Origin of the sequence: Ruminococcus sp. Marseille-P6503 (assembly GCF_900604945.1) — a bacterium.
Classification (GTDB): domain Bacteria; phylum Bacillota; class Clostridia; order Oscillospirales; family Ruminococcaceae; genus FB2012.
Genome location: NZ_UWPB01000001.1, coordinates 1 through 115343 on the forward strand (window position 1 = coordinate 1; position 115343 = coordinate 115343).

Consider the following 115343-nt stretch of genomic DNA (forward strand, 5'->3'; position numbering starts at 1 on the left):
ACCGCAAAACACATCAGATTTTTGCACATTCAAACCGCCGTATTTGCGCGGTTTTGTTGGGTCCTTTATATTAAATTCGTGTTTTTTCGTATTTTTGCGGTTTTCGGATTTTGCGTGGCGAGCAACAATGACAGACTTCACAGTGAAAAAGCTTGATGACAGTTTTGGGTATGTAATTGAATATCAGAGAATTGATAAAAACGGGAATCTGTATGACAACCATTACTATTATGCCAATGACGAAATTTATTATGATAATAGCAGCGATAACTGGATAGCGGAAGGAATTCCATACTTATATTCCTCACAGATACAGCTTACATTTAACGAAAAAGAACAGATCAATTCCTTTATAAAATGTAACACGCCGTATACAGGAGAAATTATTGATAACGGCGAACAGTTAATATCTCTTACGTCTGCTATAAACATAATATCTTCAAGTATGGCGGATAAATCTGCTTATTCATTTGAAACAGCTGAGTTGGAGTATTACTATATCGGCAACGACTGCCCTGACTATACTTCTCCTGCCGAAGGCGAAGAACCGAATGTCGATACAGAAAATATGCTTAATAATGCAGATATACAATTAAGACCGTTCTGGGCTTTTACAATGTCCGGCTGCTATCCGGATATAACGGGATATGACAGCACGACAGTAAATCAGAATTGTCTTTATCTTGTGGACGCTTTAACAGGAGAACTCTATATATACTGATTTCTTATACGCTATTAGGAGGTACTATGATCAATGCAATAAGGTCAGATTTAAGAAAAAGCTTTTTCAGTATAAACTTTTTGCTGTCAATTATAGTATTTATCATATTGATTTTTTCTACGGGCTGCGTTCTTTTGGATACGTCTACTCCGAGCTATTCAATAGCCGAGTTTATTTTTAAGACGGATAAAAGCTTATGGCTGGAGTATTCTTCTTATAGCTGTATAAGTATTTTTTCACAGGGGTTTGCAAACCAATGGATCGGAATCTTTATACCGTTTTTAGCTGCATTTTCATGTGTTCCTGTATTCTGTGACGAATATAATTCAAACTATTGGCGTCATATTGCGGAGAGAACCGGTTTCAGAAAATATATATGTTCAAAATTTATATGTAGCATAATAATTTCGGTTTCTTTAATATCTATATGCTATCTTATCTTTGCAGTCGTATGTTTCAGTATTTTTCCGTTTCCGAATGAATATGCCGATAGCGTTTATACTGCGGATTGGCTCAATTATTACGGTTTTAACAGAATATTCGGCTCGGACAGCGTGCTGTTGTTTATTTTCGGCAGAATTTTAACCTCGGGGCTTATTGCACAAATAGGCGGATTATTTTGTCTAGCTGTTTCATCTGTCACAATGAGCAAATATGTTTCTCTTGGAATTCCCGTGCTTACCTATTTCTTTTTTGCACAGGTTGCTAAACCCTATATGTACAGCGGTAAAATGGAAGACGCTAAATTCTATTTTCTTGATAACAGCGCAAGATTTTCTTCGGTTGAAAATTGGTTTTCAGATTATACAGGGCTTTCCTTAGCTTTTGCGTACATATACTTCCTGTTTGTTATTGCAGTCTTTTTTGTTTTGTATTATTATGTTATGAAAAGGAGGCTGAAGCAATGACGGCAGTTCTTAAAAAAAGCTATGTTGTTTTGAAAACTACATATGTAAGATGGCTCCTTAGTTCAAGATTATTGATTTTTGCTTTTGCATATATGTTCTTTTATACGTATTTTATTGATCCTCTTATACGGATTTCGGATTTTTTTTTAACTCCGCTAAATGCAATAGAACCGTTTATTTCACTTATGAATAACGGATATTTTGTACCGTTGGTCGCGCTGACTTATTTAATCCTTATTTCTGATCATCCCAAGTTAGATAATTCGGGAACCTTTATACTTTTCAGAACAGGAAGAACTGCCTGGATATTAGGACAGATATGGTTTCTGATATGTTCTTCAGTTACGTTCACAGCGTTTTTAGGCTTATCTTCAATGTTAACGGTATTTAACAGGAGTTTTTTGATCAACGCATGGAGTCTTGTTTCAAAGAATGCAATTAAACCTGAAAACGTAACGATTAGAAACGAATTCACTTTTGCTGTTATAGACGATTCCGTAATTAATCAGTCACGTCCGTACACTGCTTTTTTTCATGCGGTAGCGCTAATGCTTATGTTTATGCTTACAGTCGGACTGATTCTTATGGTTTTTACCTTGCTTAGGAAGAAAGTATTCGGAATATTTGTAAACCTGAGTTTTATCGTAACAGGTTTGGTATTGTGGGCGGTTGACGTAAGAGCCAAATGGCTGTTTCCGATTGCAAATTCAGCGTTCGGCTGGCATTATGACGGAATGTACGATAAAACTATAAAAAGCATTTTATACTCATATATATATTTTGCAATCGTATGTACAGTTTTAATTATTAATGTATTTGAAATAGGCAAGCGTTGCTCGTTTCATATAACAGATGAGAACGGTTAGGTGCGGCAAATGAATATTATTAATGTGAGAGATATAAATCTGATTTTAGGGAAAACTCAGATACTTAAAGATATAAACGTAACTTTTGAGGCAGGTAAAATTCACGGACTGATAGGAAGAAACGGTTCGGGGAAAACAATGCTTATGAAATGCATATGCGGATTTATCAGACCGACAAGCGGAGAAATTACGGTAAACGGCAAGCGGGTAGGCAGAGACGTTGATTTTCCGGAGAATATGGGTATAATTATAGAAACGCCCGGATTTATTCCGTATTACAGCGGCTATAAGAATCTGAAGCTGCTGGCGGGGCTAAATAACAGAATAGGAAAAGATGAAATAAGAAACAGTATGGAGCAGGTTGGTCTTGATCCGGATCTGAAACGTCATGTACGCAAATACAGCCTTGGTATGCGTCAGAGATTAGGTCTTGCTCAAGCGATTATGGAAAATCCGAAAATTCTGATACTGGACGAGCCGTTCAACGGACTTGATAAAGACGGAGTAATGGAAATGAGAGAATATCTGCTGTCATACAAGAAACAGGGGAAAACTATTCTTATCTGCTCACACTCAGCAGAAGATATTTCCGTACTCTGCGATACGGTACATGAAATGGATAAGGGAAGGATAAGCGAAATAAGAATTGAGGAAGAAAAGATTTAAGGTCAACGGAAATTACATTATCTGCGGACTGACCCTTTATTGAATCAGTATTTTTCCGAATAGTTTATATTTTATTCTTGCTGAAAAAATCAATCAAAATATTCTTAATATAATTATAGCGTCTAGCATATGAATTTTCCACACGTATTAGTTCAAATCCTTGCTGACGGCAAATTTCATTTTTTTGATTATCACGCTTCTTTACAATTTCGTCCTCAAAATGTTCTTTACCGTCTAGTTCTATTGCTAAGATAGGAAATTCCTTTCTGTCTTCAGCCTTTTCATAAATCACAAAATCAAATCCTCCCGAATAAAACAGATGACTGTGGGTGATATTGTTTCGAAAAACCTGAGAAATTGCAACTTCTTTCTTGATTGTGCATTTTCCTCCGCCCATAACGTTGCCGAGAGCATGATCTAAACTTGTGAGAAACGCTTCCTCTGTTTCTGTATTTACGATTATTAAAATCTATAATTTTCTTTCCGCAGCGATAATGATAGCTGAGCAAGATTTCATCACTGACAGAATCACAGGCTAGAAATGTTTTGTAAATAGAGTTTTTTATTTAGTCATATTTATTTGAAACTCCGTACTTTTTTCTAAGAACATCGTTATCAGCCTTGTCAAGTAGAATAACAGGATTAAGCTGTTGAGGGTCTCCTACAAGCATAAGATTCTCCGCTCGGATAATCGGTACAAGCGACATTGCAGTATTACACTGACTTGCTTCATCAATTATGCACATATCAAAATACGGCTTTGGTTCGCCTATTTTATATGCAGAAATGCAGGTTGCAGCCATAATCGGAAATATTCTCATAATTAAGCGCAGCCAGTTAAAATATCAAAAGTGTTTTATAAATATGTGTAATCCAACCCCATAAAACTTTAAAAAAACGTGTAAAATCTTATTGCATAACCTTGTTAAAAGTGGTATAATAATATCGACAAGGAGAGTGATAATGTGAAACGCAATGCGATAGAACAGCTTTTGATGTGGAAAAACAGCGCTGAACGTAAGCCGCTTGTGCTTAAAGGCGCAAGACAGGTGGGTAAGACTTGGCTGATGGAGGAGTTCGGCAGACTTTATTATGATGACACTTTTTATTTCAACTTTGACGAAGAGGACGAACTGAAATCTATTTTTGAAACGAATAAAAATCCCTACAGGATCATTGAATTGCTGGGACTTATCAAGGGCAGAAAAATCATGCCCGAAAAGCACCTGATTATTTTTGACGAGGTGCAGGAGTGCTCGGCGGCATTAAACTGCCTGAAATACTTTTGTGAAAAGGCAAATGAGTATCACATTATTTCTGCCGGAAGTCTGCTTGGGACGCTGCTTGCTCAGCCGAAGTCATACCCCGTAGGCAAAGTGAATCTGCTTAATATCAGCCCTATGACCTTTGACGAATTTCTCGCCGCCAATGACGAGGGACTTTACAATTACTACTGCGGTATAAAAAAAAGGCAGCATATTGAAGAGATATTCCACAACAAACTGCTTGACGAATATAACTATTATTTAATAATAGGCGGTATGCCTGAATGTGTGCAGTCGTGGATAAAGCATAAGGACCCTGCCGAGGTCAGCAGAATCCAACGGGAGCTTATCGAGCTATATGAAAACGACTTTTCCAAGCATAACGGCAAGGTGAACAGCGGGCGTATTCTTATGGTTTTCCGAAGTATTGTTACTCAGCTTGCCAAAGATAATGAAAAATTTATTTACGGCTGTATAAAAGAGGGCGCAAGGGCGAGGGAATTCGAGGAGGCTATCGAATGGCTTGTTTCGGCAGGAATGGTTCTGCGTATTTACAATGTCAGCAAGCCCGAGCATCCGCTTAATGCTTATAAACAGCTCAATCATTTCAAGCTGTTTATGTTTGATGTGGGACTGCTTAAGCACATGGCAGGTATCAGCAACGAAGCGATTTTGCTGAAGTCCGACTATCAGTTTAAGGGCGCGCTAACGGAAAATTTTGTGTTACAGCAGATAAAATCGCTTTACGACACCGAGCCGAAATACTTTGCGCCCACCCCTGCAAGCGAGATTGATTTTATTGTCCAGGACGGAACGAGCATTGTTCCGATTGAAGTAAAGGCAGGGGAAAGCGTAACTTCCGCAAGCTTTAAGAATTATCTGAAAGAATACAAGCCTGAAAAAGCTGTGCGGTTTTCAAAGCTGGGTTATGAGATCAACGACAGCTTTGTTAATATTCCGTTGTATCTTGCCGGGAAAATACGGGATATGACGGAGTGATTCAGCGTACTGAGGATATGTATTTTTAGAAATATAATATAATTACAGCCAACAGCAAACCCGCCGCAGACCGTTAATTTTCAGTCTGCGGCGGGATTTTTATTTTATGTACAGCCTATTCGCAATCTCAAGCATCATCATACAGTAATCAAGTTCTGTTTTCAACGTTGTCTGTAACGGGTCGCCCTCGCGAATACGCATAGTTCTTCTTATTTCCTTTGGAATTACAACGCGTCCGAGATCGTCAATCCGGCGCACTATTCCTGTTGCTTTCATTATTTTAACCTCCATTTGTACCATTGTGATTTGTGCAGTTTTTTTGGATTTGTGTTTATATTATCTGCGATATTTGTCATTTTATTCTTAGATTTTTGGTTTGGATATGCTGCAGGTGCTATTTGCCAGTTTTATTTCAGTCGGAAGGCAATACGTCAGAAAGCTCTGTTTGCTCCTTCCGTAAAGCGCATAAATAACGCCCTTTATAAAAAACAAAAGACAGCCGTTAAAACGACTGTCTTTAAAATCCCCGAACATTACCATCAGAAAGCTTTTTAAGCCTTTCCAAATATCGCTTTCGCAATATGCCACTATATTAAAAGATAAACATCTTTTAACTTCGTTTAAAATTCAAGCTTCTTTGCAATATATGCCTCAAGCTCGTCAATTTTGATCCTCTCCTGAGCCATAGTATCGCGGTCGCGAACCGTTACGCAGCCGTCTTCCAGGGAATCAAAATCATAGGTTATACAAATCGGAGTGCCTATTTCGTCCTGTCTGCGGTATCTTTTGCCTATAGCGCCTGATTCATCGTATTCGACAGCAAATTTTTTAGCAAGTCTGCCGTAAAGCTCAATTGCAGGATCCTTAAGCTTTTTAACCAGCGGAAGCACGCAGACCTTTACAGGCGCAAGAGCAGGATGCAGATGCATTACCGTTCTTGTATCGTTCTTTTCCGCGTCTATAACTTCTTCGTCATAAGCCTCTGTAACTATTGAAAGGAACAGCCTTTCAACGCCCAGTGAGGGCTCAATAACATAAGGAATATATTTTGAATTATCCTCAGGATCAAAATACTCCAAACTTTTTCCGCTGTGATTCTGGTGCTGTGTAAGATCATAATCTGTTCTGTCGGCAATTCCCCACAGCTCGCCCCAGCCAAACGGGAAGAGGTATTCAAAATCAGTGGTTGCCTTGGAATAAAAGCTGAGCTCCTCAGGATCATGATCCCTGAGCCTAAGATTTTCTTCCTTGATTCCCAGATCAAGCAGAAAATCCTTGCAGTAGCTTCTCCAGTAGCCGAACCATTCAAGGTCGGTGCCGGGCTTGCAGAAAAACTCAAGCTCCATCTGCTCAAATTCTCTTACGCGGAAAATAAAGTTTCCCGGCGTTATTTCGTTTCTGAAGGATTTACCTATCTGACCTACGCCGAAAGGCACCTTTTTTCTTGAAGTCCTCTGTATATTAGCAAAGTTTACGAATATGCCCTGAGCAGTTTCGGGACGGAGATAAAGCTCGGATTTTGAATCCTCGGTTACTCCCTGAAACGTCTTGAACATAAGATTGAACTGTCTTATATCGGTGAAATCGCTTTTTCCGCATTCGGGACAAACAATACCCTTTTCGCGGATATAGTCCATCATCTGCTGATTTGTCCAGCCGGCAACGTTGGTACCGTCGAAATCTTCTATAAGGTTATCGGCTCTGTGACGTGTTTTACAGGCCTTGCAGTCCATTAGCGGGTCAGAAAACCCTCCCAGATGACCGGAAGCGATCCACGTTTCGGGGTTCATAAGAATAGCCGAATCAAGACCTACGTTATACGGAGTTTCCTGAACAAATCTTTTCCACCAAGCCTTTTTGATGTTATTTTTCAGCTCTACGCCGAGAGGACCGTAATCCCATGTATTTGCAAGACCTCCGTAAATTTCGCTGCCCGAATAAACAAATCCTCTGTTTTTGCACAGCGCAACGATTTTTTCCATGGTCTTTTCAGTATTCAGCATTAATAATTCTCCTTAATTCCCTAATTATTTAATATTATAATGCAAAATTGACAGCTTGTCAAGTGCTTTTTTGGAAAAATTTTTTCTTTTTTTGGCGAAAGGTTACAGCGCAAAGGAAGCGTACAATAAGTTCTATAGGATTATGCGGGGACAAAATCAATTTTTCCGCTGTTTACATCGGCGTTTTCCACCTTGACCCTTATCTTGTCACCGACTCTCCACGATTCTCCGGTATTGAGATTTTTAAGGCTCATCGTTCCGTCGTAGTAATACTCGCCCTCCGGCAAGGCATGAACGGAAACAAGACCCTCGCAGGTATCGGGCAGGGCGGCGAACAATCCGAAATCCGCAGCCGAAACTATTATCGCGTCAAATTCCTCTCCTATATGAGCTTTCATATATTCCGCCTTGTAGCAGTCCTCACAGCTGCGTTCAACGTTCATTGCGGTAAGTTCCGTCTGAGTGGACTGGTCGGCGGAAGCATATGAAAACTTGCTGTATTTCTTAGCGCACTGCTGTTTGGAAGTTCCGCTGAGGAAATCGCTCATTATACGGTGTATAGCGAGATCGGGATAACGACGTATGGGTGAGGTGAAATGGGCGTAGTCGTCCAGCACCAGTCCGAAATGACCTACAGGCTCGGTAGAGTATTTAGCCTTTGACATCGATCTAAGGATAAGATTGTTTATGATCATGGAAATATCAGATCCCTTTACTTTTTCAAGAATAGAGGACATATCCGCGGGAGTCGGCCGACCGTTGAAATTGAAGGTTATTCCGAGCTTGGTAAGTCCTTCCTTCAGTCCCTCCAGTTTTTCCTCGGAAGGCGGCTCGTGAACGCGGTATACAAAGGGAAGCTGGTTTTCAAGCCCGAATCTTGCGGCGCATTCGTTGGCGGTAAGCATGAAATCCTCGATCATTTCTTCGCTTATTCCGCGTTTTCTCGCCTCAACTCCGACGCAGATGTCGTTTTCGTCTATTATAAGCTTTCCTTCCGGAGTTTCCAGCTGCGGCGCGCCCCTGTTCAGCTTTTTGCGGTTAAGCTTATCGGCAAGCTCCCGCATTATCGGCAGAGTATCAAGAACCTCGGCGTATTTTTCACACAGAGATCTGGAGTTATAGCCCTCCAGCAGCTCGTTTATTTCAGAATATACGCCTTTGACTCTGGAGCGGATAACGCTTTTGGCAAATTTATAATCTTTTATATTCCCCGAATCGTCAAGATGAGCAATGCAGGAAAACGCCAGCCTGTCCTCCTGCGGATTAAGGGAGCATATGCCGTTGGAAAGCTCCTGCGGCAGCATTGGTATTACCCTGTTGGCATAATAAACGCTGGTGCCTCTTTTAAAAGCCTCGTTATCCAGAGCCGATTTGGGAAGCACATAATGGGAAACGTCGGCAATATGAACTCCAAGCTCATAGCTTCCGTCTGAAAGCTTTTTGACGGAAACCGCGTCGTCAATATCCTTTGTATCCGCGCCGTCGATTGTGAATATGGGAATATCCCTTAAATCAAGTCGGTTTGCCGATTCCTCAGATATTCTGCGGAAGTCTGCAACGGTTTTTGCTTCGTATATGACCTCCGGAGGAAAAACGGGGGTTATGCCGTTCAGTTCAAGTACGGAAAGCGCGCAAACCGAGGCTTTCAGCGAGCTTCCGAAGCTGGAAACTACAGCGCACTTATGCTCGGAATGCCTGTGCCCTCTTGCCGTTATTTCAGCCATGACCTTATCGTGCTCATGCAGCTCAAGACCGTTGGGATTTTCAAAATCCATAGCATATCTTGAGAGCGTGTCGGGTACTATTTTAAGTGTTCCGAATTCGTCTACCACTTCTCCCGTAAACCGCGAGAAGTTTTCTTCAAGTATTTTCTGTACCTCTCCCTCAGGGGATTCGCCCTTTCCCTCAAAGACGCGCACCAACACTATATCCCCGGGCATTGCGCCTTTGAGAAACTTGCCTGTAATAAATATCTCCTGATCCGTTTCCGTATTTCTCACAAAGCCGTAGGTTTTATTAAGCCGTGAAACCGCGCATTTAACCAAGGATTTTTTGTCGATCAGAGTAAAGCCCATACGCGATTCAATGATCTCTCCCTTGGCTTTGAGCTTATCCACCGCCTTTACAAAATCGTCAAAATCAAAGCCGCGCATACGGCAGTTTTTAAGGAGCGCCTTGAAGCTTACCGGCTTCTTTCCTGATTTCTTAAGCTTTGCAAGTATAAGTCTGCGGTAATCAATTTTAGTTTTCTTTTCTTTTTTCTTAGCCATTGATTTCGCCTTTCGTCTTTTTATTTTCTGCTGATGCTAATTTATGACTAGACGGACTGCCGGCGCAGAAAGCATGGTATCCGCCGTCATATTCGAATCCGATTTTTTCGGCAATTTTTACTGATATTTTATTAGCCGCGTCCCAGTGAGGACGAATGTCTCTGCGAACACATTCAATTATAAACTGCGCCGCACAAATCGCGGCAAGCCCCATTCGTCTGTATTTCGGATTTGTTGCGATCTGAAGCTCAACGCCTTTGCTGTAATAGCCAAATGTTGACGCGCCGGACGCGATCTCTCCGTCTATAAAAATAATATACCCAAAGCCGTGGCGGCTATAGTCGCCGTAATCCTTAAAATTACTTACAAACGAATTTTCCCACAAGCATTCTCTGAGTTCATTATATTCTTTTTCTCCGATCTTTACAAGGCTTGCTCCTTTGATTTTACGGATTTCAGACGTAAGCTTTTCAAGCTTTTCTAAATTGAAGCCTTTGGCGGGAAGCTTTGTATGGTAACGTTCGGCAGGTCTGATTTTGCAGCCGCATTGTACAAGAGGTTCAAGCCAGCCGGCGGTTTGCGGAATTATTATCAGCTCTTTTCCGCCGCCGTTTATCAGCCCGGCAAGCTCTTTGCTTTGCTGAGGTTTTCCTGCCAGAAAGCAAAAGTCCCCCGTAAAAACCGCGGCCCATGTGAGATCGCCTAGATCATCGCAGTATCCTTTGCCTATTATTCCCTCCGAATAGCTTATTATCATAGAATCCCTGCACCATGAAAACATATGGATTATGTCCTTGGAATCCTTGACTGAATACATGATTACATTCCTCCGCTATGAACGCCTGAGATTAAAAATAAAAGCCCCGCGTAAGCAGGGCGAATTTTCAGCTGTTATTATTTCTGAATAGACGAAATAATGTTTACTGCAAGAGTTACGACAAAAAATACGATTGCCGCTATTTTGGTAAACCTTGAAAGCTTTGCGTCACGGGTTCTGCCGGAATTTCTTCCGTAAAAAGATTCGTTAGAACCGCCGCCGATTGCAGAGGTAAGGCCCTGCTCCTTGCTTTCCTGAACCAGAACCACCAAAATAATCACCAGACTTGCCAGAATAAGAAGCACGCCTGCTGCAATTTCAAGTCCGCTCATTGTCATTGTATTTTCCTCCCTAATCCGATAATATGCGATTTATATCAGTATAACAAAAACAGAAGGGTTTGTCAATAGAAAAAGAAAAATTTCTTGATTTTTGTTCCTGCTTCATAAATAAATTTTTTTATTTCATCTAATGATTTCATCACGATCAATCTCCTATTTTATTTCTACAATAATCCATACTTTATCGTTCCTACTGTCCTGAAAGACAGTTTACTGGATATATACTAAAAAAGTGGACAAGTAAGATATAATAAAAACATCAAAATAAAAGACAAGTAGGAGGAATAAAAAATGTCAGGAAAAAGCAAACCGAAGTACACAGAGGAATTCAAGCAAACAATCGTAAATTTATATCAATCAGGGAAAACCTATTCTCAGATAAGTCAGGAATACGGAATATCGCACAGCGCCTTAGCCAACTGGATAAAGAAGTATTCAGAGGTCAAAATGGACGATAACACTATTCTTACCTCCAAGCAAATCAAGGAGCTGCAGAAACGAAACGCACAGCTTGAGGAGGAAAATCTGATATTAAAAAAAGCCATTGCGATATTCACGCCTCACTCAGACAAAGATTAAAAGCTGTTAAGCTGCTTTCCTGTGAACACAAAATCACAACACTTTGCCGTGTTCTCGGTGTAAATCGAAGTACTTACTACAAATACATAAATCACCGTGAAAGCAACCGCGAAAAGGAAAACCGCCATATACGCAAATGTATTCTTGAGCTTTATACAAGAACTAAAAAGCGTTTTGGCGCTGAAAAAATGAAAATTTGTCTTCAGCGTGATTATCGCATAAACATCAGCGCCGGCAGAGCGTACCGTCTGATGAAGAGTATGAACCTGCCTAAAATGAGCACTGTTAAGCCATTTAAGCACAAATCAAAATCGGTTTCCAATGGAGAATGCAAAAATATTTTGTCTCAAAATTTCAATCAATCTGCTCCGAACAAGGCGTGGGTATGCGACTTTACGTACATAAGAGCAGCAGGAAGATTTTATTATTTATGCGTAATTCTCGATCTGTTTTCAAGGAAGGTGATTGCATACAAATTATCAAATAAAATTGATACTAAACTTGCGATAGATACCGTTAATTCGGCTGTTGCCGCAAGAGGCAAATCCATAGGTATAATATTCCACACGGACAGAGGGAGCCAATTCACATCCTCTGAATTTCGCAGACATCTGGACAATCTGAACATGATTCAGTCCTTTTCGGCAAAGGGGCATCCTTATGATAATGCTGTTATGGAATGCTTTTTCAAATACTTGAAAAAGGAAGAGGTTAACCGTAAGACTTATTCTTCTCTTGAGGATTTAAACCTCGCTCTTTTTCAGTACATTAACGGTTTTTACAATTCGGTAAGACCTCATTCTCATAATAACGGCTTGACTCCTATTCAAGCTGAATTCAATTTTTTCTGATTTTTCTTGTCCACTTTATTGACATTGGTTCAATTGCAGCACCGCTTTTTGTGCTGTCTAATTCGTATTTTCTAACTGTTTCACAATACGACAATCGGTGTTCTCGCATATCCATTATAACACAGATTTTAAATTCTGCACTATACTTTTTCTGTTTTTGACCCTTTTTGCCATAAAAATATGCACTTCCAAAAGTGTCTAACTTTTGGGGTGCATATCAGATTTGAACTCTCGTTTTTATTTCTATTCTATTGTGGTTTTGCATAACAAAAAGCTACATTTTTGTGCAATTTACACTAAAAATGTAGCTTTCAACTTGGCTGGGGTAAAAGGATTCGAACCTTTGGAATGCCGGAATCAGAATCCGGTGCCTTACCACTTGGCGATACCCCAATGTCGGGACAAATACATTTTTGGTTGGGATAGATGGATTCGAACCATCGGAATGACGGAGTCAAAGTCCGTTGCCTTACCTCTTGGCTATATCCCACAATCTGTCCCAAACAATTAATTTTATATGCTGTTCTATACAGCTTTTATATTATATCAGATAAGGCTTTAAAATGCAAGAGTATAGTTCGCGTTTTTACAATTTGTTAATAAAAATATTGTATATATGTACCGCAGGATCAGCCTGCGGCGCTCAGCAGAAAAACGTTAGCCGTTGTTCTGATTATTCTGGTCCTGACAATTGCTGAACTGATTATTTTTCTGCTTATTCTGTCCCTTCTGATTCTGGAAAGGCTGGAAATTAGGATTCTGTTTGTTCTGTCTGCTCTTTTCGTTTGCGTTAGACGGATTGTGATTAGACATTATAAAACACTCCTTAAAAAATAATTTGCCGAAAAACATCGGTGAATTTATATTTCCCTTTGCTGAATAAAATATTCCGATATTGCGAAAGCAATATTTACTTAGAAATTTGTTGCATTTTAGCGTAATCGGTGATATAATATACATAAAAAAATAGCTGAAGGGAATGTTAATCATGGGTAATGAAAAAAAGTCTGGGGTTATTTCAAGATTTATCGGTGAATTTAAGGAATTTATTTCAAAGGGCAGCGTTCTTGATATGGCGGTCGGCGTTATTGTCGGCGGCGCTTTTACCTCGATAATCAATTCTCTGGTCGACGATATTCTGATGCCTGTTATAGGAACTATCCTTTTGGGAGTTAATTTTAAATCCCTTGGCTTTCACATTCCGTGGGGAAATGAGCCGTACATAAATTTAGGCGGTTTTTTAACGGCAGTTATAACGTTTCTGCTGACGGCGCTGTGCGTGTTTATCTTTGTTAAGGTTGTGAATACGATAAGGAATTTTCATAAAAAGCCGGAGCCGCCAAAGGAAGAAAAGCCTGCCGAGGTTCCTGACGATATAAAGCTTCTTACCGAAATAAGAGATCTGCTTATTCAACAGAAAAACAGCGGAGAAAAATAATGACATTTTTATTGTATCAGGCTGTTGACAAAACGGCTCAACTGTGCTATATTAGCTTTAATAAGAAAATGCGGCGATAGGAACAAGTAGCGTTTCAGAGCGGCTTCAGAGAGTATCCGGAGGGTGCGAGGATACGGCGGTTTGATTCGTGAATACATCTTGGAGCAGATTTCCTCAGAAAGCGGAGCAGGGCTTCGCAAAGGGAAGTACGGAAGCGTCCGTTAAAGCGCAGGGCTTTGCAGCTATGCTTAGCCGTTAAGGTCGGGAATATCCCGATAAACCGAGGTGGTACCGCGATAGATTCGCCCTCTGATAAGCTTAGGCTTGTCGGAGGGCTTTTGTATTATGGGAGCGATATGAAGCTGTTTTGTATTGTTTAGAGATTAGTCAAACGTAAGTCCGGTTTTGAAAAATGTCATTACTAACCTGCTTTTAAAATGCTTAAAATGATGTTCAGGCGGACGTATGATTTTGAAAAGAAGTGAATCCATGCTTACGATACCCGCAAAGACTATTCTGCAGAAGAACAGATCCTCCGGCTGGTTCGGAAACGATTATAATATGAACCTTTATAAGGGCTGCTGCCACGGGTGCATTTACTGCGACAGCCGCAGCGACTGCTACCGTATCGACGATTTTGATACGGTGAGGGCAAAGGAAAACTGCATTGAAATTCTCAGGGACGAGCTTAGGCAGAAGGTTAAAACAGGCGTGATAGCAACAGGCGCCATGAGCGATCCGTATAATCCCTTTGAAAAGAGCGAGAGGCTTACCGAGAAAGCTTTAATGCTTATTGACGCCTATAATTTCGGGGTTACGGTAATTACAAAGTCCGGCCTTATAGTCAGGGACATTGATCTGTACAGACAGATCGCGGAGCATTCGCCTGTGCTTTGCAAAATGACCGTCACAACCTGCGACGACAAGCTTTCAAGGCTGATCGAACCTAATGTCAGCGCTTCAAGCGAGAGATTCAATGCTCTTGAGAAAATGTCCGAAGCAGGCTTGAAAACGGGGATAACCCTTATGCCTGTGCTGCCGTTTATTGAGGATACTGAAGAAAATATAACCGAAATTGTCCGTAAGGCTCATGAATGCGGAGTAAGGTATATATATCCGGCGTTCGGGATGACGCTGCGTCAGAACCAAAGAGATTATTACTTTAAGAAGCTTGACGCGATTTTCCCCGGAATGTCCGATAAATACCGTCGGTACTACGGCGGCAGCTATGAATGCGTATCGCCGAGCGCAAAAAGACTTTGGACGGTATTTGCGGAAAAATGCGAGCAGTACGGAATTTTGTACAGAATGAACGAGATAATCGCGGATTATCAGCGCGGCTACGGGGATAGGCAGCTGAGCTTTTTATAGTCCTGTAAAGGATTATGGGGCGGTCGGGGCGTTTAAAAATAAATATATCGGTATACTTTATGATCTCGAAAAATCAAAATCAAATCGGAAGCAGCAATAAATAATAGGGAGAAATAATAAAAAACTTTTTTTGGAGAACTGAAAAGAAGATGACTTTAAAGTCAGGAGGATCAAACCTATGAGCAGTAAAAATTATTTCACAGTCGCTTTGCTCCAGCTGCTGCCGGAGGGAAGTATTGAGGGCAACATGAAAAAAGGCTTGAACGCCTGCCGAAAAGCCAAGGAAATGGGAGCGGATCTGGCTTTATTTCCTGAAATGTGGAGCATAGGCTATGATTTTAATAAGTTTTCAAACGAATTTGCAGTCGAGCCTGACAGCGGTTTTGTTCGCTCTTTTGCAGAGGCGGCGGAGAAGCTCGGTATGGCGATAGCGGTAACTTATCTGGAAAGGCATGAGCCTAAGCCAAGAAACACGGCGGAGGTTTTCGACCGTTTCGGAAATTCGATACTTAGGTATTCAAAAGTCCACACCTGTGATTTCGGAGATGAAAGCGCTCTTTGTCACGGAGATGATTTTTATACCGCGGACCTTGATACGATAAGCGGAAAGGTCAGGATCGGAGCGATGATCTGCTACGACAGGGAATTTCCAGAAAGCGCAAGGATTCTTATGCTCAAAGGCGCGGAGATAATCCTTGTACCCAATGCTTGTCCGATGGAGATAAACCGTCTTTCACAGCTTCGCGCAAGAGCATATGAAAACATGGTCGGGATAGCGACCTGCAATTATCCGTACGGTCAGCCCGACTGCAACGGACATTCCACCACCTTCGACGGAATAGCCTACCGCCCGGACGAAAGCGGCTCCAGAGATACTCTTATAGTTGAAGCGGGAGAGGAAGAAGGTATTTATCTTGCACGCTTTCCTCTGGACGATATAAGAGAATACAGAAAGCAGGAGGTTCACGGCAACGCTTACCGCCGTCCTGAAAAATACAAGCTGCTTTTATCTGAGGAAAAATGCGAACCTTTTATAAGGAACGATTTTAATAAATAATAAAAATTTGGAGGAATAAAAAATGACGCTTTTTGAAGAACTGAAAAGAAGAGGACTTCTCGCTCAGCTAACCGACGAGGAGGAAATCAAGGAGCTTATCAACGCAGGAAAGGCGACCTTCTATATCGGATTTGATCCCACCGCGGATTCGCTTCACGTCGGACACTTTATGGCGCTCTGCCTGATGAAGCGTTTGCAGATGGCGGGAAACAAGCCTATAGCCTTGCTTGGCGGCGGAACGGGAATGATAGGAGATCCCTCCGGAAAGACCGATATGAGAAAAATGCTTACGCCTGAAACCATACAGCACAACGTAGAGTGCTTTAAAAAGCAGATGAGCCGTTTTATCGACTTTTCCGACGGAAAGGCTCTGGTTGTCAACAATGCCGACTGGCTGCTTGATCTTAAATATGTCGACGTTTTAAGAGAGGTGGGAGCCTGCTTTTCGGTAAATAAAATGCTTACCTTTGAGTGCTATAAGCAAAGAATGGAAAGAGGACTTACTTTCCTGGAATTTAACTACATGATAATGCAGTCCTACGATTTCTACAAGCTGTTTCAGGATTACGGCTGCAATATGCAGTTCGGCGGCGACGATCAGTGGGCAAATATGCTGGGAGGCACCGAGCTTATCCGAAAGAAGCTGGGCAAGGACGCGTACGCTATGACTATAACGCTTCTGCTTAACTCAGAGGGCAAGAAGATGGGCAAGACCGAAAAGGGAGCGGTATGGCTCGACCCTGAAAAGACCTCGCCCTATGAGTTCTTCCAGTATTGGAGAAACGTTGCCGACGCCGACGTTATCAAGTGCCTGAAAATGCTTACCTTTGTGCCCGTAGAAGAAATCGAGGAAATGGAAAAAACCATGGAGGGAGCGCAATACAATAAGGCTAAGGAGCTGCTTGCCTATGAGCTTACCAAGCTTGTTCACGGCGAGAAAGAGGCAGACAAGGCTCTTGAAGCGGCAAAGGCTCTGTTCGGAGCCGGAGGGGACAGCGCTGATATGCCGTCTACCGGAATCGCCGCCGATGAGCTTGAGGACGGAAAAATAGGAATTCTGAATCTGCTGGTAAAGACCGGACTTGCTCCGTCAAACAGCGAGGCAAGGCGTCTTGTTACCCAGAACGGAATTTCCGTAAACGACGCTAAATTTACCGACCCTAAGGGAATGGTGGATATTTCCGAGCCTGTGATCATCAAAAAGGGCAAAAAGGTATTCCATAAGGTTTTCAGAGCGTAACGGCGAAAGGTGAATCAAACTGTACCTGCTTGTGAAGTCATTAGATAGCCTGAGAGAAAACTGTTCTCTCAGGCTATACTTTTATGTATGCCGCACCTTGCAGACTGATTTTTGTATACAAATATGCAGGCGGCTTTTTGGTTGTTTTTACGCTTGAAAGCCTGACGGGTCTGATATATAATAGTATTGACGGAAATTTCGGACAGAAAGGAGCTTGCTATGAAAAATCCGGAAAACAGAAAGTCGCCGGTTGATCTGCTGTATCCTTCCCAGGAAAAAAGGGAGCAGGTAAAGGCAAGGCGGCTGGCGCTTGAACGGCTTCCGCAGGATTATATTGAAAACCTTGAGATCCAGCAGGTAGCTTCGTTTATATGCCAGTCAAACCAGTTCAGGACGGTGCAGATACTTACTGAGCTTAATACCGACCCTGAGATAATAAATTACAGGCTTGACGCGATCGACGATTTTATTGCCGACCCCAGACTTATGCCTGTCCTTTACAAAATCATACGGGATATGCTGGACAACGACAGAAGCAATATGCGGAAATTTACCGAGCCAGATTCCTTTGATACATTTCAGACTCAGCTGGACGGCTTTTTGTGCTATATAAGCTGCGTTGAAAGTATGCATGAGTTTTATGAGAAAAAGCATGATAACATCAGGTCGCGGGCGCTTAGGGGGCTGTTTGAATATTTTGAGGCTATATATTCAAGCAGTGATTTTATACAGGTCAGAGATATTGTAAACGGACTCAAGGAAGCGCTGGGTTCAAGGATAAGAAGCGTGACGGTAGCCATTAATTTTAACGAGCGTATGGTTCCTGTCAGCGCGGGCATAGTAGGATATTCGGATACGGAATATATTCAAAAGCCGTCCGTTTTTGAAAAGCTGCTTTACATGAACGCCAAGAAGAATGAAAATCAGGTGCAGGGCAGTCTGTTCCGCAAATATATGTCCAATCGTTCCGGCGACGGTGACAGGGCGGTAAACGAGATCGATCGGAAGCTTTTCAAGGGGCTTGAAAAAATTACCGACGATTTTAAGGAGAGGCTTGCACAGGCGCTTAAAAGCTACAGGCTGGTAAGCTTCGACGATCTTGCCGGACTTGAGGAGCAGCTGGATTTTTACGACGGGGCAATAAAGCTTATACAGCTTGCGGAGCATAAGGGTCTGAAGATGTGCCGCCCCGAGCTTCTGCCTGCCGAGCGGCGGGAGGCTGAAATAAAAGGCGTTTTCGATTTATGCCTTTTTAAATCGGCGATCGTCAGAAACCGCGACGTCTGCGGAGACGAGCTTATTGTAAGAAACGATATTTCAATGAATGACAGCGAGCGCTTTTTTATTCTGACCGGAGCAAACAACGGAGGAAAAACTACCTTTATCAGGGCGGCGGGGCTTTGTCAGCTGCTTGCTCAGGCGGGGCTGTATGTTCCGGCGGAAAGCTGCCGCATATCTCCTGTGGATTTTATATATACTCATTTTCCCAGGGAGGAGCAGATCGGAATAAATGCCAGCCGCTTTACAACGGAAATAAAGGAGTTCAAGACTATAAGCGACACTATAACCGAAAACAGTATGCTGCTTATGAACGAGTCGGTGCAAAGCACAACGCCGAAGGAATGCGTCGATATTGCCGTGGAGCTTATAAAGATATTTACATTTATCGGCGCCCGAGGTTTCTTTGCTACTCATCTTACCGATCTAGCGTATATGTGCGGACAGTTTAACTGCGAACCGGGCGTAAGATCTAAAACCGCCAGCCTTGTTATGCATACCGACGAGGCGACCCAGAAGCGTATGTACAGGGCGGAGCACGGACTTCCGTCGGGAAACAGCTATGCAAAGGCGATATTTGAGCAATTCGGAATTGATATTAATAAAATAAGAAACAGATAGGTTATATCTCAGGCGGTCCGGCGCAGACCGCTTGTTTTGTTACGGCGCGGCGGCGTGTTGCCCTGCCGTAGTCAGTTCATATGTGCTTTTAAGGTTTGAAGCGCTTTTTTCTCTATCCTTGAAACATAGGAGCGGGAAATGTTAAGCTTCTGCGCCACCTCGCGCTGGGTAAGCGGACGTTTGTTGTAAAGGCCGTATCTCATGATTATGATTTCCGATTCTCTTTTGTCAAGATATTTGTCAACAAGTTTATAAAGCCTTTCGGAGGACAAAATAAGTTCTATACTGTCACAAACGCTGCTGCCGTCTGAGATGATGTCTATAAGAGTAAGCTGGTTTCCGTTTTTATCCGTTTCGATAGGCTCGTCAAAGTGAAGCTCGCCTACGGATTTCTTGAGAGAACGGAAATGCATGAGGATCTCGTTTTCAACACATCTGGAAGCGTAGGTGGCAAAACGGCAGCCCTTTGTGTAGTCAAACGTTGAAACCGCCTTTATAAGACCTATAGTGCCTATTGAGATAAGATCCTCCTGATCTTTTGAAGCGGAGTAGTATTTTTTTATAATGTGCGCCACCAGTCTGAGATTATGCTCTATTAGCTTATCCTTTGCCGCTTTGTCGCCTTGCGACATTCTCTCAAAGCATTCCCGTTCCTCTTTTGCCGACAGCGGTTTCGGGAAAGTATTCCTGCCGTCGAAATGCAGAGCAAAGAACAGAAAATGACTGCTGAGAAACTGTATTATAATTTGTAGCATGACCGTTTTTATGCCCCCGAAAGAAGGCATACTCCTTTCCCTGATATTCTGCAAGGCAAAATTTGCATACAAGCAATGCGGGGTATTGCCTTAAAAGCTTATATTTAAGCGTTTACCGTATTTACGGCGCGTGTATCGGTTTTTATATCCTATGAAAAATAACGGTTTGTCTATGCATAGGCGGCAAGCCTGATTTTGTTAAAATGCATAAAAGTATATAGGTTTTTTGTCAGACTGCACAAAAATTATTTTATTACTTCTTTGGCTTTGTGTTATTCTTGACACATAAATTAAGATGGTTTATAATTAAAAAAGGCTGCAGCTGTCTGAGAAACATACCGTTAGAATTGACGCGGCGCTTTACGAGATTGCTGCAATACAGACAATATAACCGAAGAGCGCTGTTCAGACTTTTTAAACAGGCGCAGAAAGAGAAACGCAAAACGTTCAATCGGAGGATAATTCACGCAATGAAAGGCAAAAAGGCAAAGTTAATTATTTACATGATAACTGCGGCGCTGATGATGCAGCTTTTTTCGCTGTCTGGCGCCGCTTATGATGTTTCAAAAATAAAAGGAGCCGTTAAGATCTCCGGAGCGAAGCTTCCGGAATATTCTGACGGCTGCGAACAGATAAACGTATCCGACGAGGGCGCGGACGGAAGCGGTGAGAAGGACTCCGCGAAGGCAATACAGAAAGCCCTTGATTACGCGAGGGACAACGCCTCTGACAAGCTTCAGGTTAAGGTATTTGTTCCGGCGGGGGAATACAGAATATCAAAAACTCTCAGAATCTACAGCAATACATGGCTGTATCTTGAGGACGGAGCAGTTATAAAAAAATGCTTCGGCGGCGGCTGTATGCTGAAAAACACCAAGCAGTTCGGCGGCGGGGGCTATGACGCAGACCGCAATATTATCATTGAGGGCGGAACATGGGACGGCAATACCGCTGAATATAACAGCATGGAATATTTTTCTAATGTAAGGATAGGTCATGCGAGAAACATTGTTTTTAAGAATACGAAGGTGTGCAACAACAAAAACGGACATCATCTTGAGCTTGGCGGCATTGAAGGTCTTACAATAGACGGCTGTTCCTTCAGCGGATATACCGGAAGCCTGCAAAAAGAGGCTATTCAGCTTGACGTAATGAATAATGCCGAACTGTTTGTTGAATATGAGCCCTTTGACGATACCGCGACCAATAATGTGGTTATAAAAAATTGTACATTTACAGATCTGTGCAGAGGAATCGGTTCCCATTCGGCGGTGCTGGGGAAATATTATACAAATACTGTTATAAAAAATAATACGTTCAAGAATATACAGGACGTCTGCATTATAATGTACAACCATAAAAACTGTACCATTAAGGACAACGTAATGTCAAAGGTTGGCATGGGAATAGATTTTATGTACATGAGCGAGGACGGATCGTCTGACTATTTCAAGCCGGTAAACGGCGGCTATGAAGCCGGAAAAAGCAATATTGACGACGACGCTCAGACTGTGATAAAAGGCAACACCATCAAGACCCGCGGCACTTCCGATGTCTCCCGGCCGTACGGTATCAGAATTTACGGCAAAAGCGTAAAGGGGACGAAGCTGCCGGAGCATAATTACAGGGTACGGGGAGTTAAGATAAGTGAAAATAAAATAAGCTCGGCTGCTCAGGCGATCATACTTGACGATACCGTTGACTGCGTTATTTCAGACAATAGTATCAGCGGCAGCAAGAGCGGCTGCGTTGAAGGCGCGGAGCTTATTGATATTAAAAGGAGCAAAAGTATCACTGTTTCCTCTAACCACATTTCAGCAAGCGCCGGGGACGGAATAAAAATAAGAGGCGGAAAGAATTTTACGGTTAAGGACAATACGGTCAGCAATGCTGGAGGTTCGGCGATTTGTCTTACCGACTCTGTTTCCGAATCCGAAATTTCGGGCAATACGGTGAAAAAACCGTCCGCCTGCGGAATTATCGTTAAGAACTCATGTAAGGATATATCGGTTGACGGAAATTCGGTGGAGTTTGCCGGAGCGTCGGGAATATGCTTTGCCGATAAAACGGTTGAAAACATAGGCTGCACCGGCAATTCCACGGCTCAGTGCGCAAGAGGCATTTGCCTGACGGGAGAAAGCAAGGCGTCTGTCAGCGGCAACACGTTCAGCAGCAACAAAAAGAATATTGCGATCGGAGAAGGCTCCTATTGCACTCTCAGCGCTCCCTCCGGTTTTGTTTCATCTGAAATAACGGAAAAAACGGCGGTTCTTTCCTGGGATTATCAGAGCGAAGCCGCCGGCTATGAAATATACCGCAAACGCGGCGCGGACGGAGAATATGAGCTTGTTTCCGATCAGACGGACATAAAGTTTTCGGAGGACGGTCTTAATTCCAAAACACTGTATTTCTATAAGGTCGTGCCCTATGTAATGGAGGGCGAAAACAAGCAGCCGGGAAAGGCTGTAGAGGATTTTGCCGTAAAAACAAAGACCGCTGTTGAAAACGCGTATATTGAGATTCAGCCTGAAATGGCTTATACCGGAAAAGCGAGAACGCAGGATATAACGGTCAAGGCTGCCGGAGTAACGCTTGTACCTGACGTTGATTATACGGTGGAATATTTCAACAATGTAAACATCGGAACCGCTCAGGTGAAGATCGTCGCGCAGGGAGATTACTGCGGAGAGGTGACCAGGGAATTTAATATCGTCCCTATGAATCAGGCTTCGCTGAAGGTACAGCCAAGAACAGAAAAGCCGTCGTCGCTTATAAGCAAAAGAAGTTCGGACGGCGGATACAGCGTGCTTTGCAAGCCCAACGACTTTATTTCCCTGGCAGACGGAGATGAGCTGAAATCTCCGATACAGATAAGCTTAGAAGCCTTTACCGTAAGAAAAACCTATCTTGTAAGCGTAAGGTCCTACAGTCTGGTAGACGGCACCAGGATTTACGGAGTATGGTCGGAGCCTAGGTAGGCATCTGTTTGTAAATAGCGTGGCTGACCCGCTCAAAAGAATAGAATATTATAAAAGAAAAAATCCGCGAAAAGAGCCGGACGATCAGGCAGGTTCGCGGATTTTTTATGTATGAGCGCCTTTTTGAAATACAGTAAGTGCAGCAGAGCGTTTTTTAAAATTGCGCCAAGTATGTCATAGCGTCGGCGTAAAAACAGAAAAGACTGCTTTTATGCAGTCCTTTCCGTGGTAAAGATAGTATGAAAATCAGAAATGATTATTTGTCAACTTCTTCAACCGCATCTTCGATGTTGTCAAGGTCGGCTTCCGTATCGTCCGTTACCTCGGGCGCGGCAGTATCGTCAGCAGCTTCGCTGTCGTCAGTAGCTTCCTCAGCCGCACATTCGTCGCAGTCGCAGCAGCAGTCGTCAAAATCGTCGTCAAGCTCTTCGTAATCGTAATCCTGAAGCTCCTTGCGCTTTTTTAATGCAAAAATTGCAGCAGCACCGGCAGCGACAGCTCCGAGAGCAGCAAATATTTTCAATCCATTACCCATGTTCAAACACTCCTTTAAATTCTTTCCGATACGAAACCGCAGATGTATAAAAGCAGCGCAAACTTATCGTATCAGGTTATATGTATTATACCACATACTTTGCCGATAATCAAGTATTTTTCAAAAAATAAAAAAATAAGTTGCGTTTTTTGTGCATATTTAACAATTATATTTCCTCAGCCTTTACATATTGTCTGTAAGCGACATTATAATACTGACGGCGGCAATTGGAGCCGTTTCACATCTTAATATCCGTCTGCCGAGGGATATGATTTTAACTCCGGAGTTCTCCGCTTTCAGAACCTCGCTGGGCCCGAAGCCGCCCTCGCTTCCCGTGACTACGCCCGCGCTTCCGCATGAGGAAAAGACTGCTTCTTTCAGCGGAACGCCGCCTTTTTCATAGCATAAAAGCGAAATATCCAGACCGCCGAGAGCACGGATACATTCGTCAAACGATATTATTTCCGAAACCTGAGGGATTATACCGCGTCCGCATTGCTTTGCCGCTTCAAGCGCGATCTTCTGCCAGCGCAGACGTTTTTTCTCCGCGCTTTTTGAATCCGGACGTGAAACGCACCTTTCGGTAAGAATCGGATGAATTTCACAGACTCCGAGCTCTACGGCCTTCTGGACGATAAGATCCATTTTGTCAGCTTTAGGGAGAGCCTGAAACAGATGGAGCTGTATGTCCGGCTCCGAGGCAGAGGGACGCGAATACATTATCTCGCAGTTTACTGAGCTTTCGGAAATTTTCGATATTTTTGAAACATATTCCGTCCCGCTGCTGCAAAGAATAAGCTCGTCTCCCGTTTTCATGCGCAGGCTCCTGCCTATATGAACGGCGTCCTGCCCGGTGATCACGGCATTGCTTCCGTTTGGCTCGTCTATAAAAAAACGCGGCATATGAGTGTCCTCCATGTGAATTAAGCAGTTTTTTGTGTGTAAAATAGTATAGCACAGCTTCAAAAAAAGTTCAATAAATTTCATACTAAATACAATAAGTTTTCACACGCATATCACATTGATTGGATATCATATATACATCAGAGGACAACGGTTCATCTGATGAGTTCTTTTGATTGTCTGCCGGAAAGTCGGCAGGTTATTATGGTATGTTGGCTTTTACCCCAAGCCTTCATATATACAGTTCAGTAGATTAATTTCTACTGGCTTCTCCCCTATAATTTTTTATTTTTTGGCTCCCGTCTTTATGGCGGGAGTTTTTTTGCCTTTTTCTATTTACCAGGCTTCTGCCGCCGGAATAAAAGGCTGTCAGTGTTTTCGTGCAAAACGAAAATTAAGTGAAAACAGGCAAAAAACATTGACAGCGAAAGCTAAATGTAATATAATTTATATGCGTATATACGGCTGCGGCTGAAATTGAAGCCAACGCTGCCGATCAGTAAGAATTTCAACGGCTTTGCGGCGGCTGTCTGATAACTATGCGGAAGCAGCCGGCGGTTAGGGCGGAATGTAAGATATGAATTTTTTTACTTTAGGTTATGCTTTTTTGGTCATACATCTTAATATGGGCTGGACTTCAAGCTATATTCTGAAGCTTGCCGGAATACTGTTCATGCTGGGAGGAATATCGGAGATATCCGATTTTTCAAAAGCGTTCTCGGGTCTGAAAAAGCGGGCGTACGCTTCGCTTGCGGTTTCGGCGGCGTCCTGCCTGATCATTTTGTGCTTCAAGCTTGCTCAGCGGGAAGGAGAGCTGTTCAGCGCTGTGAGCATTATAGCGGGAACAGCGTCGGTTGCGGCTGCGTTCGTGTTTCTGCGGGAGCTTATGAGGCTGCTTGCTGAGAACAGCTTGCTCGTAAACGACACGTCGAATATTTCACGCCTGTGCTCCGGCTGGCAGAAGCTTGCCTTTTTTACGATCGTAAATATGGTTTTCGATATTCTGAACAGACTCGTCCCGTCGGCGGCGGTTGCCGATTTTGCAGGAGTTATGGTGACCATATCAAAAATAATTCTGTTTGCGTTCGTTATATCTACCGCGTGGACGTTTAATAAGATCAGATGTGATTTCAATAATAAGCACCCGGACGGCGCCGATGTTTCGGAAAAATAGAAAACCGCAGGCTTGAAACGGTGTTTTCAGCGATTTGCAAAAAAGAATGATTACCGAAGGACGTCAGTTTTGGCGTCCCTTGTGCTGTATTTTATGTAAAGGCGATTCTGCGCCGTTATAGTGCGGCGCCGCCTTGATTTTATAGAGAAAAGAAAAGGAGCTGACAGAATTGTTGTCAATCGTAATTCCCAGCTATAATGAAGAGGGAAACGTGGAGCATACCGCTGACGTGGTTAGTGAAATTCTTGAAAGGAACGGAATAGATTACGAGCTTATATTTATTAATGACGGCTCAAAGGACAAAACGTGGGAAAAAATATCAGCGATGGCTGTAAGCAGAGAAAATATCACAGCCGTTAATTTCAGCAGGAATTTCGGCAAAGAAAGCGCTATTTTTGCAGGACTTGAGGTAGCGGGGGGCGACGCCTGCGTGCTTATGGACTGCGATTTGCAGCATCCTCCCGAGGTTATTGTGGAGATGTATAAAATCTGGGAAAATAACGACGTGGACGTTGTGGAGGGCAGAAAGAAAAGCCGCGGCAGGGAGAACCCGGTTTACAAGGGTATGAGCCTGTTTTTCTATAAAATTATAAATAAGGCTTCGGGCTTAGATATGGAGGCGGCTTCAGATTTCAAGCTGCTGGACAGAAAGGTCGTTGACGCCCTTAACAGAATGCCGGAAAGGCTTACGTTTTTCAGAGCAATGTCCAGCTGGGTAGGCTTCAAAACGGAAAAGGTCTATTTTGAGGTTGCCGAAAGAGCGGAGGGCGAATCGAAATGGTCTGTCAAGTCGCTGATAAAATATGCGGTCAACAGTATAACGTCATTTACCTCGGCGCCCTTGCAGATCGTTACCGTGTGCGGAGTAATAACCTTTATTATTTCAATAATTCTGGGGGTCAATACTCTTTACAACAAGATCTGGGGAAACTCGGCGGCAGGCTTTCCGACAGTCATAATACTTCAGCTGCTTACCTCCAGTATAATAATGTTCAGCCTTGGAGTTATCGGCTTCTATATTTCAAAGATTTACGAGGAAATAAAAAACAGACCCAGATATCTGATACGGGATATTGTGAGAAAAAACGACGGCAAATAAATTCTTAAAAGGAGCAAGTCTGTGAATAAGCTTAAATGGGAAAGAGTCAGAAGCCTGCTGTGGGACAAGAGAATCTATTTTCTTGTCTTTGCCGTGCCGGCGCTTATAATGTATATCGCGTATGCTTTGTTTGAGGTGCATCCGTTCGGGGATAATTCCGTTCTGGTGCTTGACCTTAACGGACAGTATGTGTATTATTACGAAGCCTTAAGGGACGCGTTCTGGGGCGACGGCAGTTTGGTATACAGCTGGTCGAGGAATCTTTCGGGCGAAATGTTCGGAATATTCGCCTATTATCTTGCAAGCCCCTTTATGCTTATCGTCTGCCTGCTGCCCAGAACGGCAATGTGCGGCGCGATCGAGCTGATGCAGATAGCAAAAATAGGCGCGGCGGCGGTGACGTTTGCGTACTTCCTGAGAAAAACCGGAAAGCCGAGAAATACCTCTCTGGCGGTTTTCTCGTCCTGCTACGCGCTTATGTCTTATATGGTGGTTCAGCTTATGGATCCCATGTGGCTTGACGGGCTTATTTATCTGCCCCTTATCTGCTGGGGCGTTCACAGGCTTGTGGATGAAGGAAAGCTGCTTCCGCTTATTATTCCGCTGGCGCTTATGTTTATTGCGCATTTTTATATCGGTTATATGGTAGGCTTTTTTACCTTCTGCTATTTTATCTATTACTGCCTGTCCCGTGAGGGAAGAATACTTCCCAAGCATATTTTCAGGAGGATAGTGCAGTTCGGGGCGGCGGCGGTTACGGCTGTTATGACCGCGGGGGTCGTGCTGATTCCTGTTTACAATTCGCTGAAGCTGGGCAAGCTTGAGTTTTCAACTCCGGATTTTTCGCTTGCGACGCAGTTTGATTTCCTTACCTTTATAACCAAGCTGTTTCCCATGAGCTACGATACGGTTTATCCCGAGGGGCTTCCGATGATCTTCTGCGGCTCCGCGGTTCTGCTGCTTGTTCCGCTGTTTTTCATGAACGCGAAAATTTCGGTCAAGGAAAAGGTTTCAAAGGGGCTGCTGCTGCTGGTCCTGTTTGTCAGTATGTATATCGCGCCGATAGATATTGCGTGGCACGGCTTTCAGGTTCCCAACTGGCTGCCGTACAGGTATTCCTTTGCGTTTTCTTTCTTATTGCTTTTAATGGCGTACAGAGCCTTTGAAAATCTTGACGGAATAACCGCCAAGGAGATAGGCGGGGTTTTCTTCGGACTTATGGTTTTTCTTTTCTGGTGCGAACGGGAAAACTATTCTCACTTTCAGATTTTTGAAGGAAGAACCGAGAACGGCGAAACCAAGGGAGTTATTCAGGGGATATGGTTTTCAATTATCGCCCTTTCGGTTTATTTTGCCTTGCTTTATCTTTACAGAAAGCGGAAAAGCTCAAAAGCGGTCTGCGTAATTCTTTGTATGCTGGTGGGTCTTGAGCTGCTGGCAAATACGATGGATACCCTTCATAAAATAGACGTTGACGTTGTATACAGCGAGTATACGTCGTATGAGCCGTATATGAGCGACACCCGCGACGCTGTTGAGCATATAAAGGAGTTTGATGATTCTCCGTTCTTCCGCATGGAAGCCACGTTCCACAGAACGGTCAACGATCCGATCGGAACGGGGTATTACGGTATTTCCCATTCAAGCTCGACAATGAATTCCCCCGCTCTCAAGGCTCTTCAGCAGCTTGGCTACGCGTACGGAGGACATTATACAAAATATGACGGTTCCACCTATCTGACAGACGCGCTGTTCGGCATACGCTATCTGATGGATAAGGAGGATTATGACGCAAGCGAAAGGTATTCAGATCAGAGGACGTCCGTTCCTGAGGAATATACGCTTGTTACCCATATCGACGAGCAGGCGGCTAAATATAAATTCTATGAAAATCCCTACGAACTGGGCCTAGGCGTGGTTTCCTCCTCCAAAATTCAGGACGTGCGGCTTATTGACGCGAATCCCTTTGAGAATCAGAACAACGTATTCAACGCTTTGATCTCGCAGACTGAGGATACCTCGTATTTTACAAGGATACTTCCGCATAGCATGGAAACGGAAAATATGCAGACCTCGTCGCTTGCCGACGGACATACCAAGTATTATCCGGCGGATCAGAGCATTGCGGAATGTCATATTGATTATGTCGTAAGAATGGATAAGGATTCAAATTTGTATATGTATCTCCCGACCAAGTATGAAAGAAGCTGCAATGTATGGATTCAGAAGGAGAACGAGTATCTTGAGGGAACTTCGGCAATGGAATATGCCGGTCAGTTCTTTGTAGGGGACAATTATTCTATTCTGAATCTGGGGAAATTCTATCAGGATGAGGATATCCGCATAAGGATCACCGTTGCCAACGACGATAACGAGGCTTTCTGGTCCGAGGCGCTGTTCTATTCCTTTGATATGAAGGCTTTTGAGGCGGCGGACGCTCAGCTTCAGGAAAGGGTATGGAACGTTACAAGGCATGAGGATACCTATGTTGAGGGAACCTGTACCGCTGAAAGCGGCGAGGAGGTGCTTTTTACCACTATTCCGTATGAAAACGGCTGGATCGTAAAGGTAAACGGGAAAGAGGCAGATATCGGAAAATCCCTTGATTCGCTGATTACCATACCTTTGGAAAAGGGTGAGAACGTAATAACAATGGAATTTGCCCCTAATTATTTTACCGCGGCAAAGATCATTTCAGTATGCGGACTTATAATAATTGTGCTGATATTCATGTTTGAATACAAAAACGGCAGGCTTGTAAAGAAGTTTTTTGAAAAGCCGCAGCCTAAGTCAGCCGCAGATGCCGCTGATGTAAAGCCTATCATAGCAGATGACAGCAAAATCGACAAAACAGACCCAAATGACTGATATTCCGCCGTTGACAATGTATCGTACAGCTGGTATCATGTAATCAGGGTTCGCGGCTTGTCTTTCAATTCGGAGCAAAGCCCGATGTGCGCTCGCTTAACATCGGCGGTGACGAAGCAACCCGCCGACTTGGAGAGGCGAACGCCTTCTGAAGAGGGCGGGGACATAGGCGCAAGGTTATAAAGCCGGCGGATTTATTACTGACCAACGTATGAAGGCGGGTTCTTAGCTGCAAAAAAGGAAGTGTTTTTTATGACGGCTGTTAAAAGCAGCAGAAAAAAGCTCTGCGACGCCGGTTCGGCGTCATGTGTGTTTGCGTTTATCGCTTTGCTTGCTTCGGGAGCGGGAACGGCTCTGGAGTTTATAGGAAGGGAGATATACCGCAGGGAGTTTTATAAAAATGAAACGCTGTTTTCACAAAAGTGGGACGAATACTTTGTAACGTATCAGCATTCGGTAGTGCTGTTGGTACTGTCGCTTACCGTGCTGCTTGTATGTCTTGTCAGCCGCAGGAAAAAGAAGATCGGAGCTGAATTCGGAGCGCTGATAACCGTTGCTTCGGCGGCTGTGTCCGTTGCTCCGGCGCTGTTTATTTACCGCCTTTTCAACGACAGCGCATGGAGGCTTGCGGCAGAAGGCTCAGACGAGGCTCGATTTATGTATATAATGCAGGCGCTTGTGTACGGGCTTCCGCTGTTAGCCGGAATATTTCTGTTTATATGCGGCATTACGCTTTGGGGAAGGAACGCTACCGACGAGTTTTCGGTGTCCTGCCCTTGTATGAAATATATGGCTTCTCCGGAAAGCCGGGATACGGAGGAGCAGGCGGTTGAAAAAAACGGCAGACCTGAAGAGATAAAGCCCAGCTTTGAATTTACAAACAGTAATTATATGAGTCCGGCGGACGGAGGAGTAAACGTTAAGTCTGCTCCGGTTATAAAGGAAACTTCAAGATGCAAAGGCTGCGGAGCCGAGCTGAAAGACGGAGCCAAGTTCTGCCAGCGGTGCGGAGAAAAGATCGGCGAATAAAAAGGCTGGCAGAATCGGAGATTTTCAGGATTCTGCCGGCCTTTTCAGGCTTTCTGCGGCAGGTCATGCGGTTTTTCTTTTTACAGTTAGAGAGTATAAATAAACGGCGCCGCTGAGACGCTTGTTATTGCAATTGCTGTGAAAAAGTGATACAATAAAGGCGGCGCGGTATGATTCGTTCAAGCTAATATTTTAACGGCTGTATACCGGCTGCCGAAAACCCGCCGCCGCAAAGCATATACATATACAGATTTGCGGCATAACATAATTAAAATTACGCAAAAGAAGGGAAGAGAAAGGAATGTCGGATAACAGGAAATATATTCATCCTGCCGAGGAAATGCAGGAAAGGCACGAGAAAAAGCGCATGATGAAGAAAAAGAAAAAAAGAATTATTTTCATGCTGATAATTCTGCTTGCGCTGATAGCTGTATGTATGCTTATGAGGTATTTGGAGATCGGTTTGGTAAAGAAAAATACGGACAGCTCAGAAGCAGGCAGAGAGAGCGCGCAGAGTTCAGCGCCGGAGGAAAGCCTGACGACGGACGAATCCTCGGAAACGGAAAAAATCGCAGTCCAGCTGAGAATTTCGGGAAGCACCTATATTTATGCGGACAAGGTTTATACTCTGGCGGAATTTGAGAAGATAGCAGAGATCATTGACAGGGACGCGGTGGTTATCGAGCTTTGCGACGATAATGCAGTTGCTGACGCGGTGAACGATATGCATTCCATGCTTGACGGGCTGGGGATAGCATATGAGGATACGGTATATTCCGGCTTGTCGTCTGAAAATTCCGAGATAAGCCGTCAGGATTCGGAGGTGTAGCTATGCTTGGGATCGTATGCGAGGGCGGAGGAAGCCGCACGGTTTATTCCTGCGGAGTTCTGGACTTTCTGCTGGAGGAAAATATAATCGCGGATTATTTTATAGGCGTTTCCGCGGGAATTGCCTTCGGCGTTTCCTATTGCTCGGGACAGAAGGGAAGAAATCTTACGCTTGCTACGGAATATATGAACCGTTCGGAATATTCGGGGCTAAGGCATATGTTCAAAAGAGGAAACCGAAGCTTTTACAATATGGATTACGTTTACGGAAAAGTGCCTAATGAGGAGCTTCCGTTTGATTTTGACGCGTTTAAAGCTTTTCCCGGCGAAATAATATCCGTTGTAACCAATGTAAGGACGGGAAAAGCGGAATATCTTCCCTGTGACAGGGACGACAGGAGCTTTATGCACCTGCGGGCAAGCTGCGCGCTTCCGCTGCTGTTTCCGGAGATAGAGATAAACGGCGAAAAATATCTTGACGGGGGAGTTGCGGATTCCATACCTTACAGGCAGGCTTTAAAGGCGGGCTGCGACAAGCTGATAATAATTCTGACCCGCCCCAGAGATTATATCAAAAGGGACGAGCCTGCGATCAGACTTGCTGAAAGATATTACAGGAAAAATCCTGAATTTGTTGAAGCAATGAGGACAAGGGCGGCAAGATACAACGAATGTGTGAACGAGATCAAGCAGCTTCAGAGCGAAGGCAAGGTCTGCGTTTTCACGCCTAAGACTACCTTTAACGTAAGCAGGACTGAGGGGGATCCGGCTAAGCTGAAAAGGCTGTACGATCATGGCTACAAACACGCGGAATGGGCGGCTCGGCAGCTTAAAGATTATCTCAGCAGATAGAGCGGCGCATAGCGGCGGACTGCCCGCGCAGGCGGCGCTCACGATTGCTGCGCGGAGAAATCATTTTCATTTTATTAACGGAAAAGAGGCGTTACGGAAAATGAGCAAAATAAAAGCCGCGGGGGCGACAGGTATTGCCGCCGCGCTTTCGGCATACTGTTTTGTGCAGAACAGGCTGCTTACTGTAGATAATTATAAGGTGGAATGCAAAAATCTTCCACAAAGCTTTGAGGGAGTAAAGATACTGCACATTTCGGATCTGCACAAAAAGAGATACGGCGACGGCTTTAATAACCTTATCAATGTCTGTCAGGTCTGCGATCCGGATTATATATTTTTTACCGGCGATCTGTTCAGCAGATCGGAGGAAAACCTTACTCCCAAGCTTGTGCTTATGCGGAGACTGATGAAGCTTGCTCCGGTTTATTATGTTATGGGCAATCACGAAACCGACGCTGCCGTTAAATCGGAGGCGCTCAACTATAAGCTTGAAGCCGAAGGCGTTCATATACTGAGAAATTCTTATGAAAGAATATACAGAGGCGGCGATTATATAAATATATACGGCGCCGAGCTTTCAATGGATTATTACCGAAGCGCGGACGGAATAGGCTATAGAGGACTGAAAAAGGCGGATCGTGAAGCTTTGCAGAGGCTTATGGGAGAGCCGGATCATGAGAAGTGCTGTATTCTGCTTGCCCACAATCCTTTCCCTTTCAGGGAATATGCCGAATGGGGAGCGGACTTAGTGTTTTCCGGCCATTGTCACGGGGGAGTTATCAGGCTTCCGATAGCAGGCGGACTGCTTTCGCCTGAAAGAAGGTTTTTCCCTGAGTATACGAAGGGAGTATATGAAGGATACGGCTCATGCATGGTAGTTTCGGCAGGGCTTGGTAAGTTCAGGCTCAATAACCCCTCGCAGCTGATCTGCGCATATCTTACGGGAAAATAAAAGGAGCGTTTTTGGTGTTTGAAAAGGAAATTGCGGAGTATTTTGATAAAAATATAGATAACGTCATTAAGTCGATGAGAGAAATAATGTCTATCGACAGCAGTCTGTCAGAGCCTTTGGAGGGAATGCCCTTCGGCAGGGGTTCCGCGGAGGCTCTTAAATGGGGAGCGGATTTCGGCAGAAGTCTTGGAATGAAGGTAAAGAATTTTGACAACTATGCCGTTTCTATGGACTATGGCGAGGGTGAACCGATCCTTGGGATACTGAGTCATCTTGACGTTGTTCCGGCAGGCGGCGGCTGGAGCTTTTCGCCTTTTGACTGCACCGTTAAGGACGGAAATATTTACGGCAGAGGGGCGATAGACGACAAGGGTCCCAGCGTTGCCGTTCTGTATGCGGTCAGGTGTATAAAGGAGCTTGGTCTGCCGTTGAAGAAAGGATTTCGCGTCATTTTCGGCGGCAATGAGGAGGGTGGCTGTCAGGACATTGAATACTATCAGAAAAAGGAACCGTTTCCGTCTATGGTATTTACTCCCGACGGTTCTTTTCCTGTGCTCAACTGTGAAAAGGGAATGCTTCATCTGACTTTCTCGGGAGAAGGAAGCTTTGACTGCGGCGGGATCAGATTCGGAAAAATCGCCGGAGGAACGGTTATAAACGCGGTTCCCGGGAAAACGTCATGTACGGCTGTTTATGACGAAGGCAGTATTCCTGAAGAGATCTGCGGCTGTAATGTGAAAAGGTCGGAGGAGGGCTTTGAAATAACGGGGCTGTCCTCTCACGGCTCAAGACCTGAGCTGGGCAGAAATACCGTTACGGCGCTGCTTGCTTTTCTTGCCGCAAACGGCTGCGAAACGGCAGACAGGCTGTCGGCGGCTTTTCCTCACGGGGAATTCGGCGGAAGCTCCGCAGGACTTGGTTTTTCCGACAGCGTATCGGGAGAAATGACCTGCGTTCTTACTCAGCTTGGCTATGAAAACGGAGTGATAACCGGCGGTATAGATATCAGATTTCCAATTGACCGAACCTGCGCTGAGATAGAAAGGATAATAAAAAATACGCTTGAAAACGCCGGAATGGACGTTACCTCCTGTGAGGGAATGGAGCCTCATTATGTTCCGGAGGACAGCGAGCTTGTACAGGCGCTGCTGAGAACCTATGAAAAGGTAAAGGGCGAAAAAGGAAAGTGCATTGCGGAGGGAGGAATAACCTACGTTCACAATACCGCCGGAGGAGTGGCATTCGGCGCCGAATTTCCCTGGGAAAACAATAATATGCACGGCCCCGACGAGCATATATCAGTGGAAACTCTGAAATATAATCTCAATATGTACGCAAACGCTATAATGGAGATATGCGGGTGATAAGCTGACCCGCTTCAGCCTCCGGCACAGAAGCCGGAGGCTTTTTTATCTGTAAAAGCTGATTATAACTTAGCGCCGATGTCCCCCGCCTTCTTTAGAAGGCGTTCGCCTCTCTTTGGCGGCGGGTTCCATTCAGTATTTCAGCAGGGGAATTAATCCCCCTGCCGAAACCCTGAGGAGCTGGAAGCTCTTCGCTGTCAAAAGACAGCGTTTGGCGCAGGCTGCTTCGTCGCGGCCGATGAAAAGCCAAGCTTACATCGGGCTTTGCTCCGAATTAAACAGATTAAACGTTTAAGTTTCAAAAATCAAAAACGGCTAAAATATTTATCAGAAAAGTTTTAAAAACCCCCTTGTCAAGAAAGTTAATGTATGCTAGAATGATATTGACGCATATGGAGCACTGTTCAGGCTCTGAAATTTGACGCGTAAGTCTGCTGGTACCTGCGGGGAAGAGTAGTCAAATATTTTTATAAAGGAGCATTAAATATGCAGTACGGTTATTTTGACCTCAAAAACAAGGAGTATGTCATCACAAGACCAGATACGCCTGCTCCATGGGCAAACTATCTTGGTTCGCCTGAGTACGGCGCTATCATTTCAAACAATGCGGGAGGCTACAGCTTTGTGAAGAGCGGAGCCAACGGCAGACACGTCCGCTACCGTTTCAACACCAACATTGCAGTTCCGGGCAGATATATCTATATCCGCGACAACGATACGTCGGATTACTGGTCGGCTTCCTGGCAGCCGGTAGGAAAGCCTCTGGACAAGTATAAATCGGTGTGCCGCCACGGTACGGCTTACACCACAATGCTTGCCGATTATGCGGATATTCATTCCGAGGTTACATACTATGTTCCGCTTAACAAGACCTACGAGGTATGGAGAACCAAGGTAACCAACAGCGGCGATACCTACAGAAATCTTTCGCTGTTCGGATTTGTAGAGTTTACGAATGAGAATAATTACGAGCAGGATCAGGTAAACCTTCAGTATACCCTGTTTATTACAAGAACAAGCTTTGAGGGCAACAAGATCGTTCAGCATATCAACGAAAACAGCGGCAAGGACGAGCAGGGCTCCAACTGGAGAGAAAGATTTTTCGGCGTTGTCGGCGCTTCCGTTTCTGCATATAACGGAAACCTTGACAGCTTTATCGGACCATACAGGACCTACGGCAATCCTATCGCGGTAGAAAGAGGCTTCTGCGACAACAAGTGCAATTATAACGGCAATGCCTGCGGCGCTTTGCAGTCGGAGATCATGCTTGCTCCGGGAGAAACCGCTGAGGTTATTTATGTTCTGGGACAGAAAAGACCTGTTGCCGCCGATGAAATTCTTGCTCAGTATAATGAGCCGGGCAGATGCGACGCTGAGATCAGGGAGCTTGTTGATTACTGGCACGGCGAGCTGAACAACTTCCAGGTTGAAACGCCTTCCGCTGAGTTCAACAATATGGTAAACGTATGGAACGCTTATCAGTGCTTTATTACTTTTATCTGGTCAAGAGCCGCTTCGTTTATCTACTGCGGACTGAGAAACGGCTACGGCTACAGAGATACAGTTCAGGATATTCAGGGAATTATCCATATCAATCCCGAGCTTGCGGCTGAGAAGATCCGCTTCATGCTGTCCGCGCAGGTTGACAACGGCGGCGGTCTGCCGCTGGTTAAGTTCGATCACAATGCCGGTCATGAAACCTGTCCTGATGAAAACGATGAAAATTCCGTTTACGCCAAGGAGACCGGGCATCCGTCCTACAGAGCCGACGACGCTCTCTGGTTGTTCCCGACAATTGTCAAGTACATCGGCGAAAGCGGCAACAAGGCGTTCCTTGACGAGGTTATCGTTTATGCCAACGGCGGAGAGGATACGGTTTACGATCATCTGAAGAACGCTATCAGGTTCTCGATGGAAAGACTTGGCGCTCACGCTATGCCTGCCGGACTTCATGCCGACTGGAACGACTGCCTGAGAATGGGCAAGAAGGGCGAGTCTACATTCGTAGCCTTCCAGCTTTACTATGCAATGAGCGTAATAAAGGGCTATGCTGAGGAAAGAAACGATACGGAATACGTTGAGTATATCAATAAGGTTCAGGCAGAGCTTGGCAAGAGCCTGGAAGCCTGCTGGGACGAGGACAGATTTATCAGAGGAATCCGCGAGGACGGCGTTGTAGTAGGAGCAAAGAACGATCCTGAGGCGAATATGTGGCTCAATCCGCAGTCGTGGGCGGTCATTTCAGGCTTTGCAAGCAAGGAGCAGGCCGAAACCGCAATGGATAAGGTTCATGAGATACTCAATACTCCTTACGGCGTAAAGCTGCTTGAACCGCCTTATGTAGATCACTACTTCGACGGCGCGCTTATGCATATCTTCAATCCGGATACAAAGGAGAACGGCGGTATCTTCTCTCAGACTCAGGGCTGGGCTATCCTTGCTGAGTCACTGCTCGGGCACGGCGACAGGGCGTTTGAGTATTTCCTTGAAAGCTCGCCCGCAAGCATGAACGACAATGCGGAAACAAGAGTTCTTGAGCCGTATGTTCACGGACAGTTTACCGAGTCTACCCGTTCGCCGTTTGAGGGACGTTCTCACGTTCACTGGTTGACAGGTACCGGTTCGACCGTAATGGTAGGCTGCGTGGAAGGTATCTGCGGTATGCGTCCGAACGCGGAGGGTCTTGTTATAAGCCCGTCTATTCCGCATGAGTGGGACGGCTTTAAGATTGAGAAGAATTTCCGCGGAAAGCATCTTTCCATTGATATTCAGAATCCCGACCATGTTCAGAGCGGCGTTAAGTCGATCACAGTAAACGGCGAAGCAGTCGAGGGCGATTTCGTATGCGAGTGCAAGATGACTGAGCAGACTGATATTGTGGTTGTTTTGGGATAAGTTTGAGGTTATAAATGATATAAAAAGGAGCGGTTCTGAAGAATCGCTCCTTTTAGCTTGTATTTGATTATTCGTTAAAAAAATCACTTTGCAAATCTTTCACAAAGATCGTAAATTACCTGAGCATGGGCTTCGTCTTTTATTTTGAATTCAGTACGGGAATAGAAGTTGTCGTTTACATCCCAAAGTACGGGAACAAAACCATAGTCAGCCGCCATGTTAAGTATAACGCTCAGGCAGTCAGGCGAGGTATTATACTCTGCGTTCTTAACAAAACGCTCCTGCTCGTAAATTGATGTGCATTCTCCGACAAATACGGGTATACCCTTGTCGGTAAACGCTTCTTTCAAAAGCTCGCATTGCGACTTGCTGTAGTCGAGCCAATATTCACCTCCGACCTGATTTGTCCAGTAGCAGGCGTTGTCTATGTAATGCACCGATACCATAAGCTTATCCTCGGCGGAGTCCTCAGGCATTTTGAACTTTTCGTTGGTAGTATTGTCGATATTAGTCCAATAGCCCGAAGCTATAAGCGGTCTTTCCTGATTGTTTCCGCCTGTGCTTCTTACGGCATCTACAAATGTTTGATTCAGCTGATTTACATAGTCATATATCTCATCTTCTGAAAAGTTATCCTCTTCTCTGACAGTGCCCACATTTTCGTTGAAGCCTTCAAAAATAAGATAGTCCGAATAATCCTTATATTCTTCCGCGATTTGCGTCCAGAGATTATCGAAAATTTTTAAGGCTTCTTCTTTGGATTTGTTCTCGACGATGAATTCATCATAGTGGTGTATGTTTAAAACCACATACAGACCGTCTTTTCTGCAATAATCAATGATTTCGGTAACTCTGTCAAAATATTCGTCATTTATCTCGTATTTTTCATCGTCCTCCATCATATTTCCCCAATAAACGGGAATACGCACGGTTGAAAAACCTTCCGCTTTAATTCCGTCAATACATTCCTGAGTGGTTTCAACAGCGCCCCAGCAGGTTTCGTAATTAAGAGGCGTGTTCTCGCCGATTATCTGAGCGCCGGTAGTCTTGTTGGATTTATCCTCCCAGTAGCTTTCAAGGGTATTTCCCAGATTGATACCGATACCCATCTCGGTGCGGTAATCCATAGCGGACATATCCTTGCGCATTTTGCCGTCGTCAAATTCAGAGTGCTTAACCATTTCTTCGCTTTCAGAGCTGCCGCCCTTACCGCAGGAACACATTCCGACTGACAATACAGCCGCGCATAGTATACATATAATTCTTTTAAGCATGATTTTACAACTCCTTTGGAAGAATTATATCATACAATTACATAAAGTGCAATGGTAAAATCTCTTGAATTATATGTATTAAATAAATTTTTTTGTTTAGTTAAGCTATAAAAAGAAAAATACCCGTCACCAGTTTAGTGATAACGGGTATTGCGCTGTCCGCGCCAGGACTGGAGCTGATAGTCGGACTCGAACCGACGACCTGCTCATTACGAATGAGCTGCTCTACCAACTGAGCCATATCAGCATATATTCTATGTTTCATAACAGTGCAATAATTATTATAAACTAAAAAACAGCTTTTGTCAATAGCTTTGTCCGCAATTTTTTCAGCGGTTCATGCATTTATAAAAAATATTGTAAAGCGGTTGAAATTCCTGAAAAGATATGATATAATAAAACATAATGTACCGCGTCCATCAACTGCGGTTTTGTGTAAAAATAAAGCGGAAGTCTTTGGAAAGGGATGTAATTTATGAGTCAGACAAAACAAAAATCCTCAGCCGCTAAGAATGTGGCAATATTTTTTGTGGTCTTTATAATTCTGGAGATGTTGATAATCTTCGGCGTTTCAAGGGTGTTTAAGAATAAGGACGTTACTCCGAGCTTTGCCGGATACAGTCTGTATATAATGAATGACGACAGAATGGGCGACGATGTTCCTAAGGGGGCGCTTGTGGTGGCTTCCAACGGAGTGCCGAGCGTAGAGGGAATAGGAAAAGCAGTTCTTGTTGAAAACGTTCCGAATATCGGTACGTCTGTGTTCTGGCTTGCCGATGTATCGTCTAAGGGCGACAGTATAGACGGAGTTGTTTATACTGTTTATCAGGAAAAAAATCCTTCCGTTCTGTATGAGGTCAAGTCCTCGGATATAGTCGGTTCCGCGTCCAGCTATTATCTTACGGCAGGAAAGGTCATCACGTTCGTTACCTCAACGTTCGGAATGGCGGTATGCGCCATAGTTCCGCTGTTCTTCCTGGTTCTGATCGAGCTTATTATCGCCATTGCTTCCCATTCCGGAGAGGAAGATGAGTATGAAGCTGAACCTGAAAAAGATGAAACCAATGTAACTCTTGACGATTTTCTTTTCGGAGGAGAAAATGATAAGGCGCTCCATAATTCTCATATTCATGATGAGGAGCAGGAGGACGCCGAGCAGGAGGAAGAGCCTGCGGAAACTGACGGCGGTATAGGCAACGACGCTGAAGCTTCAGAGAAAACTGACAGCGAAGGAGGCTCCGAAGTTGACGAGTCGTACTATGAAAAAGCCTCTAAGCTGCTTGACGAGGCCGCTTCAGAAAAGTCCGATAACTTTGCAGAGGATATCGCTGCTGATAAGGCGTCAGAGCCTGAGGCTCAGACTCCGGCTTCGGCAGGAAAGACTGCGTCCGCTTCCCTGGAGGATCTTATGAAGCTTATGGAGGAGGAGCAGAAGAAGCTTAGGGATCAGCTCAACAAGGAATAATGTTTTATGCTGTATGAGGGTCGAAGATAATTTACGCATTTATTCGGTCTAGCGAAGCGGATTTGACCGCTTATATCTTATAATTAGCTGCTGAGGCAATATCGCGCGTGTTTGTGTGATATTGCCTTAATTTTATTTGCACGGCAGCGGTTTGTTTTCGGTTCTTAATTAATAATAATTTAAATATTAATATAGTGGAACCGGCGGCTATGTAAATAAGCAATGCTTTTTACACATTAAAAATCAGCTTGTTTATGCATAAAATATCAAAAACGTTTAAGTAACGTATTTGCGGTTTATGCGAGAATATTATACAAAGCTTCGGCTGTAGGTAGTGACTGAAAGGCACGCTGTAGGTGAAAATGCACAATAAAAAGCGCGATAAGATTATCACAATATGAAAATTTTAAACCCTGTAACATAATTTTATATGTTTCTGCAATACGAAATTGCGAAATTTAAAAAAAATCCGTTGGCTTTGTAAGCGTTATGCAGACGAATTTTGTTTTTTTCAGATATTATGTCGAAAACGTTTAATATTTTCTGCATAATGCTTCCAAGGCGGATGTTTGTTTATAATATACTAATTCGATATGGAAATGTTGAAATAAATATGGATATATGCACATTGAGCTTGACTGGCGTAAGCAAAGGAGTCGGGTAACTTAAACGTTAGCAATGCTTTTTGGAGCTTAAGAAAATTTTTAAGGGCTTTAAATTACAGAATGGTTACAGCTGCGCTGATTTTATAGTTAAATTGCACAAAATATATGTTGAAAGACTGTTCAATTAAACATAATTTATTACATTCAGCAAAAAAGTTTGCAAAAATACTTGAAATTTAAGAGGATATATTGTATATTTTTATTAACGGAAACGTTTGAAATTCAGATTTTCTGTTTAGCGTTTATAACTTAAACGTTTAAATCAGATGAAAGGCGGAAATTTTAGTGGTTTCACTGAAGGATATTTCCGTTCGTTGCGGCGTTTCAGTTGCAACAGTAAGCAAAGCTCTTAACGGTCATAAGGACGTCAGCGCTGCTACAAAAGAAAGGCTTATCAAGGCTGCCAAGGAAATGGGATACTTCCCCAACTCTCAGGCAAGAGCGCTTAAAACCAACAGGACGTATAACCTTGGCGTAATGTTTCTTGACGAAGCGGGAAGCGGTCTTACTCATGAGTTTTTCGCAAAGGTGCTCAACAGCTTTAAAACAGAAGCTGAAGCTTCGGGTTATGATATCACTTTTATTAACAAGGATATCGGACGGCAGAAGATGTCTACTTATGAACACTGTAAATACCGTAATGTTGATGGAATCGTTATCACCTGTACCGATTTTACCGACCCCGATGTATACGAGGTAATAAACGGTGATATTCCGGTGGTTACGATAGATCACATTTTTGACTGCCGTACTGCGGTGATGTCAAATAATGAAGGCGGAATGGAAGAGCTTATTAATTATGTTACGGATAAGGGTCACCGCAAGATAGCCTATATTCAAGGCAACAAGTCGGCGGTAGCCGAAAGGCGTCTGGCAGGCTTTTATAAAGCCTGTATCAACAGAGGTATTTCAGTTCGTTCCGAATGGATACTCAGCGGCGATTACCATAATCCGGATAATACATACAAGCTTACTGCTGAGCTGCTGAAGAGCGATGACAGACCTACCTGTATCTTTATGCCGGATGACTATTCGGCGATAGGCGGATTCAATGCGATCAAGGATATGGGACTTTCGGTTCCGGGAGATGTTTCGGTGGTAGGGTATGACGGAATAGCTTACGCTCAGTTCCTGTCGCCAAAGCTGACGACCTATCTTCAGGATACGGCTCAAATAGGCGTAACGGCGGCAAAACAGCTTATTTCTCTTATTGAGAGACCGCAGACGACCTTTACGGAGGTCATTACAGTAAACGGACAGTTTCTTGAAGGCGAGTCCGTGGCACAGATTTAGGCATTAATTTATTGCGGATCTATCTGCAATGCAATCACAAATATAATGCGATATTTAAGGAGGAAATTTATTATGACACAGTTAAAGAGGATCCTTGCCGGCGCACTCAGCGTTTGCATGGCAGCTTCAGTAATGACGGCTTGCGGAAACGACGACAGCTCATCGGCTTCCGGCGGATCAAATTCAACGGGTTCAAACGGCGGAACGGAAAGCAGAACCAATACCGCGGAACTCCACGGCGTTGAGTCTTCCGAGGAGTCGAAGAACACTCTGACGATCTACTGCTGGAACACCGAGTTCAAGAGCAGACTTGACAAGTATTATCCCGCGCACACAGATATGACGGTTACCACTTCTACCGACGCTGACGGAAATCAGGTAATTGATGCTATCAACGGCGTTAAGATCAATTGGGTACAGAACGAAAACGAAGGAAACGTATATCAGACCAAGCTTGACGAGGCTCTGAAGGCTCAGAAGGAATCCACCGAAAAGGTAGATATTTTCCTTATTGAAGCCGACTATGCTCTGAAGTATATCAACGGCGACGTTGCTCTCTCCGTTCAGGATATCGGAATTACAGAGGACGATCTTTCACAGCAGTATCAGTATGTTAAGGACGTTGCTACCGATACCAAGACAGGCGAGCTGAAGGGCGTTTCCTGGCAGGCAACACCGGGTCTGTTCCTCTACAACGCGGAGTATGCGAAGGAGGTTCTCGGAACTGACGATCCTGCTGAGGTTCAGGAGTACGTTAAGGACTGGGATGCGTTTACTGAAACAGCACAGCTGATGGCTGACAACGGCATTAAGATGCTTTCCGGCTATGACGACGCTTACAGACTGTATTCAAACAATGTTGCTGCGCCTTGGGTTACTGACGACAAGATCACTGTTGATCCTCAGATCAAGGCTTGGGTTGACCAGACCAAGGAGTACACAGACAAGGGCTACAACAACAAGACTTCTCTCTGGGACGACGCTTGGGCTGCCGGACAGAAGATAGACGGTAAGGTATTCGGCTACTTCTTCTCCACATGGGGTATTCCTTTCACACTTCTCCCCAATACTGTTGACGAAGAGATCAAGGCTGACAACTCCAACGCTGTTGAAGGAAACGGCGGTTACGGTAAGTGGAGAGCCTGCGAAGGACCTCAGGCTTACTTCTGGGGCGGCACATGGATCTGCGGCGCTATCGACTCCGATAACACAGATATCGTCGCTGACATCATGAAGGTTATGACCTGCAACAAGGAGTGCATGAAGGAGATCACAGAGGGCGAGCAGGACTACACAAACAACAAGGCTGCTATCCAGGAGCTTATCGACGGAGGATATAAAAACGACTTCCTCGGCGGACAGAATCACCTTGCTCTTCTTACGGAAGCTGCCGACAAGATCGACCTTTCAAATAAGCTTTCCGCTTATGACCAGGGCTGCAACGAGAAGTTCCAGGCTGCTATGAAGTCTTACTTCGACGGAAGCTCTACATATGAAGAGGCTCTTGAGGCATTCAAGAAAGAGATCACAGCTCTTTACAGCAACCTTTCAATGGACTGATAATTAAAGCGCGATGAAAATTCAATAGGGGGCGGAGGTTGTTTCCCCCCCTATTGTTTTTCACAGCCTGCTAATTTTTCTCAGAAAGGATATGTCTTATGAAGAAGAAAAGCATAAGCTATGCAAAATGGGGTTATATCTTCCTAATACCATTTTTCGTGGTTTATATAGTATTTTCGCTGTATCCGCTGATTCAGACGTTTTACAACAGCTTTCATGAGTATATTATAGACCGCGGCTCCATAGGAGGCGGCTGGACTACCGAGGCTGTTGCGGCTGAAGAGCAGATAAAGTTTATAGGAATTGATAATTATAAGGAAATCTTCAGTGCGGACGGTACTCTTGTACATAGCTTTATCAATACGATAGTTATCTGGCTGGTAGGTTTTATTCCTCAGATTGCCGTTTCGCTGCTGCTGGCTACATGGTTTACAGATCTGAGACTGAAAATCAAGGCGCAGGGATTCTTTAAGACCGTTATATACCTCCCGAATGTGATCATGGCTTCGGCTATCGCGTTTATGTTCTATACTCTGTTCAATCAGGGCGGCGCGATGTACGATCTGGTGTGCAGGATTACAGGGAATGAGGATACGCTGCTCAACTCTGTGTGGGGTACAAGAGGTATCATAGGCTTTATCAATTTTCTGCTGTGGTACGGTAATACCACTATACTTCTTATGGCTGCTATTATGGGCGTCGATACGTCTCTGTACGAATCCGCTCAAATCGACGGAGCCAATCCTACTCAGACTTTCTGGAAGATAACTATTCCGCTTATCAAGCCGCTGCTTTCTTACGTGCTGGTTACATCAATGATAGGCGGTCTGCAGATGTACGATGTTCCTGCGCTGCTGACAAACGACGAAGGAAATCCTATCGTCAACGGCGTCAGAACCGCAAGAACCCTTGTTATGGAGATCCAGACGCGTAAGGATTCAAATGTGGGACTTGCGTCCGCTATCTGCGTTGTTATTTTCATTGTTTCCGCGGTGCTTGGATTCGCGATCAACTTCCTGGGAAGCGACAAGCGCGACGGTAAGAAGAAAAAGAAGAAAGCGAAAAGGGGGTAACGAATATGCCGATGTCAACTGATGTGGTTGGTCACAGCAATGACCGCACAAGGCTTTTGGTACGAAGAATAATCGCATATGTGGTTCTGATCCTGCTTGTATTGATCTCCCTTTTTCCGTTTTATCTGCTTATAGTAAACGCGACAAGAGGCAAGGTTCAATCCGGTATCGAATGGATCCCCAGCAACCTTTTGGGCAAGAACTTCAGCAGTCTGTTCAGCGCCAAGACTTCTACAGCTTACGGAAGCGTATTCGGCGCTTTGAAAAACAGTCTGATAATTTCCGGCTTGTCTGCCATACTTTCGATTTATTTTTCGGCGCTTACTGCGTATGCAATTCATGTTTATGACTTTAAGCTTAAGAAATTTGCATTTACATTCATACTGATAGTTATGATGGTTCCTACTCAGGCGTCTGCGATCGGTTTTTACCGTCTGATGAAGGATTGGGGACTTAATAACAGCTATATTCCGCTTATAGTTCCGGCGATCGCCGCTCCGGCTGTATTCTATTTTATGAAGCAGTATATGGATTCGGCGCTTCCTCTGGAGATAGTGGAGGCGGCCAGAATTGACGGCTGCGGCGAATTCAGAACCTTTAACTCCATAGTAATCCCGATTCTAAAGCCGGCATTTGCGGTACAGGCTATATTTACGTTTGTAACTAACTGGAACAACTATTTTATGCCCAGACTTATTATTGAAGATAAGTCCAAGTATACGGTTCCTCTGGTTCTTTCCGCAATGCGTAACGCGGGTCCTCTGGAGTCTGACGCGGGTCTGTTCAACCTTTACATAGTAATAGCGATCCTGCCTGTGGTTATCGTATATCTTTGCCTGTCAAAGTTTATCATCCGCGGCGTTGCGCTTGGTTCAGTAAAGGGATAATAAAAAACATAATGCCGGGGCGGAAAAGCCTCGGCATTTTTTATTTCTGTTCAATTTCAACGGTTAGTAACGTTTAAGCCTTCGGCTGCTTAAACGCTTCAAGTCTGTAGATCGGAAAGCCTGCCTGTGAAAAGCGCTGTTCATACTCGGTTACTATATTGCCGTCAAAATCCGAGCTGTGCAGATCGAGAGATATATTTTTCAGAGTCCAGCCGTTTCGGGAAAATTCCTCAAGGGAAAATTCAAAAAACGCTCTGTTATCGGTTTTCTGATGTATCTCTCCGCTGCTTGCAAGCAGTTTTTCATATATAGCGAGAAAATTTCTGTGGGTCAGGCGGTGCGCCGCATAGGATTTTTTGGGGAAAGGACAGCTGAAATTAAGGTAGATCATTCCGACTGTACCGGCAGGAATATAGCTTTCAAGGTATTCCGCTCCTCCCCGCAAAAATCTGAGGTTAGGAATATTTTCGGAGATCGCCTTTTCCGCGGCGTCTACAATAACGTTGCTGGACTTTTCTACCGCCAGGTAGTTTATGTCGGGATTGCGCCTGGCTATTTCGCAGGCAAACTGCCCCTTTCCGCAACCTATCTCAAGCTGTACGGGATTTCTGTTCCCGAAAACCGTTTCGTAATCAATTATATTTTCAGTGTCCCTGATCTGATAATTCCTGTCCTCCCGATCCATATAAATTATGTAATCGCCGCATTCCGCAAGACGTTCTTCAAGGTGCTTTTTTCTTCTCATTCTCATACTTATTTATCATTCCTTCTGCCGATATTATGGACGAACCAGTCCTTGTCGGAGGTGCAGTTTTTCCAGCTTACAGCCAAGCCGTTAAGAGGATTTTCGTTCGGGTAAACAGTGATCATGACCTCAGCCTCTTCCGCGCCTTTATAATGCGGAACCGTCTTGAAAGAAATCTCCGACGAAAGTCTTTGAAGAAATTCGTTCTCCGACAGCCGGCGTCCGAAGCTGAAAAAAGATTGCTTTTGACTTGTGGGAATTTTCACCTCGGGAAAACGGGCGCGGTAGATTTTCTTGCCGTCTTTTTTTGTAACGGCTTCAAGCTTTTTGACGGCGGGACTTGCCTCGTTATTCAGTATATATAACTCAATTGTGTCAAAAGTTAGCCTGCCCTTGTCGACAGCTTCTCCCGACAGCGAAACCGTAAGTCCTTGTTCTGAGGAAATTCCGTCGCTTTCCACCCCGAACGCAAAAGGCAGTCCGTCTATAAGTATCTCTCCGCAGGCTGAAAATTTCAGCTTCACCTGCGGCTTATTTATGCTCTTCAGTTCCTTTTTCAGTCGTTTCAGCGGATTGTTCATACCGGCATATTCCTTTTTTGTTCTATCCTGCGGTAAAATTCCGCAGTGCTGCTTTACTGTTACAGCAGAACCTCGGTTCCGCCTACAGGTCTTATCGAAAGCGCATGGCAAGAGCCTTCTCCGAATACCTTTTCCATTTCTGTGCGGAATTTTTCCAGCTTATCCGACGGGACAAACGCCTGAATGGTTCCGGCAAAGCCTCCTCCGTGAACGCGGAACGCTCCCTCGCCGCCAAGGATCTGCTCGGCTATGTAAAGGGCGGTGGAAAGTCCCTGCTCATCGGGCGCGGACGAAGCGTAAACGTTTTGCAGATACATATATGACGACCTGCCTGATTCCTTTACAAGCTTCAGGAAAGTATTGAAATCTCCGCTTTTGAGCGCCTCGGCTTCCTTGACTACTCTTTGGTTGTCGTCCATAAAGTGAAGCGCGCGCAGAACGGCTCTGTCCCCGAAATTCTTGCGCAGAACAGCAATATTGTCCATGATGTCAGCTTTGGATATGTCCCTGAGATAACCCTTGCCGAAATATCCGGCGATCTGCTTCATTTCCGCGGGAACGGCGGCGTATTCAGGCGTAAGGTCCGCATGGTTGCCTTTTGTATCCACGATACACAGACTATGACCGCTTTTTGCAAAGTCAAAGCCGATCGACTCAATAACGGGAGCCTGCGGATCGTTGAAATCAATGGTAATAAAGCCGCCGACTGACGAAGCCATCTGATCCATAAGACCGGAGGGCTTGCCGAAAAATACGTTTTCAGCATACTGCGAGAGCTGAGCTGTTTCAACGGCGGAAACTCCGTGATCGTTGTAAAGTCCGCTGAGTATAGTGCCGATAAGAACCTCAAAAGCGGCGGACGAGGAAAGTCCGGAGCCCTTCAGCACGTTAGAGGTAGTATACGCTCTGAAGCCGCCGATACGGTGACCGTTTTTGACAAAGCCCGCGGCAACGCCCCTTATCAGAGCCGCCGAGGTGTTTTCTTCCTCCTTGTGCACTTCCAGGTCGGACAAATCTACCGTGTCCATAGGAAAGCCTTTGGATTTTACCTTGATAATACCGTCGTCGGTCGGAGCTACGGCTGCGATAACGTCAAGAGAAACTCCCGCCGCAAGCACCCGTCCGTGGTTGTGGTCGGTATGATTTCCGCCTACCTCGGTTCGTCCCGGAGCGGAAAAGAAGCGGCTCGGAGCAGCATTGAACAGCTTTTCAAACTCAGCCGCGGCCTCGGCGTATCTTTCCTTCTGAAAAGCTGTTTTATCCTCTGAATAAATTCTGTCAAGTGTATTAACGCCCATATATTAACCTCCAAAAGAGTATTTTTAAACGGTCGGCTCACTATCGGTTTTTCCCGATTTAAGCGACGACTGCACAAGTCCCATAGCGATAAGCATAGTAAGCACGGCAGTTCCTCCGGCGGAGAAAAACGGCAGAGGAACGCCTATAACAGGCATAAATCCCAGCACCATGCCTATATTTATAAATGTGTGAGAAAAAATCAGTCCAAACGCGCCGGCACACACCGAGCAGCCGGGCTGGCTGCATTTTGAACTGTCAATAACAAGTCTAAAGCATATTGCGAACAGTATCAGTATGATGACTCCGCAGCCGATAAAGCCTACGGTCTGCCCGGCATATGAAAAAATAAAATCGTTCTGAGATTCGGAAACGTAAATAAATTCTTCGCTTCCGCCTGAAAAAAGACCTTTTCCCCAAAAGCCTCCGCTTTGCAGCGCAAGCTTTCCCTGCGACTGCTGATATCCGGTGCCCAGCGGATCGAGCTCTGGTCTGAAAAGCACCATGATACGCTGCTTCTGGTGTTCAAGCAGAAGCCAGTTCCACACTGCCCAGATAATTACGGGAGAAAGGATAAGCGCCGAAAGAATATACTTCCAGCTAAGCCCTCCGGCAAACATCATAACCAAAGCGATAAGGATAAAGATAACTCCCGTTCCCTGATCTCCCTGAAGATAAACTATCAGAACAGGAACCGCCGCATGGCACAGAAGCCCCAGAATGGTAAGAGGTCTGTTGAAGCGCTTTTTTACATACGCGATATGCACAGAAAAGGTTATTATAAAGCAAACCTTAAGTATCTCCGCAGGCTGGACTGTGAAGCCGAAAAGACTTATCCAAGCTCGGTCGTCTGAGGAAGCCGGTCCGGTCCCCAGCGGAGTAAAGGTCAGAAGGGTGAAAAGGATCCCGCCCGCGCCTATTGCCTTCCAATGTTTCACGATTTTATCTATTCTTATCATTGAAAGTGTAAACATAGCGGCAAGTCCAAGCACAACGGCAGTGATTTTGGTTATCCAAAGCGACGGGGATATGCCGTAGGATATTTTCTGATAGGAATTTGTGTCCACCAGTGAAAAAACCAGCACGATACCGCCCGTACAGGCAAGGACGACAAAAATTATCAGAATAAAATCCATATGCTTGATTTTATTATACAACATAAACGTCTCTCTTTCAATAATAATTTATTAATTCAGCGGCGCCGGCCGGAAGTGAAAACCGCTGTAATATTTTAATGAACATATTTATTATAGCATGAATTCTGAGAAAATAACAGCGTAAGGCATAAAAAATTTCTGAACAGCGTTTTTTTTGAGGAAAGCAATTGATTTTTGTATATATTTATGGTATAATTATTTTTATTGACAAGGATAGTTGTTGTTTTTTAACAAAGAAATTATAAAATGCAGGAACGGCTGTTTGGCATTTTATCATGAAAGGAAAGAGATTGATATGAAAAAACTTATGCTTGGCAATGAAGCGTTTGCAAGAGGTCTGTATGAGGCAGGCTGTAAAATCGCTTCTTCATATCCCGGAACTCCGTCTACGGAAATAACCGAGGAGGCGGCTAAATACGACGAGATCTATGCGGAATGGGCGCCTAACGAAAAGGTTGCAATGGAGGTCGCTCTCGGAGCGTCGATCGCCGGCGCGAGAAGCTTCTGCGCTATGAAGCACGTAGGTCTTAACGTTGCCGCCGATCCTCTTTATACCGCGGGATATACGGGAGTAAACGCGGGAATGGTAATTGCCGTTGCCGATGATCCCGGAATGCATTCCTCTCAGAACGAGCAGGATTCCCGTCATCATGCGATAGCTTCAAAGGTAATGATGCTTGAGCCTTCCGATTCGGGAGAGTGTAAGGAGTTCGCAAAAGCGGCGTTTGAGCTGTCGGAGCAGTTTGATACACCCGTAATAGTAAGGCTGTCAACAAGAGTATCGCACTCCCAATCGGCGGTTGAGATTCTGGAGCGCGAGCAAAAGGAGCTTATGCCCTACGAAAAGAATCCTCAGAAGTTTGTTATGATGCCCGGAAACGCCATCAGGCGTCACCCTCAGGTTGAGGAAAGAATGAAAAAGATCGCTCAGTATGCTGAAACCTCTCCTCTTAACAGGCTTGAGATCAACGATACAAAAATCGGAGTGATTACAAGCGGCGCGGCGTATCAGTACGCCAAGGAGGCTCTGGGAACAAAGGCTTCGTATCTTAAGCTGGGAATAGTAAATCCTCTTCCTGAAAAGATAATCAGGGATTTTGCCGACAGATGTGAAACGGTTTATGTTATAGAGGAGCTTGACGACATTCTTGAAACTCACTGCAAAAAGCTGGGACTTGACGTTCACGGCAAGGATACCTTCAGCCTTATGGGAGAGATATCCCAGGCGATCGTCAGGGAAAAGATACTGGGAGAAAAGGCGGAGGAAACGGTATTTCCCGAAAACGTGCCCGTTCGTCCTCCGGTTATGTGCGCGGGCTGTCCCCACAGAGGACTTTTCTACTGTCTTTCAAAGCTGGGAGTAATGGTATCGGGAGATATAGGCTGCTACACGCTGGGAGCTGCCGCTCCGCTTTGCGCTATGGATACGACTATATGCATGGGCGCTTCTGTCAGCGGGCTTCACGGCTTTAATAAGGCAAGGGGAGCCGACGCGGAAAAAAGCTCTGTCGCGGTTATCGGCGATTCTACCTTTATGCACAGCGGAATGACAGGACTGGTCAATATCGCCTACAACGCTACCAATTCCACTGTAATTATTCTTGACAACTCTATTACGGGCATGACGGGTCATCAGCAGAATCCTACCACAGGAAAGAATCTGAAGGGCGATCCCGCCGCCGCCGTAAATCTTGAAGAGCTGTGTCATGCTATCGGGATCAGGAGCGTAAGGGTAGTAGACCCTTATCACATGGCTCAAACCGAAGCGGTAATAAAGGAAGAGCTTGCTAAGGAGGAGCCGAGCGTTATAATTTCAAGACGTCCCTGCGCGCTGCTCAAATATGTCAAGCATAATCCTCCGCTCAGGGTGGATTCAGATAAGTGCGTAGGCTGTAAGCAGTGTCTCAAGATCGGCTGTCCGGCAATTTCAATACATAACGGAAAGTGCGTTATAGACCATACGCAGTGCGTAGGCTGCGGAATCTGCAAGGAAATGTGCAGGCTTGACGCTATTAAAGACTGATGATTGATAAAGGAGGAGAAGAACGGTATGCTTATAATGTACGGTTGGGGAAACAAATTGAAACGCGACGTTCCGATGGGAGTTTCAGTATGCGGAGGATGCCGCAGCTTTTCGCATCATTATCTGGGAAGATTAGTTTTCAGGGTGCATATATGCTATATTCCTGTTTTCTGGAGGACCAAGGGCTATTATGTTTTCTGCGACAACTGCGAGGGCGGTCAGGAGATATCCAAGGAGCAGTACAGGGAACTGAAGGAAATATACCGTATGTTCACCAACAAAAAGCTGCTGACGGACTGCTATCATTACGCGGTTCAGATATCGCAGGGATTGGAGCTTAACGATCATAATGTGGATTATGTTCTTTCTCAGCTTCAGCAGAAATATCCCATTCAGCATCAGGTGATGATCGACCAGTACAGGGGATTGGTGTCCGATATTATGCGTTTTCAGATACAGCCGCAGCAGGCGTAGGGGAAGGCTTCTGACCGGTGATTAATTTAAAATACGAGGTGTAAATAATGGAAACCAAATCGATTATGATAGTCGGCGTAGGCGGACAGGGTTCGCTGCTGGCTTCGAGAATAATAGGAAACGTTCTGCTTTCGCAGGGGTTTGACGTTAAGGTAAGCGAGGTTCACGGAATGAGCCAGCGGGGAGGCTCGGTTGTTACATATGTAAAGTACGGCGACGAGGTATGCTCTCCTGTCGTCAATAAGGGAGAGGCTGATATAATAATCAGCTTTGAACAGCTGGAAGCCGCAAGATGGCTGCCGTATCTGAAAAAGGGAGGACATCTTGTGACCTCTACGCAGAAGATAGACCCTATGCCTGTAATTACAGGCGCGGCGGAATATCCCGAAAATATAATCGGCAAGCTGAAGGAGCTGGGAGTGGACGTTATCGCTGTTGACGCTCTGGAGCTTGCGGAGCAGGCGGGAACTGCCAAGGCTTCAAACGTTGTGCTTATGGGAGTTGTTTCTACAAAAATGCCTTTTGACGAAAGCGTATGGCAGCAGGCGCTTGAGCAGTGCGTTCCACCCAAATTTCTTGAGCTGAATAAAAAAGCCTTTGCCCTTGGCAGAGAGGTAAAATAGCAAATGGACGAAATCAGTAAGCTGATCATTAAGATGACCGAGTTCTTTCGCGGAGACCCGAAGCGTATTCAGCATTTTATAAAGGTCTATACCTTTTCAGGAGTTATCGGCAGGGCGGAGGGTCTTGACGTCAATATAATGTACCGGCTTGAAGCTGCCGCCGTGATTCACGATATCGGAATCAAGCCTGTCGAGGAAAAGTATGGAAAGGGCAGCTGCGGCGGAAAGCTTCAGCAGGATCTTGGACCGGAGCCGGCAGAAAAAATGCTGCGAGAGCTTGATTTTGATAAGGACGTTATAGACAGAGTCTGTTTCCTTATTGCTCATCATCATACCTATACGGGTGTAAAGGGACTTGACTGGCAGATACTTTTAGAGGCTGATTTTCTCGTGAACGCGTATGAGGACGAGCTGTCGAAGGAAAGTATTAGAAGCTTCCGCGACAAGGTTTTTGTTACCGAAACGGGAATCCGTATGCTTAATGAAATGTTCGGACTATAATATATATACGATAGGAGGTATGTTCCAATGGGTAAATATTGGAACGAAGAAATTGAGTGTATGTCCCGGGAGGACATGAAAAAGCTGCAAAGCGAAAGACTTGCGGCTCAGGTAAGACACGTTTGGGACAATGTGCCTTACTACAGAAAGCTTATGGAGGAAAAAGGAGTTACGCCGGACGATGTCAACGGTATTGAGGATCTGTATAAGCTGCCTTTTCTTACAAAGGCTGACCTGCGGGACGCTTATCCGTACGGTCTGCTTGCAAAGCCTCTTGCCGACTGCGTAAGAATCCAGTCTACCAGCGGTACTACTGGCAAGAGAGTGGTGGCGTTTTATACACAGCATGATATTGATCTGTGGGAGGACTGCTGCGCCAGAGCTATTACCGCCGCTGGAGGAACAAAAGAAGACGTTTGTCAGGTCTGCTACGGCTACGGACTGTTTACCGGAGGACCGGGACTTAACGGAGGCTCTCATAAAGTCGGCTGTCTTACGCTTCCTATGTCGTCGGGAAATACCGAAAGGCAGATTCAGTTTATGAGGGATCTCGGCTCGACGATCCTTTGCTGTACGCCGTCCTATGCCGCCTACATTGGAGAAACTCTGCATGAAATGGGCTACGGTCCGGAAGATATAAAGCTTAAAGCGGGAATTTTCGGCGCCGAGCCGTGGACTGAGGAAATGCGCCATGAGATAGAAAGGCTGCTGGGCATTAAAGCCTACGATATTTACGGACTTACCGAAACAAGCGGCCCGGGCGTATCCTTTGAGTGCGAGGAGCAGACGGGTATGCATATCAACGAGGATCATTTTATTGCCGAGATAATCGACCCCGATACGGGAGAGGTGCTTCCCGAGGGCTCTAAGGGAGAGCTTGTATTTACAAGCATAACCAAGGAGGCGTTTCCGCTGCTCAGATACAGAACAAGGGATATCTGCGTTCTTTCGAGGAAAAAATGCTCCTGCGGCAGAACTCTTGTGAAGATGACAAAGCCTATGGGAAGAAGCGACGATATGCTTATTATCAAGGGCGTAAACGTATTCCCGTCGCAGATAGAATCGGTGCTGCTCAAGGTAAGCAACGCTACGCCCAACTATCAGATAATTGTTGACAGAGTAAACAACACCGATACCTTTGAGATAAGAGTGGAGCTTTCGGACGATATGCTGTCGGATACAATAAAATCCATTGAAGAGCTTGAAAGGAAGATATCCGGAGATATTCATTCTATCCTGGGAATCAAGGCAAAGATCAGGCTTGTTGAGCCTAAGTCAATTCCGAGGTCGGAGGGCAAGGCGGTCAGAGTGATCGACAGGAGAAAGCTGGTTTAGTCAATACAGGAGGAATGATCGTATGAGCTGTCTTGGGGTTCTGTTTGCCGTTCCGGAGGACGTGGTCGGGCATATCAAAGCCCTGCCGATGGAGGAAAGACCGGAATATATATCCTTAAGCTTGGAGGAGCTTTATTTTGAGGATTATCCTGAAAGAACCGCGGAGCTTGATAAGGCGTGGGACGCGATACACCGCTCCCTTACCGACGGAACGCTTTCCTTTGACTGCGGGGAATATCCATTGGGTGGAGTAATTCTCGGCGGTGAGATCCTCTACTATGACGGAGCGGAGTACGACGATTACATAATTACCGCCAAAAGCCCTGAGGAGGTTAAAAATATCTATACTCAGCTAGCCGGACTTACAAAAAAGCAGTTCAGGGAAGGGTATGACAAAATTGACGAAACATATCCCGACGAGCGTGGGGACGAGGATTTTGAGTATTCCTGGGAGTATCTTCAGGACGCTGTCCCTTTTTTCAGACTGGCTGCGGAAAAAGGCTTATGGGTGCTGTTTACGGCTGACCAGTAAGCCGTATGAGCAGGCGGCGGTGAAATTTTCTGCCGGCTGCAAAAATAATATAAAAGGGAGGTTATCTTTATGACCGTAAAGCAATTATCAGTATTTGTAGAAAACAGACCGGGCAGATTGTCTGCAATAACCAGACTTCTGGGTGACAACGGCATTAATATCCGCGCGATGAGCATTGCCGATACCAAGGATTTCGGAATCCTGCGTCTTATTGTAAACGACGCGGACAAGGCGCTGGAGATACTTAAAAATGCAGGCTGTTCGGTTACTATAACAAACGTGCTTGCAATCAGAATTTCAGACAGACCCGGCGGACTTGCCGACGCTATGGATATTCTTTATAAGGACAACATCAGCGTTGAGTATATGTATGCGGCGTTTATCAACGAGCAGGATGAAACCGCTTATCTTGTTCTGAGAGTTGACAGCAACGACAATGCGGTTACAGCGCTTAATGAAAGCGGCTTCCATTTGCTCAGTCAGGAGGAGCTTAGCAGGATCTGACGGACGGTGAACGGATTCCTGATAAAAAGGCGAAATATTATGAAAAAATTGTGATATTATCATAAAAGCGCTTGCATTTTTTTAAAAATGTGATATTATATTAATATAGGAACTGATTAGGTTCTTAAAATATTGAGGAGGTATATATTATGGCTTATAAGATTAGTGACGAATGTATCGGCTGCGGCGCTTGTGTTGACGCCTGCCCTGTAGGAGCTATTGCTATGGAAGACGGAAAGGCAGTTATCGACGCCGATACCTGCATCGACTGCGGTTCATGCGCAGGAACCTGCCCTGTTGAGGCTCCTAAAGCTGACTGATTACATATAGTCAGAATAAATTTTTCATAAAATCAAGGTCCGTGTATAAAAAACGCGGACCTTTTGCTTTATAAACGATTTACCGATGTCCCCGCCTTCCTAAGAAGGCGGGGTTACCTCGCCGCAGCTCGGGCTTTGCTTCGAGTTAAAAGCCGGTTCTGCGGCAGTTCAGGCTGAGTATCTGTAAAGACAGAGCCGTTTATACCTTTGATACATTATTCCTGTAATTTCCTTATTATTTGTATAAAATGAATACCGAAAACCTTTTCTGAGACAGATAATAGGTTCTAAATGTAGAATATTGCGCGGACAGGCGTTAAGGTGTTTACTTTGCACGCAGATTATGATAGAATATTTGTGTAAACATCAGAATATATCCGTATTGATTTTTTGAGGATGGTGACGGTATGAATAATATAGTCAAAAAAATATTTTCAGCGTTGTGCGCCGCGGTTTGCGCGGCTGCGGTAATGCCTTCGTATACGCCCGTATCCGCTGACGTAAGCCTGAAATATGAGGCTGAAAACGCTCAGCTTTCAGGCGTCAGCACAGGTTCAGGCTCGTCGTATTCAGGCGGAAGATATGTTGTCTTTCAGGGCGCGGGAAGCTGTACCTTCAACGTGTCCGTACCGGAAAACGGCTATTACGATCTTAACTTCAGGAGCAGCGGCATAGGCAGCGACAAATATAATTACGCTTCTGCCGACGGGGAGAGCATAGGCGAGTTTTATTCAAGGAACGGCGTGCTGGGCGACGGCTATATAAACAGAGTATATCTGTCTAAGGGAAGCCACAGCGTGCAGGTTACTCCGTCGTGGGGATATATCAATCTTGACTGCCTTATTATCACTGATTCGGAAATGCCGGACAGGAATTATTACGATGTTTCGGATGAGCTGATAAATCCTTCGGCTTCCGCTTCGGCAAAGAAGCTGATGAGCTTTATTGCGGATAATTACGGAGAAAACGTTATATCCGGACAGACCTGCGACGGCGGGCTTTACGGAGATGAGTTTACGGCGATCAGGAATCTTACAGGAAAAACTCCGGCTATGCTCGGCATGGATCTGATGAGGTATACTCCTACGAGAGTGGCAAAGGGCGACAGATGCGAAACGGTGGAAAACGCGATTGAGTTCTGGGAAGCGGGAGGAATTGTAGAGCTTTGCTGGCACTGGAACGCTCCCGATAAATATCTGAAATCCGGAACCGACAGCAGCGGAAATCCCAGATGGTGGGGAGGCTTTTATACCGACAACCTCAACATTGATTTTTCGGCGATCATGGACGGCTCGGATACTGAGGGCTACGAGCTTCTCATGGAGGATATAGACGCCATAGCCGTTCAGCTGAAAAGGCTGGAGGACGCCGGCGTTCCCGTGCTGTTCAGACCTCTGCACGAGGCAAGCGGCGGCTGGTTCTGGTGGGGCTCGGACGGTTCTGAGCCTTACATAAAGCTGTGGAAGACGCTTTATCAAAGGCTTACCGTAGAACACGGACTTGATAATCTTATCTGGGTATGGAACGGTCAGAATAAAGACTGGTATCCCGGAGATGAATATGTCGATATTATCGGAGAGGATATTTACCCGGGAAATCATGTTTACAATCCGCAGTCGTCAAAATTTCTCGAAGCGGCGGAGTATACCGATACAAACAAGGTAGTTGCGCTTACTGAAAACGGCTGTCTTTTCGACGTTGATACGGCTCTGTCGGCAGGTACGCTCTGGAGCTGGTTCTGCGTGTGGGGAGGAGATTTCTGCTCTGTCGGAACTTCAATATCTGAGAAGTATACCGAAGCGTATATGTGGAAAGAGGTCTATACTCATTCAAACGTAATAACTCTGGATGAAATGCCCGATCTTAAAACCTATCCGGACGACGGGGATTCGGGACATACTCACAGCTATACCTCTAAGGTTACCCAAGCGGCAACCTGCACCAAGTCCGGAGTCAGAACCTATAGCTGTTCCTGCGGCAGCAGCTATACTCAGTCTATACCTGCAACGGGTCATACATATAAATCCACAATAGTTGCGCCTACCTATGCGGCGCAGGGTTATACTCTGAAAACCTGCTCAAAATGCGGCTCAAGCTATAAAACCAATTATACGGCGAAGAAAACGGTGCCTAAGGTCAGCGCAAAGACCGAATTCAGCTCGGTTACAAACGCGGTCCGCATCAACTGGAACAAGGTCAGCGGAGCGTCAGGCTACAGAATTTACAGGTATAACGCGTCGTCTAAAAAATGGGAAAGCGTAAAAACCATAGGAGACGGTTCGGCGGTTACATACAGGGATTCAGGACTGAAAAGCGGCGCTCAGTACAAATACAAGGTCAAGGCGTTTGTAAGGTATAACGGAACGGTTTACTGGGGCAGCGCTTCCGATGAAATACTTACCGCTTCAAAGCCGTCTAAGGTAACGATCGGCAAAATAAATATTTCGACTACGTCGGTAAGGCTTTTCTGGAACAAGGTAAGCTGTACGGGCTATAAGGTTCAGCAGTCCTCCGACGGCGGAAAGACATGGAAAACAGTAAAGCTTGTAAAAAACGCCGAGGAGCTTAAAATCACTGGACTGAAAAAGAAAACCTCATATAAATACCGGGTTCTGGCATATAAATCAAACGGAAACGGAACCAACGCCCTGAGTGCGTGGAGCAGCGTAAAGACTGTTACTACAAAAAAGTAATTTCAGTTTTTCGTAAAGCGAAAAGGTAGGCAGGCTGTTCTATGCTTTTGCATATTATGTAAACAAAAAATCTCCGTTCTTGATTGAACGGAGGTTTTTTGTGTGATCGCTCACTTTATATTAATATATGATGGAGAAAAAATAATATGTGGACGGGACTTCAGGTATGTCTTTACATAACGATCATCAGATTTTTCAGATGTGATACCCATTGCCTGAGAATCTCACAAATCGCTTAACCCTCGCGGCTCAGGCGTCCCTCTAACCTGTTGTTTATATAATAAAGGCTCAATGTGACAGCTTTATGACAGCGGACTGAAAAGCGGCAGAGTATTGTATGTTCCATGTTAATTTCGGGTAAATTCATACGTTAATTAATTGTTTATATTTTTCTGTTGGCAAAATGATAAAAATATGCTATAATTATAACTTAAGACACGGTGTTTTCTGTCTTTAAGGCGGCGGAGAATATTTTGCACGCTGAAAGCGGGGAAGGCTTATTGTTTTAAAGTGTATCTGATTACTAATGAAAGGCTGGTTTATATAATGAGAGCAGTAGTTACGGTTATAGGCAAGGACGCGGTAGGCATACTTGCAAAGGTAAGCACAAAGTGCGCCGAGCATAACGCGAATGTGATCGAGGTTACTCAGTCGGTGCTTCAGGATCTTTTTGCAATGATCATGCTGGTGGATATTTCAAAGCTCAGCACAGACTTCGCTCGTATGGCGGACGATCTGACCGCTCTGGGAGATTCTATGGGTCTGAAAATTCATACAATGCACGAGGACATTTTCAACTGTATGCACCATATCTGATTTGAGAGGAATGTTTGACCGATGATAAATACTTACGACGTGCTTGAAACAATACGCATGATTCAGGACGAGTGTCTTGATATACGCACCATTACCATGGGTATATCGCTTCTTGACTGTATAGACAGCGATATAGACAAGGCGTGTGAAAAGGTTTATAAAAAGATTACTCAGAAGGCTGAAAGGCTTGTTTCCGTAGGAGAGGAAATTGAAAAGGAATTCGGTATACCTATTATAAACAAGAGGATTTCCGTTACGCCTATCGCTATAGTTTCCGCCGCCTGCAAATGCTCGCCCGTTCCCTTCGCGAAGGCGATGGACAGAGCAGCCAAGGATGTGGGTGTAAACCTTATAGGAGGTTATACCGCGTTGGTGCAGAAGGGCTTCTCTGCCGGAGATATTGAACTTATAAAATCCATACCAGAGGCTCTGAGCTGTACCGAGAGAGTTTGCTCCTCAGTCAACGTCGGCTCTACCAAAACCGGAATCAATCTTGACGCCTGCAAAATGATGGGAAGGATAATCAAGGAGTGCGCGGAAAAAACTGTGGACAGCGCCTGCTTCGGAGCGGCTAAGCTGGTGGTGTTCTGCAACGCCGTTGAAGACAATCCTTTTATGGCGGGAGCATTCCATGGCGTAGGAGAGCCTGACTGCATGATAAATGTCGGAGTTTCAGGACCCGGCGTTGTTAGGGCTGCGCTTAAAAAGTATCCCGACGCCGACATTACCCAGATTGCAGACGTTATCAAGAAGATATCATACAAAATAACAAGGGTCGGACAGCTTGTGGGGGTTACCGCCTCTGAAAGACTGGGAGTGCCTTTCGGAATAGTAGATCTGTCGCTTGCGCCTACTCCCGCGGTCGGAGATTCGGTAGCTCATATACTGGAGGAAATAGGGCTTGAAAAATGCGGAACTCACGGCACTACAGCCGCTCTTGCCCTGCTTAACGACGCAGTCAAAAAGGGCGGAGTTATGGCCTGCTCCAGAATTGGCGGACTTTCAGGCGCGTTTATTCCTGTGTCGGAGGACGCCGGAATGATAGACGCTGCAAAATGCGGCGCGTTGTCTATAGAGAAGCTTGAAGCTATGACCGCGGTATGCTCCGTAGGTCTTGATATGATCGTTGTTCCCGGAGATACCGAGCCTGATACGCTTGCGGCAATTATTGCCGATGAGGCGGCTATCGGCATGGTAAACAGCAAGACCACCGCCGTAAGGGTTATTCCCGCTATCGGCAGGGAGGTCGGCGATGAGCTTGACTGGGGCGGACTTTTCGGCTGCGGACCGGTTATGCCGCTGAAAAAGGAATCGCCGTCTAAGTTTATCAACAGAGGCGGACAGATCCCCGCGCCGCTTCATTCTCTCAAAAACTGATTTTATGCGGCAGGCTGAGTCCTGCCGTTTTTGATGGAAAAACTTATGCTGCAACAGCTAGGAAAGGATTATATATGGATTATTCAAGGCTTATAGATCTGCATACTCATAGTTCTTTTTCACCCGACGGCGAGGCTCCGCCGGAGCTTATGCTTGAAAGAGCGGCGGAGCTTGGTCTGTCGGCATATGCCGTAACCGATCACTGCGACTGTAATTACTGGTATCCGGCTGACGGCTGTTCCGGCTCTTTGGATTTAAAGGACATTGAAATGTACGGCGCAGGACAGTATGCGTTGGAAAGCATTGCCGCGCAGAGCAGGCTGAAGGAGCTTTATAAGGACAGACTTAATTTTCTCTGCGGGATCGAGCTTGGTCAGCCGCTTCAAAGTCTGGAAAACGCGGAAAAGCTGGTATCCGACCCGAGGCTTGACTTTGTAATAGGCTCTCATCATCAGAATAAGGGACAGGACGATTTTTATTTGCTCAAGTATGACGAAATGGAGCTTAGCGGGATATATTCCTTGCTTGACGCATATTTCGGGGAAATGCTGGATATGTGCAGATGGGGAAAATTTGACGTTCTAGGTCACCTGACGTACCCTCTGAGATATATAGAGGGAGATTACGGAACAGCGCTTGATCTGGACAGATATGAGGAAATAATAAGAGAAATCTTCCGCGTTCTTATACAAAAAGGTAAGGGTATAGAGATAAATACTTCTGGTTTAAGACAGAAGTACGGAAGAACTTTTCCGACCCTTGAATATGTAAGGACATACCGTGAAATGGGCGGGGAGATACTGACCGTCGGCTCAGACGCGCACAGGGTAAGCGATCTGGCTGCGGGAACCGCCGCAGGGGCGGAGATTGCCAAAGCCGCTGGGTTCAGGTATCTGACCTACTTTAAGGAGAGAAAGGCTGTTTTTGAAAAGTTATAGCTGCGCCGAACGTGTATTTTTTCTTGAAATTGCGTGATGTATATTAGTTTCGCTTTAAACCAGCCGGGATTAATTATTTGTACTTGAAAAAATAATAACGCCGTGTTATAATAAACTTTAAAGATTCATAAAAGGAAAGTAAAAATAATTTCGGGAAAGGAAATCAGATGACGAAATTTTGGAAAAAGCTTGCGAATGTTGTTTTTTCACAGCGAACGACTATAATTCTGCTTCTGCTTGCGCAGGTTCTTTTTCTGCTGTTTACATTTTTTCAGCTCAGCGAACATTCAAGCGCGATTTATTATACGTTCACTGTTCTTGGACTCGCTCTGGCTGTGTATATTCTTAACAAGCCTCAGAATCCGGCATATAAGCTGGCTTGGATAATACCGCTGCTTGCCATACCCGTATTTGCTACGATCGCTTACTTTATACTGACAAATCAATACAGCACCAGGAGAGTAAGAAACGCTCATATAAAAAAATGCGCAAGTACAAAGCCCTATCTCAGACAGGATCAGGACGTCCTTACCGAGCTGGATATCGAGGACAAAAACGTTTACCGCCTTGCAAGGTATGTTGATAAATACGGCGGATATCCTATTTACAAGAATACCACGGTGGAATATTTCAGGGTAGGCGAGGAAAAATTCGCCGCTATGGTAAGAGAGCTGAAAAAAGCGGAGCATTTTATTTTTCTTGAGTATTTTATAATCGACCAGGGCGAAATGTGGGATGAGATACATCAGATACTCGTCGAAAAGGCAAAGCAGGGAGTAGAGGTAAGGCTGCTTTATGACGGAATGGGCTCTCAGCATCTTCTGCCTTTCAGATATGACAAAAAGCTTGAGGCTGAAGGCATTAGATGTCATGTTTTCAATCCGTTCAGACCAATGCTTTCGTCTATCCAGAATAACCGGGATCATCGGAAGATCTGCGTTATTGACGGTCATACCGCTTTCAACGGAGGCGTTAATCTCGCCGACGAATATATAAACCGCAAGGAGCGTTTCGGTCACTGGAAGGATACCGCGGTTATGATAAAGGGCGACGGAGTCTGGAATTTCACTATGATGTTTCTGCAGATGTGGGAAATCGTTGACGGAGAAGGGCTGGCTTCGGATTACGATCAGTTTCTTCCTGAAAATACCGACGAAATGCCGAAAAGCGCTCCCGGTTATGTTCTTCCCTACGGCGACTCGCCGCTGGATACCGAAAACGTAGGAGAGCTTGTTTATCTTGATATTATAAACAACGCCCGCGATTATATCTATATTACGACTCCCTACCTTATCCCCGACAACGAGATAGTTACGGCGCTTGGCTATGCGGCTAAAAGCGGAGTTGACGTAAGGCTTATCACTCCGGGAATACCCGATAAGTGGTATGTAAGATCAATTGCCAAATCCTATTACAAGGAGCTTATTGCGCTGGGAGTAAAGATATACGAATATAACGGCTTTATTCATGCCAAGAATTTTGTTTCCGACGATAAAACCGCGGTAGTCGGCACGATAAATCTTGATTACAGAAGCCTTTATCTTCATTTCGAGTGCGCTACATATATGTATAAGGTGCCGGCGGTCATGGAGGTAAAGGCGGACTTTCTCAATATCCTGGAAAAAAACTGTGTTGAAATCACCGTTCATGACTGTGCGGAGCGTTCTCTTTGGAGCAGAATGGTTTCAGCCGTGCTGAGGATATTCTCTCCTCTTTTATAACCTAGCGCCGATGACCCCCGCCTTCTTTAGAAGGCGTTCGCCTCTCTTAGGCGGCGTTGGCGCAGGCTGCTTCGTCGCAGCCGATGAAAAGCCACGCTTACATCGGGCTTTGCTCCGAATTAAAACGCCGAAGTCTGTTTCCGGTGATACGGACAGTATTCACATAATTATGCATATAATAATGTCTTTTGCCAAAAAAACGGACAGCTGACCTTTGTGAAAAAGGACGGCTGTCCGCTGTTGTTATAGCTTAGTCTATTCTGTTCTTGGCTATTACCTCCGCGACAAGGTTCGGGGGAAGCTGCTCATATCTTACGTGCTCTAGGGTAAATTCGCCTCTGCCCTGGGTCATCTGTCTGAGCGTAAGTGCGAAATCCTGCATTTCCGATTCGGGCACCTCTGCAATAACCTCGGTAAGTCCCTTGGTTTCAGAAGGGTTCATGCCTAAAACACGTCCTCTGCGCTTGTTGAGATCGCCCATTATATCGCCTGTGTTTTCGTCGGGAACAAGCACGCTGAGAGAGCCTATAGGTTCAAGCAGGGTAGGCTCAGCCTGAGGTATTCCGTCCTTATATGCGATGGAAGCCGCGGTTTTGAACGCCATTTCGGAAGAATCCACCGGATGATAGGAACCGTCCACAAGGATAGCTTTCAGACCAACCATAGGGAATCCTGCAAGAACGCCTTTCTTGACGCTTTCCTGAAGTCCCTTTTCGACGGCGGGGAAAAAGTTTCTCGGAACCGCTCCGCCGAATACTTTTTCCTCAAAAATAAGCTCGTCGCTTACGCAGGGCTCAAATTCGATCCATACGTCGCCGAACTGACCGTGTCCGCCCGACTGCTTTTTATGTCTGCCCTGAACCTTGATCTTCTTGCGTATGGTTTCTCTATAGGCGACCTTAGGAACGGTAACGTCCAGGTCAACGCCGAATTCATTTTTCAGCTTTTCAACGACCGAATCAAGATGAAGTCCGCCGAGAGTGCTTAAAATCATTTCATTTGTGTTGGGGTCCTGTTTATAGGAAATTGTGAGATCCTCCTCAAGCAGCTTGGAAACGGCGTTTGAAATCTTGCTTTCGTCGCCCTGTCCTTTAGCCTTTACCGCCATCCTGTAGCAGGGCTTGGGGAACTCTATGGCGGCGAATCTGACCGACCTTGACGGGTCGCAGATGGTATCGTTAGTATTTACGCTCATTTTCATAGCGGCGGCTATATCTCCGCACACTACCTGAGCGGCTTCGGTTTGCTTTTTGCCCATAAGAGTGACAAGCTTTCCGACCTTTTCGGTATTTCCGGAAGTTGAGTTCAGCACTTCCTTGTTGGGCGATAAGGTTCCTGAGAAAACCTTTAAAAATGACATTTTTCCTACGAACGGGTCGGATACGGTTTTGAATACGAACGCCGACATCGGATCGCTTTCGGAGCAGGCGATCTCGACTGGCTTGCCGTCGGCGTCTTCAGCCGTGACGGAAGCGTTTTCAGCCTGATGCGGCAGCAGCAGGGATATTTCCTTCAGCAGCATATCCACTCCCGACAGATCGGAGGAGGAAACGCAGGTTACCGGAGTGATTATTCCTTCGTTCATTCCCTTATGTATTCCGTCGATAAGCTCCTTCTGAGTGAATGGCTCGCCGGAGAAGAATTTTTCAAACAGCTCCTCGTCCGTTTCGGCTACCGCCTCGGAAACGGCTTCTATAAGTCCGTCGATACGGTACTCCATCTTTTCCGAAACCTCTGCCGTAGGCATATCGGTTTCTACGGCGTTGCCCTTGTCGTCGTATTTATAGGCTTTCATTTCAATGAGGTTTACATATGAAACTATCTTTCTGTCCGCGATAACGGGAACCACTACCGGGCAGACGGTAGGACCGAATTCCGCCTTGAGCTGAGTAAGCACGTTATTGAAGTTCGCGTTGTCGTCGTCAAGCTTGGTTACGACGAACATGGTGGGTTTTCCGTATTTTTTCGCGGCGTCGTAAGCCTTGTGAGTTCCTACTTTGACTCCTGATTTTCCGGAAACGGTGATCATTACCGAGCCGCCGGCATAGATTCCCTCCAGCATTTCTCCTGCAAAGTCAAAAAGTCCGGGGGTGTCGAGCAGATTAATTTTAAATCCGTCCCTTTCAAAGGAGGACAGAGAAGTATAAAGAGAGCATTTTCTTTTTATTTCTTCTGCGGTAAAATCGGAAACGGTATTGCCGTCGGCAACCTTTCCCAGTCTGTCAGACGCTCCGCTCTTATACAGCAAAGCTTCGGCAAGCGAAGTTTTTCCCGATCCGGCATGACCTGCAATGGCGATGTTTTTAATTTTCGTGCTGTCGTAGTTTTTCAATTCAGTTCTCTCCTTATGTTATATGATTTGCAGATATATGTACTAATTACACAATAAAATTCAAACTGCATGGTATAATTATATACTATTTTCACATAAAACGCAACCCCTATTTCAAAAAAAACCTTCGTTATTATAAACAAAAAAGGATAACGTCATAAAGCAATATGCATAATCTGTTTTTTAACGCTTAATAGCAGCGGCATATTTTCGCCTCTGACGAGGCATTATAACTACTGCTTATTGTATGATATATATAAATATCACACGGCAAATACAGCCGTAAGCTTTGCTTTCAGCTGTCGTAAAGCATTGCAGACAGCGGAGGTAAAAAATCAGAAGTGATTTTTGTATACTTTTTTATGCGTCAGACTGTTGTTTTCATAAGAAAAATATGTTATTATTAATGACAAGATTATATAAAAGCCGTTTTGTTTGCGTAAGAATGGCCGTATTACAGGTTTATGCGTTTTTACAGCTGTTTATGCGGCGCCATTAAAAGCTCGGTCGGACCCGGACGCTATCCTTTAGGCAATCTGCGGCTTTGGCGGGCAAAATTGAAGCTATATGCCTGTCCGAAAGACGAAAATAATAGTGAAAGAGAGTATGAAAATATGGACGACAAGAAAACCGGTTTTACGAGCAAGCTGGGGTTTGTATTCGCGGCCGCCGGCTCTGCGGTAGGTCTGGGGAACATATGGAGATTCCCTTATCTTGCGGCAAAGTACGGAGGAGGAATATTCCTGCTTGTTTATATTGTTCTTGCAGTCACCTTTGGCTTTTCGCTTATGGTGACCGAAATCGCTATCGGCAGAAAAACAGGAAAAAGCGCGGTAAAGGCGTTTGCTTCGCTTGACAGGAGATTTTCCTTTATCGGCTATATAGCCTCCGCCGTCCCTATAATAATTTTTCCCTATTACTGCGTAATAGGAGGGTGGGTAATAAAATACCTGACGATATATTTTACCGGTCAGGGCGCGGAGGCCGCGGCGGACGGATATTTTGATGGGTTTATCAGTTCTCCGGTTTCTCCTATAGTTTTTACCTGCATTTTTATTTTTCTTACCGCTGTTGTAGTGCTGATGGGAGTGCAGAAGGGAATTGAAAAGGTAAGTACCGTCATGATGCCGGTGCTTGTCCTGCTTTCCATAGGCATAGCGGTATACAGTCTTACCATCGACGGCGCGTGGGAGGGCTTCATATACTATATAAAGCCTAATTTTTCAGATTTTTCGATAAAAACCGTAGTGGCGGCTATGGGTCAGCTTTTCTATTCAATGTCCCTGGCTATGGGAATAATGATTACCTACGGATCATATATGCGGAGAGAGGATAATCTTGAAGGCTCGGTGCGTCAGATAGAAATATTTGACACTGCCGTAGCTTTCTTTTCGGGAATGATGATAATTCCGGCTGTGTACGCTTTTTCCGGCGGCGACAAGGACGCTCTTAATCAGGGTGCTGGACTTATGTTTGTTACTCTGCCTAAGGTTTTTGACACCATGTACGGCGGAAAGCTCGTAGCCGCGGTATTCTTCGTTCTTGTCCTGCTGGCGGCGCTTACGTCGTCGATATCGCTTATGGAAACTATAGTGTCGATATTCAGCGATAAGCTCAAGGTGAAACGCTGGGTGATCTGCGTCTGCGTAATGCTGATATCCGCGGAGGTGGCGGTTCCGTCCTCTCTCGGATACGGAATCTGGTCTGACGTCAAGCTTCTCGGGCGTTCAATTCTTGATTTCTTTGATTTTATCAGCAACAATATAATGATGCCGATAACCGCTTTGCTTACCTGTATTTTCGTGGCGTTTGTCATAAAGCCCAAGACGATAGAGGACGAGGTGGAGCGCACGGAAAATTTCAGGTCGAAAAAGCTTTACAGAATAATGATATCCTTCGTCTGTCCTGTATTTCTTGTAGTTATTCTTATTTCATCGGTTATAGGCTATGTTTAAGCAGGCTTAAGGCTTCTGCGGAGGAAGCGGCTTTATGCTGACTTCTCCTGAGGAGAGAGCCTGTTCGGTCCCGTCTTTAAACCTTACCAGAAGCCTCGCCCTGTCGTCTATTCCCAGCACATGACACGGCTTGGTTTCATCCTTGAACAGCGCGAATACGTCTTTCCCCGTAAGCATTGAACGGCGGCGGTATTCGTCAAGTATCTCGTCAGATAAAAAGCCGTCGGGGAGAGCGGAGAGCTCCCGCAGTATTTCGGCGGCAAGACGATTCCTGAGATTCCCCGTTTTGCCGCTGCTGAAAACGGAGGCGGCAACATCCGAAAGCTCCGGCGGAAAATCTCCATCGGGAGGCGTGATATTAACGCCTATTCCCAGTACGGCGTATTCAAGGCCGCCGCTTTCAAAATCCAGCGCCGCTTCGGTAAGGATTCCGCAGACCTTTCTGCCGTCAAGATAAATGTCGTTTACCCATTTTATCCGCGCTTTTCGTTCGTGATTACAGCAGGTTTCTATCGCGCGGGAAACGGCTACCGCCGCAGAGGTGGTTATAAAAAGCGCGTCCTGAATATTCATCTGCGGGCGAAGCACTACCGAAAGGTACAATCCGCTGTCGGGAGGGGAATAAAAGCTTCTGCCGAGCCTGCCCTTTCCGGCGGTCTGCTGTCGGGCGATAAGAACGTAGCCTTCCCTGCAGCCCTGCTGCGCAAGCTTCTTTAAAATCGTGTTGGTGGAAGTAACGCTGTCCTCAACGTGAATAGAGTAATCGGACTTGCCTAAGATCGCTTCAACTCCCTGAACGGTCAGGCTGTTTTCGTTTTCGGGAATAAAATAGCCGCTGTTTCTTGCCGCTTCTATGCCTATTCCGCTGCTTCTCAGCTCTTCTACGGCTTTCCAGACCGCGTTTCTTGAAACCTTCAGCTGCTTTGCGGTTTGTGAGCCTGAAACAGGCCTGCCTCTGTTGTCCTCAAGTATTTTCAGTATTTTTTCTTTCAGCTTCATATTCCTGTCTCCGTTTCACGATGAATATGGTCATAATATTTGCGCCTGCGGCAAAAAAACTGTTGCCTTTTTAGGCGTTTTCTTAATTATATCACGTTAGCGGTATTATTTCAATATGTGTGAAGGTTTGTTTAATTACGCTGACGGCAGATAAGTAAAGCGTATGCTTTCTCAGTTTACTGAGAGAAAACATACGCAAGACCAAGGCTTTGATAATCCTGCTGTCACAGCTTAACGGAGTCTGTCGATTTCATTTGAGAAATGATTTCCGGATAATTTTTCAGTGAAACGTCAAGATCGCAGCCGCCTTTTATTCCCTCGACCTGTCCTCGGAACGAGTACTGATGGATTCCATAGCTTATGGAAGGCGTTGCTCCAATATCCGCTGCCCAGATATCATATTTTCTCAGTACGCTTTCGTCCAGCAGGCTTGTAAGAAAGCTTTCATAGGAATAGATCATAGCGTAATACCCTGCGGACTGGATACGCGAGCAAAAAGCCTCGGCAATTGCCGAAACACGTTCTTTGCCCAGACGAGCCTGAGAGCGTTCCTCTATATCCAGCGCTACGGGATACCTCAGATCTTTCCCTCTTATAAGCTCCAGCATGAAGTCTGCTTCGGCTGCCGCCTCTTGTTCGTTAAGAGCCAGCGAGTAAAGATATGCTCCGACTGGTATGCCGGCTTTTACCGCTTCACGGTAATTTTCCTCAAACCTGTCGTCCCGTTCCAGGCCGTAAGCTGCTCTCAGCATTGCAAAATGTCTGTTCCGGCTGCTTTTCACCCTGTTCCACTCTATTACTCCCTGCCAGGAGGACACGTCGATTCCATAAAATCTTCCTTCTTCGCGTCCGGTATTGAAGTCCTCTTTTATTTCGCCGCGCTTTCTGCATATTTCGTCGGCGTGAGTCCGTGAAAACTCTTCAAGAAATTCTTTTGAAAGCCCCGTTGACGCTTCGATATTAGAAATAAGCGAGCCTTTGGCAAAGGCGTGTATAAGCTGTCTTTCTGTTTCAGACGTCAGTTGTGCCAAAATAAATCACCCCCTTGTCATTGTATGCGGTTATAAAAATGGCTGTTCATATTATAAGCCTTTCTCAGGCGCGGGTATGTCTGCTGAACGCGCAGCTGCGCGAATATTTGTTCTTGACGTATCAAGAAAGCTGTGTTATAATAGACTTATAATTCAGGCAGTGAGGCGAAATAACATGAACGTTACCTGGAATCCATGGCACGGCTGTCATAAAATAAGCACCGGCTGTCAGAACTGCTACGTCTACCGTCAGGACGCAAGATATGAAAGGGACAGCTCGCGGGTCGTAAAGAACAAGACCTTTTATCTTCCGGTCGAGAAGAACCGCAGGGGAGAGTATAAGCTGAACCGCGAGGGAGACGGGATAGTTTATCTTTGCTTTTCCAGCGATTTTTTCCTGGAGGACGCCGACGGCTGGAGAGATGAATGCTGGAGAATGATAAGGCAGCGCGGCGATCTTGACTTTCTTTTTATAACCAAAAGAATACACCGTTTTTATGAGTGTATTCCTGACGACTGGGGAGAAGGCTACGATAACGTGCATATCTGCTGTACCTGTGAAAATCAGGACAGGGCGGATTTCAGGCTTCCGATTTTTCTTGCGGCGCCGATAAAAAAGAAGTCGGTGATATGCGAGCCTCTGCTTGAGGAAATAGACCTTTCCGCCTATCTCGGCTCCGGTATATCAGAGGTTATAGCCGGCGGGGAATCAGGGTATTATGCAAGGCCCTGCCGTTATGAATGGATATTGTCTATCAGAAGCCAGTGCGTCGAAGCGGGCGTGTCCTTTTATTTCAAGCAGACGGGAGCAAAATTTATCAAGGATAACCGGCTTTATAATATCCCGAGAAAGCTTCAGCACAGTCAGGCAGAAAAAGCGGGAATAAACGTAAGCTTCCGGCAGTCTGACGCGCAGCGTGATCAACAGCTCATATTTGAATAAGGGTTATGTGTTGTGATAATTGTTAAAAAAGTTTTGCTTGATTAATTGTACGATGTGTAATTTTACGAATTATGCATACTACACAATTTTTCTACTTGACATTTGTACAAAAACACCATATAATAGTATATATAAACATAATAAAAGCATTGAAAACGTTTAGGTATAATAATTTTATGTATTCACAGCGGGTTGATGAAAACCTGCAATAATTATTGTATAATTAATGTGATTCACAGCTTTTGCATTGTCTGAACGCAATGCATAGGCGTATACTTTTTTTGGAGGTAAAATAATATGGCAAAATCCAATACGGCGGGAAGCAAAACTATCACAAAGGATGAGCTTAAAAAGCAGTTTGTCGACATTCTGCACAATGATTTCCAGACTACTCCGGACGACGCTTCCGATCAGCAGGTTTACGAAGCGCTGACCAAGATCGTGGTGGGTATTCTCAAGGCAAAGCGCCGCCATTTTACAGTTAAGACCCATTCCGCGGGAAAGAAAAAGGTTTATTATCTTTCGATGGAATTTCTTATGGGGCGTTCCTTGAAAACGAGCCTTTACAACCTTGAAATGATAAACGAAACGACTCAGATGCTGAAGGATTTCGGCATCTCGATTAACGGTATATATGAGTGCGAGCCTGACGCGGGTCTTGGAAACGGAGGACTGGGACGGCTTGCCGCCTGCTACCTTGACGCTCTTGCCGCAGACGGCTATCACGCTACTGGATATTCTATCTGCTATGAGTACGGAATTTTTAAACAGAAGCTTGACGAGGGCTGGCAGACTGAGCTGCCTGATAACTGGCTGCCGGGCGGTTCGGCATGGCTCGTTCCTGTTCCGAGCAAGGCTGTCGAGGTGCGCTTTGACGGAGATTTAAAGGAATACTGGGATAATCAGTATCATTGCGTGACCCATGAGAATTACACTTCGGTCATGGCGGTTCCCTACGATCTGTTTGTTTCCGGCTACGGAAGCGAGGCTGTTTCAAAGCTCAGACTCTGGAAGGCTGAGGTTCCGTCCTTTGATATGACAATGTTCAATAAGGGCGATTATTCAAAGGCGCTGGGTCTTAATATTATGTCGCAGGCAATAACCAAGGTGCTTTATCCAAACGACAATCATGCCGAGGGAAAATCTCTGCGTTTAAGACAGCAGTATTTCCTGTGCGCCGCCTCCATAGGCGATATTGTCAATCAGCATATGGGTGTTTACGGCACTCTTGACAATCTCCATGAAAAGGTCGCTATCCATATAAACGATACGCATCCGACTCTTGCGATACCGGAGCTTATGAGAGTTCTGCTTGACGACTGCGGATATTCGTGGGATAAGGCATGGCATATCGTTCAGAATACCTTTGCCTATACTAACCACACCGTAATGCCTGAGGCTCTGGAAAAGTGGGACTGCAACCTGCTTAAGAGCGTAACGCCGAGAATTTTTGCCATTATTATAGAGATCAACGAGAGATACTGCCGTCAGCTTTGGGAAAAATACGGCGACGAGGCGAAGGTATCGAGAATGTCTATCGTTGAGAACAACAAGGTCAAGATGGCTACTCTCTGCGTTCATGCCTGCCACCATGTAAACGGCGTTGCAAAGATACATTCGGAGATAATCAAAAAGGAAACCTTTAAGGACGAATATGAGTATACTCCTGAAAAGTTTACCAACGTCACTAACGGTATAGCCTACAGAAGATGGCTTTATCAGTCCAACGAGGGGCTTACCTCGCTGCTGAAAGAGAAGATAGGAAGCGGTTTTCTCAAGGACGCTTCACAGCTTGCGAAGCTTAACAGCTATAAGGACGACAAGGAGATCCTCGAGCGCCTTGCCTCCATTAAGCTTGATAATAAAAACAGATTTGCCAAATACGTTAAAAATGAGTACGGAGTCGTGCTCAATACAAGCTCGATCTTCGATGTACAGGTAAAGCGTCTGCACGAATACAAGCGTCAGCAGCTTAACGCGCTGAATATAATTGCCGAATACAACTATCTCAAGGCTAATCCTGACGCCGACTATACTCCGAAGACCTATATATTTGCGGCAAAGGCTGCTCCGGGATATTATATGGCAAAGCAGATCATCAAGCTTATCTGGAATATTTCCCAGGAGCTTAAAAAGGACAAAAAGCTGAATGAGAAGCTTAACGTGATCTTTCTTGAGGATTACTGCGTAACTCTTTCAGAGATCCTTATGCCTGCCGCCGATATTTCCGAGCAGATCTCGCTGGCAGGAACGGAGGCTTCCGGTACAGGCAATATGAAGCTTATGATAAACGGAGCGGTGACGCTTGGAACAATGGACGGAGCCAACGTTGAGATTCATGAGCAGGTAGGGGACGACAACATTATTATATTCGGTATGACCGTAGACGAGGTAAACGCCAGAAAGCCCGGATATAATCCAATGGATATCTACAACTCAAACGCCGTGGTAAGGGAAGCTGTAGACAGGCTTCAGAGCGGGATCAACGGCGAGCAGTTCGGAGAGATCGCCGGCTCGCTCAAGAATGCCGATACCTATATGGCTCTTGCGGACTTTGATTCCTATCAGCAGGCTCAGAAATACGCTTCAGAGTGTTATAACGACAGAATGAAGTGGCAGAAAATGTCCCTTGTCAACATTGCAAACGCCGGTATTTTCTCGGCTGACCGTTCGGTCGAGGATTACGCCCGCGATATCTGGGGACTTAAAAAATAATATCAAAAATTGTTGCTGTATGCAGGTAAAACTAATAATAAGCGGGCGGTCACAAACGTCCCTACATTCCGTAGGGGTCGGCTGTGACCGCCCGCTGCGCTGTAATTACAGCTATGAGGCTTTTATTTTTCCCTGTAAACGTATGCGCTGCCTTTCCGGCGCTTTTTCTTCACTTTATAAAGAGCCTTGTCGGCGTTGCGGTATGCTTCGTCAAAGCGGTCGTGAGGAGGCAGAGAGAAAGCTATCCCTATGCTTACGGAGATTTCCGCGCCGCTGTCGTTTATTGATTTTATTTTTTTCAAAACCGAGTCCGCCCATTCTGCGGCGTATTTTTCCGACGGGATATCGGCAAGGTATACCAGAAACTCGTCGCCGCCGAACCGCACGATAGAATCTTTTTCGGAGCATTGAGCGGAAATTATACGGCTTATTTCCTTTAGCCATTTATCCCCCTCATAGTGACCGTAAGAGTCGTTGATGTTTTTGAAGTTGTCAACGTCGATCATGCAGACAGCGTGCTCCGAATTTGAATACTTTTCAGCCCGGAGCGAGTTTTCAATTTTCGGCATCGCGCTTCTGTTCATGGCGTTGGTGAGATAGTCGTGCGCCGCAAGCTCGCTGACCTTTTTATATTCTACCTCAGACGTCACATTCTTTGCAAGAACGATTATTTTCTGAGGTACGGAGTCCCGTATAAATATGGCGCTGCTTTCCATCCACGTTACCTCAGGAGTGTTTTTAAGACGGTATTTTACAGAAACTGTATCTCCGAGAGCAGGGTTTTCGTTAAATTTTTTAAGGTTATCAATACTGAATACAGCGTTCAGCTTGGGTATATCCTCCGGCTCAATTTCGTTTTGTATCATTCGCGTATAAGCGGACTCGTAATTTCCCGATTTATTTACGCCGTAATATTCCTTCTTTCTTAAGGCAAGCTGACGGTAAGTAAAAGAGGGAAGCGTTATTTCGGTTATGACGTCGATAGTATGTCCGAGAATACGGGAAACCGAGAGCAAAGAAAGCTCTGTTTCCGCGGTATACGGGTCGGCTATGCATACGAGCGTATTGCTGCTGCCGCCGGTTTCCAGTAAAAATATATAAAACCGTATAGTCCTGAAAGGCTTTCCGTTTTCAAGCAGAGTAACGGAAACATTTTCAACACCTGATTTTTGCTCCATGACCGCTTTGCACGCGTTCAGCAATGAATCCTTGGAGCTTTCGGCTATATAGCTGAGAAGCTCAGGCCTTCCGGCGCTGTGCTTGTGAGGGTCGATTTTAGTGAGCTTGGTAAACGCGTAATTGCAGCGGCTTATAATAAGGCTTCCGTCTTGGATTTCCATAGACGCGGCGGCAAAATTTGTTTCTTTAATAATCTCCTTGCCGTCAATATTGCCGCTGTTGCGGTAAATGCCGTTTGTATCTATTTCAACGGCGCCATTTGCTATCTTTTCAGCGAACTGCTGCGCAGGCATAGGCTTATAGTAATAAAAGCCCTGTGCATACCGGCAGCTGGCGTTGGTCAGAAATGAGATCTGGTTTTTTGCTTCAACGCCCTCTGCAATGACCGCCAGTTTCAGCTTGTCCATCATCTGAAGAACGGCCTGCAAAATAATACGGCTTTTGTTTTTGCTGTCGGGAGCGCTCCAGTTTTTCAGGAAGTTCATATCAAGCTTAATAATATCTATATTATAGCTTTTAAGTGAGTTAAGCGAGGAATAACCGCTGCCGAAATCATCCATGATTATCGTATAGCCGCTGTCTTTCAGCTTGGTAAACGTTGCGCGGAGATTCTGTATACCGTCTGTGTAGGTGCTTTCCGTAATTTCAATTTGTATAAGCTTTTTTGGAATATCATATTTTTCTGTAATACCGCATATTTTTTCGTACAGGTTTTCATAATAAAAGCTCAGTCCTGAGAAATTTACCGAAAAAGGCGGAGGATTGAGTCCTCTGTCAAGCAGCTCCCTTATATATCGGCAGGTTTCCTCCAGTATATAAAGGTCGATCCGGCGGATATACCCCGTCCGCTCCATTGCCGGAATAAAATCTGCCGGGCTAAGCAGTCCTTTCTTGGGATGATCCCACCTTATCAGAACTTCCGCGCCGACGATCTTTTCGCTGGTCATGTCAACCTGAGGCTGTGTATAAAGCACAAATTCCTTGTTTTCAAAAGCGCGTTCAATTTCGCTGATATATATCTGTTCCTCAAGTATACGGCTGTAAATGTTCTTTCCGTAAAACGCTATTTTAGAAGAGGAGTCTGTTTTTATCGAATTGGCTGCGATCTTTGCCCTGTCGATTATTTTCATTGCCGGCATAGACGGGTTTTCGACTATGTACGCTCCGATATTAAAGCTTATTTTATCCGGGAATTTATACTCTTTGATCCAGATGTCAAGCAGGTGCTGCAAGCTGAAAATAAACTCGGATTCCTTTGAGTTGATGAATATAAGCAGATCGGCGTCAAAGCGTCCGGTAATTGCCTGCTTTGTTTCCGTCATATTTATTATTTTCTGTTCAATAAAGCAGATAAGATCGTCTATTTTGGCGGCCCCGTATATTTCGTTTAAGATTTTTATCCTCTCTATGTCAATGCACAGTATTTCAAAGCTTTCGTTTTTACAGGAGGACAGCCAGTATTCCATGCGCGAAATGAACCGTTCCATTTTGTACATTTTATAGGAGTAATTCAGTCTTACTTTTTCAACGCCGGCATATCTTTTAAGCGTATTATGTATTCTGAGCATAAAGATCCTGTCTGAAACAGGCTCGGCAATAGGTTCGGTTATTCCGTAGAAAAGCAGCTTCCCTATAGGGTCGTCGTAATCGTACATATCGTTTTCGCTGACTATGACGATAACAGGCAGATTAAGAGTAGAGGTGATTCTGTTGTCGATTCTGTAAAGAATGGCTTTATAAGATGAAAGAATAAATTTTGCACTTTTGTATTCGTCACCGAACGTGTTGCCGGCAGGAACGCGGATAATATTGTACTCGCTTTTAAGAAGCTGAGCATATCTGTCAATTTCGTTTTCAACAGAGCATAGTATTACGTCCTGCATGGCTTTTCACGTCCTTTAAAAATTATACTTATTTCATTATATCATAATTATTTGAAATCTTCAACCTTTTTTTGCGATTTTTACAGACATAAAAAAGCGCCTGAACTTAATCAGACGCTTTTATGCTTTTTATTGCTTATTTCTTTTTTGACTTAGCCGCTGCAAGTCCTGCTCCGGCGATAAGTATCAAGGCTGCGCTCATAGCTACGGCGCCTGAAGCTCCTGTTGCAGGGGATTTATCAGTATTGCCGGCAGAAGCAGCGGATGATGTCTTGCTGCTGGTAGTAGCGCTTGTTACAGCGTCTGATTCAGCGTTAGAATCTGCTGAAGATGACTCGGCTGACTCGGTATCGGATGAAGAGTCTGACGAAGGTTCAGCTGTGGATTCGTCCGAAGGCTCGCTGCTGGCAGGATCGTCAACAGGAGGGATATATTCAGACTTAGCAGCCTCTGCAATTGCAGCGATCAAGTCAGGCTGAGTGATATCATAGGTAGCTCTGTTTATCAGACCGAAGCCGTTATTTCCGTTCCAGCCGTTATCCCAGTATACCGGTACGCAGCCAAGCTCTCTGGCGGTTGAAACTACGCAGGAAAGCCAACGCGCTCTGGATTCGTTGTTTAGAGGGTCGTTCTCTGTTTTGTCAATGCAGCCTAACTCTCCGATAACAACCGGATAGCCCTTGCTTACGAAAGCGTCGTAAAGCTTTGTGAAATCATCCTTGACTGTGGACTCCACACCGCCGCGGCGCTGAGCGTCAGCTTCTTCGCCCCACTGAGTTTTTACCAGGTTCTTTTCATTAAGACAGAAATCGTAAGGATCATAATAGTGAACGGAAATCATAAGTCTGTTTCCGTCGGCTGTGCAGCCGTCGTCCGAAGGAATTTCAAAGCCGTAATCTCCGACAGTGTAGTTGATGTTTGTATTCCAGCCGGGAATAAGCAGCCATCTCTTGGCGTTGTTGCCGCCGGTAGCGCGTACTGCGTCTACAAACGTCTGATTGTAAGCGTTTATATCAGCATACTGCTCGGGTGTGGGATCGTCGTAATCGCCGTCAAATACCTCGTTCATGGATTCAAATATAAGGTGCTCGTCATAATCCTTGAAATTTTCGGCGATCTGAGTCCAGACCTTGCTGAACTTGTCGTTTATTCCTTCCTGATCTTCGGAACCGGCAAGCAGCCAGCCGCCGTCTACAGTATAATAGCCGTCGCCGTGGATATTGATGATCGCGTACATATCGTTATCCACAACATAATCGACAACTTCCTGTACTCTGTTCAGCCATGCCTCGTCGATCGTGTAATCAGGTCCCTCTCCGATCTTTGAAAGATAGGAAACAGGAATTCTTACAGAATTGAAGCCCTGCGCCTTTACAGTGTCGATAAGCTCCTTGGTGATCGTGGTGTTCTGCCACGCGGTTTCGCTGGGCGTACCGGCGTTTGAAGCCTCAAGCTGGTTTCCTACGTTCCAGCCGGCGCCCATTGCTTCGGTAATTTCAGCCGCAGACAAATCGGTAAAGCTTCCGTCCGGCTCGGCAGACGCTGCAAGCGACATACCGGAAACCGCGGTAGCGGCTGCCATGGCGGATACCAAAATTCTTTTAAAGAAATTATTCATTGCTGACTCTCCTTTGTTTTTAAGATTAAAATAATTATACATCATTTATTTTAGAAATGCAATACATTTTAATGAAACCGATTAATTTTAGTGTAATTTATACAAAATTATTTATAGATTTTAGTCAGACAGTATAAACAGCCATTTTAGCTTTGGTTTAATATATTTATATTGTTTCATAAAAGTCATAAACGTCCGGAAAATATCAGCGGATATAGGTATAGTACCGCCGTTATCTCTGTTATAAGTAAAAAAGAGGACGGCTGAAACCGTCCCCAAGATTAAACTTATTCTGTTTTATATAATGATTCTAAGCCTGATACTCTATGCGGATCAAAAACCGAGAATGCGCTTAAAGTCCTCGGATATCGTTTCTTCAAGCTTTGCCGCGTCCTCTCTGCTTTCGCCGATCGTGGTATAATACGCCTTGATCTTAGGCTCAGTGCCGGAAGGTCTTATGATAACGCTTGCGCCCTGTTCAAGCTTGAACGCCAGCACGTCGGACTTCGGAAGAGTAAGAGCGGTTTTTTCGCCGGTTCTGAGATCTGTTTCTTCGGAAGCGAGATAGTCCGCGAAAAACTCCGCCTTCAGTCCTCCGATAGCTTTCGGAGTTTCATTTCTCAGACCTGTCATTATCTCCTTCATTCTTTCCATTCCGCTTGCGCCCTCGCAGGTAAAGGACTTCTGTGTATGAACGTAGTTGCCGTATTTTTTATACATTTCCTCTCTTGCCTGAAGCAGAGAAACGCCTTTGGTTCTGTAGAATGCCGCCATTTCGCATATAAGCATTGAAGCTACGACGGCGTCCTTATCCCTGACATACGAGCCCGCGAGATAGCCGTAGCTTTCCTCAAAACCGAAAATATATCTGTTTTCTTCTCCCTTTTCCTCAAGGAAGCCAATCTGCTCGCCGATAAATTTGAAGCCCGTAAGAACCTCTCTCAGCTCTACGCCGTATTCAGCCGCGATCTTTTTGCATATATCCGTAGTAACTATAGTCTTTACGGCAACCGGATTTTCAGGCATTGTTCCGAGCGCGGTCCTTTCCTGACAGATATATTTGAGCAGCATCGCGCCGACTTCGTTTCCGCTGAACAAAACGTAATTTCCGTTCGGATCGGGAACGGCGATTCCGACTCTGTCGCAGTCCGGATCGGTCGCAAGGAGAAGATCCGGCTTAACGGTTTCGCACAGTTCAAGTCCTTTTGCGAGAGCTTCCTTGATCTCCGGGTTCGGGAAAGGACAGGTAGGGAAATTTCCGTCGGGATTTTCCTGCTCGGGAACGACGGTAACCTCGCTGATTCCGATTTTTTTGAGAATAGCCCTTACCGGCTTGTTTCCGGTTCCGTTAAGGGGAGTATAGACAACCTTCAGTCCGCTGTCTGCAACAAGATCAGTATGAATACCCTGCTCGCTTACTTTTTCAAGATAAGCGTCGATAACTTCCTGTTCTATAAGTTTGATCATTCCCGACTGTACGCCGTCGCTGAAGGACATTACCTTTGCGCCGCCGAACATCGGAACGTCGTTGATTTTTCCGATAACGGTGTTGGCAACGTCCAGCGTGATCTGACAGCCGTCCTCGCCGTAGACCTTATAGCCGTTGTATTTGGCAGGGTTGTGCGAAGCGGTTACAACAATTCCCGCCTGACATTTCAGGTATCTTACCGCCCAGGAAAGCATAGGCGTCGGCATAAGCTCGGGGTAGATATAAACCTTGATACCGTTGGCAGCCAGAACCGCGGCGGCTTCCTTTGCGAATTTATCGGATTTGATGCGGCTGTCATAAGCAATGGCGACAGAGCCGTTTTCAAAGGCTCCGTTTACATAATCCGCAAGCCCCTGGGTCGCGCGTCTTATTGTATAGATATTGAGTCTGTAGGAACCTGCGCCGATTACTCCTCTGAGGCCGCCGGTTCCGAATTCAAGGTCGCGGTAAAAACGGTCTTTTATAGCTTCCTCATCGTCCGCTATAGAATTAAGCTCGGTCTGAAGATCGGGGTCGTCAACGGCATTTTCACACCAAAGCCTGTAAAGCTCCATTTCTGTCATAAAATCACCTCATAAATAATTAAACATCTGAATCAAAATAAAATAACCATAAATATTATATCACATTTTTTTCATTTCGCAATAGCAATAATAAAAAGTTTACGTTTTATTATTTTGTAGCGCAGCTTTATTTTTCCTTTTGAAGAAAATATGACCTGACGTCATATGTGCTGATAAAAAATACCTATATTCTGCATCAGATACTGCGTTTAAGAAAAGGACAGGGCTGTCAGCACTTGTAATTTATAACGCGACGTGGTATAATAATGTAAAACGACGGTTTAAGTCGTATACGGAGGTAAATATAATTATGAACTGCACAAAAATAAAATCATCCTATAAAAGCAGAGACGGTATCCATTCCGTCAGCTATCATGTCTGGTTCCCGGAAGGAAAGGTCAGGGGAGTTATACAGATCTCTCACGGAATGTGCGAATATGTAATGCGCTATTACGACTTTGCGGAATATCTTGCCGCTCACGGCTTTTTAGTCTGCGGAAACGATCATCTCGGGCATGGCGGCAGCGTTAATTCCGAGGACGAGCTGGGGTATTTCAGCGCGGAAAACGGCTGGCAAAACGTTGTGGCGGATCTGCACACGCTCACGAAGATAATTAAGAAAAACTATCCTGACGTTCCCTATTTTATGTTCGGTCACAGTATGGGAAGCTTTATGGCAAGGGCTTACTGCATAAAATACGGTTATGAGCTTGACGGCGCGGTGTTCTGCGGCACTAGCGGAGGCGTCAAAGGGATTGAGGGAATGCTGGCGTTTATAGAGGGTCTGAAAAAGCTTTACGGCGACAAATACAGAAGCAGTTTGGTTGACAACATCGCGTTCGGCGCCTATAACAGAAAGATCCCGGACAACACGACTCCATATGACTGGATATCAAGAGATGCTGATATTGTGGACAAATACAGCCGGGACAGCCGCTGTACTTTTATTTTTACTCTCAACGGATTTGAAAATCTTATGAAGGCGCTTTGGTATGTAAGCGGCGACAGGTGGTATAAGTCGTTCAGGAAGGAGCTTCCCGTACTGCTTATAGCCGGAGATGCAGATCCTGTGGGGGGATACGGAAAAGGCGTTGAAAGGGTGTACGATAAAATGCTCGCCAACGGCTGTAATGTAAGGCTGAAATTATACAGCGGAGCAAGACATGAGCTTGTTAATGAAACAAACCGCGGCGAGGTATATAAGGACGTGCTGGATTATTTCATACAGCTTCTGCCGGAGAAACAGCGGTTATACGAAAAATAAAAACAGGGAGTATACGGTATAATGTTTGCGAAAATAAACAGCTTGGGATTAATGGGACTTAACGCTTTTCCGGTGGAAGTTGAAATCGAGGCCAGCAAGGGTATGCAGAGCTTTGATATCGTCGGTCTTGCCGACGCCGCCGTAAGGGAGAGCAGGGAGAGGATACGCTCCGCTCTCAGGTGCAGCAATATTAATTTTCCGGTCATGAGGGTAATGGTGAATCTTGCCCCTGCTGACAGAAAGAAATCCGGCTCGGTTCACGATCTTGGTATCGCGGCGGCTCTGCTTTCGGTTCTCGGCTTCTGCCGGGAGGAGCAGACCCGCGGCGCCGTTTTTATAGGGGAGGTTTCCCTCAGCGGTGAAATAAGAGGAATACGCGGTGTGCTGCCTATGACGATACTTGCAAGACAGTCGGGCTTTGAAGAGATATATGTTCCTTTTGAAAATGCGAGGGAAGCGGCGGTAATAGAGGGCATAAAGGTTTACGGTGTTGAGAGCGTAGCTCAGCTTGTGCTGCATTTTTCGGGTAAAGCGGTAATGCTTCCTGCCAAAGCGGTTCCGTCCGCAGGCACAGAGGTCGGAGGGCTTGATTTTGCCGACGTAAAAGGACAGCAAAGCGCTAAAAAGGCATTGGAAATCGCGGCGGCCGGAGGTCACAATGTGCTTATGATAGGTCCTCCGGGTTCGGGAAAATCGATGCTGGCGAAGCGTGTGCCGTCCATACTTCCCGGCATGACGTTCAATGAGTCGATAGAAACCACTAACATACATTCCGTAGCCGGACTTCTGGATAAGGACAACCCTCTTGTCTGCCGACGTCCTTTCCGTTCTCCTCATCACACGGTTTCAGCCGCCGGACTTTCCGGGGGAGGTTCTGTCCCAAGACCGGGAGAAATATCCCTTGCCCATAACGGAGTGCTCTTTCTGGACGAGCTTGCCGAGTTTTCACGACCTGCGCTGGAAATACTGCGTCAGCCGCTGGAGGACAGACAGGTGACGATCTCAAGGGTTTCCGGAAGCGTTACATATCCCTGTTCGTTTATGCTTATAGCGGCAATGAATCCCTGCCCCTGCGGATATTACGGACATCCGTCGAGAAAATGCGTCTGCTCGCCGAGGCAGGTGGCTTCGTATCTTTCAAGGGTATCGGGACCGCTGCTGGATCGATTCGATATTCACGCTGAGGTGGCTCCGGTGGAATTTTCCGAGCTGTCCTCGCCTCATAAGGAGGAGCCGTCGGAGAAAATAAGGGAAAGGGTTCAAAGAGCCAGAGATATTCAGAACGCGCGTTTTAAGAATACGGGAATAACCTGCAACGCGCGCATAACCAGCGAGCTTATCAGGGAGGTTTGTCCCATGACCGGCAGCGCTGAGGAAACGCTGAAAAACGTATTTGAAAGGCTGGGTCTTTCGGCGAGAGCATATGACCGTATTTTAAAGGTAGCGAGAACCTGTGCTGATATGGAGGCTTCTCAGATGATTGAAAAAACGCATATAGCACAGGCGGTTCAGTACCGCAGTCTTGATCGGAAATATTGGGGTAATTAGGTAAAGTGTATAAATTATAAATACAAATATTGTATATGTATACAAAAAATATTTTGATAACGCAAAAAAGGTTGACATTTTATAGCAAACTATGGTATAATTTTGTCGAAAAGAGTCTATCAATACGTTTCTTATGCGGCAATGTCTGATCCGTCAAAATTTTATTATGGTTCATATACTGATTGGTATAGAACGATTTACTAAGGGAATACCGCATAAATATATTATATGGTTTTGCTGTTGATAACTGCGTTAAAGAACAATCAGAAAGGCGGATGATTATGAAAACAGTAAAAACGATAATGCTTGCGACAATGACTTCATTATTGCTTGTATCGTGCAGTAATGCCCAAGAAGCGCAGGAAAACACCGGATCAGCCGGCTTAAAATCAAATAATGAAAGCCTTTCCGGTCAAGCTGTAACCGATGATATCAGTTCATATATATCAGAACCAGAATTTGAAGACGGCGACGAACCAATGACAGCAATATACTATAAAAAGCTATATGCGGATATGGTTATCAGCACCCGGTATGATGGCTCGATCGCCGAGCTTGACTATTCATTGCTGGATGGTTACAGCTTTGTCGGAACGCTTTCAACAAAGTTTGAAAATTATAAACAAGATGATAAATGGGTAATGCCGGATACAGACTTTACTAGTAATTACTTTGAAGAGGGCGACGCTCTCCTGTACAATGAAGAAAAAGACAACTTCTTGGTTTGGTCTCAAAAGAGCAATTACTGGGTTACTATCACGCAGTTCCCCGTGGAAGATAGTTCATCTGCCCTTGATTGAGCGCAAAAGCTGATGAAAGCCGGTCCGTTTCCCATAGGCGCTAAGAACGTTGGCTGAGTATTCTGGTCAGCAGGCGGGCGGTCTTAGTCGTATTGTAAAAGCTTAGGTGAAACTATACAAACTATGCAGACAGAATCTAGTGAAGCATACAAATATGAACCTGTAAATTCTGTGGAAAGTTGACTTATATCTTTATATGTAGTATAATTATTACAAGGAAGGATGTGGTCAAAATGTTTAAACGTATATTAACGATTTTATTGACAGTTGTATTGTGTATTTCAAGTTCATTATCTGTATTTGCTCAATCTGTTGTAAACTCGGATGACTATTATTCTTATGATATACAGCTTATTATTGATACAATGAATTTTGGAGACTTTGTCCAAAAAAGGGCCTTGTATGATTCGAATGATCAAATCGTTGCTTATTATTATGAATTTACTAATGGGTATTTAATTTCTGATAAAAATGGAATTACCATTGAGTACAGTGATAGTGGATTTCCTAGTTTTAAAGATATACCTGAAAGCATAAATATTTATTATATTGGTCCGTTTGAATATTACTATCGTGATTTTAACGGAGATTTTGCACATTTTTCAAGTAACCAGAAAATCACAAGTGAAGAATTTAAAGAATGCAGTATAAGCTTTAAAAAACAGATTAACAATGCATCAAATGCCAGCTCAATTTCTCAAATAAATATTAAAGCAGCCTCAACTCCTGAAATTGAAGCTATAAAATTGCCTTTACCTAAAAGGTATTACGCATATAATGATGATAATACAAAATGTTGTTCTTTAGCGGCATTAATTCTTGTTTATTATTATTCTGATATTAAGGAAAAATGCTTAACAAACATTTTTTTTGAGAATAATTCTCGTTCATTTTTTAATGCCTTATTGTCATACATACAATTAAATGGCTCAAATTGTCCTGATAAATCAGATCCTAATTCTCCGTATGGAACTTCTAATTCATTAAAATTAGGTTTAAATGCTTTTTTGGATACACAAAATAAATCAGATTTAAGACTTGTTCAAGGAACTGGGTTGTCAATATATGGTTTAGCGAGAATGATAATAGGTTCTGCGAAGGTTCCAGCAATCATATGCTATTATCCTAATCCATCAAGCAGTAATATTGGTCATGCAGTTTTTTGCTATGGATACAGATATATAACTGTCAATGGTAGCGAAGTACGCAATGATATGATTGTTAATGACGGGTATGGGAAAAATGAATGCTATGTAGACATGAGCTATGCATATAGTTTTCAATATCTTGCGAATAGTTGACAAGGGGATGATGTAATGAAACGCTTAACATTAGTTTTGGCATTTGCAGCGGCGTTGCTGGTATCCTGCGGAAATGTGGAGGATTCGTCGTTGAGTTCGGAAAGAAACGACGAAAATGCAGGCGCTGAATTTTCAGCCGCCGAAAACGCTGCTCATGTAAGCAAGGAGTACAGAATCTATAATCCTGAAAATGACATTAGCGGCGCTTCTGAGCGTGTGACGGTCAGCGGGGATATGGCGGAGAAGTTTGATTCCTTGTGCAAAGCCGTTCTTGAGGATAGGTCTGATGAGATGGAATATTCTTTGCAGAAGGCTAAAGAGGAAGGCTGGGCAGGCGGCATATCGCTGAACATAGAAGTCTATGAGGAGGGAAAACAGACGCTCAGCATAGATTTACGCAGTTACCGAAGTTATATTGATAATAATTCATCCGAGCCTGGTAAGGTTACGGTAAGAGAAGCGGATTCAGATACTGCCGTGGATTATACCTGCACCAGCGTGGAAAATTACCGCGCGCTGTGTGAAGCGGTTCAGGAGGCGACTGCTGAATAAAGCGATTGTGATTTCATTAGTGCTCTGCTTGTGAACGACGAAAAACGAGGTGATTTTATGAAAAAGACTTTAGTTTTTTTGGCATTGGCGCTGACTTTGACGGCGACTGCCTGCGGTCAGACTGGTGAGGACGAAGCTCTGACTGCAAAGCCGGCGGAGCAGATTTCCGAGGTTTCTGACGGATATCCTCAGTATTCTGTCGAGTGCTTTATGGAAAAATGCTCCCCCGAAGAAAAGCCGAAATATGCTGTGGACGATGCGGAGCAGAAAAATCGGATAGTATCGCTTTATAACAAAGCCGTAAACGAAAGTACGGAAATTGAGTTTGACTCCGGTTACGATATTCTGTCAGGCGGAGAAATGCCTGTGTTTACTCTAACGGAGGAGGACGGAACGGTTATTACGGTACAGCTTCAGGCGGTTAAGAATTACGATGAGGATAAATTGCAGAGAGGAAACATTCTTTGCTTGGTAGGTAATTCAAATGAAGGCTTTAAGCAGGAGGATATTGAGTATTCGTCCTACAGGTGCGACAGCAAAACCTATAACGAGCTTTACAGCGAGCTTGAAAATGTAATGAGCGTCAACGCTTAATGAAAAATTTACAGAACGCTCACGGAACTGTCATTATAGAACTTTGAGGGTCGAAAACTGCGGTTTTTGTGCAAAACGTAAAATCTGATATTTGCAGGGTGTAAAGCTCTTGACTTTTGATTTAGTATATTATATAATAGTATACTGTATCATAATGGAGTTTTACACCTTTTTTATTGATTTTCATCAATGAAAACTGCTGAAAATTCTGAATAATGTGTAAATCTTTGCCGGCGGATGTTTTCAGATGTCCGGCGTCAAACGGTATACCGGATAAATTTAAGGAGTGATTGAGCCTATGGTGAATGTCAAGGACGTGAAGCTTGGCAAAAATACCCGAAAGAGTTTTGCGAAGATCAATGAGGTCTTGGAGATCCCTAATCTTATCGAGGTGCAGAAAAACTCGTATAAGTGGTTCCTGGAAGAGGGTCTTAAAGAGGTATTCAGAGATGTGTCTACGATTACCGACTACAACGGTACGCTTGAGCTTAATTTTGTAGACTACCGTTTTGACGATACGCCTAAGTATTCGGTTGCCGAGTGCAAGGAGCGGGACGTTACCTACGCTACTCCTCTCAGAGTGACCGCCAGGCTTAACAATACAGAAACCGGAGAGATCAAGGAATCCGAAGTATTCATGGGCGATTTCCCTATGATGACCGACAGCGGAACCTTTGTTATCAACGGCGCTGAGCGGGTTATTGTTTCTCAGCTTGTGCGTTCGCCGGGCGTTTACTACTCCTTTGACAAGGATAAAACCGGAAAGGATCTGTTCAAATCGACGGTTATTCCTAACCGCGGCGCGTGGCTGGAATATGAAATGGATTCCAACGACGTTGTCTATGTAAGAATAGACAAGAACAGAAAAATTCCGCTGACTACCTTTATCCGCGCTCTCGGACTCGGTACAAACGAGGAAATTGAAGAGGTGTTCGGTTCGGACGAAAGGATCAATCAGACGATTCTGCAGAAGGACCAGACCGCCAACCGCGAAGAGGCGCTGCTTGAGGTCTATAAGAAGCTTCGCCCCGGCGAGCCTCCTACAGTAGACAGCGCGGTAACTCATCTGAACAATCTGTTCTTTGACGCGAAAAGATACGACCTTTCAAGGTTCGGACGCTATAAATACAATAAGAAGCTGGGCGTAGGCTCCCGTCTTTCGGGACATACCGTTTCCCGTGACGTAGTTAATCCCCTTACCGGAGAAATAATGGCGGAGGCAGGCGAGTTCATTAATTATGAGCGCGCTATGGAGATCGAGTCCGCAGGCGTTTACGAGGCTTACGTTACCGTAGAGGCTAAGGAGTTTGTTACTTCTCCGTCGACCGGCGAAACCGTTGTTAAAATGGAGGAGCGCGAAGTCAAGATCATCGGAAGCGGCATGGTCGATATAACAAAATATGTTGACTTTGACGTAGCGCAGTTCGGTATCAATGAGAAGGTGTCCTTTAACGTTCTTAAGGAGATCCTCGAGGAGTCCGACTCTGAGGAGGAGCTGATGGAGAATGTGAAGGCAAGAGCGGACGAGCTTGTTCCTAAGCATATAACCATTGACGATATTATCGCTACCGTTTCATATTTCCTCAATCTCTGCGAGGGAGTAGGAACGGTTGACGATATAGACCATCTGGGCAACAGACGTATCCGTTCGGTAGGCGAGCTGCTTCAGAATCAGTTCAGAATCGGCTTCACCAGAATGGAAAGAGTGATCCGCGAAAGAATGAATATTCAGTCGCAGGATATGGAGGTAGTTACCCCTGCCGCTCTTATCAATATCAGACCGATAACCGCTGCGATTAAGGAGTTTTTCGGCTCGTCGCCGCTTTCGCAGTTTATGGATCAGAACAATCCGCTTGCGGAGCTTACTCATAAGAGAAGGCTTTCCGCCCTCGGTCCCGGAGGACTTTCCCGTGACCGCGCCGGATTTGAGGTGCGTGACGTTCACTATTCCCACTACGGAAGAATGTGTCCTATTGAAACTCCTGAAGGTCCTAATATCGGACTTATCTCTTATCTTGCTTCCTTTGCGAGAATCAACGAGTACGGATTTATCGAGGCTCCGTACCGCAAGGTGGACAAGGAAACCGGCGTTGTTACCGACGAGGTTGTATATATGACCGCCGATGTTGAGGATAATTATATGGTCGCTCAGGCAAACGAGCCTCTTACAGAGGATCATAAGTTTGCAAGGGCAAAGGTAAACGGAAGATACCGTGACCAGATCCTTGAGATCGAGCGCGATAAGATAGATTTTATGGACGTATCTCCTAAGATGGTAGTATCCGTGGCTACGGCGTGTATCCCGTTCCTGGAGAACGACGACGCGAACCGCGCGCTCATGGGCTCAAATATGCAGAGACAGGCTGTTCCTCTGCTGAAAACCGAATCTCCTATAGTGGGAACCGGTATGGAGTACAAGGCTTGCGTCGATTCTGGCGTTTCGGTGGTTTCCGAAAAGGCAGGCGTAGTTGAAAGCGTAGACGCGGATAAGATAGTTGTCCGCGAGGACGACGGAAATCTGCGTACCTATCAGCTTACCAAGTTCAAGCGTTCAAACGCCGGAACCTGTACAAATCAGCGCCCGATAGTTGAAAAGGGCGAAAGAATAGAGGCTCATCAGGTTATAGGCGACGGTCCCGCTACCTCCAACGGAGAGCTTTCGCTGGGAAAGAACGCTCTTATAGGCTTTATGACCTGGGAGGGCTATAACTATGAGGACGCCGTTCTGCTTAACGAAAACCTGGTAAGGCAGGATAAATATACTTCAATTCATATTGAGGAATACGAGATCGAATGCCGCGACACCAAGCTGGGACCCGAGGAGATCACAAGAGATATTCCCAATGTAGGAGAGGACGCTCTTAAGGACCTTGACGAAAACGGTATTATCCGTATAGGAGCCGAGGTAAGAGCCGGAGATATTCTCGTAGGAAAGGTAACTCCCAAGGGCGAGACCGAGCTTACGGCGGAGGAAAGACTGCTGAGGGCTATTTTCGGCGAAAAGGCGAGAGAGGTAAGGGATAATTCCCTTAAGGTGCCTCACGGAGAAGCGGGAACAATTATCGACGTAAAGGTATTTACCCGCGAGAACTGCGACGAGCTTTCGCCCGGAGTAAATATGCTTGTAAGATGCTATATAGCGCAGAAGAGAAAGATCTCTGTCGGAGATAAAATGGCGGGACGCCACGGAAACAAGGGCGTAGTTTCCCGTATTCTTCCTCAGGAGGATATGCCGTTCCTGGAGGACGGAACTCCGCTCGATATCGTGCTTAACCCTCTGGGCGTACCTTCCCGTATGAACATCGGTCAGGTGCTTGAGGTACACCTCGGTATGGCGGCTAAGGCGCTGGGCTGGAAGATAATGACTCCGGTATTTGACGGAGCTCACGAGGAGGATATCAGGGAGTGCTTCAGAGAGGCTCAGCAGAAGCATTTGGAGCACAAGGACGACGAGTTCTCTCTCCATACGATGGACGAAGTTATAAATCCAAGCGCTCTTGAAATGAGCGAGGACGGAAAGTTTACCGTTTACGACGGAAGAACCGGCGAGAAGTTTGACAACCGCGTAACTGTCGGATATATGTATTATCTCAAGCTTCACCATCTGGTTGACGATAAGATCCACGCCCGTTCAGTAGGTCCTTACTCGCTGGTAACACAGCAGCCTCTCGGCGGTAAGGCACAGTTCGGCGGTCAGAGATTCGGAGAAATGGAGGTTTGGGCGCTGGAGGCTTACGGCGCGGCTTACACTCTTCAGGAGATCCTTACCGTTAAATCCGACGATACCGTCGGACGCGTCAAGACCTACGAGGCTATCGTCAAGGGACAGAATGTTCCCAGACCGGGAATCCCCGAGGCGTTCAAGGTTCTTATCAAGGAGCTTCAGTCGCTTGGTCTTGATATTAAGGTACTCAATATCAACAACGAGGAGATCGACCTCAAGCAGTCGTTTGACGACGATGACGATTTTGTTCCTCACGCGGCTTCCGAGGCGGAGGAGAATATGGACTTCAGCCTTGACGACGGAGATCTCGACGAAGGCTTTATGGCTGAGGACGAGGACGGAATATCCGAGCTTGAGCTTGATTCAGACGACGATTTTGCCGACGATCTCGACGATACAGATTTATTCCTGAGTGATGACGAGGAGTAATACCGGTAGTAAAGCAAACGACTGGTATAAACAAAGGATTTTCGCATTGCCGCGGACGCTTTCACGTCTGCGGAGCTATGCGTTAAGCGGACATTCGTAACCAAAAACTATACAGGAAGAGGGTACTATTTTTGGAATTTAACGTTTTTGAATCAATAAAAATCGGACTTGCATCACCGGAAAAAATCAGAGAATGGTCGTATGGTGTTGTAGAAAGACCTGAAACAATAAATTACCGTACGCAAAAGCCTGAAAAGGACGGCTTGTTCTGCGAAAGAATATTCGGACCGCAGAAGGACTGGGAATGTCACTGCGGAAAATATAAGAAGATACGTTTTAAGGGAAAGGTCTGCGAGCGCTGCGGAGTTGAGGTAACACGCTCCAAGGTAAGACGCGAGAGAATGGGTCATATCGAGCTTGCCGCTCCGGTTTCGCACATCTGGTATTTCAAGGGAACTCCGTCCAGAATAGGACAGATGCTTGAAATTTCACAGAAAAGGCTGGAAGAGGTTCTTTATTTCACAAAATATATAGTAATTGATCCGGGCGATACCGGTCTGACAAAGTGTCAGCTTCTCAGCGAAAAGGATTATATAGAGGCCAGAGAGAAGTGGGAGGACGGCTTCAAGGCAGGAATGGGCGCCGAGGCGGTTAAGGAACTGCTGGAGGAGATCGATCTTGACAAGCTTTCCGCCGAGCTGAAGGCTGAGCTCAAGGATCTGCCGTCGGGTCAGAAGAGGATCAAGCTTCTGAAGAGGCTTGAGATCGTCGAGGCTTTCAGGCTTTCCGGCAACCGTCCGGAATGGATGATACTCGACGTTGTTCCGGTTATCCCTCCCGATCTTCGTCCGATGGTAATGCTGGACGGAGGCAGATACGCAACCAGCGACCTTAACGACCTTTACAGACGCGTTATCAACAGAAATAACCGTTTAAAGAGAATGCTGGAGCTTGAAGCGCCTGATATTATCATAAGAAACGAAAAGAGAATGCTTCAGGAGGCTGTTGACGCGCTTATCGACAACGGCCGTCACGGCAGACCTGTTACAGGACCAAACAACAGAGCGTTCAAATCGCTTTCAGATATGCTTAAGGGAAAGCAGGGACGTTTCCGTCAGAACCTGTTGGGTAAGCGCGTTGACTATTCGGGACGTTCGGTTATCGTTGTAGGTCCGGAGCTTAAAATGTATCAGTGCGGACTTCCCAAGGAAATGGCGCTGGAGCTTTTTAAGCCGTTCGTTATGAAAAGGCTTGTTGATACAAATCCTTCAATAAACATCAAGTCTGCCAGAAAAATGGTGGACAGAGCCAAGCCGGAGGTATGGGACGCTCTTGAAAACGTGATTCAGGGTCACCCTGTAATGCTTAACCGTGCGCCTACGCTTCACAGACTCGGTATCCAGGCGTTTGAGCCGGTGCTGGTCGAGGGAAGAGCCATCAAGCTTCATCCGCTGGTATGTACCGCGTTTAACGCTGACTTCGACGGCGACCAGATGGCGGTTCATCTTCCGATTTCCGCAGAGGCTCAGGCGGAAGCAAGATTCCTTATGCTTGCCGCAAACAATCTGCTCAAGCCGTCGGACGGACGTCCGGTCGCGGTTCCTTCGCAGGATATGCTGCTGGGCTCTTATTACCTGACCTTGCAGAAGCCGGGCGAAAAGGGCGAGGGCAAGGTTTTCAGGGACGTGAACGAGGCTCTTATGGCATACGATCAGGGCGTGGTCTCGCTTCATGCCGCCATCAAGGTAAAGATAACAAGGCAGGTAGGCGACAGACAGGTTTCCAAGCTTATCGACGCTACAGTCGGACGTCTTATCTTCAACGAGCATATCCCTCAGGATCTGGGATACGTTGACAGAACCAATTCCGATAAGCAGTTTGACCTGGAAATATCATTCCTTGTAAAGAAGGGACAGATGTCGGATCTTATCGAGAGATGTATCCATCAGCACGGAACAGCGGCAACCTCCGAGGTGCTGGATAAAATAAAGGCTCTGGGATACAAGTATTCCACTAAGGCGGCTATTACCGTAGCGGTATGCGACGCTGAAATTCCGGCCGCGAAAAAGGATATACTTGCCAAGGCTGACGCCGCGGTAGACGTTATCGACAGACAGTATAAGAGAGGTTATATTTCCAGAGAGGAAAAGTCAAAGAAGTTTATCGAGATATGGAACAACGCAACCGACGAGGTTACCGAGGCTCTTAAAGAGGGTCTTGATCCCTATAATCCGATCAATATGATGGCGGATTCGGGAGCCCGCGGTTCTATCAACCAGATACGTCAGCTTGCAGGTATGAGAGGACTTATCGCCAATACCTCAGGTTCAACTATCGAAATGCCTATCAGGTCGAATTACCGTGAGGGCCTTAATATTCTGGAATATTTCATCTCCTCCAGAGGAGCCAGAAAGGGACTTGCCGATACGGCTCTGCGTACCGCCGACTCAGGATACCTTACAAGACGTCTTGTAGATGTTTCCCAGGACGTTATCATCCATGAGGAGGACTGCGGAACTCATCATGGAATCGACGTATTTGAAATACGCAACGGAAGAGAGAAGATCGAGCCTCTCGCAGAGCGTCTTGTGGGACGTTATCTTGTCGAGGATCTCAAGGATCCTAAGACGGGAGAAATGATAGTTTCACATACCAAGCTTATGAACGAGCATGACGCCGAGAAGGTGTGCGCCGCGCTCGAGGCGGAGGGCAAGGACAGAATCGCGATACGTTCCGTTCTCCAGTGTCAGGCGAAGCACGGCGTATGCGCCAAGTGCTATGGAGCCAACCTTGCGAACGGCAAGGAGGTTCAGGTCGGAGAGGCTGTCGGCGTAATTTCCGCCCAGTCTATCGGCGAGCCGGGTACTCAGCTTACGATGAGAACCTTCCATACGGGCGGTATCGCTTCGGCGGAGGATATTACACAGGGTCTGCCACGTGTAGAGGAGCTGTTTGAAAGCAGACGTCCGAAGGGTGCGGCTATCATTACAAGGCTTGACGGAACAGTTAGGATCGAAGAGGTCAAAAAGACCAAGCAGATCGTTGTTACGAGCGAGGATACGAACGATCCCGATCAGGAAAGCTATACTATTCCTTACGGCTATAAGGTCAGGGTACATGACGGCGACTTTGTAAAGGCCGGAGACGCTCTTACCGAAGGCTCTCTCAATCCTGCCGATATTCTTGCGGTAAACGGCGTTCAGGCTGTTCAGAATTATATCATTACCGAGGTACAGAAGGTTTACCGTTTGCAGGGCGTTGATATCAACGACAAGCATATCGAGGTTATTGTACGCCAGATGATGAAGAAGGTAAAGGTAGAGGATTCAGGTTCGAGCTACCTGCTGCCGGGATCGCTGGTTGACAAGCATGAAATCGCTGAGATAAACGAGGAGATACAGAAGGAGATCGACGCGGGGGATATCAATGCAAGGCTTATTACTACCGTTCCTGTGCTTCAGGGTATAACAAAGGCTTCAAGCTACTCCGATTCGTTCCTGTCGGCAGCTTCGTTCCAGGAGACTACAAAGGCTCTTACCGACGCTGCTATCAAGGGCAAGACCGATAAGCTTATGGGTCTTAAAGAGAACGTTATTATCGGTAAGCTTATCCCTGCCGGTACAGGTATGGACGTTTACAATAACGTTCAGGTGGTTAAGAATGAAAGCGCTCATACCCAGACCGAGCCGGCACTTTATTAAATTTAAACAGACAGCGGAAAATTCCCGGAAGTTAAGCTTTCGGGAATTTTTTATTCTAAAAAGATAAAACGCGCCGGCGGCGCAATAACATACAGGCAATTCTGAAAAATTTTTCGCGTATTCACATTGACACGGCTCCGGCATAATAGTATAATAAAGTTTAACGGCGGAAACTTTCTGACCGTATGTTTGACGAAAGGCTATGGCGTATGATAAAATTAATAGTAAAACGCTTTATAAAAGACAGCGAAAACGTATCCGACAAAAAGGTAAGGGAACGCTACGGCATACTCGGCGGAGCGCTGGGTATAATCTGCAATACGTTTCTCTTTGCGCTTAAGCTGTGCGCCGGAACGGTTATGAACAGCATAGCGATAATATCCGACGCTTTCAACAATATGTCTGATATGGGATCGTCGCTGGTCACTATAATCGGTACTAAGCTGAGCGGAAAACGTCCGGACAGGGAGCACCCTTTCGGACACGGACGGCTTGAATACATATCCTCGCTGATAGTTTCCTTTATTATTCTGCTTATGGGCTTTGAACTGCTTAAAAGCTCGGCGGTGAAAATTTTCGAGCCGGAGGAGCTGAATTTCAGTCTGCCTATTACAGTACTGCTGTCGCTTTCGGTGCTGGTCAAGGTGTGGCTGTACTTCAGCGGCAGATATATGGGCGAAAAAATAAATTCCTCAACGCTGAAGGCGACGGCACGTGATTCGCTTAACGACGTTATCGCGACAAGCGCGGTCATACTTACAACCGTTATCGGGCAGTTTATTAAATTTCCTCCGCTTGACGGAATAGTCGGAACCGTAGTTGCTTTGCTTATTATGAAAACAGGCTTTGATATAGCCAGGGATACCGTAGGAATACTGCTGGGCACTCCGGCAAGCAGGGAGCTTGTAAATGAAATATCCTCCAGGGTGCTTAACGGCGAGGGCATAACGGGAGTTCATGACCTTATCGTGCACGATTACGGTCCGGGACGTGTAATGGCGTCGATCCACGCTGAGGTGCCCGACGATTCCGACATAGTCGCGGTGCACGAGGTAATAGACGCCGTCGAAAAGCGAATAGAAGCTGAAATGGGGATACATATGGTAATTCATATGGACCCGGTGTCGGTAAACTGCGAGCGGTCGGATAAGATAAAAGGACAGGTAGTTCAGGCAGTGGCCGATACCAATTCGGAATATAGTATTCACGATTTCAGAATCGTTGACGGCGAGAACCAGATAAACCTTATATTTGACATGGTAGTCCCTTACGGAATTTCCGACGCGCAGCTTGAAAGAAATATTCAGAAAATAAAGCAAAAGCTTTCGCAGGCCGACGAGCGTTATAACTGCGTTATCCAGATAGACAACGAGTATTGAGCTTATGCCGCGGCGTATGTATTCGCAGGTTGTCCGGCGAAGCGTTGCCGTTCTGTAAAGGAATTCGGCAGCAATGAAAATTTCATCAGACAGTCCAGCGAATATTTTTATCATGTTATTTTCACAGGATTTTCGTTTGACAGACCGGGTATACTGTGATATAATTTAATTGAATATAATTACGGGATTTTACGATATATCATTTGAAAGGCAGGTGCAGGTCTGCGCTGCGGAGCGGCTGCTCTGAACAGCGGGCGTTACTATGAGTACAATAACCGGATCTTTTAGCGGCGGCAGGAACTCCGACAAGGGCAGAAAGCGGATAATCGCGGCGGCAGCGGCGTGTACTGTCGTTATGGGCGCGGCTTTCGGAGGCTATTTTTATTACGGAATGTTTTATGCTCCCGGCTGGCATACCGCCGACGGGGGTACATATTATATCCTCAGCGGCGACAGGGAACGGGCTACAGGAATGCAGCTTATAAGCAATTCAACCTATCTGTTTGATGAAAATGGCTATATGCTTACAGGCTGGCAGGAATACGAAGGCGAAACCTATTATTTTGACAAATCCGGAGTTATGGTAAGAGGAAGAGTCGAGATAGACGGCGAGGAGTATTATTTTGCGGACGATTCGGGCATTTTCCGCACCGGACTGAGAGATTTCAACGGAATAGAATACTATTTCAACGACTATGGTTTCCCCGATTCGGGATTCAACAAAGTAAACGGCGGAGATTATTACTACGACGCTGACGGAAAAAGGATAACCGGCTGGGCGGAGATAAACGGAATACAGTATTACTTCAAGAATACAGGCGAGATGGCTGTGGGATTTCTTGAAATAAACGGAGAAACCTATTATTTTGCTCCGGACGGGCATATGGTTACCGGCTGGCAGGATATAAGCGGCAGACGCTACTATTTCAGCGATAACGGCGCGATGTTTACCGGCTGGAAAAAGGACGGCAGCGACTATATGCACGCCGACGAGGTTACCGGAGCTTTCAGCATAGGCTTTGCTGAAATAGACGGGAAAACCTATTATTTCGACAGCGAATATAAGATGGTGAAGAAATGGAAAACCATCGGGAAAAAGCGGTATCACTTTTCTGACGACGGAATCATGGATACCGGCTGGTTCAAGGATAACGGCTATAAATATCACTTTGCTTCGGACGGAGCGGCTGATACCGGATTTGTAAAGATAAAGGAGCGCTATTATTACTTTGACAAAAAGGGCAGACTGCTTTCGGGCTGGCAGGAGATAAAAGGCAAGACCTATTATTTCGGGCAGGACGGAGTGGTAGAATCCGGCTTTATGGATTGGGACGGAGAAACCTATTATTTTGATCCGATAGCTCACAATGCCGCGGAGGGCTGGATAAAGGTCTATAAATACGGCGCGGACGAAAAGAAAAAGATAGCTCAGTTCAAGAGCGATTCAAAGCTTTTCGATAAGGAGCTTAAAGCGCAGACAGACGAAAAGACAGAGCTTTCGGGGAAGGAAACCGAAAGGCTTGATGAGATAAGAGAGCAGTATGAGGACGGAACCTATGACGCCTTTATGCTTGAAGCCTATAAAAAGATGGGCAAAGAGCTGTTTTATCAGCTGTATTTTGACGAGAGTAATCATATGGTTGCCGGTTGGCAGGAGATAAGCGGATACAGGTTTTATTTTGACGAGGAAACAGGTCTGAAGGCTACCGGCTGGAAAACCATAGATAAGAAGCGTTATTATTTCGGACTTTGCGGAGCCGCGGCAACGGGAACAGTTGTTATTGACGGCGAGGAATACACTTTTTCTGAGGACGGCGCGCTTGCCGACGGACTTACGGAAACCGAGGACGGTCTGCGGTTTGCTCAGAGCAGGAATGAAGAAAATGACGACATCTGGGTAAGGGAGGATTTTAAAACCTCAGGCGGGTATACATATTATTTTGACGCCGACGGCTACGCTGTAAAGGGCTGGCGGGAGATAGACGGCAAAAGCTACTATTTCGACGACGAATGCCGGCTTGCAAACGGAATATTCTCCGAGGGCGGTTCGGTCTATTATATGAGCAGAAACGGTATGGTTACAGATAAATGGGTCAATACCGACGACGGCGCATATTATTTCCAAGGCAGCGGAAAAGCGGCTTCGGGCTGGACAACTATAGACGGTATTGAATATTATTTCAGCAGCGGCGGAAAGCTTCAGCACGGTTGGACCGAAATAGGAGGAAAGAAATATTTCCTTGAAAACGGAGTTATGCTTAGAGGCCCTGTTTATATAGACGGAGTTTATTACGTTATCGGAGAAAAAGGATATATAAAGAGCGGCTGGGTAAAATGGAATTCCCGACGCTACTATTGCCGCGACGACGGAACTCCCTATACGGACACCACAAAAACTATTGACGGAAAGAAATATACATTTGATTCCAACGGAGTAAGACAGTAAAAGCGAAGCCGCGCGCCGGAACCTGAAAAATCAGGACAGGCGCGCGGCTTTTTGTCAGCTGGCGTGGGAAAGTATTTTTTTGAAATTCAAAGTAAAAAGTATGACGCAGGTTAAGGCCGCTGTAATATCGGAAACAGGCTCGGCATAATAAACTCCCATGACTCCAAAAAATCTCGGCAGAATTATCGTCAGAGGGATAAGGAGAATGACCTTTCTCAGCATGGCGATAAATAAGGATATCTTCGCTTGCCCCAGCGCCATAAAGGTGTTCTGGCAGGCAAGCTGGATTCCGAAGATCAGCATTCCGGAAACGAATATGGGCAGTACGCGCGAGGTAAGACCTATCAGCTCCGCGTCGTTGGTAAACATTCCGGCAAAAATCTGCGGGAATAGAATTGCCGCCAGAGCTATAATCGAGGTATAGCCGAACATCAATGCGGCAAGCCTGCGGAAGGTGGTTTTTACTCTGTCAGTGTTTCCGGCGCCGTAATTATAGCTTATTATAGGCGAGATTCCCTGAGCGAAGCCTGATACCGGAGTGGTCATTATCTGCATTACGCTTTGCATTATCGTAAGAGAGCCGACGTATAGATCGCCGCCGTATTTCTGAAGTCCGCTGTTCATAACGATCGAAATAAGGCTTTCGGTTGACTGCATTACGAAAGGCGAGATTCCAAGCGCGGCAACGGATTTTACCACAGCCGCCTGAGGGCGGAGATACTTTCTTTTTATTCTCAGATCGGCTTTTTCGGACGTCAGGAATCTGATGACCCATGCGGCGCTGAAGGTCTGTGAGATAACAGTCGCGATTGCCGCGCCGCGGACGCCCATATCGAATACGAAAATAAAAAGGGGATCGAGAGCGATATTAAGGACGGCTCCTATAAGCACGGAAAGCATAGCTGTGTTTGAGCGTCCCTGGGCGGTTATAAAGGCGTTCAGTCCTACGGTGATCTGAACAAAAACCGTTCCCAGAAGATATATGGAAAGATATTCGTCGGCGTAGGGGAAGGTGGAGTCGCTGGCGCCTATCATATACAGAAAGGGCTTCTTTATTATCATAAACAGCACGGAGAGAATTACCGAAAGACAGATAAGAACAGTAAAACCGTTCGACAGTATTTTTTCAGCCTTTTCGCGATCTCCCTTTCCCAGTGAGATTGCCGCGAGAGGAGGACCGCCGCCTCCGATAAACATTGAAAACGCGGTAATTATAACTATCACAGGCATTGTCAGGCCAACGCCTGTTAAAGCGGACGCTCCTATATCCTTGATGTGTCCGATATAAATTCTGTCTACAATGTTATACAGAAGATTGATGACCTGCGCGACAAGCGTAGGTATTCCCATTGAAAATATCAGCCGCCATATATTTTCCGTGCCGAGCTTTTCGTCGGAGGCAGTTTTATTTTCGTTCACAAAAAGCACCTTCTTTGATTTGCAAAAGCAGTATAAAATGCCGTTTTGCGTACTGCATACGGCATTTTGTTTTTTATGGGATTTGTCCCATGGTTTTAATGACTTCTTAAGGCTTGTTAAGCCGATCATGAATTTTATTATATCACATAAGGCGGAATTTTTCAACTGGAGAGGGCGGATAAAATTCAGCGGCCGTTCGTACAGGGAGCTTTGCGCGGTCTGCGGCCGGTCATGACGAGGCGAAGCGCTTGTCAAATGTTTAAATTCATGGTATAATCAAAAACGATCAATGCAGAATAAGAAAGGGTTTGTACGATGAAAAGGGTGGAGATATTTACCGACGGAGCCTGCTCGGGAAATCCGGGTCCCGGCGGCTACGGCGTGATTTTAAGATATAAGGACAGCGTAAAGGAGCTTTCAGGCGGGGAGAGGGAAACGACCAACAACCGTATGGAGCTTACTGCCGTAATAACCGGACTGTCGGCCTTAAAGGAGCCCTGCGAGGTCGAGCTTTACAGCGATTCCAAATATATTATCGACGCGGTAACAAAGGGCTGGGCTAAGCAGTGGCAGGCTAACGGCTGGATAAAAGGCGATAAGAAAAAAGCGCTTAATTCCGACCTGTGGGAAATGCTGCTGGCGCTGCTTGATGTGCATAAGGTGAATTTTATCTGGGTAAAGGGTCATGCCGGACATACTGAAAACGAACGCTGCGATCAGCTGGCGGTAGCTGAATCGCAGAAAATGAAATTATAATCATACTTTGTTTATATGATTTTGAAATCTGGAATTTACAGAGATAAAAGCTTATATTGATTAAATTTCATATTATTCATATATAAATTAGTAAATTTTTATTGAACGCTATTGTAATCCTTGTCCGAAAGGTATATAATTACTTATAAGCCGATACCGACCGTCAGCGCTCCGGCTTGAAGGGCGGAAGAAGTATTCGGCAGAAGGGACTGATTATCTTGGATAAAAGATTTGTTTATGCTGACAACGCGGCGACAACCAAGGTTTCAAAAAGGGCGCTTGACGCGGCAATGCCGTATATTACCGAGGAATACGGCAACGCTTCCAGCATATACGAAATGGGAATGAACGCGGCAAAGGCGGTTCTCAGGGCAAGGGAGCAGACTGCGAGGGCTTTGGGCGCCGACGCCGACGAGATATACTTTACCGCAGGCGGCTCCGAATCTGACAACTGGGCGATAAGAGGCTGCGCTGAAAAGGGTGAGGAAAAGGGCAGAAAGCATATAGTAACGACCGCGATAGAGCACCACGCCGTGCTTCATACCTGCCGCTATCTTGAAAAGCGCGGTTTTGAGGTAACGTATATCCCGGTTGACGAAAACGGACTTATTACGGCCGAGCAGGTGGAAAAAGCGATTCGCGCGGATACCTGCCTTGTTACGGTTATGTTTGCTAATAATGAAATCGGAACGATCATGCCGATAGCTCAGATAGGTGAGGTCTGCCGCAAAAAGGGCGTTATCTTTCATACCGACGCGGTTCAGGCTGTAGGAAATACGGAAATAGACGTCAAGAAAATGAATATTGATCTGCTTTCACTTTCGGGGCACAAGATACACGCTTTAAAGGGAGCGGGGGCTCTTTATATAAGAAGGGGGCTCAATATACCCAATCTGATTTACGGAGGAGCGCAGGAAAGAAACAAACGGGCGGGAACAGAAAACGTTCCGGCAATAGTTTCACTAGGTACGGCTGTAACGGACGCCTGTTCGGATATTCCCGCAAAGGCTGAGAGGCTTGTGAAAATGAGGGACAGGCTGATTGACGGAATACTGAAGCTTCCGCAGACAAGGCTTAACGGCGATCGTATCAGGAGGCTTCCGGGAAATGTTAATGTTTCTTTCCGGGGAATCGAGGGAGAGAGCCTGCTGCTTATGCTTGATATGTACGGGATAGCGGCTTCGTCAGGCTCAGCCTGTACAAGCGGTTCTCTTGATCCTTCTCATGTGCTGCTTGCTATAGGGCTTCCTCACGAAACCGCTCACGGCTCTCTCAGGCTGACTATAAACGAAGAAACCTCCGAGGAGGATATAGATTATATTCTTGAAACGGTGCCGGCGGCGGTAAAACGGCTCAGGGATATGTCGCCGCTCTGGGAGAGAATATGCAAGACTGAAAATATTGAAGTATAGAGAAAGGCTGATAAAAATGATATACAGTGAAAAGGTAATGGATCACTTCGCTAATCCGAGAAACGTGGGCGAAATTGAAAACGCCGATGGAATCGGAGAGGTTGGAAACGCAAAGTGCGGGGATATAATGAAGATGTATATTAAGGTGGACGGAAACGTTATTTCAGACGTTAAGTTCAAGACCTTCGGCTGCGGCGCCGCGGTAGCGACATCTTCCGCCGCGACGGAAATGATAAAAGGAAAAAGCCTTGAGGAAGCTCTTAAGCTTACAAACAAGGCTGTAGTTCAGGAGCTCGGCGGACTTCCGCCCGCAAAGCTGCACTGTTCAGTCCTTGCTGAGCAGGCGATGAAGGCGGCTATTGCCGATTACTGTAAAAAGAACGGCATTGCTTTGGAGCCGACAGCCGGCTGCGAGAGCTGCGGCGAATGTCATGATTGTCAAGGCTGAAAGGAGAGTTGATCGTGACCGGCAACGGAAACAAAAGAGCGCTTGCCGCAATGAGCGGAGGCGTGGACAGCTCGGCGGCAGTAAGGCTGCTTTTGGATCAAGGCTATAGCTGCGGCGGAGCTGTAATGAAGCTTGCTTCAGATGAAGAAAACGACGCCGTAAGGGACGCGGGGCTTGCGGCTGACAGGCTTGGAATAGATTTCTATGTATTTGATTTTTCCGCCGAGTTCAAGGAAAAGGTAATGGACAGCTTTGTGAATACCTATCTCAGCGGAGGAACGCCCAATCCCTGCGTGGAGTGCAACAGGTATCTTAAATTCGGCGCGTTTCTTGACAAAGCCAGGGAGCTGGGCTACGAATACATAGCTACCGGTCACTATGTCAGAAAGGAATACTGCGGCGAAAGCGGAAGATGGCTTCTGAAAAGAGCGGCGGACAGGGCAAAGGATCAGAGCTACGTTCTTTATTCGCTTACTCAGGATCAGCTTGCCCATACGATTTTTCCCGCGGGAGAAAAGAGCAAGGCTGAGATAAGGGACATAGTCGCCGCCGGAGGTCTTGCTGATCCGTCCAAGCCGGAAAGTCAGGATATCTGCTTTATTCCGGACGGCAGGTATGCGGATTTTATAATCCGACGTTCGGGAGAACAGAAAAAAGGCGAGATACGCATGAGCGACGGAACATACTTAGGAGAGCATAAGGGTCTGATAAATTATACGGTAGGACAGCGCAAGGGGATAGGAGTTTCCTACAGCGAGCCGCTTTTCGTAATAGATAAGAACATATCGGAAAACATTTTGATCCTGGGTACAAAGGACGAGCTTGTGTGTAATTCGCTTATAGCCGGAGATGTAAATTATATTCCGTTCGATAAGCCGGATAAGCCCTTTGAATGTACCGCCCAGACTAGGTATCATCAGAGGGAGGCGGAATGTACGGTGTATCCCCTTGAAAATAATTGCGCAAGGGTTGAGTTTCATTCTCCGCATACCGCGGTCTCAAAGGGTCAGGCGGTGGTTTTCTACGACGGGGATTATGTCGTAGGCGGAGGAACAATTCTTGGCTGAAGCCGTCTTTAACGCTGTGCTTTCAGATACAGAAAATAAAAGCCGTTCAGCGGATATTTACGCTCCGCTGAACGGCTTTATATTTGAATGAACGGTATTTTAGAAAATTGGATTCAAGCGTTTTTATCTCCGCGGCAGCCTTAATGCTTCTTACGGTATACAGCCAGGATTTCAGCTACATATACGGTGTGATAATCCTTGTTCGGATACCACTGCCCGTCGCAGGAAACGTCGGTAAAGCATTCGGGCTTCATGTCCTGAGCGTAAAGCTTTCTGCAAACAATAACCGTTTCAGCCTGCTCAAAGGCGGTCGTATTTTCGGCGAACAGCGGAACAAGACCGGTTTCGGCGGCTTTATCCCTGTCGCGGCCGCTGTATTTTCCGCAGAACGCGAGAGCGGAGCGGTATTCCTCCGGGAAAAAGCTGAGAGTGAAATATTCCGCCTTGTCCACAAACTCCTTAGTGTACCGCTGAGGTCTTATCGCGGCAACGGCGACGTTTTTGCCCCACATAACTCCCATAAAGCCCCATGAGGCGGTCATTGTGTTCCAGCCGCTCTCGTTTCCGGCGGTAACAAGCATCCAGTCCTTGCCTATCATTTTAAAGGGATTGATATTGCCGTCCCTGTCAAGTTCGTCCGGCGCTGTTTTAGTAAATCCAAGTTGGTCAAATGTTTTTGCGTTGCTCATCGTATGCGCATCCTTTCGTTGACTTTATAAAAGTGATAAAAGTTCTCCGCTGAAAAACGGATAGCTGTAATTATTATATCATGCAGGGTGAAAAATTGCAATGCCTCGCGTCAGGCTTGCTGATTTCCGAAAAAACGCAATTTGCACTTGATTTTAATATGCGCGTATGATATAATTTATTTAAGCGTTTGTGATAAGCGGCTTGGTTAAGCTGCCGTTGAAAGTCTTGCTTGTAAAGATTATATGCGTACGGAAGCTGCTTTATTCTGACGCCGGCGGTTTATGCGCAGGAAATGTATAATAACAGTCCTAATGCATAAATTTTCGTATAAAATATATTTTTATACACTAAATAGCTTGAATTATGTATAAAAATAAAACTTTTGTGTATAACCACTTGACATTACAAAGCAATGGTGTATAATGGTGAATGTAATGCGGATTATTACATGAACTATTACCATAAATATAATTGTAACGGAGGAATTTATAATGGCAAAGGAAATCAAAAAGGTCGTTCTGGCTTATTCCGGCGGTCTTGACACTTCAATCATTATTCCGTGGCTGAAGGAAAATTATAATAACTGCGAGGTTATCGCTGTTTCCGGAGATGTCGGACAGGGAACGGAGCTTGACGGCCTTGAGGAAAAGGCTATCAAGACCGGAGCTTCAAAGCTTTATGTCGAGGACCTGAAGAAAGAGTTTATTCAGGATTACGTATTCCCGACGGTGCAGGCGGGAGCCGTTTATGAAAACAGATATCTGCTGGGCACCTCCTTTGCGCGTCCGATCATCGCTAAGAGAATCGCGGAGATCGCCATCAAGGAGGGAGCGGACGCGATTTGTCACGGCTGCACAGGAAAAGGAAACGATCAGGTAAGATTTGAGCTTGCGATCAAGGCTTTCGCTCCGGATATGGAGATAATCGCCCCATGGAGGATCTGGGATCTCAAGTCCAGAGAGCAGGAGATCGAATATGCGGAGGCGCATAACATTCCTCTTAAAATAAACAGGGAAACCAACTACTCCAAGGATAAAAACCTGTGGCATCTTTCACACGAGGGCCTTGACCTTGAGGATCCCGCGAACGAGCCGCAGTATGAAAAGCCCGGCTTCCTTGAAATGGGAGTATCTCCTATTGACGCTCCCGACAAGCCTACATATGTAACGATTCATTTTGAAAAGGGTGTTCCTACCGCTGTTGACGGCGTCGAAATGAACGGCGTTCAGCTGGTTGCAAAGCTTAACGAGCTTGGAGGAGCAAACGGAATCGGACTTGCCGATCTGGTTGAGAACCGTCTTGTGGGAATGAAGTCCAGAGGCGTTTATGAAACTCCGGGCGGAGCGATCCTTTACCATGCTCACGAGGTGCTGGAAACAATCACTCTTGACAAGGAAACCTCCAGAGTTAAGCAGTATCTGGGAATTAAATTTGCGGATATAGTATACAACGGTCAGTGGTATACTCCCCTGAGAGAGGCTATGAGCGCGTTTGTTACCGAAACTCAGAAAACTGTTACGGGCGACGTAAGGCTCAAGCTTTACAAGGGCAACATTATCAACGCCGGCGTAACTTCTCCGTATACTCTTTACGACGAAGAGGTAGCGACCTTTGATGAGGACAACGTATACAATCAGGCTGATTCCGCAGGCTTTATTAATCTGTTCGGTCTGCCTATCAAGGTTAAGGCAAAGCTCGATCAGAAAAGACGCTGATCGGTATCCGGAAATTCCAGGAGCGCTATGGGAAAAAGCGGCGGCACGACCATAGCCGCTTGAATATGCGTTTTCGGTTATATGCTAATTATCAGTTACGATGAGGGAGGTTTTTGGTATGTCAGACGCAAGCAAGGCATTTGAGCCCGCTTTCGATAAAAAGGTTGAAATATCATATGACAGTCTTCCGAATTCTACGTTTGAGGACGTGAATCTCGGCGGAGCTAAGTTCAGCAATGTAAATCTGAAGGAAGCTGTTTTTGACGATGTCAACATGGACAGCGCGAAATTCAATAATATAAGTATGACGGAAGGGGATTTTACCGATATGTATATGGTAAATTCCAGATTTCTCGGTGTCAATATGAGCAACACCCGTTTTGGTTGCTCGATCATGAACAATGTAGAGTTTAAGAACCCCGATCTGAAAAATTCCCAGTTTATTCACTGCGATCTTTCAAACGTTGAGATAAACGACTGCAAGATAGACGGTTTGAAAATCAACGGAATTGAGATCTCAAAGCTGCTGGAGCAGCATGAAAAGGGGATTTGACCCAAAATTTAAGTGCAGGGCAGAATAATTTGCAATACGGTTATTCTGTCCGTGCGCTTTACCTGTTTCGATATAAACTAATATAAGCGAGGGGTAATTTATGACGAAAAATTCAAAAATAGCAATACTGTTCAGAATTGCTGTAATCGCGACGGCGGTTTTCGCGATCGTTGCTTTTGTAGGTCTTATCATGCTTGCCATTGAGGATTCGAACGGCGGAGACGACGAGGAGTTGTTTGGCGCAGTCAGCGTTTCGGTGAAGTTTTTCAGGTTTATGGCTGTGGGAGCTGTGGTTTCTACCGTACTTAGCTGTATTGCGCAGCGGTACTGCAAAAAAGTAAGCGTTGTTTTCAGGACGCTGTTCATGGGCGTAAGCACAATACTTATTTTAATATCTATGAAAGTTAATTCGCTGTTGGCGCTGGGTGTGAAGATCATCGACGAGTACGGCGATTTCAGCGACGCGGCTATCGAAGATTTTGATCTTACCAGAGCCGAGATAAGGGAAATAGAAAATATTGCAAGCTCTGAAAGCGACATCATGCTTTACATTGCCGCTATTTTCGCGGCGGCGGTTGTTTTCACGGTTATTGCGCTTACCTCTATTCACTATCTGACTAAAAAGAAAAATGACGCTCCGGCACAGTAAACGCTTTAAAAATCGACGCGCGCTTTGATTAAACCACCACTTAAGTGGTGGTTTAATACTATTGATGAAGCGGTATCGGCAGGGAGAATAAGGATAATTATAAGCAAAGGCAGGTTGAAAAAATGTCAGTAAAAATGTGGGCAGGAAGATTTACAAAGGAAATAGATGAAAGGGTAAACGACTTCAATTCGTCCATTTCCTTTGACGCAAGAATGTATAAACAGGATATTGAAGGCTCCATCGCTCATGCCGAAATGCTCGGTGAATGCGGGATCATAGACAAATCCGAAAGCGAAAAAATCATAGACGGACTGAAAGTGATTCTTGCGGATATACAATCGGGAAAGCTTGAATTTGATCCGACCGCGGAGGACATTCATATGTTCAACGAGGCGGAGCTGACAGCCAGAATCGGCGACGCGGGAAAAAGACTTCATACCGCCCGTTCAAGAAACGATCAGGTTGCTCTCGACCTGAGAATGTATTTAAAGGCGGAGATAAAAGAGATCGAAAAGCTTGTCAGGGAGCTGACGGAAACGCTTTGCGGTCTTGCCGAAAAAAATCTCAATACCGTAATGCCGGGCTATACTCATCTTCAGAGAGCGCAGCCGATAACCTTTGCACATCATCTTATGGCGTATGCTCAGATGCTGCTCAGGGACCTGGGCAGGCTGGAGGATACATATAAGAGGACCAATATAATGCCGCTCGGAAGCGGAGCGCTCGCCTCTACTACTTATCCCATTGACAGGCAGAAGGTCTGCGGGCTGCTGGGCTTTGACGAGATAACTCAGAATTCGCTTGACGGAGTTTCCGACAGGGATTTCTGCATAGAGCTTGCTTCTGCAATCTCGATTCTTATGATGCACCTTTCGAGATTTTCGGAGGAAATTGTGCTGTGGTGCTCGTGGGAATTCAAGTTTATAGAGCTTGACGACGCGTATGCTACCGGCTCGTCCATTATGCCGCAGAAGAAAAATCCGGATATTACCGAGCTTATAAGAGGAAAGACAGGCAGAGTATACGGCGATCTTACGACTCTGCTTACGATGATGAAGGGACTTTCCCTTGCCTATAACAAGGATATGCAGGAGGATAAGGAAGCAATTTTCGACGCGGTTGATACCGTTAAGCTTTGTCTTACCACCTTTATCCCGATGATCGAAACAATGAAGGTCATTCCCGAAAATATGAGAAACGCGGCGGCAAGGGGCTTTATTAACGCTACCGACTGCGCCGATTATCTGGTAAAGAAGGGTCTGCCGTTCAGGGACGCGTATAAGATAACCGGAACGCTGGTGCATACCTGTATTGAAAAGAATCTTACTCTTGAAACTCTGCCGCTTGAGGAATACAAGTCGCTGTGCGATACCTTTGAGGAGGATATTTACGACGCTATCAGCCTTGAGGCCTGCGTAATGCAGAGAAAGGCAGCGGGCGGACCTGCTCCGGAATCCGTTATGGCGCAGATCGGATATGTAAGGCGAAAGCTTGATGAAAAAGCTTAAAGACTATAACAGACCCAAAACGGTTGCCGCGGTACATATTGCGGTATGGGCGGCAGCGGCATATGGGATATTCTTTTTTACGACGGAGGTCAGCCGTTCGCTGATACCGTTTATTCTCGGATTTCTTTTTGTCTATCCTCTCGGTACGCTGTATACGGCTTTCAGATATACAAGACGGTATGGTCTGAAATGGTATTTTATACTTCCGGCGGCGGCAATTGCGGCAGTTATGTATTTTCTGCTTGGCTTTGATATGGTTGAACCGAACTATCTGGTTATGACTGCGGTAGCGGTATTTTTCGGGGCGGGAATCGGCAGGCAGTTTTATACGGCGGCTGAAACCACCGCGAAAAAGCTTTCAAAGGCTCAGCTTTCGGAGAGAGGTTACAGGAGTATTCTTGACGAATCGCAATACAAAAAAAGGAAATGATTTAGGTGAAAACAAAGATTTTTATAGACGGCAGGGAGGGCACTACCGGGCTTCAGATAGTTGAACGGCTTGAAAACCGCGGCGACCTTGAAATACTTGCTATTGACGAGGAAAAGAGAAAGGATGTAAACGAGCGCGGAAGGCTTATAAATCAGTCGGATATAACCTTTCTCTGTCTGCCGGACGCGGCGGCTGTAGAGGCGGCAAGGCTTGCGGAAAATCCAAACGTAAGAATAATCGACGCTTCTACCGCTCACAGGACGGATCCCGCATGGGATTACGGTTTTCCGGAGCTTTCCCGCGAACACAGGGAACGCATTGCCCGTTCTAAAAGGGTGGCGAATCCCGGCTGTTATGCAAGCGGCTTTATAAGCCTTGTTTACCCGCTGGTAAAGGCGGGGGCGCTGCCGGAGGATTATCCGCTTACCGCTCATGCGGTTTCCGGCTACAGCGGAGGCGGAAAGAAAATGATAGCCGCAATGGAGGGAGAGGCAAAGACTGCTGAAATGTATTCTCCCCGTCAGTACGCTCTGGGGCAGACGCATAAGCACCTGCCGGAAATGCAGTCGGTATGCGGACTTAAATACAGACCTATGTTCAATCCGATCGTTGACGATTATTACCAAGGAATGGTCGTAACCGTTCCTCTGATCTCAAGGGCGCTGAACAAGAATTACACGCCTGCCGACATTCACGGCATCCTGTCCGCTCACTATGAGGGACAGCGCTTTGTAAGGGTTATGGAGCTTGGCGGAAAGGAAATTCTTCCCGACGGATTTTTAGCCGCGAATACGCTTGCCGGCACCAATGATATGCAGATTTTCGTGTGCGGAAACGAGGAGCAGATTCTGCTCTGCTCAAGGCTTGACAATCTTGGCAAGGGAGCAAGCGGAGCGGCGGTTCAGAATATGAATATTATGCTGGGAATTGACGAAGCCGAGGGGCTTTGATATGTAATTATTGCTTTTTGGGCTGACAGATATAGAAGCAGATAAAATATAAAAGCCTGAAGTAAACGGCGCGGAGGTCGACGCTCTGGTCGCTCAGTTTGCTCCTGAAGCCGAAAGGGATATATCAGACGAGGATATTGATAAATTTGGCTATGACGATGAGTCAATGAAAAACATCAGAGAGGTGTTGGAACGATGAAAGGCAGAAATTATGCCGCTGGCAGAGAAAAAATTGCCGCTCTCACCTTTGACGACGGTCCGAATACGTCTATAACTCCGCTGGTTTTGGAAAAGCTTTTGAAATATAATATAATCGGTTCGTTTTTCGCGGTGGGAAGCAATATAAATTCTGAATCGGAGCAGATTATGAAAAACGTCTTTCGCGCCGGGTGTGAAATAGGCAATCATTCGTTCGCTCATGCCGATATGACAAAGCTGACGGCTGAGGAGATAAAAAAGGATATTGCTGAAACCTCACGGAGAATAGCCGCATTTACGGGCAGCTTTCCCGCGTTTTTCAGACCGCCCTATATTGCGGTAAACGACATCATGTTTGAAAATACCGATTTGCCGTTTATTGCCGGAATAGGAGCAAACGACTGGGAGTCGGAGGTTTCGGCGGAGGAAAGAGCGAGGCTGATACTTGACCAGGTCAAGGACGGAGATATCATACTGCTTCACGATATGGAAAACAACTATGCTACCGTTGAAGCGCTTGATATAATAATACCTGAAATGCTTGGACGGGGCTTCGGATTTGCAACCGTTTCACAGCTGTTTGAGGCTAAAGGAATACAGCCGCGGAGGGGCATTGTTTATTCAAACGCTTTACAGACATCGATATATTAGCATGGAAACGAGGTATAGAAAATGAAGGATTTTGAAGGGTACAAATATATAGACGGCGGAGTGTGCGCCGCCGGCGGCTTTAAGGCTAACGGGCTTTACTGCGGCATTAAAAAATCTGCCGTGGCCGACGGAAATGAAAGTCCTCTGTCAGGCAGCAAAAATGATCTGGGAATGATAGTTTCCGACGCAATGTGCAACGCGGCGGGAGTTTACACTCAGAATAAGGTAAAGGGCGCGCCTGTTACGGTAACAAGGAGAAATCTTGCGGAGTCCGGGGGAAAGGCAAAAGCGGTCATAGTCAATTCAAAGAACGCCAATACCTGCAACGCCGACGGCGAGGAAAAGGCGGAAAAAATGTGCCGCCTTGCTTCGGAAGCTTTAGGTATCAGAGCGGAGGAGGTAATTGTCGCCTCAACTGGGGTTATCGGAGAGGAGCTTCCGATAGAGCCGATAGAAAACGCGATGAACGATCTCGTTATGGGACTTTCCTACAGGGGAAACGAAAAAGCCGCCGAAGCTATTATGACTACCGATACCTTCAAAAAGGAGGTCGCGGTGGAGTTTGAGCTGGACGGAAAGGTATGCCGCCTCGGAGGAATGGGAAAGGGTAGCGGCATGATCCACCCGAATATGGCGACAACGCTGAATTTTATCACCACCGACTGCGATATTTCCGCCGATATGCTTCAAAAGGCGCTTTCAGAGGTTGTAAAGGTAACCTACAACTGTCTTTCCATAGACGGAGATCAGTCTACTAACGATATGTGCATGGTTATGGCGAACGGGCTTGCGGGGAACGCTGAGATCGTTTCGGAGGGAAAGGATTTTGAGGTCTTTAAGCAGGCGCTTTACATAGTGATGATGAATATTACAAGGCTCCTTGCCAAGGACGGCGAGGGCGCTACAAAGCTTATTGAGTGCAGCGTTTCGGGGGCAAAGGATACGGACGAGGCGATAAAGATAGCCAAGAGCGTTATATCCTCGGCTCTTTTCAAGTCTATGATTTTCGGAGAGGACGCTAACTGCGGACGTATTTTCTGCGCTCTGGGATATGCGGACGCTGAATTTGACGTAAATGATGTCGACGTTTATATCGGTTCTCAGGCCGGCAGGATCAAGGTCGGCGAAAAGGGTCTTGTGATCGGATACTCTGAGGAAGCGGCCGCAAAAATCCTTGCACAGGACGAGATTGCCGTTGATATTTCCGTCGGCAGCGGCAGCGGCAGCGCGACGGCATGGGGCTGTGATCTGACCTACGATTATGTGAGAATAAACGGAGATTACAGATCGTAAATCAAAGACGGACTAAAAAATAAAATGGGGGATTATAATGGGAAAGAAAAAAAGGACTTATTACACGAGCGCGGATTATTCGGACAAATTTATAAAATATCTTGACGGTGACGAATGTATTCTGTGGACCGGCAAAAAAGAGATAAAAAGCAATCTGGAATCAAGACTGCTGGGGCTTGGCATAGCGGCCTTTGCGGCATTATGGACGTTTATTGTTTATAGCTCCGGCAATCATCTGGCTGCAATAATAGCCTTGCCTATTGCGGTTATAGGCTTATTGATGATACTGGGAATTGATTCAGACTATTATTACGCCGTCACCGATAAGCGTATCATAAGTTTTTTGTTAAGGAAGCCGGCGTCGGTATATTATGAGGATATATTCAGCGTTGAACTGACAGCTGAAGCTGACGATACGGGAACGATAATGATCAAGAGCAGGAATCACATGCTTGGCTTTATGGGCGGCGGCTACAGTGAAAGTCCGGATTATGCAATGGAAACCAAGCTGGAATATGTATACGATAGCATGACGGCATATAAGATTATCAGCGAGCGTGCCTCGAAATTCTATCAGGATTCAGATGATATACCGGAATATACGGATAATTCGGAGCAGCCGTAAATAAATCAAAAAAGGAAAGATGTTAAATGGAAATTGCCAACAGTATCAGAAGTCAGATATTGATCGACGCTTTGCCGTATATACAGAAATACCACGACAAGGTTGTTGTTATAAAATACGGCGGTAATGCAATGACAAACGACGCCTTGAAAGAGGCGGTAATGAGCGACATCGTTCTGCTGACCGAGGTAGGTATCAGGGTAGTGCTGGTTCACGGCGGAGGGCCGGAGATAAATTCAATGCTCAAGCGTGTCGGAATCGAAAGCAGGTTTATCGGAGGGCTGAGATATACCGACAGGGAAACCATAGATATTGTAAAAATGGTTCTGTGCGGTAAGGTCAATAAGGAGCTTGTATCGGCGCTTCAGCTTTACGGCGGAAAGGCTCTCGGACTGTGCGGCTGCGACGGACAGATGATACTTGCAGAGAAGTTTCATGGAGATGTTGATCTGGGTTATGTCGGCGAGATCAAAAAGATAACCACAAAGCCTATTATCGACGCGCTTAACAACGGCTATGTTCCGATAATCGCGACAGTAGGCACTTCCGAGGACGGACAGGCGTATAACATAAACGCCGATACCGCGGCGGCAAGGATAGCCTCCTGTCTCAGAGCGGAAAAGCTGATTCTGATGACTGATATTCCGGGACTGCTTCAGGATAAGGACGACGATTCAACGCTTATTCCTTTTGTTCAGGTAAGCGATGTTCCGTATCTGAAAAAGACGGGAATAATAAGCGGCGGAATGATACCCAAAATAGACTGCTGCGTCGAGGCTGTAAGAAGGGGAGTAAAAAGGACCTCTATCATAGACGGAAGAGTGCCTCATTCAATTCTTATAGAGCTGCTTTCAAACGAGGGTATCGGAACGCAGTTTACCTGATAATATCAGATTCGGCTCGCTGTATGACAGACACGAGGGTCAGCAGAATATCAGGGATTTTGTCAGTATGACGAACAGACCTGTGCTTTTGCAGTCAGCCTCAAACAGCGGGCGCGGCGGAAAGGAATGATTATATAAATGAATACGATCGAACAGTTCAACGGGCACGTTATGCCTACCTACGGACGGTACGATTTGGTGCTTGAAAAGGGCGAAAGCCGTATTGCCGTAGATGAAAACGGAAAGGAATACATAGACTTCGGCTCGGGCATAGGAGTCAACAGTCTGGGCTTCTGCGATGAGGACTGGGTAAGGGCTGTCTGCGGGCAGGCGCGTAAAATTCAGCATACCTCGAATTACTATTACACAAAGGTTCAGGCTGATTTTGCGGAGAAGCTCTGCGCTCTTACAGGATACAGCAAGATGTTTTTCGGCAATTCGGGCGCCGAAGCCAACGAGTGCGCGATAAAGCTTGCGAGAAAATACAGCTTTGATAAATACGGCAGGGAAGCCGGAAGAAATATTATCATTACTCTGGTAAACAGCTTTCACGGCAGAACCCTCGCCACCCTTTCCGCTACCGGACAGGAGGTTTTCCACAACTATTTCTTTCCCTTTGTCGGGGGCTTTGTAAATGTCAGAGCGAATGATATCGGCGATCTGAAGGTCAAGCTTGAGGAAAACGACGGAAAGGTATGCGCCGTTATGTTTGAATTTGTTCAGGGGGAGGGCGGAGTTGTTCCTCTTGAGCAGGATTTTGTGGACGCGATTTTTGAGGAATGCGGAAAAAGAGATATTCTTACAATCGGCGACGAGGTTCAGACCGGAGTGGGAAGAACGGGCAGGCTGCTCGCAGGTGAAAACTACGGAAAACGTCCGAATATATGCACTCTTGCCAAGGGTCTTGCCGGCGGCGTTCCTATAGGAGTATGTCTGGCGGACGAAAAATGCTGCGACGTGCTTACGCCGGGAACTCACGGGTCTACCTTCGGAGGAAATCCTATATCCTGCGCGGGAGGAAACGCCGTACTGGATAAGGTATCAGGCGAGGGCTTCCTTGAGGAGGTAAACAGAAAGGCTGAGTATTTCAGGGAAAAGCTTGCTCAGATTCCCGAGGTTGAGGGCGTCGACGGTCTGGGGCTTATGATAGGCGTAAGGCTTAAGACTAAAAAGGCAGGAGAGATATGCGGAAAATGCCTTGAAAACGGACTTCTGATCCTTACCGCAAAGGAAAAGCTGAGATTTCTGCCGCCTCTTACAATTTCCTATGAAGAAATTGATAAGGGGATAGAGATACTTAAAAAGGTGCTTTTATAACCTATTCACCGATGAGCTAAAGCTCCCGCGGTGAGGCTGCCCTGTCGCAGCCGATGTTAAGCAAGCTTACATTGGGCTTGGCTCCGAGTTAAACGGCGCCGCATAAGTCTTACCCGTCTGACGCGTATAAGGCATGCTTTTAAAGCGGTCTGAATATGTATTTCGGCGGACAAATATTTAATGGAGGTAATTAATATGAATCATTTGCTGAAAATGCTCGATCTGTCAAAGGAGGAGATCGTTGATATTCTGAATCTTGCGGATCAGCTTAAATATGAAAACAAGAACGGAATCCAGCATCATCTGCTTAAAGGCAAGACGTTGGGAATGATTTTCCAGAAGTCGTCCACCCGTACCCGTGTTTCCTTTGAAACGGGAATGTATCAGCTGGGCGGACAGGCGCTGTTTCTCTCAAACCGCGATCTTCAGATCGGACGCGGCGAGCCTGTTCAGGATACGGCGCGGGTGCTTTCACGCTATATTGACGGTATTATGATCCGTACCTTTGAACAGAAGGAGGTTGAGGATCTTGCGGAATACGGTTCTATCCCCGTAATCAACGGACTTACGGATTTCTGCCATCCCTGTCAGGTGCTTGCCGACCTTATGACGATTCGTGAATTCAAAGGGCGCTTTGACGGACTCAAGATGTGTTATATAGGCGACGGAAACAATATGGCGAATTCTCTTATCGTGGGATGCCTTAAGGTTGGAATGGAGGTATCCGTTGCCTGTCCTGAGGATTACCGTCCTGCCCGGGAGGTTCTTGAGTTTGCGAAGAAGTACGGAGAAAAATTCTTTATAACGGACAGTCCTCTTAAGGCTGCTGAAAATGCAGACGTTCTGTTTACGGACGTCTGGACTTCAATGGGCGAGGAAGCTGAAACGGAGAAGCGCAAGGCAGCGTTCAAGGGCTACCAGATAAACGACGAAATAATGGCTGCCGCAAAGCCTGAC

At 45.6% G+C, this 115343-nt stretch carries 91 protein-coding genes, 3 tRNA genes, 1 pseudogene and 1 other annotated feature (1 of these 96 running past the window's edge); of the genes and pseudogenes, 68 read left to right on the top strand and 27 right to left on the bottom strand.

Translation table 11 applies throughout. From position 1 onward, the window contains the following. Nucleotides 1–127: 127 nt before the first annotated feature. The 4 genes from EIH25_RS00005 to EIH25_RS00015 are packed head-to-tail and all read left to right on the top strand — an operon-like array spanning nt 128 to nt 3161. The gene (locus tag EIH25_RS00005) at nt 128–721 is read left to right on the top strand and encodes a hypothetical protein (protein WP_124097903.1); all 594 of its coding nucleotides are present in this window, start codon (nt 128–130) and stop codon (nt 719–721) included. 26 nt (nt 722–747) lie between these two features. Next, complete coding sequence (locus tag EIH25_RS12330; protein WP_164489108.1) at nt 748–1629, top strand: hypothetical protein; 882 nt, start codon at nt 748–750, stop codon at nt 1627–1629. Next, nucleotides 1626–2495, top strand: coding sequence for a hypothetical protein (locus EIH25_RS00010; protein WP_124097904.1), 870 nt, complete (start codon nt 1626–1628; stop codon nt 2493–2495). Before EIH25_RS12330 ends, EIH25_RS00010 begins: the two co-directional genes overlap by 4 nt. Nucleotides 2496–2504: 9 nt before the next feature. Next, the gene (locus EIH25_RS00015; RefSeq protein ID WP_124097905.1) at nt 2505–3161 is read left to right on the top strand and encodes an ATP-binding cassette domain-containing protein; all 657 of its coding nucleotides are present in this window, start codon (nt 2505–2507) and stop codon (nt 3159–3161) included. Between the two features lie 64 nt (nt 3162–3225). On the opposite strand, the gene EIH25_RS12560 is transcribed toward EIH25_RS00015, so the two are convergent. Together EIH25_RS12560 and EIH25_RS12565 are read right to left on the bottom strand one after the other, a co-directional pair. Further along, the gene (locus EIH25_RS12560; protein ID WP_347561937.1) at nt 3226–3630 is read right to left on the bottom strand and encodes a DUF2726 domain-containing protein; all 405 of its coding nucleotides are present in this window, start codon (nt 3628–3630) and stop codon (nt 3226–3228) included. Between the two features lie 97 nt (nt 3631–3727). Further along, nucleotides 3728–3982 (bottom strand): AAA domain-containing protein, encoded by a 255-nt coding sequence (locus tag EIH25_RS12565; RefSeq protein WP_243113046.1) that lies wholly within the window; start codon nt 3980–3982, stop codon nt 3728–3730. A 144-nt stretch (nt 3983–4126) separates the two neighbouring features. On the opposite strand from EIH25_RS12565, the gene EIH25_RS00025 reads away from it, so the two are divergent. Further along, on the top strand, nt 4127–5425 hold the full coding sequence (locus EIH25_RS00025) for an ATP-binding protein (RefSeq protein WP_124097906.1): 1299 nt from the start codon (nt 4127–4129) through the stop codon (nt 5423–5425). Between the two features lie 171 nt (nt 5426–5596). Here EIH25_RS00025 and EIH25_RS12570 read toward each other — a convergent pair. From EIH25_RS12570 to secG, 5 genes and pseudogenes are all read right to left on the bottom strand, one after another. Beyond that, nucleotides 5597–5701 (bottom strand): annotated as a pseudogene (locus EIH25_RS12570) (AbrB/MazE/SpoVT family DNA-binding domain-containing protein); the annotation flags it as partial. 344 nt (nt 5702–6045) lie between these two features. Further along, nucleotides 6046–7428 (bottom strand): glycine--tRNA ligase, encoded by a 1383-nt coding sequence (locus EIH25_RS00035; protein ID WP_124097908.1) that lies wholly within the window; start codon nt 7426–7428, stop codon nt 6046–6048. Between the two features lie 140 nt (nt 7429–7568). Next, complete coding sequence (gene rnr / locus EIH25_RS00040) at nt 7569–9698, bottom strand: ribonuclease R (RefSeq protein WP_124097909.1); 2130 nt, start codon at nt 9696–9698, stop codon at nt 7569–7571. Next, on the bottom strand, nt 9691–10515 hold the full coding sequence (locus EIH25_RS00045) for a GNAT family N-acetyltransferase (RefSeq protein ID WP_124097910.1): 825 nt from the start codon (nt 10513–10515) through the stop codon (nt 9691–9693). Before EIH25_RS00045 ends, rnr begins: the two co-directional genes overlap by 8 nt. A gap of 77 nt (nt 10516–10592) precedes the next feature. Beyond that, entirely contained in the window at nt 10593–10853 is a 261-nt protein-coding gene (gene secG / locus EIH25_RS00050; protein WP_243113047.1) for a preprotein translocase subunit SecG, read from the bottom strand. A gap of 294 nt (nt 10854–11147) precedes the next feature. On the opposite strand from secG, the gene EIH25_RS00055 reads away from it, so the two are divergent. Further along, nucleotides 11148–12286, top strand: a protein-coding gene (locus tag EIH25_RS00055) for an IS3 family transposase (protein ID WP_124097911.1) whose coding sequence is annotated in 2 segments (ribosomal slippage) — nt 11148–11400 and nt 11400–12286 — 1140 coding nt in all. Because the reading frame shifts where the segments join, the coding sequence is not laid out codon by codon here. A gap of 317 nt (nt 12287–12603) precedes the next feature. Here EIH25_RS00055 and EIH25_RS00060 read toward each other — a convergent pair. The 3 genes from EIH25_RS00060 to EIH25_RS00070 form a co-directional block, all read right to left on the bottom strand. Next, a tRNA-Gln gene (locus tag EIH25_RS00060) sits at nt 12604–12679 on the bottom strand. A 21-nt stretch (nt 12680–12700) separates the two neighbouring features. Beyond that, nucleotides 12701–12776, bottom strand: a tRNA-Gln gene (locus tag EIH25_RS00065). Between the two features lie 167 nt (nt 12777–12943). Continuing rightward, nucleotides 12944–13099, bottom strand: a complete 156-nt coding sequence (locus tag EIH25_RS00070; protein WP_206425666.1) for a hypothetical protein — start codon at nt 13097–13099, stop codon at nt 12944–12946. Between the two features lie 175 nt (nt 13100–13274). Between EIH25_RS00070 and mscL the strand changes: the two genes are divergently transcribed. From mscL to EIH25_RS00095, 5 genes are all read left to right on the top strand, one after another. After that, the gene (gene mscL / locus EIH25_RS00075; protein WP_206425667.1) at nt 13275–13724 is read left to right on the top strand and encodes a large conductance mechanosensitive channel protein MscL; all 450 of its coding nucleotides are present in this window, start codon (nt 13275–13277) and stop codon (nt 13722–13724) included. Between the two features lie 64 nt (nt 13725–13788). Further along, nucleotides 13789–14037 (top strand) — a binding site (T-box leader). A gap of 176 nt (nt 14038–14213) precedes the next feature. Beyond that, nucleotides 14214–15095: a radical SAM protein gene (locus EIH25_RS00080; RefSeq protein WP_124099588.1), complete on the top strand. Its 882-nt coding sequence runs from the start codon at nt 14214–14216 to the stop codon at nt 15093–15095. 178 nt (nt 15096–15273) lie between these two features. Beyond that, complete coding sequence (locus EIH25_RS00085; RefSeq protein WP_124097912.1) at nt 15274–16152, top strand: carbon-nitrogen hydrolase family protein; 879 nt, start codon at nt 15274–15276, stop codon at nt 16150–16152. A gap of 22 nt (nt 16153–16174) precedes the next feature. Further along, complete coding sequence (gene tyrS / locus EIH25_RS00090; RefSeq protein WP_124097913.1) at nt 16175–17392, top strand: tyrosine--tRNA ligase; 1218 nt, start codon at nt 16175–16177, stop codon at nt 17390–17392. A 219-nt stretch (nt 17393–17611) separates the two neighbouring features. Beyond that, nucleotides 17612–19291: a DNA mismatch repair protein MutS gene (locus EIH25_RS00095; RefSeq protein WP_124097914.1), complete on the top strand. Its 1680-nt coding sequence runs from the start codon at nt 17612–17614 to the stop codon at nt 19289–19291. A gap of 71 nt (nt 19292–19362) precedes the next feature. Here EIH25_RS00095 and sigK read toward each other — a convergent pair whose 3' ends face one another. Next, entirely contained in the window at nt 19363–20046 is a 684-nt protein-coding gene (gene sigK, locus EIH25_RS00100) for an RNA polymerase sporulation sigma factor SigK (RefSeq protein ID WP_124097915.1), read from the bottom strand. 470 nt (nt 20047–20516) lie between these two features. Between sigK and EIH25_RS00105 the strand changes: the two genes are divergently transcribed. Next, nucleotides 20517–23024: a right-handed parallel beta-helix repeat-containing protein gene (locus EIH25_RS00105; RefSeq protein WP_124097916.1), complete on the top strand. Its 2508-nt coding sequence runs from the start codon at nt 20517–20519 to the stop codon at nt 23022–23024. A 256-nt stretch (nt 23025–23280) separates the two neighbouring features. On the opposite strand, the gene EIH25_RS12510 is transcribed toward EIH25_RS00105, so the two are convergent. Then, nucleotides 23281–23559 carry a hypothetical protein gene (locus tag EIH25_RS12510; RefSeq protein WP_206425668.1) on the bottom strand — a complete coding sequence of 93 codons (279 nt, stop codon included), beginning with the start codon at nt 23557–23559 and terminating at the stop codon, nt 23281–23283. Between the two features lie 183 nt (nt 23560–23742). After that, nucleotides 23743–24462 (bottom strand): 16S rRNA (uracil(1498)-N(3))-methyltransferase, encoded by a 720-nt coding sequence (locus EIH25_RS00115; RefSeq protein WP_124097917.1) that lies wholly within the window; start codon nt 24460–24462, stop codon nt 23743–23745. Nucleotides 24463–25039: 577 nt separating this feature from the next. On the opposite strand from EIH25_RS00115, the gene EIH25_RS00120 reads away from it, so the two are divergent. The 9 genes from EIH25_RS00120 (at nt 25040) to EIH25_RS00160 (ending at nt 37523) form a co-directional block, all read left to right on the top strand. Continuing rightward, complete coding sequence (locus tag EIH25_RS00120; RefSeq protein WP_124097918.1) at nt 25040–25636, top strand: hypothetical protein; 597 nt, start codon at nt 25040–25042, stop codon at nt 25634–25636. 169 nt (nt 25637–25805) lie between these two features. Then, nucleotides 25806–26735: a glycosyltransferase family 2 protein gene (locus tag EIH25_RS00125; protein ID WP_124097919.1), complete on the top strand. Its 930-nt coding sequence runs from the start codon at nt 25806–25808 to the stop codon at nt 26733–26735. A 21-nt stretch (nt 26736–26756) separates the two neighbouring features. Next, nucleotides 26757–29603 carry a YfhO family protein gene (locus EIH25_RS00130; RefSeq protein WP_243113048.1) on the top strand — a complete coding sequence of 949 codons (2847 nt, stop codon included), beginning with the start codon at nt 26757–26759 and terminating at the stop codon, nt 29601–29603. 252 nt (nt 29604–29855) lie between these two features. Beyond that, a complete protein-coding gene (locus tag EIH25_RS00135) occupies nt 29856–30632 on the top strand; it encodes a zinc ribbon domain-containing protein (protein WP_124097920.1) in 777 nt (258 codons plus the stop codon). Nucleotides 30633–30933: 301 nt separating this feature from the next. Beyond that, the gene (locus tag EIH25_RS00140; protein ID WP_124097921.1) at nt 30934–31461 is read left to right on the top strand and encodes a hypothetical protein; all 528 of its coding nucleotides are present in this window, start codon (nt 30934–30936) and stop codon (nt 31459–31461) included. Nucleotides 31462–31463: 2 nt separating this feature from the next. After that, complete coding sequence (locus EIH25_RS00145; RefSeq protein ID WP_124097922.1) at nt 31464–32312, top strand: patatin family protein; 849 nt, start codon at nt 31464–31466, stop codon at nt 32310–32312. A 100-nt stretch (nt 32313–32412) separates the two neighbouring features. Beyond that, the gene (locus EIH25_RS00150; protein WP_164489109.1) at nt 32413–33264 is read left to right on the top strand and encodes a metallophosphoesterase; all 852 of its coding nucleotides are present in this window, start codon (nt 32413–32415) and stop codon (nt 33262–33264) included. Between the two features lie 14 nt (nt 33265–33278). Next, complete coding sequence (locus tag EIH25_RS00155) at nt 33279–34628, top strand: Sapep family Mn(2+)-dependent dipeptidase (protein ID WP_243113049.1); 1350 nt, start codon at nt 33279–33281, stop codon at nt 34626–34628. A gap of 486 nt (nt 34629–35114) precedes the next feature. Continuing rightward, nucleotides 35115–37523 (top strand): glycosyl hydrolase family 65 protein, encoded by a 2409-nt coding sequence (locus EIH25_RS00160; protein WP_124097924.1) that lies wholly within the window; start codon nt 35115–35117, stop codon nt 37521–37523. A gap of 83 nt (nt 37524–37606) precedes the next feature. Here the strand turns inward: EIH25_RS00160 and EIH25_RS00165 are convergent, their stop codons facing one another. After that, the gene (locus EIH25_RS00165; protein WP_124097925.1) at nt 37607–38797 is read right to left on the bottom strand and encodes a glycoside hydrolase family 5 protein; all 1191 of its coding nucleotides are present in this window, start codon (nt 38795–38797) and stop codon (nt 37607–37609) included. A 171-nt stretch (nt 38798–38968) separates the two neighbouring features. Continuing rightward, a tRNA-Thr gene (locus tag EIH25_RS00170) sits at nt 38969–39044 on the bottom strand. A gap of 228 nt (nt 39045–39272) precedes the next feature. On the opposite strand from EIH25_RS00170, the gene EIH25_RS00175 reads away from it, so the two are divergent. The 5 genes from EIH25_RS00175 (at nt 39273) to EIH25_RS00195 (ending at nt 45740) form a co-directional block, all read left to right on the top strand. Further along, nucleotides 39273–40262: a hypothetical protein gene (locus EIH25_RS00175; RefSeq protein ID WP_124097926.1), complete on the top strand. Its 990-nt coding sequence runs from the start codon at nt 39273–39275 to the stop codon at nt 40260–40262. Nucleotides 40263–41212: 950 nt separating this feature from the next. Next, complete coding sequence (locus tag EIH25_RS00180) at nt 41213–42220, top strand: LacI family DNA-binding transcriptional regulator (RefSeq protein ID WP_124097927.1); 1008 nt, start codon at nt 41213–41215, stop codon at nt 42218–42220. Nucleotides 42221–42292: 72 nt separating this feature from the next. Beyond that, nucleotides 42293–43780, top strand: coding sequence for a carbohydrate ABC transporter substrate-binding protein (locus EIH25_RS00185; protein ID WP_124097928.1), 1488 nt, complete (start codon nt 42293–42295; stop codon nt 43778–43780). Nucleotides 43781–43878: 98 nt separating this feature from the next. Further along, entirely contained in the window at nt 43879–44853 is a 975-nt protein-coding gene (locus EIH25_RS00190; RefSeq protein WP_124097929.1) for a sugar ABC transporter permease, read from the top strand. Nucleotides 44854–44858: 5 nt separating this feature from the next. Next, nucleotides 44859–45740 carry a carbohydrate ABC transporter permease gene (locus EIH25_RS00195; protein WP_243113050.1) on the top strand — a complete coding sequence of 294 codons (882 nt, stop codon included), beginning with the start codon at nt 44859–44861 and terminating at the stop codon, nt 45738–45740. A gap of 73 nt (nt 45741–45813) precedes the next feature. Here the strand turns inward: EIH25_RS00195 and trmB are convergent, their stop codons facing one another. From trmB to EIH25_RS00215, 4 genes are read right to left on the bottom strand one after another with little or no spacing between them, the layout of a single operon-like run. Then, complete coding sequence (gene trmB, locus EIH25_RS00200; protein WP_124097930.1) at nt 45814–46491, bottom strand: tRNA (guanosine(46)-N7)-methyltransferase TrmB; 678 nt, start codon at nt 46489–46491, stop codon at nt 45814–45816. Between the two features lie 2 nt (nt 46492–46493). Further along, entirely contained in the window at nt 46494–47066 is a 573-nt protein-coding gene (locus EIH25_RS00205) for a hypothetical protein (protein ID WP_124097931.1), read from the bottom strand. A gap of 59 nt (nt 47067–47125) precedes the next feature. Beyond that, a complete protein-coding gene (locus EIH25_RS00210) occupies nt 47126–48364 on the bottom strand; it encodes a galactokinase family protein (RefSeq protein WP_124097932.1) in 1239 nt (412 codons plus the stop codon). Between the two features lie 24 nt (nt 48365–48388). Beyond that, nucleotides 48389–49522, bottom strand: coding sequence for an FtsW/RodA/SpoVE family cell cycle protein (locus tag EIH25_RS00215; RefSeq protein ID WP_124097933.1), 1134 nt, complete (start codon nt 49520–49522; stop codon nt 48389–48391). A gap of 292 nt (nt 49523–49814) precedes the next feature. Between EIH25_RS00215 and iorA the strand changes: the two genes are divergently transcribed. From iorA to cls, 13 genes are all read left to right on the top strand, one after another. Beyond that, on the top strand, nt 49815–51542 hold the full coding sequence (gene iorA / locus EIH25_RS00220; protein ID WP_124097934.1) for an indolepyruvate ferredoxin oxidoreductase subunit alpha: 1728 nt from the start codon (nt 49815–49817) through the stop codon (nt 51540–51542). Between the two features lie 27 nt (nt 51543–51569). After that, on the top strand, nt 51570–52016 hold the full coding sequence (locus EIH25_RS00225) for a hypothetical protein (RefSeq protein WP_124097935.1): 447 nt from the start codon (nt 51570–51572) through the stop codon (nt 52014–52016). Nucleotides 52017–52063: 47 nt separating this feature from the next. Further along, on the top strand, nt 52064–52639 hold the full coding sequence (locus tag EIH25_RS00230; protein ID WP_124097936.1) for an indolepyruvate oxidoreductase subunit beta: 576 nt from the start codon (nt 52064–52066) through the stop codon (nt 52637–52639). A gap of 3 nt (nt 52640–52642) precedes the next feature. Next, entirely contained in the window at nt 52643–53140 is a 498-nt protein-coding gene (locus tag EIH25_RS00235) for an HD domain-containing protein (RefSeq protein WP_124097937.1), read from the top strand. 27 nt (nt 53141–53167) lie between these two features. Beyond that, the gene (locus EIH25_RS00240) at nt 53168–54475 is read left to right on the top strand and encodes a phenylacetate--CoA ligase (protein WP_124097938.1); all 1308 of its coding nucleotides are present in this window, start codon (nt 53168–53170) and stop codon (nt 54473–54475) included. Nucleotides 54476–54497: 22 nt separating this feature from the next. Further along, a complete protein-coding gene (locus EIH25_RS00245) occupies nt 54498–55007 on the top strand; it encodes a YfbM family protein (RefSeq protein ID WP_124097939.1) in 510 nt (169 codons plus the stop codon). A 69-nt stretch (nt 55008–55076) separates the two neighbouring features. Then, nucleotides 55077–55511, top strand: a complete 435-nt coding sequence (locus EIH25_RS00250; protein WP_124097940.1) for an ACT domain-containing protein — start codon at nt 55077–55079, stop codon at nt 55509–55511. A 149-nt stretch (nt 55512–55660) separates the two neighbouring features. Continuing rightward, nucleotides 55661–55831, top strand: a complete 171-nt coding sequence (locus EIH25_RS00255) for a 4Fe-4S binding protein (RefSeq protein WP_124097941.1) — start codon at nt 55661–55663, stop codon at nt 55829–55831. A 407-nt stretch (nt 55832–56238) separates the two neighbouring features. After that, the gene (locus EIH25_RS12335; RefSeq protein WP_164489110.1) at nt 56239–58524 is read left to right on the top strand and encodes a glycosyl hydrolase; all 2286 of its coding nucleotides are present in this window, start codon (nt 56239–56241) and stop codon (nt 58522–58524) included. 546 nt (nt 58525–59070) lie between these two features. Beyond that, nucleotides 59071–59340 (top strand): ACT domain-containing protein, encoded by a 270-nt coding sequence (locus EIH25_RS00265; protein ID WP_124097942.1) that lies wholly within the window; start codon nt 59071–59073, stop codon nt 59338–59340. A gap of 21 nt (nt 59341–59361) precedes the next feature. After that, a complete protein-coding gene (locus EIH25_RS00270) occupies nt 59362–60717 on the top strand; it encodes a PFL family protein (RefSeq protein ID WP_124097943.1) in 1356 nt (451 codons plus the stop codon). 74 nt (nt 60718–60791) lie between these two features. Further along, entirely contained in the window at nt 60792–61655 is an 864-nt protein-coding gene (locus tag EIH25_RS00275; RefSeq protein WP_124097944.1) for a histidinol-phosphatase HisJ family protein, read from the top strand. 167 nt (nt 61656–61822) lie between these two features. Next, nucleotides 61823–63376: a cardiolipin synthase gene (gene cls / locus EIH25_RS00280; protein ID WP_124097945.1), complete on the top strand. Its 1554-nt coding sequence runs from the start codon at nt 61823–61825 to the stop codon at nt 63374–63376. Between the two features lie 250 nt (nt 63377–63626). Here the strand turns inward: cls and EIH25_RS00285 are convergent, their stop codons facing one another. Then, nucleotides 63627–65708 carry an elongation factor G gene (locus EIH25_RS00285; protein WP_124097946.1) on the bottom strand — a complete coding sequence of 694 codons (2082 nt, stop codon included), beginning with the start codon at nt 65706–65708 and terminating at the stop codon, nt 63627–63629. 557 nt (nt 65709–66265) lie between these two features. Here EIH25_RS00285 and EIH25_RS00290 point away from each other — a divergent pair. Further along, nucleotides 66266–67663: a sodium-dependent transporter gene (locus EIH25_RS00290; protein ID WP_347561926.1), complete on the top strand. Its 1398-nt coding sequence runs from the start codon at nt 66266–66268 to the stop codon at nt 67661–67663. Between the two features lie 6 nt (nt 67664–67669). Here the strand turns inward: EIH25_RS00290 and EIH25_RS00295 are convergent, their stop codons facing one another. Further along, nucleotides 67670–68662 carry a biotin--[acetyl-CoA-carboxylase] ligase gene (locus EIH25_RS00295; RefSeq protein WP_124097947.1) on the bottom strand — a complete coding sequence of 331 codons (993 nt, stop codon included), beginning with the start codon at nt 68660–68662 and terminating at the stop codon, nt 67670–67672. Nucleotides 68663–68886: 224 nt separating this feature from the next. Further along, nucleotides 68887–69693, bottom strand: a complete 807-nt coding sequence (locus EIH25_RS00300) for a glycoside hydrolase family 25 protein (RefSeq protein WP_164489111.1) — start codon at nt 69691–69693, stop codon at nt 68887–68889. A gap of 175 nt (nt 69694–69868) precedes the next feature. On the opposite strand from EIH25_RS00300, the gene EIH25_RS00305 reads away from it, so the two are divergent. Together EIH25_RS00305 and EIH25_RS00310 are read left to right on the top strand one after the other, a co-directional pair. After that, entirely contained in the window at nt 69869–70636 is a 768-nt protein-coding gene (locus EIH25_RS00305; RefSeq protein ID WP_124097949.1) for a DUF5131 family protein, read from the top strand. Between the two features lie 297 nt (nt 70637–70933). After that, nucleotides 70934–73351 (top strand): glycogen/starch/alpha-glucan phosphorylase, encoded by a 2418-nt coding sequence (locus tag EIH25_RS00310; RefSeq protein WP_124097950.1) that lies wholly within the window; start codon nt 70934–70936, stop codon nt 73349–73351. 122 nt (nt 73352–73473) lie between these two features. On the opposite strand, the gene EIH25_RS00315 is transcribed toward EIH25_RS00310, so the two are convergent. The 3 genes from EIH25_RS00315 to EIH25_RS00325 form a co-directional block, all read right to left on the bottom strand. Beyond that, entirely contained in the window at nt 73474–76413 is a 2940-nt protein-coding gene (locus tag EIH25_RS00315; RefSeq protein WP_124097951.1) for a GGDEF domain-containing protein, read from the bottom strand. A 136-nt stretch (nt 76414–76549) separates the two neighbouring features. After that, the gene (locus EIH25_RS00320) at nt 76550–78031 is read right to left on the bottom strand and encodes a glycoside hydrolase family 5 protein (protein ID WP_124097952.1); all 1482 of its coding nucleotides are present in this window, start codon (nt 78029–78031) and stop codon (nt 76550–76552) included. A 333-nt stretch (nt 78032–78364) separates the two neighbouring features. Continuing rightward, complete coding sequence (locus tag EIH25_RS00325; RefSeq protein ID WP_124097953.1) at nt 78365–80083, bottom strand: phospho-sugar mutase; 1719 nt, start codon at nt 80081–80083, stop codon at nt 78365–78367. 310 nt (nt 80084–80393) lie between these two features. Here EIH25_RS00325 and EIH25_RS00330 point away from each other — a divergent pair, with 310 nt between their 5' ends. The 10 genes from EIH25_RS00330 (at nt 80394) to EIH25_RS00375 (ending at nt 97821) form a co-directional block, all read left to right on the top strand. Further along, nucleotides 80394–81347, top strand: a complete 954-nt coding sequence (locus EIH25_RS00330) for an alpha/beta fold hydrolase (RefSeq protein WP_124097954.1) — start codon at nt 80394–80396, stop codon at nt 81345–81347. Between the two features lie 21 nt (nt 81348–81368). Then, on the top strand, nt 81369–82895 hold the full coding sequence (locus tag EIH25_RS00335) for a YifB family Mg chelatase-like AAA ATPase (RefSeq protein WP_124097955.1): 1527 nt from the start codon (nt 81369–81371) through the stop codon (nt 82893–82895). 281 nt (nt 82896–83176) lie between these two features. Further along, nucleotides 83177–83695: a hypothetical protein gene (locus EIH25_RS00340; protein ID WP_124097956.1), complete on the top strand. Its 519-nt coding sequence runs from the start codon at nt 83177–83179 to the stop codon at nt 83693–83695. 233 nt (nt 83696–83928) lie between these two features. Beyond that, a complete protein-coding gene (locus EIH25_RS00345; RefSeq protein WP_124097957.1) occupies nt 83929–84996 on the top strand; it encodes a hypothetical protein in 1068 nt (355 codons plus the stop codon). 15 nt (nt 84997–85011) lie between these two features. Beyond that, nucleotides 85012–85548 (top strand): hypothetical protein, encoded by a 537-nt coding sequence (locus EIH25_RS00350; protein WP_124097958.1) that lies wholly within the window; start codon nt 85012–85014, stop codon nt 85546–85548. A 57-nt stretch (nt 85549–85605) separates the two neighbouring features. Then, entirely contained in the window at nt 85606–86142 is a 537-nt protein-coding gene (locus tag EIH25_RS00355) for a hypothetical protein (RefSeq protein WP_124097959.1), read from the top strand. A gap of 298 nt (nt 86143–86440) precedes the next feature. Then, on the top strand, nt 86441–90295 hold the full coding sequence (locus tag EIH25_RS00360; protein ID WP_124097960.1) for a DNA-directed RNA polymerase subunit beta: 3855 nt from the start codon (nt 86441–86443) through the stop codon (nt 90293–90295). A 131-nt stretch (nt 90296–90426) separates the two neighbouring features. Further along, nucleotides 90427–93996 (top strand): DNA-directed RNA polymerase subunit beta', encoded by a 3570-nt coding sequence (rpoC, locus tag EIH25_RS00365; RefSeq protein WP_124097961.1) that lies wholly within the window; start codon nt 90427–90429, stop codon nt 93994–93996. Between the two features lie 209 nt (nt 93997–94205). After that, nucleotides 94206–95375: a cation diffusion facilitator family transporter gene (locus EIH25_RS00370; protein WP_124097962.1), complete on the top strand. Its 1170-nt coding sequence runs from the start codon at nt 94206–94208 to the stop codon at nt 95373–95375. Nucleotides 95376–95637: 262 nt separating this feature from the next. Further along, entirely contained in the window at nt 95638–97821 is a 2184-nt protein-coding gene (locus tag EIH25_RS00375; protein ID WP_124097963.1) for a cell wall-binding protein, read from the top strand. Nucleotides 97822–97875: 54 nt separating this feature from the next. On the opposite strand, the gene EIH25_RS00380 is transcribed toward EIH25_RS00375, so the two are convergent. Then, a complete protein-coding gene (locus tag EIH25_RS00380; protein ID WP_243113051.1) occupies nt 97876–99240 on the bottom strand; it encodes an MATE family efflux transporter in 1365 nt (454 codons plus the stop codon). Between the two features lie 315 nt (nt 99241–99555). On the opposite strand from EIH25_RS00380, the gene rnhA reads away from it, so the two are divergent. The 4 genes from rnhA to mnmA all read left to right on the top strand — a co-directional run bounded on the left by rnhA (nt 99556) and on the right by mnmA (nt 102923). Continuing rightward, nucleotides 99556–99996, top strand: a complete 441-nt coding sequence (gene rnhA, locus EIH25_RS00385) for a ribonuclease HI (RefSeq protein ID WP_124097965.1) — start codon at nt 99556–99558, stop codon at nt 99994–99996. Nucleotides 99997–100214: 218 nt separating this feature from the next. After that, nucleotides 100215–101408, top strand: coding sequence for a cysteine desulfurase NifS (gene nifS, locus EIH25_RS00390; RefSeq protein WP_124097966.1), 1194 nt, complete (start codon nt 100215–100217; stop codon nt 101406–101408). Between the two features lie 16 nt (nt 101409–101424). Next, nucleotides 101425–101856, top strand: a complete 432-nt coding sequence (nifU, locus tag EIH25_RS00395) for a Fe-S cluster assembly scaffold protein NifU (protein WP_124097967.1) — start codon at nt 101425–101427, stop codon at nt 101854–101856. Further along, the gene (gene mnmA, locus EIH25_RS00400) at nt 101844–102923 is read left to right on the top strand and encodes a tRNA 2-thiouridine(34) synthase MnmA (protein ID WP_243113052.1); all 1080 of its coding nucleotides are present in this window, start codon (nt 101844–101846) and stop codon (nt 102921–102923) included. The genes nifU and mnmA overlap by 13 nt, the downstream gene beginning before the upstream one ends. 140 nt (nt 102924–103063) lie before the next feature. Here mnmA and EIH25_RS00405 read toward each other — a convergent pair whose 3' ends face one another. Then, entirely contained in the window at nt 103064–103612 is a 549-nt protein-coding gene (locus EIH25_RS00405; RefSeq protein ID WP_124097968.1) for a flavin reductase, read from the bottom strand. Between the two features lie 492 nt (nt 103613–104104). On the opposite strand from EIH25_RS00405, the gene EIH25_RS00410 reads away from it, so the two are divergent. The 12 genes from EIH25_RS00410 to argF form a co-directional block, all read left to right on the top strand. After that, entirely contained in the window at nt 104105–105328 is a 1224-nt protein-coding gene (locus EIH25_RS00410; protein WP_124097969.1) for an argininosuccinate synthase, read from the top strand. Nucleotides 105329–105446: 118 nt separating this feature from the next. Next, nucleotides 105447–105881, top strand: a complete 435-nt coding sequence (locus EIH25_RS00415) for a pentapeptide repeat-containing protein (RefSeq protein ID WP_124097970.1) — start codon at nt 105447–105449, stop codon at nt 105879–105881. A gap of 100 nt (nt 105882–105981) precedes the next feature. After that, entirely contained in the window at nt 105982–106530 is a 549-nt protein-coding gene (locus EIH25_RS00420; protein WP_124097971.1) for a hypothetical protein, read from the top strand. Between the two features lie 122 nt (nt 106531–106652). Continuing rightward, nucleotides 106653–108038, top strand: coding sequence for an argininosuccinate lyase (gene argH / locus EIH25_RS00425; RefSeq protein WP_124097972.1), 1386 nt, complete (start codon nt 106653–106655; stop codon nt 108036–108038). Next, nucleotides 108025–108468, top strand: coding sequence for a hypothetical protein (locus EIH25_RS00430; RefSeq protein ID WP_124097973.1), 444 nt, complete (start codon nt 108025–108027; stop codon nt 108466–108468). Before argH ends, EIH25_RS00430 begins: the two co-directional genes overlap by 14 nt. Nucleotides 108469–108473: 5 nt before the next feature. Beyond that, nucleotides 108474–109418, top strand: a complete 945-nt coding sequence (argC, locus tag EIH25_RS00435) for an N-acetyl-gamma-glutamyl-phosphate reductase (protein WP_124097974.1) — start codon at nt 108474–108476, stop codon at nt 109416–109418. Between the two features lie 195 nt (nt 109419–109613). Beyond that, nucleotides 109614–110267 carry a polysaccharide deacetylase family protein gene (locus EIH25_RS00440; protein ID WP_124097975.1) on the top strand — a complete coding sequence of 218 codons (654 nt, stop codon included), beginning with the start codon at nt 109614–109616 and terminating at the stop codon, nt 110265–110267. A 21-nt stretch (nt 110268–110288) separates the two neighbouring features. Beyond that, complete coding sequence (gene argJ, locus EIH25_RS00445) at nt 110289–111560, top strand: bifunctional glutamate N-acetyltransferase/amino-acid acetyltransferase ArgJ (RefSeq protein WP_124097976.1); 1272 nt, start codon at nt 110289–110291, stop codon at nt 111558–111560. A gap of 37 nt (nt 111561–111597) precedes the next feature. Then, a complete protein-coding gene (locus EIH25_RS00450; RefSeq protein ID WP_124097977.1) occupies nt 111598–112185 on the top strand; it encodes a hypothetical protein in 588 nt (195 codons plus the stop codon). 26 nt (nt 112186–112211) lie between these two features. Continuing rightward, nucleotides 112212–113069 carry an acetylglutamate kinase gene (argB, locus tag EIH25_RS00455; RefSeq protein WP_124097978.1) on the top strand — a complete coding sequence of 286 codons (858 nt, stop codon included), beginning with the start codon at nt 112212–112214 and terminating at the stop codon, nt 113067–113069. A gap of 138 nt (nt 113070–113207) precedes the next feature. Beyond that, on the top strand, nt 113208–114386 hold the full coding sequence (locus EIH25_RS00460) for an aspartate aminotransferase family protein (protein WP_124097979.1): 1179 nt from the start codon (nt 113208–113210) through the stop codon (nt 114384–114386). A gap of 195 nt (nt 114387–114581) precedes the next feature. Then, nucleotides 114582–115343, top strand: partial view of an ornithine carbamoyltransferase gene (argF, locus tag EIH25_RS00465; protein ID WP_124097980.1) — the 5' portion only. The gene runs 156 nt beyond the window's last position; 762 of the gene's 918 nt are visible here — the first part of the coding sequence; its start codon is at nt 114582–114584; the stop codon falls past the right edge of the window.

What these genes read in the sequence shown, in the direction of transcription:
- EIH25_RS00140 (WP_124097921.1), top strand. Translation starts at nt 30,934, where the DNA reads ATGTCGGATAACAGGAAATATATTCATCCTGCCGAGGAAATGCAGGAA.
- EIH25_RS00340 (WP_124097956.1), top strand. Translation starts at nt 83,177, where the DNA reads ATGAAAACAGTAAAAACGATAATGCTTGCGACAATGACTTCATTATTG.
- EIH25_RS00440 (WP_124097975.1), top strand. Translation starts at nt 109,614, where the DNA reads ATGAAAGGCAGAAATTATGCCGCTGGCAGAGAAAAAATTGCCGCTCTC.
- EIH25_RS00085 (WP_124097912.1), top strand. Translation starts at nt 15,274, where the DNA reads ATGAGCAGTAAAAATTATTTCACAGTCGCTTTGCTCCAGCTGCTGCCG.
- EIH25_RS00175 (WP_124097926.1), top strand. Translation starts at nt 39,273, where the DNA reads ATGAGTCAGACAAAACAAAAATCCTCAGCCGCTAAGAATGTGGCAATA.
- EIH25_RS12330 (WP_164489108.1), top strand. Translation starts at nt 748, where the DNA reads ATGATCAATGCAATAAGGTCAGATTTAAGAAAAAGCTTTTTCAGTATA.
- EIH25_RS00035 (WP_124097908.1), bottom strand. Translation starts at nt 7,428, where the DNA reads ATGCTGAATACTGAAAAGACCATGGAAAAAATCGTTGCGCTGTGCAAA.
- EIH25_RS00185 (WP_124097928.1), top strand. Translation starts at nt 42,293, where the DNA reads ATGACACAGTTAAAGAGGATCCTTGCCGGCGCACTCAGCGTTTGCATG.
- EIH25_RS00325 (WP_124097953.1), bottom strand. Translation starts at nt 80,083, where the DNA reads ATGACAGAAATGGAGCTTTACAGGCTTTGGTGTGAAAATGCCGTTGAC.
- EIH25_RS00195 (WP_243113050.1), top strand. Translation starts at nt 44,859, where the DNA reads ATGCCGATGTCAACTGATGTGGTTGGTCACAGCAATGACCGCACAAGG.
- EIH25_RS00320 (WP_124097952.1), bottom strand. Translation starts at nt 78,031, where the DNA reads ATGAATAATTTCTTTAAAAGAATTTTGGTATCCGCCATGGCAGCCGCT.
- EIH25_RS00265 (WP_124097942.1), top strand. Translation starts at nt 59,071, where the DNA reads ATGAGAGCAGTAGTTACGGTTATAGGCAAGGACGCGGTAGGCATACTT.
- EIH25_RS00335 (WP_124097955.1), top strand. Translation starts at nt 81,369, where the DNA reads ATGTTTGCGAAAATAAACAGCTTGGGATTAATGGGACTTAACGCTTTT.
- EIH25_RS00405 (WP_124097968.1), bottom strand. Translation starts at nt 103,612, where the DNA reads ATGAGCAACGCAAAAACATTTGACCAACTTGGATTTACTAAAACAGCG.
- EIH25_RS00410 (WP_124097969.1), top strand. Translation starts at nt 104,105, where the DNA reads ATGGCAAAGGAAATCAAAAAGGTCGTTCTGGCTTATTCCGGCGGTCTT.
- rnhA (WP_124097965.1), top strand. Translation starts at nt 99,556, where the DNA reads ATGAAAAGGGTGGAGATATTTACCGACGGAGCCTGCTCGGGAAATCCG.
- EIH25_RS00010 (WP_124097904.1), top strand. Translation starts at nt 1,626, where the DNA reads ATGACGGCAGTTCTTAAAAAAAGCTATGTTGTTTTGAAAACTACATAT.
- EIH25_RS00045 (WP_124097910.1), bottom strand. Translation starts at nt 10,515, where the DNA reads ATGTATTCAGTCAAGGATTCCAAGGACATAATCCATATGTTTTCATGG.
- EIH25_RS12565 (WP_243113046.1), bottom strand. Translation starts at nt 3,982, where the DNA reads ATGAGAATATTTCCGATTATGGCTGCAACCTGCATTTCTGCATATAAA.
- EIH25_RS00305 (WP_124097949.1), top strand. Translation starts at nt 69,869, where the DNA reads ATGAACGTTACCTGGAATCCATGGCACGGCTGTCATAAAATAAGCACC.
- EIH25_RS00210 (WP_124097932.1), bottom strand. Translation starts at nt 48,364, where the DNA reads ATGGGCGTTAATACACTTGACAGAATTTATTCAGAGGATAAAACAGCT.
- EIH25_RS00160 (WP_124097924.1), top strand. Translation starts at nt 35,115, where the DNA reads ATGCAGTACGGTTATTTTGACCTCAAAAACAAGGAGTATGTCATCACA.
- EIH25_RS00145 (WP_124097922.1), top strand. Translation starts at nt 31,464, where the DNA reads ATGCTTGGGATCGTATGCGAGGGCGGAGGAAGCCGCACGGTTTATTCC.
- EIH25_RS00270 (WP_124097943.1), top strand. Translation starts at nt 59,362, where the DNA reads ATGATAAATACTTACGACGTGCTTGAAACAATACGCATGATTCAGGAC.
- EIH25_RS12335 (WP_164489110.1), top strand. Translation starts at nt 56,239, where the DNA reads ATGAATAATATAGTCAAAAAAATATTTTCAGCGTTGTGCGCCGCGGTT.
- EIH25_RS00360 (WP_124097960.1), top strand. Translation starts at nt 86,441, where the DNA reads ATGGTGAATGTCAAGGACGTGAAGCTTGGCAAAAATACCCGAAAGAGT.
- EIH25_RS00255 (WP_124097941.1), top strand. Translation starts at nt 55,661, where the DNA reads ATGGCTTATAAGATTAGTGACGAATGTATCGGCTGCGGCGCTTGTGTT.
- EIH25_RS00015 (WP_124097905.1), top strand. Translation starts at nt 2,505, where the DNA reads ATGAATATTATTAATGTGAGAGATATAAATCTGATTTTAGGGAAAACT.
- EIH25_RS00205 (WP_124097931.1), bottom strand. Translation starts at nt 47,066, where the DNA reads ATGAACAATCCGCTGAAACGACTGAAAAAGGAACTGAAGAGCATAAAT.
- sigK (WP_124097915.1), bottom strand. Translation starts at nt 20,046, where the DNA reads ATGCTACAAATTATAATACAGTTTCTCAGCAGTCATTTTCTGTTCTTT.
- EIH25_RS00215 (WP_124097933.1), bottom strand. Translation starts at nt 49,522, where the DNA reads ATGTTGTATAATAAAATCAAGCATATGGATTTTATTCTGATAATTTTT.
- EIH25_RS00315 (WP_124097951.1), bottom strand. Translation starts at nt 76,413, where the DNA reads ATGCAGGACGTAATACTATGCTCTGTTGAAAACGAAATTGACAGATAT.
- EIH25_RS12510 (WP_206425668.1), bottom strand. Translation starts at nt 23,559, where the DNA reads ATGGGTAATGGATTGAAAATATTTGCTGCTCTCGGAGCTGTCGCTGCC.
- EIH25_RS00420 (WP_124097971.1), top strand. Translation starts at nt 105,982, where the DNA reads ATGACGAAAAATTCAAAAATAGCAATACTGTTCAGAATTGCTGTAATC.
- secG (WP_243113047.1), bottom strand. Translation starts at nt 10,853, where the DNA reads ATGACAATGAGCGGACTTGAAATTGCAGCAGGCGTGCTTCTTATTCTG.
- EIH25_RS00375 (WP_124097963.1), top strand. Translation starts at nt 95,638, where the DNA reads ATGAGTACAATAACCGGATCTTTTAGCGGCGGCAGGAACTCCGACAAG.
- EIH25_RS00310 (WP_124097950.1), top strand. Translation starts at nt 70,934, where the DNA reads ATGGCAAAATCCAATACGGCGGGAAGCAAAACTATCACAAAGGATGAG.
- EIH25_RS00190 (WP_124097929.1), top strand. Translation starts at nt 43,879, where the DNA reads ATGAAGAAGAAAAGCATAAGCTATGCAAAATGGGGTTATATCTTCCTA.
- EIH25_RS00295 (WP_124097947.1), bottom strand. Translation starts at nt 68,662, where the DNA reads ATGAAGCTGAAAGAAAAAATACTGAAAATACTTGAGGACAACAGAGGC.
- EIH25_RS00275 (WP_124097944.1), top strand. Translation starts at nt 60,792, where the DNA reads ATGGATTATTCAAGGCTTATAGATCTGCATACTCATAGTTCTTTTTCA.
- EIH25_RS00450 (WP_124097977.1), top strand. Translation starts at nt 111,598, where the DNA reads ATGGGAAAGAAAAAAAGGACTTATTACACGAGCGCGGATTATTCGGAC.
- argB (WP_124097978.1), top strand. Translation starts at nt 112,212, where the DNA reads ATGGAAATTGCCAACAGTATCAGAAGTCAGATATTGATCGACGCTTTG.
- EIH25_RS00370 (WP_124097962.1), top strand. Translation starts at nt 94,206, where the DNA reads ATGATAAAATTAATAGTAAAACGCTTTATAAAAGACAGCGAAAACGTA.
- iorA (WP_124097934.1), top strand. Translation starts at nt 49,815, where the DNA reads ATGAAAAAACTTATGCTTGGCAATGAAGCGTTTGCAAGAGGTCTGTAT.
- tyrS (WP_124097913.1), top strand. Translation starts at nt 16,175, where the DNA reads ATGACGCTTTTTGAAGAACTGAAAAGAAGAGGACTTCTCGCTCAGCTA.
- EIH25_RS00355 (WP_124097959.1), top strand. Translation starts at nt 85,606, where the DNA reads ATGAAAAAGACTTTAGTTTTTTTGGCATTGGCGCTGACTTTGACGGCG.
- EIH25_RS00115 (WP_124097917.1), bottom strand. Translation starts at nt 24,462, where the DNA reads ATGCCGCGTTTTTTTATAGACGAGCCAAACGGAAGCAATGCCGTGATC.
- cls (WP_124097945.1), top strand. Translation starts at nt 61,823, where the DNA reads ATGACGAAATTTTGGAAAAAGCTTGCGAATGTTGTTTTTTCACAGCGA.
- trmB (WP_124097930.1), bottom strand. Translation starts at nt 46,491, where the DNA reads ATGAGAATGAGAAGAAAAAAGCACCTTGAAGAACGTCTTGCGGAATGC.
- argJ (WP_124097976.1), top strand. Translation starts at nt 110,289, where the DNA reads ATGAAGGATTTTGAAGGGTACAAATATATAGACGGCGGAGTGTGCGCC.
- EIH25_RS00135 (WP_124097920.1), top strand. Translation starts at nt 29,856, where the DNA reads ATGACGGCTGTTAAAAGCAGCAGAAAAAAGCTCTGCGACGCCGGTTCG.
- EIH25_RS00105 (WP_124097916.1), top strand. Translation starts at nt 20,517, where the DNA reads ATGAAAGGCAAAAAGGCAAAGTTAATTATTTACATGATAACTGCGGCG.
- EIH25_RS00245 (WP_124097939.1), top strand. Translation starts at nt 54,498, where the DNA reads ATGAGCTGTCTTGGGGTTCTGTTTGCCGTTCCGGAGGACGTGGTCGGG.
- EIH25_RS00070 (WP_206425666.1), bottom strand. Translation starts at nt 13,099, where the DNA reads ATGTCTAATCACAATCCGTCTAACGCAAACGAAAAGAGCAGACAGAAC.
- EIH25_RS00225 (WP_124097935.1), top strand. Translation starts at nt 51,570, where the DNA reads ATGCTTATAATGTACGGTTGGGGAAACAAATTGAAACGCGACGTTCCG.
- EIH25_RS00250 (WP_124097940.1), top strand. Translation starts at nt 55,077, where the DNA reads ATGACCGTAAAGCAATTATCAGTATTTGTAGAAAACAGACCGGGCAGA.
- nifU (WP_124097967.1), top strand. Translation starts at nt 101,425, where the DNA reads ATGATATACAGTGAAAAGGTAATGGATCACTTCGCTAATCCGAGAAAC.
- mscL (WP_206425667.1), top strand. Translation starts at nt 13,275, where the DNA reads ATGGGTAATGAAAAAAAGTCTGGGGTTATTTCAAGATTTATCGGTGAA.
- EIH25_RS00095 (WP_124097914.1), top strand. Translation starts at nt 17,612, where the DNA reads ATGAAAAATCCGGAAAACAGAAAGTCGCCGGTTGATCTGCTGTATCCT.
- rnr (WP_124097909.1), bottom strand. Translation starts at nt 9,698, where the DNA reads ATGGCTAAGAAAAAAGAAAAGAAAACTAAAATTGATTACCGCAGACTT.
- EIH25_RS00005 (WP_124097903.1), top strand. Translation starts at nt 128, where the DNA reads ATGACAGACTTCACAGTGAAAAAGCTTGATGACAGTTTTGGGTATGTA.
- EIH25_RS00120 (WP_124097918.1), top strand. Translation starts at nt 25,040, where the DNA reads ATGAATTTTTTTACTTTAGGTTATGCTTTTTTGGTCATACATCTTAAT.
- EIH25_RS00345 (WP_124097957.1), top strand. Translation starts at nt 83,929, where the DNA reads ATGTTTAAACGTATATTAACGATTTTATTGACAGTTGTATTGTGTATT.
- EIH25_RS00430 (WP_124097973.1), top strand. Translation starts at nt 108,025, where the DNA reads ATGAAAAAGCTTAAAGACTATAACAGACCCAAAACGGTTGCCGCGGTA.
- EIH25_RS00235 (WP_124097937.1), top strand. Translation starts at nt 52,643, where the DNA reads ATGGACGAAATCAGTAAGCTGATCATTAAGATGACCGAGTTCTTTCGC.
- EIH25_RS00415 (WP_124097970.1), top strand. Translation starts at nt 105,447, where the DNA reads ATGTCAGACGCAAGCAAGGCATTTGAGCCCGCTTTCGATAAAAAGGTT.
- EIH25_RS00240 (WP_124097938.1), top strand. Translation starts at nt 53,168, where the DNA reads ATGGGTAAATATTGGAACGAAGAAATTGAGTGTATGTCCCGGGAGGAC.
- EIH25_RS00150 (WP_164489109.1), top strand. Translation starts at nt 32,413, where the DNA reads ATGAGCAAAATAAAAGCCGCGGGGGCGACAGGTATTGCCGCCGCGCTT.
- EIH25_RS00230 (WP_124097936.1), top strand. Translation starts at nt 52,064, where the DNA reads ATGGAAACCAAATCGATTATGATAGTCGGCGTAGGCGGACAGGGTTCG.
- EIH25_RS00350 (WP_124097958.1), top strand. Translation starts at nt 85,012, where the DNA reads ATGAAACGCTTAACATTAGTTTTGGCATTTGCAGCGGCGTTGCTGGTA.
- EIH25_RS00080 (WP_124099588.1), top strand. Translation starts at nt 14,214, where the DNA reads ATGCTTACGATACCCGCAAAGACTATTCTGCAGAAGAACAGATCCTCC.
- EIH25_RS00330 (WP_124097954.1), top strand. Translation starts at nt 80,394, where the DNA reads ATGAACTGCACAAAAATAAAATCATCCTATAAAAGCAGAGACGGTATC.
- EIH25_RS00165 (WP_124097925.1), bottom strand. Translation starts at nt 38,797, where the DNA reads ATGCTTAAAAGAATTATATGTATACTATGCGCGGCTGTATTGTCAGTC.
- argH (WP_124097972.1), top strand. Translation starts at nt 106,653, where the DNA reads ATGTCAGTAAAAATGTGGGCAGGAAGATTTACAAAGGAAATAGATGAA.
- EIH25_RS00460 (WP_124097979.1), top strand. Translation starts at nt 113,208, where the DNA reads ATGAATACGATCGAACAGTTCAACGGGCACGTTATGCCTACCTACGGA.